Here is a 113,369-nt window from a genome sequence, read left to right as displayed (position 1 = left end):
GGCGCTGCTCACGAAAACGCTTGCGGCATAATGGCCGACTTGCCGTGAACGGGATGTCACGCAACGCCACCTCCGCTTCCACGACGCCCTGGGTCGGGAGCCCGGCGACCCCGGTCGAACCGGGCCGACCCATCGATCATGCCATCGACAGCGACCGTCCGCCGCGCGACAACGACATCCGTCGATGCTGTGAGCGAACTCAAGGCCGAATGGCCCGTCCCAGGTCAGCACCGGGGCGAGACAGTTGACCGGGCGGTCACCCCGGCGAAACGTCAGCCGGTCAGCATCGTCCTCGGGCAGACTCGATGGCGCACCTGCCCGACCGTCGCCAACTTCTCGTGCGGGGTGACCATGAGCATTGTCGAGCCGAACCAGAGCATCGGGCTGACCACCATCTCGCGGACCGTCGCGTCACTCGCCGTGAGCGTCGTGCACACCCTGGAACGAGCCGTCGTCGGCGAGGACCGGATGCGCACCGCCCGCGGCAACGCCTGGGAGGCGGTCTGCGCCGACCGGGCCCGCGCCGACCGACGCGCCGAACTGGAGCGGTTGGTGGCCGAACTGGCCGCCGCCCGCGCCGCCGCGCGCCGCCAGCAGGAGCAGCGGGAGCACCAGCCCGTCGGCTGACACCCGCGCCCGAAGTCGGTGTGCACCTCACCGACCGACGACACCCTCTGCCCGTGACGACGCCGCCTGACCCGCCGGTCGGGCGGCGCGTCAGGTGGCCGTCGGATCCTCGCCCCGGTCCAACGCGTCCCACGCCTCGGTGGTCCGCCGCCCGGCCATCGGGCCGGGCGGCCCAGCCACCTCAGGCTCACTCTCCGTGACGGTTCGCGTCGGTCGTTCGTACCGGGCGCCCATCGCCGGCCAACCCCCGCCCCGCAACGCGGTCCACCCACCGCCCACCGCGGCCAGCAGACCGCCGAGCAGACAGAGCGCCGGCCACTGCCTGTTCACCACACCACCGAGGTCGGCGACCAGCCCGTACCCACCGCCGGCCGCCACCGCCAGGCCGAGCACCCCCAGCAGCACGCCCACCACCCGGCGCAGCCAGCCCCGGGTGGCCAACACCGCGCCGCCACCGGCCAACGCGACCAGAGCCAACGCCGGCAGCCACGGCAGCAGCGCCGCCCCACTACGGACATCACGCACCGGCGGCAACGGGGCCGGGCGCGCCGTCACCTCCACCGACCAACTCCGGGTCGCCGCCCACAGCGCCAGCGCCGCGCCAGCCAGACCGAACAGCACGGCGTACGTCAACTGACGCCGACCCGTCGCCACCCCGCCCTCCGGCCGCTCACCAACACCCACCCCGCTCACCGGGCCGACCTTACGTTCGCGACTGCGGGGCTCCGCTGCGCTGCACTCCTCGCGCTCACCGGAACCAGCCTTACGTTCGCGACTGCGGGGCTCCGCTGCGCTGCACTCCTCGCGCTCACCGGGCCGGCCTGAGAGTTTCGGCCGCGGCGATCGCCGCCAGCACTGCGGCGGCCTTCGCGCGGGTCTCCTGGTCCTCAGCGGCCGGATCCGAGTCGGCAACGACCCCCGCGCCCGCCTGCACGTACGCGCGGCCCTGACGGATCAGCGCGGTGCGGATGGCGATCGCCATGTCCAGGTCGCCGCCGAAGCCGAAGTAGCCGACAGTGCCGCCGTACACGCCACGCCGGACCGGCTCCAACTCCTCGATGATCTCCATGGCCCGCACCTTGGGAGCGCCCGACAGAGTGCCGGCCGGAAAGGTCGCGGCGAGCGCGTCGAACGCCGAACGATCGTCACGCAGCGTGCCGATCACAGTCGAGACGATGTGCATCACGTGGCTGTACCGCTCGATGGTGGCGAACTCGGGCACCTCCACGCTGCCCGGCTCGCAGACCCGACCCAGGTCGTTGCGGCCCAGGTCGACAAGCATCACGTGCTCGGCCCGTTCCTTCGGGTCGGCGAGCAGCTCGGCGGCCAGCGCCGCGTCGGCGGCCGGCGTGCCACCGCGCGGCCGCGTGCCGGCGATCGGGTGCAACAACGCCCGTCGCCGCCCGTCCGAGCCTGCGGTGACCTTCAGGTGCGCCTCCGGCGACGAGCCGACGATGTCGAACCCGTCGAAGCGCAGCAGGTACATGTACGGGCTGGGGTTGCTGGTGCGCAGCACCCGGTACACGTCCAGCGGATCGGCGTGCGTCGCCCGCTCGAAGCGCTGCGACAGCACGATCTGGAAGCACTCACCGGCCCGGATCGCCTCCTTTGCCGCCTCCACCGCCTTCGGATAGCCACCGTCGGGCGTACGGCAGAGGACCTCGCCGGCCGGCGGGCGCTCCACCGTGGAGATCATCGGCGGGATGGGTCGCGACAGCGCGGTGGTCATCGCGTCCAGCCGTCCCACCGCGTGGTGGTACGCGGCGGTGACCTGCTCGTCGCGGCCCGGGGTGTCCAGCGGCGGCAGCACCGCGTTGGCGACGAGGATCGCCGAGCCGTCGTAGTGGTCGAGCACCACCAGGTCGGTGGCGAGCATCATGCCCAGCTCCGGCACACCGAGGTCGTCCTCGGTCAGCTCCGGCAGCCGCTCGAAGCGACGCACCAGGTCGTACCCCAGGTAGCCGACCATGCCCCCGGTCAGCGGCGGCATCCCGCTGGCCTCGTCACCGACCGGACCGGCTAGCGCCGCGACGGTCTCCCGCAGCACCCGCACCGGGTCACCTTCGGTGGGCAGCCCGGCCGGCGGCTGGCCGAGCCAGGTCGCCACGCCGTCCCGCTCGACGAGCGTGGCGCTGCTGCGTACGCCGATGAACGAGTACCGCGACCAGGCCATGCCTGCGGAGCCGACGCCCTGCTCGGCCGATTCGAGCAGGAACGTGCCGGGCCCACCTGCCAGCTTGCGGTAGACGCCGACCGGGGTCTCCGCGTCGGCCAGCAGCCGGCGGATGACCGGCACCACCCGCCAGCGTGCCGCCAGCTCGGTGAAGGTGACCAGATCCGGGCTCACAGCGCCGTCGGTCATGGCTGAGCCTGCCTTTCGGTCGCGACCGCGCAGCCGCGCCGCACGCGCGTGGTCACAGCTCCTCCGGGCTGGTGACGGGCAGCTCGGTGAAGAAGCAGGTCCGCTGCCCGGTGTGGCAGGCGGCGCCCACCTGCTCCACGGTTACCAGCAGCGCGTCGCCGTCGCAGTCCAGGGCGACCGAGCGGACGTACTGGTGGTGCCCTGAGGTGGCGCCCTTGACCCAGTATTCGCGGCGGCTGCGTGACCAGTAGGTGGCCCGGCCGGTGGTGAGGGTGCGGTGCAGCGCCTCGTCGTCCATCCAGGCGACCATCAGCACATCGCCGGAGTCGTGGGCGCGGACCACCGCGGCGACGAGGCCGTCGGCGTTGCGGCGCAGCCGGGCCGCGATGGCCGGGTCGAGCTGGGTGGGCCGGGCCGGCACGGCAGCCGTCGGGCCGCTCGGATCGCTGGGTACGCCGGTCGCCGGCGCGTCAGGTACGGGCACAGTGACCCATTGTCCTGCACGCGGCGCGGACACTGGCGACGGCTCCCGCCCGGGGCCGACCGGCCGGGCGAGCTGGGCGACGTAGCGGTCCAGCCGGCCGTCGACCAGGGCGTCCGCCAGGTCGGTGCCGGTCACTTCGGCAATCTCCTCGGCGTACGGGCGGATCAACGGCAGGGTGCCGGCCACCAGCCGTACGGCGGCGGTCCAGAGTTGCCCGGTGGTGCCCGGGCGCAGCCCGAGGCAGAGCAGCATGTCGTCCCGGTAGCCGGGCGGGGCGACCGGCAGTTCCAGGGCCGCCGCGAACGCCGCGCGGCGGGAGGCCACCCGCACCGAGGGGTTCGCCGGGCGCAGCACCGACGGGCACAGCCGCGCCAGGTCGGCCACGGCGAGCCGGACACCGAGGCGGTCGGCGGCGGCCCGCGCGGCGGCGGCCTTGCCGAGCACGGCGATCAGTTCCTCCAGCCGGGGCGGTTCGGCGGGCTGGCAGAGCACCGGCAGGTCGATCCGGGGCCGCCAGTGCGGGTCGGCCCAGAGCAGCCGGGCCGGTGTGGTGACCGGAAGTCCGAACGCCCAGTCGGCCGGCTCGCCGAGCCGGTGCACCCAGGAGCGGACATCGCGGGCGGCCACCGAGACGTGGGTGACGCGGCCGGCAGTCTCGGCCAGGTACGCGCGGCGCGCCGCGTAGGGGGCGCCGCCGACGAGCACGTCGAGGTCGACGTCGCTGTGGGCGGTGGCGGTCCGGCGGGCGTGACTGCCGCGCAGCAGGATGCCGACGACCGGCCGGTCGGCGGCCTGCCGCAACCGTGCGGCCCAGTCCTCAAGGAACCCGCTGTGCGGTAACGGAGCGTGACCCACCGCGCCATCGTGCCGTACGTCCGTTCGGTGCGCAATGCCCGATGGCGGACCTGCTGTCCGGTCCGGAGCGTACTGCCCGTTCTTCCGTTGGGCGCGGTAGGCCGCATTGCGTGGGCTCGATATCTCATCTAGCGTTGAGTTCATCGGGTGTTGAATTTCATCGGAGGTACGGAATGACCGACGCGATAGCGGTCCGTGACCTGGTGGTCGACCGGGGCGGCCGGCGGGTGCTCGACGGCATCAGCTGCGCCGTTCCGCGCGGCGCCGTCACCGGGCTGCTCGGCCCCAGCGGCAGCGGCAAGACCACGTTCCTGCGCGCGGTGGTCGGCGTGCAGGTGGTCACGTCCGGGACGGTGACCGTGCTGGGCCAGCCGGCTGGCGCTCCCGCGCTGCGGCACCAGGTCGGCTACCTCACCCAGGCGCCGAGCGTCTACGCCGACCTGACCGTGCGCGAGAACGCCCGCTACTTCGCCGCCCTGCACGGACGCGGTCGCGCCGAGGCGGACCAGGCGGTCACCGATGTCGGGCTGGCCGCCGCGGCCACCCAACTCGTCGGCACCCTCTCCGGCGGCCAGCGCAGTCGGGCTTCCCTGGCCTGCGCCCTGGTCGGCGACCCGGAGCTTGTCATCCTCGACGAGCCGACAGTCGGCCAGGACCCGGTGCTGCGCGCCGACCTGTGGGCCCGGTTCCACGCGATGGCCGCCGCCGGCACCACCCTGCTGGTGTCCAGCCACGTGATGGACGAGGCGGCGCGCTGCGACCGGCTGCTGCTGATCCGCGCGGGACGGCTGATCGCCGACGACAGTCCGGCAGCCATCCGCGCGTCCGCCGGGGTGGACGACCTCGACGAGGCGTTCCTGCGGCTGATCCGCGCCGAGGAGGCCCGCTCCGGCCCGGCGGAAACCCTCGGCCGGACCTCGGGCACCGGACGGGAGGCGTCGTGAACCCGCGGATCCTGGCGGCCACCACCGGTCGCATCCTGCGCCAGCTCCGGCACGACCGGCGCACCATCGCGCTGCTCCTTGTGGTTCCGACCGCCCTGCTCACCCTCGTCTACTTCATGTACGTTGACCAGCCGACCCCGCCCGGGCAACCGTCCACGTTCGACCGGGTCGCGCTGGTGATGCTCGGCATCTTCCCCTTTGTGATCATGTTCCTGGTGACAAGCATCGCCATGCTCCGGGAACGTGCCTCCGGCACCCTGGAGCGCCTGCTCACCACCCCGCTGGGCAAGCTCGACCTGCTGTTCGGGTACGGCATCGCGTTCGGGCTGGCAGCTGCCGTGCAGGCCACGATCGCCGCCGCGGTGGCGTACTGGATCTTTGATCTGGAGACGGCCGGCAGCAGCGGTCTGGTGATCGGCATCGCGGTCGTCGACGCCGTGCTCGGTGTCGCCCTCGGCCTGCTCTGCAGCGCCTTCGCCCGCACCGAGTTCCAGGCAGTACAGTTCCTGCCGGTCGTGGTGATCCCCCAACTGCTGCTGTGCGGCCTGTTCGTGGCCCGTGACCAGATGGCCGGCTGGCTCCAGGCGCTCAGTAACGTCTTCCCCCTGTCGTACGCCGTCGAGGCGTTGCAGGAGGTCGGCGCGCACGCCGAACCGACCGGCACGATGTGGCGGGACGTGGCGGTGGTGCTCGGCGCGGTGGTGTTGGCGTTGGTGCTCGCGGCGGCCACCCTGCGCCGACGTACCGGCTGAGACCTGCGCGGCCGTGGTGCGGCTGCGCCTGTGGAAACAAACGAAGGGCGACGATGACGCGGCGAACCGGTCGGCGACCCGGCAACCCGGGCACCCGGGAGGCGATCCTCGACGCGGCGCGCACGGCGTTCGCCGAGCGTGGCTTCGACGTCGCCTCGATCCGTGCCATCGCCAGCGCGGCGGGGGTCGACCCGGCGCTTGTGCATCACTACTTCGGCAGCAAGGATCAGCTGTTCATCGCCGCGATGAACTTCCCGGTCGACCCCGGTCAACTGGTGCCGACGGTGCTCGCCGGCGACGAGGACGGCGTCGGCGAGCGGCTGGTGCGCAACTTCCTCGGCGTGTGGGACTCCCCGGCCGGCAGTGCCGCGCAGGCGCTGCTGCGCTCCGCCGTGAGCAACGAGTGGACCGCCCGCCTGCTGCGCGAATTCGTCACCACCCAGGTGCTGCGGCGGGTGCTGGAGCAGCTTGACGTCGACAGGGACGAGCTGCCGCTGCGCGGTTCCCTGGTGGCCACCCAGATGATCGGCCTGGCCCTGATGCGCCACGTCGTCCGGATGGAGCCGGTCGCCTCGGCGGACCCGGAGACCCTTGTCGCGGCCATCGGCCCGACCATCCAGCGGTACCTGACCGGGCCGCTGCCGACCCCGGCAGGTGGCGGCGGTCATGGGAAGCCCCCGGGCCCGCTGCCGGCGTAGACACCGAGCAGGAGTACGGGTACGGCCGGCCGGTCAGCGGGGCGGACGCGCCTCGGCCCGACGGCGCAACGTCGGAAGCAGCCCGTCCAGCTCGTCCGGGCCGTCCACCGGGCACGGGAAGGCCAACCGGATGCGACGCCGGGCGGCGGGACGGCCGAGGGCGACCACCAGGCCGTACCGGTCGATGCGCACCACGCGCGGCGGCCCGCCCGGTGTCTGCTCGGTCAATCCGAGCTGCTGACGCAGGTAGTCGGTCACCTCGGCGGCGTCACGGTCGGCGAGGTCGGCCAGGAGCAGGGCCTCCACCGGGTGCACCGGGTCCGGTTCCGCCTCGGCGTATTCCCCCGGGTCGATCCGCCGTACGACGCCCGCCTGCTCCCAGCGGACCTCGGCCACCTCGAAGCGGAACAGCCGGAACCGGGTCCCCACGTCGAGCAGGTCACCTGTCGGCTCGACAGCGGCGAAGTCGACAGCCGCGCGGCGCGCCTCGTCGCCGTGCAGTTCACCGGCCCAACCGGACACCCATGCCCGACCCAACCCCGGAGCGCCGGCCGCCGGTGGCAGGTCGAGCACGTCGAGGACCACTGCGACCTCGGCGCTTCCGCCGTCAGGCTGCAACGCGGCGGCGAGGTGGCTGGCAACCGGCACCAGCAGCAGTACCCGCCCGTCCGGGTCGGTCACGTGCCGGGCGTGGTGCGGGCCCGGTCGGTGGGCCAGGTGGATGAGACCGGGCAGCCGACCGGCGACGAGAGTACGCACGGTCTCGGCAGGGCTGGGCCGCATAGGGAGACCCCCTTCGGAGGTTAGGCTTACCTAACCCGGAGCGTAGAGCACCCAGCCCACCACGTCCACCTACGCCTCCGCTACCGGGTCTGCTCCAGCCAGGACGCGTACAGCAGGCCGTAGACCGACTCGGCATCCCGGACCAACTCGTCATGCGCGCCGCGCTGCACGATCCGCCCCCGGTCCACCACGATCACCTCGTCGGCAGCCTGCGCCGTGGAGAGCCGGTGCGCGATCGCGAGCGTCGTACGACCCCGCGTCACGGCGTCCAACGTCCGTTGCAGACGCACCTCCGTCGCCGGGTCCACAGCGCTCGTCGCCTCGTCGAGCACCAGCAGATCCGGATCCGCCACGTACGCCCGCGCCAACGCCACCAACTGCCGCTCCCCCACGCTGAGCGCCTCACCACGCTCACCGACCGGAGTGTCCAGGCCCGCCGGCAGACCGTCCAGCCAGTCCGCCAGGCCCAACTCGGTGAACGCCGCAGCGAGCTGCTCGTCGGTCAACTCCGGCCGAGCGAACCGGACATTTTCCCCCACCGTCGCGTCGAAGAGGAACCCGTCCTGCGGCACCATCACCACCCGGGATCGCAGCGAGTCGAACCGGACCTCCGACAGCGGCACCCCGGACAGCAGCACCGCCCCGGCCGACGGGTCCATCAGACGCGTCAGCAGCTTCGCGAACGTCGTCTTGCCGCTGCCGGTCTCACCCACCACCGCCACGCGACTCTTCGCAGCGATCTCCAGATCGATGTCGTGCAGCACCGGCGGGCCACCCGGATAGGCGAACCGCACCCCGGCGAACCGGATGTCCAACGGGCCGCCCGGCAGATCCCGACCCTGCTCCCCCGGGTCGGCCACGTCCGGAGCGACGTCCAGCACGTCCAACACCCGCCGCCAACCAGCGATCGCGTTCTGCGCCTCGTTCAACACCTCGGTGGCGATCTGCACCGGCTGGATGAACAACGTCACCAGGAACAGGAACGCCGTCAACTGGCCGATCGACAGCGTGCCGTCCACACCCAGCGTCACCCCGAGCACCACAACGCCGGCCAACGCCACACCGGCCGCCAACTCACCCACCGAGCTGCCCACGATGCTGATCCGGATCGCCCGCTGCTGCGCCACACGCTGACTGTCGATCGCGTCGTCCAACCGCCGCGCCGTACGCCCCGCGATGCCGTACGCCCGGATCACCGGCGCGCCCACCACACTCTCGCCGATCGCGCCCAGCAACGTGCCGGTGCGCTGACGCACCATCGCGTACGCCGCACCGAGGCGGCGCTGCAACTGCCGGATGATGAACACCGCAGGCAGGAACGCCACCAACACCACAACCGTCAACTGCCAGGAGTACGCAAGCATGACGGCCGTCGTCACCACCAGCTGACCCAGGTTGACGAGCAGGATCACCCCGCCCCACTGGAGGAACTGGGTGATCTGGTCGACGTCGCTCGTCACCCGGGACACCAGCGAACCGCGCCGCTCCGACTGCTGGTGCAGCATCGACAGGTCGTGCACGTGCCGGAACGCCCGCGTCCGCACGTTCGCCAACGCCGTCTCGCTGACAGTGAACAGCCGCCGCATCATCAGGTAACCGCAGAGCGTGGTGACCGTGAGGATCGCCGCGGTGATCGCCACCACCGACCAGATCACGGTCAGGTTCAAACCACCGACGATGCCCCGGTCGATGCCCTGCTGCACGGCGACCGGCACAGCCACCCGACCCACCATGTAGACCAACGCCAGGGCCAGCGTGCCAGCCAACCCCGTCCGCAGCTCCGGAGACAGCGCCAGGCCACGCCGCAGCGTCTGCCAGGTCGTCTCCGACTTCGCCGCCCGCTCATCCGTCTGCGCAGTCACCGGGCCGACCTTTCGTTCGCGACTGCGGGGCTCCGCTTCGCTGCACTCCTCGCGCTCACCGGGGCCGACCTTTCGTTCGCGACTGCGGGGCTCCGCTTCGCTGCACTCCTCGCACTCACCGGGTCGACCTCTCGTTTTCGATCTCCAAGCCCGACGGCAGCGGCGCCACCTCGTCGTACGTGCGCTCCTGCGCCCGTTCGACCTCCGCCTGCTCGTACGCGGTCACCAGATCCGCGTACCCGGGGACCGTGGCCAGCAACTCGGTGTGCGTGCCCCGGGCCACCACCCGGCCCTGCTCGACGTAGATCACCTCGTCGGCCAGCGCGATGGTCGCCCGGCGGTACGCGACGACAAGGATCGACGCCACCGCCGCTCCCGGCTCACCCGCCGACGAGCGCAGACCCGCCAGGATTGCCGCCTCCACCCGGGGATCCACGGCGCTCGTCGCGTCGTCGAGCACCAGCAGACGCGGGCTCCCCGCCAGCGCGCGGGCAAGCGTGAGCCGCTGTCGCTGCCCGCCGGACAGCGAGGTGCCGCGCTCGCCGACCATTGTGTCGAGGCCTTCGGGCAGCGCCGCGACGAAACCGTCCGCCTCGGCCAGCCGCAGCGCCGCCCAGACCACCTCGTCGTCGATGCCCGGCCGGTCGAGGGCGATGTTGGCCCGTACGGTGTCGTCGAAGACGAACGGCACCTGCGCCACCAGGGCGACAGTGCTCGCCAGCGAGGCGGCGGTCAGGTCCCGCACGTCCACACCGTCCAGCTGCACCGTGCCGGAGTCCGGGTCGACAAGGCGCACCGCAAGCGAGGCGATTGTGGACTTACCGGAGCCGGTGGGCCCCACCAGGGCCACAGTGCGGCCGGCGGGCACTGTGAAGCCGACAGCGCCGAGCACCTTCGCGCCGGTCTGGTGCGCCTCCGCCGGCGGGTACGAGAAGTGCACGTCCGTGAAGGTGAGCGTGGCCGGGCCGGAGGTTGCCGGATCGAGCACGCGGGACCCGTACGGCATCTCGCCGGTGGCGTCGAGCACCCGGCGGACCCGGTCCCAGCCGGCGACGCTGCGCGGCAGTTCGGCAAGCACCCAGCCGATGGCCCGCACCGGGAACGCCAGCACCGTGAAGAGGAAGGCAACGCTCACCAACTCGGTCACACTGATTGCGCCCTGGCGCAGCCGGAACGCCCCGACCACCAGCACCGCCAGGGTGCCGAGGCTGGGCAGTGTCTCCAGCAGCGGGTCGAAGACACCCCGCAGGCGGCCGACCGCGATCAGCGCGTCCCGCAGCTCTCCGGCCCGACCGGCGAACCGGGTGGTCTCCTGCGCCTCGCGGCCCATCGTCTTGACCACAAGCGCGCCGTCGAAGCTCTCGTGGGCGATCTCGCTGACCTCGGCGCGCAGCCGCTGCGCCCGGGCCTGCCGGGGCGCCATCCGGCGTGAATAGACCACGTTGAGCGCGAACAGCGCGGGAAAGACCGCGAGGCCGACCAGGGCGAGCGCCCAGTCGGTGGCGAACAGCGAGACGATCGCGCCGACAAGCATCACCAACGTGCCGACGGCGAACGGCAGTGGCGCGATCGGATACCAGGCCGCCTCCACATCGGAGTTGGCGTTGGACAGCAGGGTGCCTGTGGCGTTGCGGTGGTGCCACGACAGCGGCAGGTCAAGGTACCGGCGGGTGACCCGCCGGCGGTAGGCGGCCTGAAGCCGGTACTGCATGTAACCGGCGCCGAGCCGACGCCCGAAGATCCCCACCACCCGCAGCACGCTGATGCCGAAGAGCGCCACAGCGGCCAGCGCCAGCGTGCCGGCCGCCACCTCGCCGCGGGCGATGGCCGGCACCACCACGTCACCGACAACCGCGCCCACCACGAACGCGCTGGCGATGACCATCCCGCCGAACAGCACGCTGCCGAGCACGGCCACCGCGAAAATGCGTGGCTGTTCCCGGATGGCCTGCCGGAGGACTCCGAGCCCCCGGCCGAGTACGTCCCGACTTGTTCCGCTCGCCACGCTCTCCCCCGCCGTAAGCCACAATTATCTCCCTCATCCTTACCGGTAGCCACCGACACCGACGACCCGGACCGGATATGTCGACAGTCACGCACCGGACGGCGCACCAGGCGCTGAGCTGCTCGACGGGCGGTGCACGGCATCCGGGCCTACGATCGGGCCATGCCGCGATACGCCCGAGCCGAGCGCCAGTCGCTGGCCGATCTCCTACTGGCCCTCGGGCCGGACGCGCCGACGATCAACGAGGGCTGGGCGACCCGTGACCTCGCCGCGCACCTGGTGCTGCGTGAGCGCCGACCGGACGCGGCCGGCGGACTCCTGCTGCCGCCGCTTCGCGCGTACGCCGAGCGGGTCCGCCTCCAGATCGCGGCCCGGCCCTACCCGGAACTGGTGGCGCAGGTGCGCCGACCGCCGGTGTGGAGCCCGGTCAGCAACCCGTTGACAGACGAGCTGGTGAACACGGTGGAGTTCTTCATCCACCACGAGGACGTCCGGCGGGCGGCGCCGGGATGGCAGCCGCGAGAGTTGTCCAACGGCCTGGAGGCAACGCTCTGGAAGCGGGCCGCCCCACTTGCCCGCATGAGGCTGCGCCGTTTCCCCGCCGACCTGTACGTCCAGGCGCCCGGCTACGGCGAGATCTCCACCGGCCGCGGTGGCGAGCCGCTGCGGTTGGTGGGCGCTCCGGGCGAGCTGACGCTGTTCCTCTCCGGCCGGCAGCGGGTGGCCCGGGTTCAGCTGGACGGGCCTGCGGCGTCGGCGCAGCAACTGCGCAACGCCAGCCTGGGCATGTGACCGTCTGTACTGAATCGGTCACGAAACTTCCACGGAATTGCGCACGCGGGAGCGATGCGGAACGATACCTCCTCCCGTACGCTTCAGCGCGCCGTTCCGCGCCGGGGCGGCATGAAGTGGGGGCGGAGCATGCGCAGTTTCGCGATTTCGGCGCTACGGGAACCTTCCTTTGTGGGAGGGCGCCATAAGGCCACAGATCGGGTGGCGGTCGAGAGCGTCAAGTGGGCGCGAACGTTCGGGCTGGTCGATTCCGGACATCGGGTTAACCGATTGCAACAGGCGGATGCCGCCGGCCTAGCCGGCCGGGCCTGCCCAGACGGACCAGTGGAGGGAGTCCGACTACTCACCGACCTGATCTCCTGGCTCTTCGTCATGGATGACGCCTGCGACGAGGACGGTCTCGGGACCGACCCTGGCCGCTTGGCGCCGGCCATCGGGGCACTCCTCGACGTGCTGGACCAGTGCGGCGATCCGGCCGCACGACCGCCGACCGAGGCCGGCGCGCTGGGCGCGGCACTGCACGACCTGTGCCGCCGGACCCGGGCGCAGGGCCGCTCGGCGCTGCTGCTGCGGTTCGTCAGCCAGTTGCGGGAGTATCTGCTGGCGCTGCTCTGGGAGGCGACCAACCGGGAACGCCAACGGGTCCCGGGGGTCACCGAGTACGTCCAGCTGCGGCGTCACATCGGCGGCGTCCACCCCTGCCTCACCCTGACCGACCTGGCGTCGGGTCGACCGCCGGGGCCGACACGACGTGCCGATCCGGCGCTGACCGCCCTGGATCTGCTGGCCGTGGACCTGATCTGCTGGTGCAACGACCTGTTCTCCTACGGCAAGGAGAGCCGGGCAGACCCGGACGCGCACAATCTGGTGACCGTGATCGCCCAGGAGGGCGGCCTGGACGAGGCGGACGCGTTACGGGCCGCCGCGGACCGCTTCAACCGAGGGCTGGCGGCGTACCTGGACGCGGAGGAGGCGCTGCTGGCCAGCGGTGACGACGCACTGCACGAGCCGCTCGCCTCCCGACGCAACTGGGTTCGTGCCACCTACGACTGGTCAGTCATGGCTGCCCGGTACGCCTGATCGTCGGTACCGGTTGGTGGGACGGGGACAGCCGGATGATCTCCAGGGCTAGCCGATGCCTGGTGAGAGGCAATACTCTTCGGTAACCGTTATGACGTGACGCCCGTCACGCCACCACCCCCGAAGGCGGCTACAGCGATGGCTCTCGATGTACCGTACCGCTCCATCCCGGACATGTTCCTCAAGCGCGTGGCAGCGACCCCCGACCGCCACGCCTTCGCGTCCCCACTGCCCGACGACTCGGGCCCGAACTGGCTGACCTGGGAGCAGGTCGGTCAGCGCGCCAAGGCGGTCGCCGCCGGCCTGCACGCGCTCGGCGTCGGCCAGGAGGATCCGGTCGCGATCCTCGCCAACACCCGGCTCGACTGGGTGATCGCCGACCTCGGCATCATGTGTGCCGGCGGGGCGACCACCACCGTCTATCCGACCACCGAGCCGGGAGACGCGACGTTCATCATCGCGGACTCCGGCTCGCGGGTGCTCTTCGCGGAGAACCCCGCCCAGGCGGCCAAGATCGCGGGTGCTGACCTGCCCGCACTGACCCACGTCGTGCTCTTCGACGGTGCCGCCGACCCCGCCGCTGCGGTGCCGCAGCTCACCCTCGCCGAGTTGGAGCAGCGCGGCGAAGCCGCGTTGGCCGCCGAGCCGGATCTGATCGACATGCTGGTGGCCGGCATCGGCCCGGACCACCTGGCCACCCTGATCTACACCTCCGGCACCACAGGTCAACCCAAGGGCGTCGAGCTGCTGCACGGCGGCTGGTGCTGGGAGGCCGTGGCACAGGCCGAGGTCGGGCTGCTGCGCGACGACGACCTCCAGTACCTGTGGCTGCCACTGGCCCACTCGTTCGGCAAGACCCTGCTCTGCGGCGCCATCCACGTCGGGCTGCCCACCTACGTCGACGGGCGGGTGGACAAGCTGGTCGACCTGTTGGCGGTGATCCGCCCGACGCTGATGTGCGGCGCTCCCCGGGTGTTCGAGAAGGTCTACAACAAGGCGGTGACCACCGCGCAGGGCGCCGGCGGCGCGAAGGCGAAGATCTTCGCCTGGGGCGTCCGGGTCGGCAAGGAGAAGGTGGCCCTGGAGCAGGCCGGCAAGCCGGTGCCCGGCGGGCTCAAGCTGCGCTACGGGCTGGCCGAGAAGCTGGTGTTCAGCAAGCTCCAGGCCCGCCTGGGCGGCCGGATGCGTGTGCTCGTCTCCGGTGCCGCTCCGCTCAGCCCGGAGATCGCCACCTTCTTCGCCGCCGCAAACCTGCCGATCTCCGAGGGCTACGGCCTGACCGAGACCAGCGCCGGCAACTTCGTCAACCCGCCGTCGGGGCTGCGGATCGGCACTGTCGGCCGGGCGATGGGCGACCTGGAGTGCCGGATCGACACCGACGGCGAGATCCTGGTGCGCGGTCGGCCGGTGATGCGGGGCTACCACAACCTGCCGGAGGAGACCGCCGCCGCGTTCACCGAGGACGGCTTCTTCCGTACCGGCGACATCGGCACCCTCGACGAGCAGGGCTACCTGCAGATCACCGACCGCAAGAAGGACCTGGTCAAGACCTCGGGCGGCAAGTACATCGCGCCGTCGCACATCGAGGGCATGTTCAAGGCGATCTGCCCGTACACCTCGCAGGCGGTCGTCGTCGGCCAGGCCCGCAACTTCTGCACGATGCTCGTCACGCTGGACCCGGACGCGATCCAGGGCTGGGTCGCCGGCGGCCCGCTGGAGGGCCGCAGCTACACCGAGATCGTGACCTCGCAGGAGGCACAGACGATGGTCGAGGAGTACGTCGCCCAGCTCAACGCGAAGCTCAACCGCTGGGAGACGATCAAGAAGGTGGCGATCCTGCCGCGTGACCTGACAATCGAGGACGGCGAGATCACCCCGTCGTTGAAGATCAAGCGTCGTGGAGTGGAGAGCAACTTCTCCGCCGAGATCGACAAGATGTACGCCGGCACCCTCGCCGAGCTGTGAGTCGACCGTCGGTGGCGCCGTACCCACTCGGGTGCGGCGCCATCGGCGTCTCAGCCGGCACGGCATCACCGGCGTCTCGGCCGGCACGGGCGGTAGGCGGGCTCAGGCGATGACGGCCGGCTCCCGCCAGCGTTGCCGGCCAGCGCGGTCAAGGTCGTAGCGGACCGCGGCGATCCGCCCCACGGCCTCCACGAGGTCGGCGGCGGGCAGTGTGAACGGCAGCCGCAGGAACCGTTCCAACGTGCCGTCGAGACCGAACCGGGGGCCCGGCGCCAACCGGACTCCGACCTCCTCGGCGGCCCGGGCCAGCGCGCTGGAGACCGGGCCGTCCAGCTCGGCCCACAACGTCACGCCGCCGCGCGGAACGTTCACCCGCCAGTCCGGCAGCCGGTGCGCCAGCGCGCCGAGCAACGCGTCGCGCTGGGCGGCGAGCTGGACCCGACGGTCCGCGACGATTGCCGCCGCGTCGGCGAGCAGGTGTACGGCGACCAGTTGGTCGAGCACCGGGCTGGACATGTCCACGCCGACCCGGACGGCGGCCAGTCGCTGCACCTGCGGGGCGGAGGCGCGGACCCAGCCGATCCGTAGACCACCCCAGTACGGCTTGCTCATCCCGCCGATGCTGACCACCCGGGAGTGCCTGTCGAACGCTGCCATCGGCGGGGGCAGCTCGGTGCCGTCCAACGGCAAATCCACGAAGGACTCGTCGACGATCAGGTCGGTGCCGACGGCGTGGGCGGCGGACACCACCTGTTCGCGTAGCGCGGACGGCATCAGATGCCCGGTCGGGTTCTGGAACTCCGGGATCAGGTAGGCCAGCTTGGGCCGGGTCTGCCGCAGGCTGCCCAGCAGCAGGTCGGCCTCCCAACCGCCGGCGTCGAGGGACAGCCCGTGGGTGGTGATCCGGGCTCGCCGGCCGGACAGGGCGGCGAGCGCGTTGGGGTAGGTCGGTGACTCGACGAGCACGCTCCCGCCGGGCGGCAGGGCGAGCCGCAGCACCAGGTCCAGGGCGTGCTGGGTGCCGCTGGTGACCATGATCTGGTCGGCCGAGGTGGGCAGGCCCCGGGCGGTGTAGCCGTCGGCCACCGCCTCGCGCAGCTCGATGATCCCGGTGGGGTGGTAGCCGGCGCCGCCCAGGTAGCGGGGCAGGTCCTCGGTGGCGGCGCGGGCCGCGCCGAGCAGCTGCGGCGGGGCGGCGAGCGCGGCGACACCGAGGTCGATCATCTCCCGGTCGTCCACCGGAGTCCACAGCCCGGTGCTCGCGACGCGGTGGTTGGCGGGCAGCATCGTCCAGCTGCCGGCGCCCCGACGGCTGGCAAGGTGCCCGGTCTCGCGTAACTCCCGGTACGCGGCGGTGACAGTGGTACGGCTGATCCGCAGCGCCTCGGCAAGCTCCCGTTCGGCAGGGAGGCGGACGCCCAGCGGCAGTCGGGCGTCGGCGAGCAGACCACGTACGGCACCGGCCAGAGCGGCGTAGTCGGGGCTGCGGCGGCGGCCCGGCAGGGCGTGCCACTGACCGAGCAGTCGGGCCAATTGGATGCCTCGCACCTGACCTGACATGGCCACTCCTCGAATATTGGCCTCTTTCGCCGGGGGGATTGGCACCTAGGGTGGCATGCATGGCACTGATTGGCAATCTGCGGCATCAGCCGGTGCGGCGGCTCACCCAGCTCTACACAGGGCTCGTCCTGTACGGGGTCAGCATGGCCCTGATGATCCGCTCCGGCCTGGGCCTCAACCCCTGGGACGTGTTCCACCAGGGGCTGTCCGAGCTGACCGGGCTCTCCTTCGGCACTGTCACAATCATCGTCGGTGCCCTGGTGCTGCTGCTCTGGATCCCGCTGCGGCAGCGACCCGGCCTGGGCACGGTCAGCAACGTGGTGGTGATCGGCCTCGTCGTGGATGCCACATTGGCCCTGATGCCGGACGGTGGACCGCTGGCCTTGCGGATCGCGCTGCTGATCACCGGGATCGTCGGCAACGGCGCCGCGACCGCCCTCTACCTCGGTGCCCACCTGGGCCCTGGCCCCCGCGACGGGCTGATGACCGGAATGGTGGCCCGCCGGCCCGGTTGGTCGGTACGGCTGGTGCGCACCGTCATCGAGGTCACGGTGCTCGCGCTGGGGTGGCTGCTCGGCGGCACTGTCGGCGTGGGCACCGTCGCGTACGCGCTGGCCATCGGGCCGCTGGCGCAACTGTTCATCCCGCTGTTCGCGGTCCCCGCGCCGGTTCGGCCAGGTGTCACGCGGACCGCTACCGAAGGTGTCGAACCAGTCGCGCCGGCTGGCTGAGCCTCACCGACGGTCACGGGCCGGCACGCAACGGTGGTGTAATAGCGCACTATCGAGGGTAGGTGTTCCCTTCCGCGACGCTCGCCGTCATCATCTCTGCATGGGGGAGAACGGTTGGCGTTGGTCGGACGCCTGGATCTTCGTGTCGCTGGTGATCGCGAGCGGGGCCGGGCGGCACCGTCGGTCGGCGACCAGCCGCCGGCCCGAGGGCGTCCGGCTGGCCGACGTGCTGTCCACAGCCGATCACCTCAACCGGGCGATCCCCGAGCGGCACGAGGTGGAGGCCGCCGTCCAGCGGCTTGTGGGCTCCGGGCTGGTTACCGTCGCCGACGGCTGGTTCCGGATCACCGCCGAGGGCGAGCAGCTCTGGCGTTCCCGGCCGCGCGCCGGGGTGGCGACAATGGTGGACACCGTGCAGGGTGTGCTGAGCCGCCGGCGCGCGCCCGGTCACGCCGACTGGAGCCTGGACGAGGCCGATCACGCGGCGGCCGTGCAGGAGTACGCCGTCCGCTCGATCCCCACGCCCCGCCGGTCACCGGAGGGACACACCGGCGGCCACTGACCGGGCTCAGCGCACCGGGTGACCGCTGCGGCGCAGCGCGTCCTTGACCTCGCCCACGGTCAGCTCACCGAAGTGGAAGACACTGGCGGCGAGCACCGCGTCCGCACCGGCTCCGATCGCCGGCGCGAAGTGCGCCACCTCACCGGCGCCGCCACTGGCCACCACCGGTACGTCCACAACGGCCCGCACCGCGGCGATCAGTTCCAGGTCGAAGCCCGCCTTGGTGCCGTCGGCGTCCATCGAGTTGAGCAGGATCTCCCCCGCGCCCAGCTCGGCGCCCCGCCGCGCCCAGTCCACAGCGTCGACGCCGGTGCCGCGTCGACCGCCGTGCGTGGTGACCTCGAAGCCGCTGGGCGTGCCGCCGGCCGGAGCGCGGCGCACGTCAAGGGAGAGCACGAGCACCTGCCGGCCGAACCGGTCGGCGATCTCGGCGATCAGCTCCGGTCGGGCGATGGCGGCGGTGTTCACGCCGACCTTGTCGGCGCCCGCGCGCAGCAGCGTGTCGACGTCGGCGACCTGCCGGACCCCGCCACCCACAGTCAGCGGGATGAAGACCGACTCGGCGGTGCGGCGGACCACGTCGAGCATGGTGCCCCGGTCGCTGGAGGACGCCGTGACGTCGAGGAAGGTCAGCTCGTCCGCGCCGGCCCGGTCGTAGGCGGCAGCCAACTCCACAGGGTCACCAGCATCGCGCAGGTCGAGGAAGTTGACCCCCTTGACCACCCGTCCGGCGTCCACGTCCAGACACGGGATCACCCGTACCGCCACCGTCATGTCGCCAGCCTATCCTCCGCCCGCGCGACGGCGGCCGGCCCATTCGGGCCGACCGCCGTGAAGAGGTCCCTGTCACAGACGAACGAGCATCTTGCCGAGGTTCTCCCCCCGCAGCAGGCCGAGGAACGCGGCTGGGGCGTTGTCGATGCCGTCGATGATCGTCTCGTCGTAGGAGAGCTGGCCCTCACGCAGCCAGCCCGCTACGTCGCGGACGAACTCCTCGCGCAGGTGGCCGTGATCGTTCACCAGAAAGCCGCGCAGGGTGAGCCGCTTGCCGATGACCATCGCCAGGTTGCGCGGCGCGGCCGGCGGCTCGGTGTCGTTGTACTGCGCGATCATGCCGCAGATGGCGACCCGACCGTGCAGGTTCATCGCCGAGATCGCCGCCTCCAGGTGGTCGCCACCGACGTTGTCGAAGTAGACGTCGATGCCGTCCGGGGCGGCCTCGCGCAGCGATTCGCGGACCGGCCCGTCGTGGTAGTCGAACGCGGCGTCGAAGCCCAGCGCCTTCAGCCGCTGCACCTTGGCGGCCGTACCGGCACTGCCGACCACCCGGCCGGCGCCCTTGAGCTTGGCGATCTGCCCGACCAGACTGCCCACCGAACCGGCCGCGGCGGAGACGAAGACCGTCTCGCCGGGCTTCATCGCCGCGACCTCCAGCAGACCGGCGTACGCGGTCAGGCCGGTCATGCCCAGCACCCCGAGGTACGCACTGACGGGTGCGAGGCTCGGGTCGACCTTGCGGGCGGATCTGGCGCCGAGCACTGCGTACTCCCGCCAGCCCAGGTTGTGCAGGACGGTGTCGCCGACGGCGACGTCGGGCGTCTCGCTGGCCACCACCTCGCCGATCGCGCCGCCGTCGAGTGGCGCGTCGAGGGCGAACGGCGGCACGTACGACTTGACGTCGTTCATCCGTCCCCGCATGTACGGGTCGACGGACATGTACTGGTTGCGGACCACGATCTGGCCCGGGCCGGGCGTCGGCACGTCGGTCTCGACGAGCCGGAAGGTGTCCTCGGTGGGCCAGCCCGCAGGGCGGCTGGCCAGGTGGACCTCGCGGTTGGTGGTCATCAGGTGGGGGTCCTCTCGTCCGCGATCGGGGCCAGGAGATCTGCGGACGTCACGCGGCCAGGGTCTCGCGGACGGTAAGCGTGACGTCGATGTTGCCGCGGGTGGCGTTGGAGTAGGGGCAGACCTGGTGGGCCTGCTCGACGATCTGCTCGGCGGTCTCGCGGCCGACGGCGGGCAGGTCGACGAGGAGCTGCACGGTGAGCCCGAACCCGCCGCTGCCGTTGGGGCCGATGCCGACCTCGGCGTCGACGACCGAGCCGTTCACGTCGGCCTTGGCCCGGCGGGCCACCACCCGCAGGGCGCTGTGGAAGCAGGCCGCGTAGCCGGCGGCGAAGAGCTGCTCGGGGTTGGCGGCGCCACCGGCGCCACCCATCTCCTTCGGCACGGCCAGGTCGAGCGCCAGCGTGCCGTCGGAGGTCTCGACGTGGCCGTCGCGGCCGTCGCCCTTGGCGGTTGCCGACGCGGTGTAGAGAACCTGCATGAGAGTCACTGCTCCTTCTGTCGGTGGATGGTGTCGGTGACCCGGGTGAGGGTGTCGCGCAACGCCACGAGCTCACCGAGGCTCAGCCCGGTGGCCTGCGCGACCCGCAGCGGTACGTCGCAGAGCTGCTCCCGCAGCGCCCTGCCCTGCTCGGTGAGGCCCACCTCGACCCGTCGCTCGTCGCGCGCCGACCGCCGCCGTGCCACCAGGCCCGCCGTCTCCAACCGCTTGAGCAGCGGGGAGAGCGTGCCGGAGTCGAGCCGCAGCTCGGTGCCGAGCTCGGAGACTGTGGGTGCGTCGTCGGGGCGTTCCCAGAGCACCAGCAGCACCAGGTACTGCGGGTAGGTGAGCCCGAACTCGTCGAGGATCGGCCGGTAGACGTCGGTGAGGGCGCGCGACGCGGCGTAGAGCGCGAAGCACACCTGTCGGCGTAACAGCAGATCATCGGTCACCACCGCACCGTAGCCCACAATTAAGTTGTGCACAACCGATCTGCCTGCGGGCGGGCCACGACAATCACCCCTGGGCTGGCCCCGGCGGTCACCGCCGGGGCCCGACCTCAGCTGTCGCCGAGGTACGCCTCCAGCTCCACCTCGACCAGGTGCTCCGGATCCAGCAGAGCGGCCACCACCACAAGCGTGGCGGCCGGCCGGACCGCTCCGAACACCGCATTGTGCGCCCGGCCCACCTCGTCGGCGTGCAGCCGATCGATCACGTACATCCGGGTACGGACCACGTCACCCGGCTCCGCACCCACCTCGGCGAGCGCCGCCAACCCGATCCGCAACGCCTGCGCGGTCTGCGCGGCGGCGTCACCAACGTGGACCACCCGACCGTCCACCGTCGCCGTGCAGCCCGCCGTCCAGGCGAACTGCCCGGCCCGGACCACCCGCGAGTAGCCGTACCGCTGCTCCCACGGGCCGCCCGAGCCCAGCCTGGTGGTCGTCACGCCTCGGCCAGCGTCCGCAGCGCCTCAGCCACCGTGAACGCGCCCGCGTAGAGCGCCTTACCGGCGATCACACCCTCCACACCGATCGACTCCAGGCCGGCCAGCGCCCGCAGGTCATCCAACGTGGACACCCCACCCGAGGCGATCACCGGCCGGTCGGTACGCGCGCACACCTCGCGCAGCAGATCCAGGTTCGGCCCACGCATCGTGCCGTCCTTGGTGATGTCGGTGACCACGTAGCGGGTCGCGCCCGCCTTGTCCAACCGCTCCAGCACCTCGTACAGGTCACCGCCGTCACGGGTCCAGCCCCGCGCCGACAGGGTGTGACCGCGCACGTCCAACCCGATGGCGACCCGATCGCCGTACTCCGCGACCACCCGGTCACACCACACCGGATCCTCCAGGGCGGCCGTGCCGATGTTCACCCGCGCCGCCCCCGTGCCCAGCGCCGCGCGCAACGACTCGTCGTCACGGATACCACCGGACAACTCCACCTTCACGTCCAACTGACGCACCACCTCGGCCAGCAGGTGGGCGTTCGTACCCCGGCCGAACGCCGCGTCCAGGTCGACGAGGTGGATCCACTCGGCGCCGTCGCGCTGCCACGCCAGGGCCGCGTCCAACGGCTCGCCGTAGATGCTCTCGCTGTCGGCGGCGCCCTGCACGAGCCGGACAGCCCGGCCGTCGGCGACATCCACGGCAGGTAACAGGGTGAGGCTCACGTCTTCTCCTCGATCAGGTACGGCGGTCCAAGGCGATCACCACGATCGCCGGCAGTACGAGCAGCAACAACACGATCAGCGCGATACGCAACGCCAGATCGTCGACGAACGTCCAGATCATGACCACGGCCGCCCCGGTGAGCAGCACGATCGCCGCCCGCTCACCCCGCGAGTGCCGGGCCAGCCGACCCGAGCGACCCCACCGCACCTTCGGCGTCAACCGGCGGACCACCGCGCGGCGACGCTGCCGGCGGGCCACCCGGCGCTGCCGGACCGCCCGCTCCCGGGCCAGCACAGCCTCCCGCTCCGCCCGCCGACGGGCCCGCTCCCGGCTCACCGCGCCACCCCCGCGCCCGTGCCACGGCCGCGCAGGCCCGGCCGCGCCCGGCGGCGCCGACGCTCAGTCACCGCTGGGCAGCGTGGCGAGCCAGTTGCGCAGCAGCGCGGCACCGGTGTCGGCGGACTTCTCCGGATGGAACTGGGCAGCCGCGAGCGGCCCGCGCTCCACGGCGGCCACGAAATCGGTGTCATGGTGAGCCGTGGTCACGGCGGCACCGGCAGCCGCCAGCGCAGCCGGATCACCCATCGCGTACGAGTGGACGAAGTAGAACCGGCTCTCGGCCGGCAGGCCGGCGAACAGCACCGAACCCCGCGCCGCCCGAACCGTGTTCCAGCCCATGTGTGGCAACCGGGCGGCAGCCAGGCGGGTCACCCCACCGGGCAGCAGACCCAGCCCCTTGGTCACCACCCCGTGCTCCTCGCCGTACTCGAAGAGCACCTGCATCCCCACGCAGATGCCGAACACCGGCCGACCCGCCGCGACCCGCTCGGCGATCACCGGACCCGCGCCCAGCGCGTCGATCCCCGCCATGCACGCCGCGAACGCGCCCACGCCCGGCACCACCAGACCATCGGCGGCAGCCGCCGCCGCGAGGTCGTCGGTCACCCGCACGGTCGCGCCGGCCGCGGCCAACGCCCGCTCCGCCGAACGCAGATTGCCCGAGCCGTAGTCGAGCACCACCACGTCGGCGGTCACGTGTCCGACCCCGGGATCAGCCGCAGCACACCGGCGGCCGTGGCGAGCACCGCTAGCGCCCCGGTGATCAGCACGGCGACCTTCGGCGCACCCTGCCGGTACAGCGACCACGTGCCACCCACCAGCACCCCCGCCAGGATCAGCAGCAACGTCGGCAAAGCGCCACCCATCAGAGCCACCCTTCATTCGCGACTGCGGGGCTCCGCTGCGCTGCACTCCTCGCGCTCATCAGAGCGCGCCCTTCGTGCTCGGAATCGCGCCCGCCGCCCGCGGATCGATCGCCGTGGCCTCGCGCAGCGCCCGCGACACCGCCTTGAACTGCGCCTCCACCACGTGGTGCGCATCCGGGTGCCCACCGGGTCGGGCCGCCCGCAACACGTCGACGTGCAGAGTGACCCGGGCCGCCTGGCCGAACGACTCCCAGATGTGCCGGGTCATGCTCGTCGCGTACACGGGCCCGATGTACGGCACGAGCAGCGGCTCGTCGTGCACCACGTACGGTCGGCCGGACAGGTCCACCGCGGCCCGTACCAGCACCTCGTCCATCGGCACCGTGGCCGAACCGTACCGCCGGATGCCCGCCTTGTCGCCGAGCGCCTGGTCGAACGCGGCGCCCAGGGCGAGCGCGGTGTCCTCGATCGTGTGGTGCGCGTCGATCTCCAGGTCACCCACGGTGCGCACGGTCAGGTCGAAGCCGCCGTGCCGGGCGATCTGGTTCAGCATGTGGTCGTAGAAACCCACGCCGGTGCTGATCTCGGCCGCGCCGGTGCCGTCGAGGTCAATCTCGACGAGGACCTTGGTCTCCTTGGTGATCCGCTCCACCCGGGCGGTCCTGCTCATGTCTTGCCTTTCGGTCGCGACTGCGGGGCGCGCAAGCTCACAGTCTCCATCGCGGTAAGGAAAGCGTCGGTCTCGGCGGGGGTGCCCGCTGTCACCCGAAGCCAGCCCGGCAGGCCGACGTCGCGGACCAGCACCCCCTGATCCAGCAGGGCGCGCCAGGCTGTGGCCTGGTCGCCACCGGTCTCGAACAGCACGAAGTTGGCGTCACTGTCGGCCACCCGCAGCCCTCGCCCGCGCAACGTCGCCACGATCCGGTCCCGCTGGCCCATGATCGCGCTCACCGTACCGAGCAGGGCGTCGCGGTGCGCCAGCGCCGCGCGGGCGGCGGCCTGGGTCAACGCGGACAGATGGTATGGCAACCGGACCAACTGCACCGCCTGGACCACCGCCGCGTCGGCCGCCAGGTAACCCAGTCGGCCGCCGGCGAACCCGAACGCCTTGCTCATCGTCCGGGTCACCACGAGCCGCGGGTGCCCCGGCAGCACCGCGAGGGCGCTGACAGTGCCGGGTCTGGCGAACTCGGCGTACGCCTCGTCGACCACCACGATGCCCGGCGCCGCGTCGAGGACCGCGGCGACCACCGCCGGGTCCAGCGCGGTGCCTGTGGGGTTGTTCGGCGAGCAGAGGAACACCACGTCGGGCTGGTGCTCGCGGACCTGGGCGACAGCCTCGTCGGCGGTCAGCCCGAAGTCGACGCCGCGCTGGGCCGGCACCCACCGGGTGCCGGTGCCCATCGCCAGCAGCGGGTGCATCGAGTACGCCGGCACGAAGCCGAGCGCGCTGCGACCCGGGCCACCGAAGGCCTGGAGCAACTGCTGCTGGATCTCGTTGGACCCGTTCGCCGCCCACACCTGCTCGACGGTGAGATCGTGCCCGAGATAGTCGGCCAGGTCGGCGCGCAGCGCCACCGCGTCCCGGTCCGGATAGCGGTTCAACTCGCGCAACTCGGCGGCGAGCGCCTTACCGATGGCGTCGACCACCGGCTCCGGCACCGGGTAGGAGTTCTCGTTGGTGTTGAGCCGCACCGGCACGTCCAGCTGCGGCGCCCCGTACGGCGTCAGCCCGCGCAGGTCGTCGCGGATAGGCAGATCCTCCAGGCTCGTCACGCCGACCCTCCCGGGAAGCGGGCCTGGACGGCCTGGCCGTGCGCGGGCAGGTCCTCCACGTTCGCGAGGGTGACCACGTGCGGGGCCACCTCGCGCAGGGCCGCCTCGGTGTACTCGATCAGGTGCACACCCCGCAGGAACGACTGCACCGACAGACCGGAGGAGTGCCGGGCGCAGCCACCGGTGGGCAGCACGTGGTTGGAGCCGGCGCAGTAGTCGCCGAGCGACACCGGCGACCAGGCGCCCACGAAGATCGCCCCGGCGTTGCGTACCCGCAGCGCCCACTCCCGGGCGTCGGCCGTCTGGATCTCCAGGTGCTCGGCCGCGTACGCGTCGACCACCCGCAGCCCCGCCTCAAGATCGTCGACCAGGACCACGCCACTCTGCTCGCCGGTCAGCGCCGTGGTCACCCGCTCGGTGTGCTTGGTGGCCGGCACCTGCCGGGCCAACTCCCGCTCGACCGCGTCGACAAGCTCCAGCGACGGGGTCACCAGCACGCTGGCGGCCAGCGGATCGTGCTCGGCCTGGCTGATCAGGTCGGCGGCGACGTGCGCCGCGTCGGCGGTGTCGTCGGCCAGGATGGCGATCTCGGTCGGCCCGGCCTCGGCGTCGATGCCGACAACGCCGCGCAGCAACCGCTTGGCGGCGGTCACCCAGATGTTGCCCGGGCCGGTGACCAGGTCGACAGGCTCGCACCGCAGTTCGCCGGCCGGGTCGACAGCCGAACCGTAGGCAAGCATCGCCACCGCCTGGGCGCCGCCGACCGCGTAGACCTCGTCGACGCCGAGCAGCGCGCACGCGGCGAGCACCCGGGGGTCTGGCAGACCGCCGTTGTCCTTCTGCGGCGGGCTGACCACCACGAGCGAGCGCACACCGGCCGCCTGGGCCGGCACCACGTTCATCACGACTGTCGACGGGTACATGGCCAGCCCGCCGGGGACGTAGAGGCCTACCCGGTCGACAGGCAACCATCGCTCGGTAACGGTGCCGCCCGGCACCACCTGCGTGACGTGGTCGGTGCGCCGCTGGTCGTCGTGCACCCGACGGGCCCGGCTGATCGACTCCAGCAGGGCGGCGCGCACGGCCGGGTCGAGCACCCCCTCGGCCTCGGCGATCACCTCGACCGGGACGCGCAGCACCTCCGGCGAGACGCCGTCGAACCGCTCGCTTGCCTCCCGGATCGCCGGGTAACCATGCTCCCGGACCGCCTCCACGAGCGGCTTGATCCGCTCGACGGCCACGGAGACGTCGAGCTGGGCACGGGGCAGCAGGCGGCGCGGGTCACCGAGGCCACCGCGCAGGTCGATCCGATTCAGCACCCTTGCGAGTCTAGGCGGCGGGCTCGCCGCCCACCCGAGCCGTCCGCTCGGCGGGACGGTGAGCCGGGCCACGCCGTCGCCCGCCGGATTGGTTAGGCTCGACCACGTGACCGCACGGCTGCCGGTGTTTCCGCTCGCAACGGTGCTCTTTCCCGGGTTGGTGCTGCCACTGCACATCTTCGAGGAGCGCTACCGCGCCCTGGTTCGGCATCTGGTCGGCCTGCCCGAGGGCGCGCCGCGTGAGTTCGGGGTGGTCGCCATCCAGGCCGGCTGGGAGGTCGCGCCCACCGGGCCGGGCGGCCGTCCGACCCCCGGGGTGGGCGATGTCACCCTGCACGAGGTGGGTTGCACCGCCGAGCTGCGCCAGGTGACCGAGCTTGACGACGGCGGCTTCGACATCGTCACGGTCGGCCGACGCCGGTTCCGGATCGCCGATGTCGACGACGCCGCCGCGCCCTACCTGACCGCCGACGTCGAGTGGCTGCCCGAGCCGGCCGGGCCGGACGAGGTGGCCGACCTGCTGGCGGCACGGGTGATCGCCGTGTTCCGGCAATATCTGGGGCTGATCCGCGCCGACCCGGAGGAGATCTCCGAGCAGCTGCCGGAGGACCCGACAGTGCTGTCCCACCTGGTGGCGGCCACCGCAGCGCTGACAGTGGATGACAGGCAACGGCTGCTGGCGATCGACGACACCGCCGCCCGGCTCCGCGCCGAGCTGCGGCTGCTCAACCGCGAGGCGGCTCTGCTGCGCCAGGTGCGGGCGGTTCCGGTGCCGCTGTCGGAACTGGCGTCCCCGCCGACGCCCAACTGAGCGCCGCCGGGTCGGGCTCGGGCCGCAGCGACGGCCAACGCGACCAGCCGGCCAGCAGCGTGTACGTGATGGCGGCGCCGAACGCCGGCAGCAGCAGGCTGCCGTGCGGCACCGGAAACACGCCGAACAGCCAGTCGACGCCACCGGCACGCAGGTCGGCGGGTTTGGTGAACGCCTGACCGGCGGGGGCGGTGTCCAGCAGCCGGTCGTAGGTGCTCAGGCCGATGCGGCGCCCCACCTGCCAGGCCACCGGCGCGGCGGCCAGCGCGCCGAGCACCGCGGCGAGCAGCCCGACGGGGCCACGCCAGCGTCGCAGCAGAAACCACAGGGCGAGCGCCGCCAGCACCCCGAAGCCGAGCCCGACGAGGCTGAACCAGCCGTCCGCGGCGATCGGCTGCTCCGGCTGCGGCTCGGCGTAGATGGCCCCCTCGGCGGTCTTGAGCACCGGGGTGTCCGGCGCGAGCGCCGCCCAGAGCAGCCCGAGAGGCGCACCCAGCACGGCCAGCGCGAGCGCGGTGCCGAGCACCGTCGCCCAGATCCGGCCCGGTCGGCGAGGCGGCCCCACCGGGAGCGGGCCGACGAGCCAGTCATGGGGCGGCGGCGTACCGCCCGGACTCTGCGCCGGCGCGAACGGATCCGCGGACGCCGGAGGTACGGACGGCTCGCCGCCGGGCGGCGTGGGCCGCTCGGAATCGGGACTGTCGGGGTTCACCCGATGATCCTCTCAGCTCGCCGCCCGGACCGTGCACTGTCGTCGGCGGTCCCGCCCGATGACGTGACCGCGCCGCCGGCGGTCACCTCGCGAACGGCTCCGCCATGACAGCGGCGGCACGCAGCCACGCCTGCCGGGTCTCCGGCTGGAGCTGGTGGTATTCGATCGACGACCCGGTCTCCAGCGCCGGGTCGTACGGCACCACTGCCACCGCCCGGGTACGGGTGGCGAAGTGCCGCTCCAGGTCGTCCTGCAACGGCGACCGGCCCGGCGTCGGGCAGGAGATGAGCGTGACGGCGTTGTCGGCCAGCTCGCCCATGCCGACCTCGTGCAGCAGGTCGAGCATCCAGTCGGCGCTGAACGCCGCGTCCTCGCGGGGCACGGTGGTCACCACCAGTTGGTCGGCGGCCTGCATGACGGTGCGCCAGTTGGGGCTCTCCACGTTGTTGCCGGTGTCGACGCAGACCACGTCGTGGGTACGCCGCAGCAGCTCCAGCACCCGCTTGACGGTGAACTGGTCCAGCCGCTGGGCGAAGCGGGGGCTCTCCTCGCCGGCCAGCACGTCGTACGAGCCGTCGGAGGCGTGCCGCAGGTAGTCGTCGAGCCGCTCCAGCAGGGTGGAGCCCTCCAGGATCTCGATCTGGGCGAGGTCGCTGATCAGGTGCCGGATGGTGCGGGCGTGGCGGGCGCTGCCGGCGCGCAGCCCGAGGGTGCCGCGCAGCTCGTTGTCGTCCCAGGCCAGCACGCCGCGCCCGCGTACGCTGCCGACGGTGGCGGCGGCGAGCACTGTGGCAGTGGTCTTGTGCACGCCGCCCTTGGGATTGGCGAACGCGAACACCCGGGGTGTGCCCAGGTCGCGGCGGAGCACACCGGTGGCGCGTTCGACCTCCTGGTCGACGCCCTGCGGACGCCACTCGATACGGGCCGGGTAGCCGCGCTCCGCGAGCGCCGAGCTGACCGGCGGCGCGGGTGGTGGGGTGATCGGCGGGGCCGGCGGCGGGGTGATCGGCGGCGCGGCGGGGGCCGGCGCGGCCGGCGCTGGCGCGTAGCCGGTCCCCTGCTGGTAGCCGGTCTCCAGCATCGCGTACCGGGACTCGATCGTCGGCCCGCCCTGCCGGTAGCCGTTGTCAAGCAGCGCGTAGCGCGACTCGACAGGCTCGGCTGCCCGGCGCGACTCGGGCTCGGCCCGCCGCGGCTCGACCGGCTCGGTTCGCCGCGGCTCGACCGGCTCGACGCGGCGCTGCTCGACCGGCGCGGCGCGGTAACCGGGCTCGGCACGGTACCCGGGCTCGGCACGGTAGTCCGGCTCGGCCCGATAACCAGGCTCGGCCCGATAACCGGGTTCGGCGCCGTATCCCGGCTCAGCGCGGTACCCCGGCTCGGGGCGGTAGGCGGGCTCCGACCGATAGGCCGGCTCGGACCGGTACGCCGGCTCGGAGCGGTGATCCGGCTCCGGCCGGTATCCCGGCTCGGACCGGTACGCCGGCTCGGCACGGTAGTCCGGCTCAGACCGGTACCCCGGCTCGGAGCGGCGGGCGGGGTCGACCCGGTAGGTCCCCTCGGCCCGGTAGCCCGGGTCCTGGCCGTACGTCAGCTCGGCCGGATGCCCGATGGCGGGCGCTCGCCCGGCGTAGCCGTTGGGGGCCGCACGTCGCGGCAGGGGGTCCGGTGGCTGTTCGTCGGGACGGTCGGGCTCGGGCTGCTCAGCGGCGCGGCCGCCCAGCCGGGCGCGGTCCAGCAATGCCCGCCACCTCGGCGCTGGTTCGGCCGGCCGGCCCCAGCCGGTCTCACTGCCCTCCACGGCCCGCCCTCCCAGCGCCATCGATCTCCGTCTGACAGGCTACGAACGAAACCCTATTCGGACCACACCGGAGCACGCACACCACCCGGCGCGGATCACGACGGGGACGACTCCAGCGGCCCGGCTCCGGTGACGTCCGGGGAGGTGGCGGTGCTCGTGGGGGTCGGTTCGGTGAGCGGGGCCGGCGGCTGCTCGGGTGACGGAATCGTTACGACCGGTGCGGGTTCCGACGATTCGCCCATCGGCACCGGCGTGCTCGATGCCGACTCGCCCTTCCCGGCCGGGGTCTGCTCGGGCTCCGGACCGGTGTCGGCCGGCGGGCGGACCACGTCGCGCTGCTCCGGCAGCGGCGCGGTGAAGACAGTGCGGTCCAGCCGGGACACCTCGGGGGCCGGGTCGACGGCCCGCACGTCCGGCTGGGTCGCCACCCGTCGCAGCGCCTGTGGCGCCGCCCGCACCACCGCCGCGTACACACAGGCGCAGCCGGTGCGGTACGCCGACGCCTCGGCACTGGCCACCTGCGCGCTGGTGGCGTACCACTCGCGCAGTTCGCGCTCGGCGGTGTTTCCACCCAGCGCGGCGGCCTTGGCCCGGTAGTCGGCAGCCTCGGCGTCCTTGCGGGTCGCCACCTCCGCCATCCCGACGACCACGTCGTCGGGCACCCGCAGCGCGGGGATCTTCACGATCTCGGTCTGCCGGCCGGGCAGCGGCACCCGCCCGAAGACCGCCGAGACCCCCACGTCGGCGAGCACCGCCGCCAGTCGCTGCGGCGGCAGGTACTCGTCGAGGGTGACCAGGGCGTACGTCCCGTCGCCGGTGGTCGGTGCGGCCGACGGCAGGGCGGCCAGGTCGGCCGCCGCGGATTTCAGGTAGCCGGGAACGGAGTCGCCCTCGGACACCCCGACCCGGGTCACCTCGCCGACGGTGCGGTCGCCGACCGGCCGGTCGTCGGCTGCCCAGACGGCGGTGCCCAGCACCGCCCCCACGGACAGCAGCGCGACCCAGGTGAGCATGCCGGGCCGCGCCGACCGGTCGGCAAGCCGGGTCGTCGTCCGGGTCAGCAGCGACAGCAGCCGTTGGTCCAACTGCCGCAGCAGGTCGCCGGCGCGCACGGGCGGGATCCCCTCGTCGGGTAGGTGTCGGGCGGTCGCCGCTCAGTCACGCAGGATCTCAAGCGCACGTTCCAGGTCGTCAGGGTAGTCGCTGACGAACCGGACCTCGTCCCCCGTTCGGGGGTGCAGGAAGCTCAATTCGCGGGCGTGCAGCCACTGTCGGGCCAGTCCGAGACGGGCCGAGAGGGTGGGATCCGCGCCGTAGGTGAGATCGCCCACGCAGGGGTGCCGCAGGGTGGAGAAGTGCACCCGGATCTGGTGGGTGCGGCCGGTCTCCAACCGGACGTCGACGAGGCTGGCGGCCGGGAACGCCTCCAACGTGTCGTAGTGGGTGATGCTCGGCTTGCCGCCGGACACCACGGCCCACCGGTAGTCGTGGGTGGGGTGTCTGTCGATCGGGGCGTCGACGGTGCCCCGCAGCGGGTCCAGGTGGCCCTGCACCACAGCGTGGTAGCCCTTGTCCACCTCGCGGTACTTGAACGCCCGCTTCAACGCCGTGTACGCCTGTTCGCTCTTGGCCACCACCATGATGCCCGTGGTGCCCACGTCGAGCCTGTGCACCACACCCTGCCGCTCGGCGGCGCCGCTTGTGGAGATGCGGTGCCCGATCGCCGCGAGAGCGCCGATCACCGTCGGGCCGGTCCAGCCCGGGCTGGGGTGCGCGGCCACTCCGACCGGCTTGTCCACCACGACGATGTCGTCGTCGGCGTACACCACGCGCAGGCCGGGCACCGCCTGCGGCACCACGGTCGGCGGGGCGACCGGCGCGGGCAGCGTGACCTCCAGCCAGGAGCCGGCCTTGACCTTGTGGGAGTTGGGTCGGGTGGCGCCGTCGACCAGGGCGTCGCCCGCGTCGATCAGGGCCGCCGCGGCGGTGCGGGACAGGCCGAACAGCCGGGACACCGCCTGGTCGAGGCGCATCCCGTCGAGGCCGTCGGGCACGGGCAGGGAACGGTGGTCGCCGCCAGCGGCGAACGCGGAGGTCATGCCCGCTCCCTCTGGTCGGCGTTCTCGGTGGCGTCGGCTTCGACGGGAGCACCGTCGCGGCCGAGCCGCCGTCCGTCGCGCTGACGGCCGGTCAACTCCAGCAGCACGGCAAGCACCACGCCGCAGAACAGCGAGCTGTCCGCCACGTTGAACACCGGGAAATACTCGCCGTACGGGCCGAAGACGCTCACCATGTCGACCACGTGCCCGTGGAACGGGGCGGGCGCGCGGAAGATCCGGTCCACGAGGTTGCCCAGCGCGCCGCCGAGCACCAGGCCCAGGGAGATCGCCCACGGCAGGGAACGCAGCCGCAGCGCCATGAAGACGATCCAACCGACCACACCGATGGTGATCAGCGGGAACACCCAGGTGTAGTCCGAGCCGATGCTCCACGCGGCGCCACTGTTGCGGGTCAGGCTCAGGTAGACGAGCCCACCGAGGATGCGCACCGGCTCCCGGTCGGTCAGCGCTGCCAGCGCGAGGTGCTTGGTGACCAGGTCGGTCACCAGGGACACCAGGGCGATCCCGGCCAGGATCGCGACGGCCCGGCGTCGGGCTCTGCCGCCACCCGGGTCGGTGTGGCCGGATTCGGCGGGCGGTGCTGCGGTCATGCGCTCCCCATCGACAGTCTCGGCGGTGATCGCTCACCGTCTCATCGCAGATGGGGAACGAGCGTCAGCGCCGCTCCTCCAACTGCTTGCACGTCACGCAGAGGGTCGCCGACGGGAAGGCGGCGAGGCGCTCGACCGGGATCGGGTTGCCGCACCGCTCGCACCAGCCGTAACCACCTTCGTCGAGGCGCTCCAGAGCGCGCTCGACCTGCGTGATCCGTTCCAGGATGCTGTTGGCGAGAGAGATCTCCTGCTCCCGCTCGAACGTCTTGGTGCCCGTGTCGGCCTGGTCGTCCCCGGCCGAGTCGGTCAGCCGATCGCGCTGCAGCTCGGTGATCTCGCTCAGCGTCTGATCGTACTCGGCGCGAAGCTCGTCCCGCCGGGCCGCCAACGCCGCACGGATCTTCTCGGTCTCCGCCGCGCTGCGGGTGACCTTGGCCACCGGCTTGCGGCCGGCGGTCTTGGTGTCGGCTGGCTTCGCCATGGGTCGCTCCCTCGGCCGCGGCGCCGCGTGGACCGCGGCACCTGGTCAGGGGCACCGACAAAGGCGTCCCCTGGGTACGAAAAGGGGCGCACGGCCACGTCGGCCGCGCACTCCGGAGGTTCGCAAGAATACGGAACGTACAGGCGTCCGACAACGTGCCGCACCGTCGCACCGCTCAAGTGCCCCGAGCCCTACTGAACTGGGGCAAAGGGAACGCTAGCAGATCAACGGGCGGCCTCATCTCCGTACTCGCCAAACCACCGGGCCAACCGCCCCCGCCGACTGACCGCCCGCAACCGCTGTTCGGCGGCGTCACGCACCCCACCGGTGGCGACGATCAGCAGGCTGTCGCCGGTCTTGAGCCGGGTGTCCGGGCCGGGCACGAAACCCGCCCCGTCGCGCAGCACGAGGGTCACCGACGCACCCACCGGCAGCCGCAGCTCGTCGACGTGCACGCCGGCAAGCCGCGAGCCCGGCGGCACCTCGAGTTGCAGCAGATCCGCCCTCATCCGCTCCAGCGGCGCGGTCTCCACGTGGATCTCGGTGGCCTCACCCGGCGCGGTGGTGCCCAATCCGCGGGCCACCGGCCCCAGCGTGCCGGCCTGCACCAGGGTGAAGATCACCACCAGCACGAATACCGCGTCGAAGAGCCGGTCCGCGCCGGGCACCCGCTCGGAGAGCGGGATGGTGGCAAGCACGATCGGCACCGCGCCCCGCAACCCGGCCCAGGACAGGAACACCTGCTCACGCGGGCCGACCCGGAACGGCAGCGCCGACACGGCCACCGACAGCGGCCGGGCCAGCAGCACCAGCGCCAGTCCGGCGACCACCGCCGGCAGCACCGCCGCGTCCAACCGGCCCGGTGAGACCAGCAGCCCGAGCAGCACGAACAGCCCGATCTGGGCCAGCCACGCCAACCCGTCGGCGAACCCGAGGATCGCCTGCCGGTGCGGGAGCCGGGCGTTGCCCAGCAGCACCCCGGCCACGTAGACGGCGAGGAACCCCGAGGCGTGCAGCACCGCCCCGGCGGCGTACGCCAGCACCGTGATGCCCACAGCGGCGATCGGATACAGCCCTGCCGACGGCAGCGCCGCCCGGCGCAGCGCCCAGGTGCCGGCGAGACCCGCACCCACACCCACCGCTGCGCCGACACCCAGCTCGTAGCAGACCAGCCCCACCTCGTACCACCACGGATGTGCCCAGCCCTCGTGCGACAGCAGCACCACGAGCAGCACCACGGGGGCGTCGTTCATGCCGGACTCGGCCTCCAACGTGGCCACCAGCCGGGGCGGCAGCCGCAGCCGACGCAGGGTGGCGAAGACGGCCGCCGCGTCGGTGGAGGAGAGCACCGCGCCGTAGAGCATCGCCAGCCGCCACTCCAACCCCAACATCAGGTGTAGGGCGAGGCCGACCACCACGATGCTGACGACCACGCCGACGGTGGAGAGCGCGGAGGCGAGACCGAGCACCGGACGCAGCGTGCTCCAGCGTGCGGTCAGGCCGCCCTCGGCGATGATGACGATGAGCGCGCAGAAGCCGAGGGCCCGGGTCAGCTCGACGTCGTCGAAGCGGATGCCCAGCCCGCCCTCGCCGATCGCCACGCCCAGCGCCAGGTAGACGAGCAGACTGGGCACCCCGAGACGGCTGGAGAGCCGGACCGCGCCCACCGCCACCAGCAGCACCGCCGACCCGAGCAGCAGCGCGATATCCAACCCGGGCGTCACGTTTGCCTCGCCCGGGTGTCGCTCACCCCGCGGATCCGTCCCGCAGTCGGCGCAGCGCCTCACTCAGCTCCGGTGCGGGCCGGTCGATGAGGAAGAGCTTGTCCCGGCTGGCCGCGCCGGTACGCAGCGACACAGTGGACTGACGGACACCCAGGGCGGCGGCGAGGGCTCGGCGGGCCGCCTCGGTGGCGCGCCCGTCAACGGCCGGCGCGTGTACAGCGATCACCAGGGCGGGCCCGTGCGGGCCGTCGAAGCGGCCACCGACACGGTCCCGGGAAGCACCTGGCTTGACCCGCACCGCGACTGTGAGCGCGTCCTGCGGGGGCACGGGCACCGCTTAGATCGGCCGGACGTCGGCGAGCAGGGCGGTGGCCGGCGCGCAGGTCGCGCACGGCGTGAAGCCGAGCTCGACGGCCTCGGCGACCGGGAGGGTTTCGGGCAACCGACCGGCGAGGTGCGGACAGCTGGCGAGGTGGTAGCAAGGGCGGCCGTCGACCACGTCGACAGGGCTGGGCAGCCGGGCCACCTGGGCCGCTTCGGCGGCGGTGATCGCCTGCTCGGCAGGCTCGTCGGCAAGCGGATCCGCAGCCGGTACGCCGGGCACCTCGTCGGCGCGCGCCGTGAACGGCGAGGCCGGGCTGACCAGCGGGGAAGGCGCCGGGCTGGCCGGCGAGGAGCGGGACGCCGTGCCGGCGGCCGGAGCCGGCTCAGCCACGAACGGCGCGTCGGGGTCGAACGGCGGCTCGGGTGGTTGCCGCCACCCGGTGCCGCCGTTACCGACCGTCGAAGGAACGTGCTGGACCGGAACGTCCTGCCCGGCCAGCGGTGGACCGTACGCGACACCCGGCCCGGACTGGCCGGCCGTGCGAGGTGCCGCAGAGGTCCGTGGGCCGGCACGGCCGAGGTCCGCCGTCGCGCGGTTGGCGGCAGCCTGGCGAGCGCCCACCACCAACGCCACGGCGGCCAGCAGGCTGGCCCCGATGGAGATGGTCAACAGGATGCTGGAGCCGCCGGTCAGACCGACCACCAGCAGCACCACAGCGACGAGGATGAGCAGGAGACTCGCAACTATCACGGCTCACCCCCGCCGCGTCGTACCGTGCAGGCAGGGCCGGCGATCGTGACCATCCGTGGACAGCGATCGCCGGCCGGTGCTCAGCGTCCGGATTCGAGAGCGCCGGAGCGCCCGCCGCCGTACGAACCGGCGAGACCTGCCGCGGCCAGCCCGTTGCCGCCGGTGACCCGGCCAGCTTCGGTGCGGGTCATCTCGGCTTCGAGGCCCTGGCCACGACCGTCGAGGTCCCGCAGCTGGCTCTCCAGGTACGCCTTGAGCCGGGTGCGGTACTCGCGCTCGAACTGCTTGAGCTCCTCGATGTGCTTCTGCAGGGCCGTGCGCTTGGCGTCCAGGCCGCCCATGGCCTCCTGGTGCCGCTGGCGGGCGTCCCGCTCCAGGGCGTCGGCCTTCGCACGAGCCTCGCGGGTCACCTCCTCGGCCTTGCTGCGCGCCTCGGACAGCAGCTGGTCGGCCTCGCGGCGCGCGTCGGACACGTGGTCGTCGGCGGTGCGCTGGGCCATCATCAGCACGCGCAGGGCCTGCTGCTCACCGTCACCGGTGACAGCCGGGCCGCCGGTCGCGCGGACCTGCTCCAGCTCGGCCTGCATGGCGCGGGCGGCCTGCTCGGCAGCGGACTTGTCGCGCTGCACCCGGTCCAGCTGGGCCTTGACGTCGTTGAGCTCCGCCGCCAGTCGGGCGTCGCCGCCGGGGCCGGCGGGGGCACCGCCACGGCCGCCGCGCTCCACCTGGGCGCGCAGCTCGTTGTTCTCCTCGATGAGACGGGCGAGCTCGCGCTCGACCTCGTCCAGGAAGGCGTCGACCTCCTCCTCGTCATACCCCCGCTTGCCGATCGGCGGCTTTTTGAAGGCGACGTTGTGGACGTCGGCCGGGGTCAGCGGCATCGAAACTCCTCGGGTCAGTTGCGGCCGCGAAAGCGCGTCGGTCATCAGGCAGATGCCCTGATCGACGGCCCTAACACGAACTCCATCAGCACGAACAGGATAACCAGGAGCACAAGGGAGGCCAGGTCGATGCTCACGGTACCAATTCGCAGCGGAGGGATCACACGCCTCAACGCGTTGAGAGGGGGATCAGTGACGCTCCACACGGATTCCAGTCCTGCCGATGCGCCCCGGCCCGGCTGCCACCGCCGGCCGTATTGAAGAACAGCGCTCAACACGAACCGGGACAGAAGAACAAGCAGGAAGACATAAAGGACCAGATACAGCACTTGCAGTAAGATCGACAACACGGTCAGCGACGTCCCTCGGGTCGGGCGGGGTCAACTCAGGCTGAAAAAACCGCCCTCAGCGATCTTGGCCTTGTCCTCAGCGGTGACCTGGACATTGGCCGGTGAGAGCAGGAACACCCGATTGGTCACGCGCTCGATCGTACCGCGCAGTCCGAACGCCAGACCGGCGGCGAAGTCAACCAGACGGCGGGCGTCGGCCTCGTCCATTTCGGTGAGGTTGATGATCACCGGCACGCCGTCGCGGAAGTGCTCACCGATGGTGCGCGCCTCCCGGTAGGTGGTGGGGTGCAGCGTGGTGATCTGGTAGCGCTGCTCCTCCTCGGGCGCGGCGACACGCTCACGTGCCGTGGCCTGCGGAGCGAGGGCCAGATTGTCGCGCGTGTGGTAGGTCAGCGCGCCGGACGTCTCACCTGCCGACGACCGGGTGATCGAGCGTACGCTGGACCGCTCGACGCGCTCGGGACGCTCACCGTCGCCACGGTCGGACTCGGTGACCCGCCCGTTGGACCGGTCGGAGAACCGAGCACGCTCGCTGGCCCTCGGCCGGGGAGCCGGCGGCTCCTCGTTGTCGTCGTCGTCCTCGTCGGTGAACTCCTCGGCGTACCGGCTCTGCCGGTAGCGCGACTCACGGTAGCCACCCTTGTCGTAGCCACCGTCGTCGTAGGCCCGCTCGTCGTCTTCCTCGACCAGACCGAGCCAGACCCCCGCCTTGCGCAGTGCACCCATCCCGCGCCCTTCCGTCCGCCGTGCGGCACTCGCCCCCGTGCCATGTCGCCTGTCGCGAGTGGACAACCATGCCCATCGGACCGGCACGGCAATCCCCTGGCACGCGATTCGCGTCGCGCGCCACAACCCCCGACAAGGGGACGCCGTCCCTGAAACAACACTGATGTAATTTGCGTGTCTCGCGTCAGGCTACCGCAGCGTGGGACGCATTCCGAGCAACGCGCTGCCGACGCGGACATGTGTCGCGCCATATCGGATCGCGATTTCCAGGTCGCCGCTCATTCCGGCGGACAACGCCGTCGCTCCCGGATGGAGCGCCCGAAACGCCTCGGCCACCTCGGCGAGCCGGGCAAAGGCCCGCTCCGGCTCCCACCCGAGCGGGGCGACAGCCATCAGGCCGGCCAGCCGCAGCGCCGGCGACCCGGCCACCGCCTCGGCCACCGGCTCCAGCCCGGCGCCTGGATCGACCGACCCGGGCAGCGCGCCACCACGATCCGGGTCGCCGTCGATGCTGACCTGCACCAGGGCGTCCAGCGGCCGTTCCCGGTCCGCCGCCGCGGACGCCAGCGCGCGGGCCAGCCGCACGCTGTCCACCGAGTGCACGACGTCGGCGTACCGGACCACCGAGCGGGCCTTGTTGCGCTGCAACTGGCCGATGAAGTGCCAGCGCGGGTTCACCCCGGCGGCGGCCACCTCGGCAGCCTTGCCGGCCGCCTCCTGGTCGCGGTTCTCCCCCACGTCGGTCACACCGAGCCCGGCCAACACCAGCACGTCGCTGGCCGGGTACGTCTTTGTCACCGCGATCATCGTGACGTCGGCGCGGTCCCGGCCGGCGTCCGCGCAGGCGTCAGCGATCCGGGCCCGCACCTGGGCCAGGCCGGCCGCGAGTTCGGCGCGCCGGTCCGGTCGTGCCGTGGCTGAGCTGTCAGTCATCGCCGGTGTTCAGGACCCGTTCTTGAGAAAGTCGGGCACGTCCACGTCGTCGAACAGCACCCGGCGCGGCGACTGGGCCGGGGCCGGCAGGGTTGCCGGCGCGGGCACCGGGTTGCTCTGCGGCGCCGGCTGGTTGGTGTTGGTCTTGCGGGTCGGCTCGGCCGCCTTGTACGCAGGCGTGCCACCGTCGAAGCCCGCCGCGATGACTGTCACCCGCACCTCGTCGCCGAGCGCGTCGTCGATCACCGCGCCGAAGATGATGTTGGCGTCCGGGTGCGCCGCGTCGGTGACCAGCTGGGCCGCGTCGTTGATCTCGAACAGACCCAGGTCGGAGCCACCGGCGATGGAGAGCAGCACGCCGCGCGCGCCGTCCATGCTCTGCTCCAGCAGCGGGCTGGAGATGGCCGCCTCGGCCGCCTCGACCGCGCGGTTCTCGCCGCGGGCGCTGCCGATGCCCATCAGCGCGCTGCCCGCGCCGCTCATCACGCTCTTCACGTCGGCGAAGTCCAGGTTGATCAGACCCGGGGTGGTGATCAGGTCGGTGATGCCCTGCACGCCGGAGAGCAGCACCTGGTCGGCGGTGCGGAACGCGTCCATCATGCTGATGTTGCGGTCGCCGAGCGCCAGCAGCCTGTCGTTCGGGATGACGATGAGGGTGTCGCACTGGTTGCGCAGTTCGTCTATCCCCGACTCGGCCTGCACCTGGCGGCGCTTGCCCTCGAAGGAGAACGGCCGGGTCACCACGCCGATTGTCAGCGCGCCGAGCTTGCGGGCGATGTTCGCCACCACTGGCGCGCCGCCGGTGCCGGTGCCGCCGCCCTCGCCGCAGGTCACGAAGACCATGTCGGCGCCCTTGAGCACCTCCTCGATCTCGTCGCGGTGGTCCTCGGCGGCATTCTTGCCCACGTCCGGGTTCGCCCCGGCGCCCAGCCCACGGGTCAGCTCCCGGCCGACGTCGAGCTTGACGTCGGCGTCGCTCATCAGCAGCGCCTGGGCGTCGGTGTTGATCGCGATGAACTCGACGCCCTTGAGCCCAACCTCGATCATCCGGTTGACGGCGTTGACGCCGCCACCCCCGATGCCGACGACCTTGATGACCGCCAGGTAGTTGTGCGGAGGTGTCATCTCCGGTCCTTTCCCTTCGAGATTGGCTTCGGCCGACCGGTACGGCGTGGCCAGCCCAGCGGCCGACAACAGCTGTCACCAGCGAGGATCAGAGGTGAACCCTCACCCTCTACTAGAGGCTTACAGTTATGTCAACCACTGATCCTCTTCGGGGCAACGTAAGCGCCGCCGCCCGATGAGCCAAGGACCTGACCGGCGTGTCGCAGCCGGAGCGCGACTCGTCACGTCCCCGTACCCCTGCGTCGGTCAGCGGAAGGTCACCACATCCGGTGAGCTCACGTCGATGCGGTCGGCGTCCTCGTCGAGCAGCGAGGTGGCCACCCGGGCCTTGTCCGCGCCGCGCGTCGCGTCGCCCCAGACGACCGTACGGTCGCCACGCAGCCGCAGGTTGATCCGCGCCAGGCTCTCCACGCTCACGTCCACCAACTCGGCGCGCAACTGCGGAGTCAACGCCGCCAGCACCTCCAGCCCGGCCCGGGTGCCCGGGTCGTCGGCGGCGGGCCGGACCACCCGTACCAGCGGCAGCTCGGCGGGGCGGCGGCCCACCGTCTGGAACGCCACGCCGCTGCCGTCGATCAGGGCGAACACCGCACCCTGCGGCACCGCTGCCACCGGCGTCCGTTCGGTCACCCGGACCACGAGCGCGCCCGGCCAGTCCCGGGACACAGTGGCCCGCTCCACCGGCGCCAACGCACCGACCCGACGCTCGGCCGCGGCCAGGTCCACACGGGCCAGCGGCACCCCGTCGGGCACCCCCACCGCGTCGCGCACCTCCACCGGGGTGACGAGCTGCGCACCCTCCACAGTCACCGCACGGACCCCGAACAGCCCGGTACCCAACACCGTCCAGGCCACAAGCCCGAGCAGCGCCAGTACCCCGGCGGCGGCCGCCCACGGCAGCGCCGCGCGCATCCGACGCTGCCGGGCCCGCGCCATGAACCTGCGGGTCGACGGTGGCACGGCGTCGCTGCTGGCCCGGACCAGCTGCCAACGCCGTACCGGGCCGCGTCGTGGTTTGCCGCCCTCGGCGCCGCTGGTCCGCCCACGGGCGGGGCCGGGGCTCATCCGGCCGGGGGTGCCGCACCGTCCGGTGCGGCGGCGCCGCCGAGGGCCGCACCGTCACCACCGGCGGTGGACCCGCCGGGCACCGGCTGGCCGATCGCCGGGGTGGTCGCCACCGGATCGACTGTCGCTGTCGACACCGAGCCCGGGGTACGCGCGCCGAGGGCGGCCAGCAACTCGTCACCCATCAACGAGATCGGCGGGGCGCCCATTGTCACCACGACGTCCCCGGAGCGGGCCCGACGAGCCACCTCGACAGGCGCCGCCTCCCACGAGTCGACGAAGACCTTCCGCTCGGCCGGCAACGGCACCGCCTCGATAAGCGCCGCCGAGCCCTCGCCGGGCTGGCGCAGCTCCCCCGGCCCGAAGACCTCAAGCAGCACCACCTCGTCGGCGATGGCCAGCGCGTCGGCGATCTCCGCCTGGTTGTCGCGGGTCCGGTACAGCCGGTACGGCTGGAAGACCACTATCAGCCGCCCGTCCCCGGCTACCTCCCGCAGTGTCTGCAACGCCAGCGTCATCGAGGTCGGGTGGTAGGCGTACTCGTCGTAGACGAGCACGCCGTCCGCGACGCCCTTGCGCTCGAAGCGCCGCCGCACGCCGGGAAACACCGCAAGCGCCGCCTCCGCGGCCTCCAGAGGCAGCCTCAGCAGGTACGCCGTCAGCACCGCCGAGGCGCTGTTGAGCCCCATGTGCCGACCCGGCACCGGCAGCCGGAACTCGCCGAGCGACCGCCCGTCGATCGCGGCCAGGTAGCGCACCCCGCGCGCCGACGAGACGATCTCGGTGAGCCGCAGGTCGGCGTCCTCCGCCGCGCCGTACGTGTGGACCCGCCGCCCCTCGGCGCGCAGCGTCGCCGCCAGCCGCCGGCCACCCGGGTCGTCGGCACAGGTGATGATGAACCCGTCCGGGTCGGTGAGCCGGGCGAACTCGACGAACGCCGCCTCGAGCGTCGCGTAGTCGCCGTAGGTGTTGAGGTGGTCCGGCTCGACGTTCGTGATGATCGAGACGTACGGGCGGTAGATGAGGAACGAGCGGTCGCTCTCGTCCGCCTCGACCACGAAGTGTTCACCGGTGCCGTGGTGCGCGCCCGAGCCGACCTCGGAGATCTCCCCGCCGATCACGAACGACGGGTCCACACCGGCCTGCTGGAACACCATCGTCACCATCGACGTGGTGGTGGTTTTGCCATGGGTGCCGGCCACAGCGATCGCACGACGGCCGGTCATCGCCGCGGCGAGGGCCTCCGAGCGGTGCAGCACCCGCAGGCCACGCCGGCGCGCCTCGACGATCTCCAGGTGGTCCTGCGGGATGGCCGAGGAGTAGACAACGGTGTCCACACCGTCGAGGTTCGTCGTCTCGTGGCTGAGGTAGATGGTGCCGCCGAGCGCCCGCAGCCCCGCCAGTGACGGCCACTCCCGCAGGTCGCTGCCGGAGACCCGGATGCCCCGGGTGAGCAGCAGTCGGGCCACGCCCAGCATTCCCACCCCACCGACGCCGATCAGGTGGACGGTGCCCAGGTCCTCGGCGGTGAGCGTGCCGGCCGGGGTGAACTGCGCGGTCATCGGGCCACCGCCTCGAGAACGAAGGAGCGCAGCGCCTCGTCACCGTCGCGCCGCCCGTACGCCGACGCCGCGGCGCCCATCGTGTACAGCCGCTGCGGATCGCGGATCAGCGGGATGACGGCCCGCTCCAGCCAGTCCGGGGTGAGTTCCGCGTCGTCGACGAGCAGTCCGCCACCGGCCTCGACCACGGGCAGGGCGTTGCGCTTCTGCTCCTGGTTGCTGTGCGGGTACGGCACGAAGATCGTCGGCAGGCCGATGGCGGCCACCTCGGCGACGGTCATCGCCCCGCCCCGGGCCAGCATCAGGTCGGCGGCGGCGTAACCCAGCTCCATGTCCGACAGGTACGGCAGCGTCACGTACGGCACCGGGAGGTCCGTGGGGATCGGCACCGGCTCGTTGCGGGCGCCCATCACGTGCAGCACCTGCACACCGTTGCGGGCCAACTCCTTGGCGGCGCCGGAGACGGCCAGGTTTACCGAGCGGGCACCGGACGAGCCACCGGCGACGAACAGCACCGGCAGGTCCGGGCGGAGCCCGAAGTGGGCGCGGGCGGCGTCGCGCAACGCGTGCCGGTCCAACGAGGCGATGGAACGACGCAGCGGCACACCGACCACGGTGGCGTGCCGGAGCGCCTCGGCCTGGCTCGGCTGGTGCGGAAAGCCGACAGCGATGTTCTTTGTGAACTTCATGCCCAGCCGATTGGCAACCCCCGGCGGCACGTTCACCTCGTGGATCACCATGGGCAGCTCACGCCGCCACGCGGCCAGGTAGGCCGGCACCGACACGTACCCGCCGAAGCCGACGACCACGTCGGCCCGCACCTCGTCGATGACCTTGCCCGCCGCGCGCGCCGCGGTCCACATCCGACCCGGGGTACGGACCAGGTTCATGTTCACCGACCGGGGCAGCTGGTACGCCGGGATCTGCCGCAGGTCGTAGCCGTGCGGCGGGATCAGCTCGTTCTCCATGCCCTTCGGTGTGCCGAGGCAGGTGATCCGGACGCCGGGGTCGTGTCGGCGCAGGCAGTCGGCGAAGGCGAGCAGCGGGTAGATGTGCCCCCCGGTGCCACCTCCCGCGAGCACCACCGAACGCAGCGGACCCATCAGCGTCTCCTCTCGCTCGCCGACCCCGTACGGCTCCGGCCCTGCCGGACGCCGCGCGATGCGGCCTTGTCGTCCTGTCGCCGCTCACGGGACCGGGGCACTGACCCTCGGCCAGCCGGCGGCGTCGCCGGTCGGCGACGTCGGCCGGGAAGCGGCGGCAACGGGGCCCAGAGTAGTCGGACCCACCGGGCCGGCGGACGGGCATGCAGTGCTCTGGCCGCATCGGGTTCGGCGCGGGCGAAGGACGCCAGCATGCCGATGCCGGCCAACGTCACGACCAGGGCACTTCCGCCGTCGGAGATGAACGGCAGCGGCAGCCCGGTGATCGGCAGCAGCCCGACCACCCCACCGATATTGATCACCGCCTGGCTCACCAGCCAGGTGGTGACGGCGGCGGCGGCGAGGCGCCGGAACGGGTCGTCGACGCGCCTGGCGATCCGCAGCCCGGTGTACGCGAGCACCGAGAACAGGCTCAGCACCACAGCGCAGCCGATGACGCCCAGCTCTTCGGCGATGATCGCGAAAATGAAGTCGTTGTGCGCCTCGGGCAGCCAGTCCCACTTGAGGCTGCTCTTGCCCAGCCCGACGCCGAACCAGCCGCCGTGCTCGATGGCCAGTCGCCCCTGATAGAACTGGTAGCAGGGGTCGCCGCACTGGTCCGGTGGCGGCGGGTTGAGAAACAGGGTGAGCCGCGCCAGCCGGTAGTTCTCCGCGCCGCGCTCGCCGGACCCGGCGCCCAGCGAGGCCACCGCGACGAGCAGGCCGACGCCGAGCAGGCCGACGACTGTCAGCGCGCCGAAGACCCGCATCCGCACCCCGGCTGCCCAGAGCAGACCGACCACCAGGGCCAGCAGGCAGAGCATGGTGCCCACGTCGTTGTAGCCGACAAGCACGAAGAGCAGGCCCATCACCGGAAACAGCGGGGTGGCCAGCTCGCGCCACCAGCCCAGCGCCGCACCCTTGCGGGCGACCACGTGCGCGCCCCACAACACGAGCGCGAACTTGGCGAACTCGGAGGGCTGCACCTGGATCCCGCCGATGAACAGCCACAGCAGCCGCGCCTCGATCGGGCCGATCAACGCCGAATCCCGATCGGTAAGCCGGGCGTACGCGAGCAGCAGGTTGAGCACCAGCAGCAGCCCGATCGAGACGATCAGCAGTGGCCGGCCCAGCGAACGGTAGGTGCTGGCGGGCAGGCGCTGGCAGACCCAGAACGCGCCGATGCCGATCACCGCGAAGATGGCCTGCTTGGTCACCGACGCCGAGGCGTTGCCGCCCACTGCGTAGTCCTTCACGCTGGTCGCCGAGAAGACCATCGTCAGCCCGATCAGCAGCAGCAGGCCGGCGCTGGACAGCAGCAGGTAGTAGGAGGCCAGCGGCCGGTCCAGCAGCCCCCGCAGCGCGGCAAGCCCGCCGGCGGCGTCCAGCCCGCGCAGCGGCGCCCCGGTCGGCGTGTCCGGCCCGGCTTCGCGCCGCGCGGCCCCCGGTTCCGGGCCACGCGCGTCGTCCGGTGGCGGCGCGCCGGCCTCAGCGGTCCGCGCCCCGCCCGTTGAGCGTCGCGGTCGCCCGCCCGTCCTGTCCTCAGTGCCGAGTTCCTCCCCCACCCCGACATCATCACCGCTGGACGCACCCGACAGGCCCACAACGCCCCACCGGGCGTGTCGGGCCCTCTCCCCCACGCGATCTTGCACTTTCGGCCCGGACAGAAGCCGCAGAACGATACATTCCACGGTCCGAAAGTGCAAGATCGCGGGGAGGGTGGGGTGGGGGTCAGGTCATGTTCGCGAGGAACTCGCTGTAGAACAGGCCCAGGGCTATTGCCACGCCTATGCCGGCGATGATCCAGAACCGGACCACGATGTTGACCTCGCTCCAGCCGGCCAGCTCGAAGTGGTGCTGGAGCGGCGACATCCGGAAGACACGTTTGCCGGTGGTCCGGAACGAGATGATCTGGATCACCACGGACATCGTGATGATCACGAAGAGGCCGCCGATGATCGGCAGCAGCAGGATGGTCCGGGTGGACATCGCCATACCGGCGATCAGGCCGCCCAGGCCCAGCGCCCCGGTGTCACCCATGAAGATCCGTGCCGGGGACGTGTTCCACCAGAGGAAGCCCACACAGGCCCCGGCCGCGGCCCCGGCTATCAGCGCGATCTCCAACGGGTCACGCACGGCATAGCAGTACGACTGGGTGTAGCTCGGGTCGGCGCACCAGTGCCGGTACTGCCAGAACGCGATGAGCGCGTACGCGGCCAGGACCATCACCGAGGCGCCGGTGGCCAGACCGTCAAGGCCGTCGGTGAGGTTCACGCCGTTCGTCGCGCCCATCACCACGAAGATGAAGATGATCACCGCGCCGACCTTGCTGACCTCCAGGGCGTCGATGTCCCGGATGAAGCTCAGCGTGGTGCTGCCGACCGTCTCGGTGTTCGTCACAGCGCCCGACGCGTCGGTCATGGTGCTCGGGAAGTACAGCGCCACCACACCGAAGACCGCGCCGACGAGGATCTGACCGAGCAACTTGCCACGCTTGTTCAGCCCGGCGCTGTTGCGCTTGCGCACCTTGAGGAAGTCGTCGAGGAAACCGACCGCCCCGGAGAACACCATGAGCCCCAGCAGCACCAGCGCGGTGATCGTCGGCTCGACCTGGGCGATCTGCGCGTCGGGAAGCGTGGTCAGAGCCAGGTGCCCGGCCACGTACGCGATGACAGTGGCCAGGATGAAGACCACGCCGCCCATCGTGGGCGTGCCCTTCTTGCCCTGGTGCATGGCCGGGCCGTCGGAGCGGATCGGCTGACCGGCCTTGAGCCGGGTGAACACCTTGATGGCGATCGGGGTGCAGAAGAGAGAGACGAGGAAGGCCACCCCGATGGCGACGATGACCGCCCTCATCGGGTGGATTCCCCGGCGGCGTCGGCGCGCAGCGCGTCGACCACCTCCCAGGTCCGATACCGGGAGCCCTTGACCAGGACGACATCGCCCGGCCGTAACTCGCTCCGCAGCACCTCGACGGCCGCCGCCTGATCGGTGAGCAGCACCGACTCTCCTCCCCAATTCGCTACCGCTGTCGCGCCTTCGTGGATCGGCGCGGCCGGCTCACCCACCACGAGCAGCCGGTCGACGCCCAGCTCGGCCGCGAGTCGGCCGACCTCCAGGTGGCCGTCCCGCTCGAACGGGCCCAGCTCGGCCATGTAACCGAGCACCGCGACGGTACGCCGCCCCTCGCCGAGGCTGGCAAGCGCCCGCAGCGCGACAGCCATCGAGGCCGGGTTGGCGTTGTACGAGTCGTCGACGACAGTGACCCCGTCGGGCCTGTCGAAGACGTCCATCCGCCGGGTCGAGACCAACACCAGCTCACCGAGCGCCGTGGCCAGCTCGGCCAGCGGCATGCCCAACTCCCGGGCGACCGCTGCGGCGGCGAGGGTGTTGCCGACCTGGTGGCGGCCTGTCAGCCCGAGCCGCACCGGCGCGCGCCCCTCCGACGTCACAAGGGTGTACGACGGGTGCCCGCGCTCGTCGAGCGTGACGTCCTCGGCCCGTACGTCGGCGTCCGCCGCCTCGCCGTAACGCACCACCCGCGCCCGGGTACGGCTCGCCATCGCGGACACCCGTGGGTCGTCGGCGTTGAGGACGGCCAGCCCGTCGGGCGGAAGCGCCTCGACCAGTTCGCCCTTGGCCTGCGCGATGGCGTCCTGGGAGCCGAACTCGCCGATGTGCGACGTCCCGACGTTGAGCACCACCGAGATGCGGGGCGGCACCAGCTCGCACAGGTAACGCACGTGCCCGATCCCGCGGGCGCCCTTCTCCATCACCAGGTAGCGGGTGCCCGGGTCGGCCTGCAACGCGGTGTACGGGTGCCCCAGCTCGTTGTTGAACGAGCCGGGCGGCGCCACAGTGGCCCCGAGCCGGGTGGTGAGCTGACCGATCAGGTCCTTCGTGGTGGTCTTGCCCGACGAGCCGGTCACGCCGATCACGGTCAGCTCGGGCAACCGGTCGACGGCGGCGCGGGCCAGCCGGCCCATCGCGGCCAGCGCGTCGTCGACGAGCACCATCGGCACCCCGGGCACCTCGCGGGTGCCGAGGACCGCCACCGCGCCGGCCGCCATCGCCGTCTCCGCGTAGTCGTGCCCGTCGACCTTCTCACCGGGGAAGGCCACGAAGAGCGAGCCGGCCCCCACCTTGCGCGAGTCGAACTCGACAGGGCCGCTGACGGTAGCGTCCGGGTCGGCGGCCACGAGCCGTCCGTGCACCGCCTCGGCCACCTCGGCCAGGCTCAGGGCGATCATCGCTGACCTGCCGTGTCGCCGAACCGTGCCCGCAGCGCGCCGGCCAACTCGACGCTGTCGTCGAACGGGAGCACCTCGCCGGCCACCTCCTGGCCTCGCTCGTGGCCCTTGCCGAGCAGCGCGATGACGTCGCCCGGCTCGGCGAGCCGGACCGCCTCGTCGACAGCGGCGCGGCGACCTGCCACCTCGATGATCCGGGCCGGCGTGCCGGCCGCGTACGCCCCGGCGAGCACCTCGGCGCGGATCTCCGCCGGATCCTCGGTACGCGGATTGTCGTCGGTCACCAGCACCACGTCGGCCCCCTCCGCCGCGGCGGCGCCCATCACCGGCCGCTTGCCCCTGTCCCGGTCCCCGCCGGCACCGATCACACAGATCAACCGGCCGGCACTCAGCTCGCGCAGCGCCGTCAGCGCCGCCACTATCGCGTCGGCCTTGTGCGCGTAGTCGACGACCCCGCGCACCGGCCCGGCGACGTCGACAAGTTGCAGGCGACCGGGTACGCCACCGCAGGCGGCCACGCCGGTCGCCGCGGTCTTCGGGTCCACCCCGGCACCCACGAGCGCGGCGATTGCCAGCAGCGCGTTGGCGATGTTGTGCCGGCCGGGCAGCGCCACTCCGGCGGCAAGCGCCACGCCGTCCGGGCCGTGCGCGGTGAACCGCTGCGCGTACCCCTCGCCGCCCACGCCGTCGGCCCACCAGGTCGCAGCCTGGTCGCCGGCCGCCGAGTAGCTGACCGTCGCCGGCTTGTAGAGCGGCTTGAGCGCCGCGTCGTCGTGGTTGAGCACCTCGACCGCGCACCGGCCGTCGAAGAGCTGCGCCTTTGCCGCGAAGTAGTCGGCCGTGTCGGCGTGGAAGTCCAGGTGGTCGGAGCCGAAGTTGGTGTAGCCGCCGACGGTGAACCGGACCCCGCCCACCCGGCCCATCGCCAGCGCGTGGCTGGAGACCTCCATGACGACGGCTGTCACGCCGCGCTCGCGGGCGGTGGCGAGCATCGCGTGCAGGTCCGTCGCCTCGGGCGTGGTACGCACGCTGTCGATCACCAGGTCGCCGAGCCGGGTCTCCACGGTGCCGATCAGCCCGGTGGTGTGCCCGGCCGCCCGCAACCCCGACTCGATCAGGTACGCCGTGGACGTCTTGCCCGCCGTGCCGGTCACGCCGATGACTGTGAGCGCGGCGGTCGGGTCGCCGTAGACGGCCGACGCCAGCTCGCCGAGCACCGCACGCGGGTCCGCAACCACCAGCGCGGGCAGGCCGGTCCCCGCCGCCAGCTCCGCGCCGGCCGGATCGGTCAGCAGGGCCACGGCACCCGCCTCGGCCGCCCCGGCGGCGAACTCCGCGCCGTGCCGGCGGGCGCCGGGCAGCGCCGCGTACAGGTCGCCGGGGCGGACCTCCTGGCTGGCGTGGGTCGCCCCGGTGACGACCATGTCGGCGGCGTCCGCCGGAAGGTCGACAGCGATCCGGGCGGCGAGATCACCGAGCCGTAGGCCGGTCACGGTACGTGGACGTGGATTGCCGGGCACGGCGTCAGACCCTACCCGGTCGTCCGGTTCCGGCCGCACAGCCGCCCCGGTGGTTCGTCGGCACTCACCGATGATGTCCCGCCATTGCTGCTCAGCGCGGATAGACCACGAACTTGGGTGCCGAACCACTCGCCGAAGGCGGAATCCGGTTGTGACGCAGCGTGAACTGCATCATGTCCCGGAAGGCCGGTCCGGCGATCGCCGCGCCACCGCCGGAGGGCGCGTACACGAAGACGGCGATCACGTACCGGGGCTTCTCGGCGGGGGCCATGCCGATGAAGGAGGACACCTCGCCGGGCTGCTTCTTGCCGTCCACAAGCCGCCAGCCGGTGCCTGTCTTACCGGCGACCCGGTAGCCGGGGACCGCGGCGGTGACACCGGTGGCGCCGTCGACAGTGGTGACCGCCTCCAGCATGGTGCGCAGGGCCGCCGCGTTCTGCGGGCTGAGCACCGAACGGGTCACCGGGGTCGGCCCGGGAGTGCGCTTGCCGTCCGGGTCGATGGTCTCCTTGACCAGGTGCGGCTGCACGTACGTGCCGTCGTTGGCGATGGCGGCGTACGCGGCGGCCATCTGCAGTGGCGTGGCGTCGACGCTGTGCCCGATCGGCACCGACCCGCGCGACGATTCGCTCCACTCGTCGGCGGGCAGGAGCCGCCCGCTGGCCTCGCCGGGAAGACCCTCGCGGGTGGGCTGGCCCAGCCCGAACCGCTTCTGGTAGTCGATCAGCCGGTCCGGCCCGAGCCGGTCGGCGATGGTGATGGTGCCGACGTTCGACGAGTAGGCGAGCATCCCCGGAATGCTCATCTTCCGGCCGTTGGCGCGGTGGGTGTCGGAGAACCAGGTGTCACCCTTCTTGATGCTGTTGGCGATGGGCAGCGTGGTGTCCGGGGTGATCACCCCCTCCTGGAGCGCCGCGCCGAAGGTGATCGCCTTGTGCACCGAGCCGGGGTCCACCACGAAACTCGTCGCGGCGTCCTCCCGGGCGACCGGGTCACTGTCCGCCGGCTTCTTCGCGTCGTACGTGGGGTGGCTCGCCTGGGCCAGCACCTCACCGGTGGGCACGTCGATGATCACCGCAGCGGCGGTGCCGCCGCGCTGCTGCGCCATCCCCGCACTGAGGATCTGTTGCGTCTTGAACTGAAGGTCCCGGTCGATGGTCAGGCACAACGAGCTGCCCGGGTTGGCCGGAGTGGTCTGGCTGTAGCCGCCGGGGATCGGCGCGGCCAGGTCGCTGCGGCCCGCCTCGTACACCCGTTTGCCGTCCTGACCGGCGAGCTGCTCGTCGTAGCGGGCCTCCAGCCCTTCCAACCCGACCATGTCCTGGCTTGTGAAACCGATGAGGTTGGCCGCCAGGTCACCACCGGGGACCTCGCGGCGTTCGTCGCGGTGCACCCCGATGCCGGGCAGTTCCAGCGCCAGCACCTGCTTGGCTGTCGGGATCTCCACACCGCGCGCCAGGTACTCGAACCGGGACGGCTTGCCGTTCTCCAGCTTGCGGGGCTTCATGAGCGTGGTGAGCTTGGAGACCGGGATGCCGAGCAGCGGGGAGAGCGCCTTCGCGGTGGCGGGCACGTCCTCGATCTCGACCGGGTCGGCGAAGACGTACCGCGCCTCGACGCTGTGGGCGAGCGGCTCGCCGGTGCGGTCGTAGATCGCCCCGCGCGGCGCTGGCAGCTCCACGGTGCGGGTCCGGTCGGCGACGCCCGCCCCGGCGTACGCCGGGGCGTCGACCGCCTGTAGGAAGATCAGCCGGATCCCGATGGTGACGAACAGCGCCAGGGTGAGCACTGTGCCAAGCCGCAACCGCAGGCGCGGGTCGGCGAGCTTCGGCGGGCGCGGCGGCTTGCGTGACGGCCGCCGGGCCGCCGGGCGGTCGGTGCGGCCGGGCGTCCTCGGCGTGGTCCGGCGACGCGGCGGCGGCTCGTCGCCGGCCGGGCGTCGCGGGGTACGCGGCGCGACGGTGCGCACCACGCCGCCACGTCCGGCAGCCGGGGCGTCGCGCCGGCCGGACCGGGCGGCGGCGCGACCGCCGTCGAGCACCTGCAACGCGGGGCGGAACGGGTCGCCGGACCGGGTGCTGCGCGGGGTACGTCGCTGCTCGGCGCCCCCGCCGCGCGCCGGCGTGCCGCGCTCCTCGCGGACCGTCCGACCCCTCGGGGTGTACGCCCGCGCGCCGGAGATGCCTCCGATGCCCGGCTCGTCGGCCCGAGGCTCCCCGTCGGCGGGGTTGGCGTCACGCGAAGAGCCGCGCCGGGTTCCCTTGGGATCCCGGCGCGGCTCGTCCGACCTTGGCGGCACCGGTCAGCCTCCCGCACCCTGACTGGTCACCGACGGCTCACCGGTCGCCGGCTTCGGCACGCCGATGGACTTTCCGTCCGGCAACCGGATGTACGCCGGCTCGACGTCCACCAGACCCAGCCGCCGCGCCTCGGCGGTCAGGTTGCCGGGTGCCTTCGCCTCGGCGATCTGCTTGTCCAACTGCTGCTTCTCCAGGTCCAGCCGGGCCTGCTGCTGCTGCAGCTTCTCCAGCCGGAACGCGTTCTCGTTGATCTTGGTGTTGACCGCCAGGATGCCCAGCACCCCGCCGACGACCAGCACCACGATCAGCGCCGCGAACGGCGCACGCGGCACCGACACCGGCGGCGGAGGCGCCACCCGCAGTCGGGGCGGGCGGGCGCTGGGCGCGGCGGTGGCCTTCTCGGCCGGTCGCAGCGCGGCGCTGCCCTGGGTGGGAAACTCGCGCGCCCCCCGGGCGCGAGCCTCCCCCTGCCGGTTGACTCGATCGATGCGTGGCGTACCGTTCTCCACGCGCGTGGCTCGCTCCGCCGCGGTCCGGCCCCCCGACCGCGGTGCGCGCTGCCCGCCACCGGTTACGCCCCGGCGGTCGCGCTTGTCAATGCTCATGTCCCCTCCCCCTCAACGTCCGTCCCTCTGCGGGTCGACGTCTGCGGACCCCCCACGGATCACGCAGACCCCGTCCCCGGTTGGTGCATCCCCTTCACCCTTCGGCGGGACCGTTCGCGGTCGGTCCGCCCCTGCTCTGTCGCGTTCGGATCGAGTCGTTCCGCTGCCCGCAACCGCACCGAGGCGGCACGCGGGTTCGCGGCGACCTCCGCCTCCCCAGGAAGCTCCGCGCCCCGGCTGAGAAGCCGGAACGTCGGACCTGACCCGGGAAGTTCGACCGGGAGGTCGATCGGGCCCTTACTGCGGACCCGATCCGCGAGCGCCGCCTTGGTGAGCCGGTCCTCCAGCGAGTGGTAGGACAGGACCACCATGCGACCGCCCACGGTCAGTGCGTCGAGGGCAGACGGCAGCGCTGTCTCCAGCGCTGCCAGCTCTCTGTTTACCTCGATCCGCAAAGCCTGAAACGTTCTCTTTGCCGGGTGTCCACCCGTTCGTCGCGCTGGTGCCGGAATCGAGTCCCGAACCAGCTCCGCCAGCCGCGCCGACGAGGTGATCCGGGCACGTTCCCGCTCCCGGATGATCGCCGAGGCGATCCGGCCGGCGAACTTCTCTTCGCCGTAGACCCGCAACACACGGGCCAGATCCGGATGGGCGTAGGTGTTGACCACCTCCTCGGCGGTCACCCCCCGCGTCTGGTCCATCCGCATGTCAAGCGGAGCGTCCTGTGCGTAGGCGAACCCGCGGTCGGGCGCGTCCAACTGCAACGACGAGACACCCAGGTCGAACAGGATCCCGTCGATGCCCGGATAGCCAAGCCGGGCCAGCACGTCCGGCAACTCGTCGTAGACGGCGTGCTCCAGGTGCACCCGGTCAGCGAAACGCGCCAGCCGGACCCGCGCATGAGCGAGCGCCTCGGTGTCCCGGTCGAGCCCGATCAGGACCGTCTCCGGGTGCGCCTCCAGCACCGCCTCCGCATGCCCGGCCAGGCCGAGCGTCGCGTCGACGTGGATCGTCCGGCCGCCTCGACCCAGCGCGGGGGCCAGCAGCTCGAGGCACCGCTCGAGCAGCACCGGCACGTGCGTGCCGCGTAGCTCCCCCATGTTGACCCCCACTGGTTGAAACGTCCGTTCTTCTCCTGCGTCTGTCGTGGCGACGGCGCTGCCGTCGTACCGCCAGATCCCCATCCGCTCCCGCCGGCCACCGGACCACCCGATGACTGGATCGTGCGCCTGGCACCGGGGAAGGGATGCCAGGAACTCGAAAGCGGCTGGAGATCTCGCAGTACGTCGGGCGCCGTTCCGCCCTACAGTCCGCCGGGCAGCACCCCCTCCTCGATGTCGGCGAAATCGTCTTCGCTCTCGGCGAGGTAGGTCTCCCAGGCGCCCTTGTCCCAGATCTCCACCCGAGTGCTCGCGCCGATCACCACAAGGTCCCGGTCAAGCGCGGCGTACTCCCGCAGGTGGGCTGGGATTGTCACCCGGCCCTGCTTGTCAGGCACCTCGTCGTGCGCGCTGGCGAAGAAGACCCGGCTGTAGGCCCGGGCCGCCTTGTGTGTCATCGGCTGCGCGCGCAACTGCTCCGCGATGCGCTGGAACTCGGGTGTCGGAAAGACATAGAGACAGCGATCCTGCCCTTTGGTTACCACGACACCCCCCGCCAGCTCATCCCGGAACTTCGCCGGAAGGATCAACCGGCCTTTGTCGTCCAGGCGCGGAGTATGGGTGCCGAGGAACATCGGCCCAACCCCCTCGCCCTGAAGCGGCGTTCGCGGCGCCGCTGACCCCCCGGGCCGGTGAGCCCTCCCGGCCTCACCATTGGGCCCCACTCTACTCCACTTCCCTCCACCTGCAACCAGAATCGCCCGCGTGGCGTGGCCGATCGCCGGGTAAAACAGCACGTCACGCGGGGTGGAGCGGAGTGGAGGGCTGGAGGGCCGACCGGGCGCGGTCCGCTTTCCGACATAGATCGACTCCGTCCGGTGGAGGCCGACCCGGCCGCCCACACACCCACCACGGCCGAACGGTTCGGCGTCGGCGGCGATCTGGTGGGGTCGCCGGTCCGGTAACCTCGCTCGCGTGACGGACGCGAAAATGCCCCTACGGGCGAAGGTGGCCAGCTCCGTGTCACGGACCGCCGCAGCGCTCTCCCGAGCGGCCGGACGTGGCGACGGTTCGGTGATCGGCGGGTGGATCGGGCTGAAGATCGACCCGGATCTGCTGGCGCACCTGTCGGCCGGACGTGCCATCGCGCTCGTCTCCGGCACCAACGGCAAGACCACCACCACCCGGCTGACAGCCGCCGCAGTCGGCGTGCTCGGGCGTGTCGCCACCAACTCCTTCGGCGCGAACATGCCCACCGGGCACACCTCCGCGTTGGCGAAGGCCGGCAGCACCCCGTACGCGGTGCTGGAGGTCGACGAGCACTACCTGGCCCAGGTGCTGGAGTCGACAGAGCCACACGTGGTAGCACTGCTGAACCTCTCCCGCGACCAGCTCGACCGCGCCAAGGAGGTCGCCATGATGGCGCAGCTCTGGCGTGCGGCGCTGGTCCGGCACACGAACGTACGGGTGGTGGCCAACGCCGACGACCCGATGGTGGTGTGGGCAGCCACCCCACCCGCCGACCCGGCCAGCGGCATCAACCCGCCGCACGTGACCTGGTTCAGCGCCGGCCAGCGCTGGCACGACGACTCCTGGGTCTGCCCCGAGTGCGGTTCCACGATCCAGCGCTCCGGTGACCAGTGGTGGTGCACGGGCTGCGCGCTGCGCCGACCGGAGCCGCAGTGGGTAGTCGAGGACGAGGGCGTGCTCGACCCCACCGGCGCCTGGCACAAGGTCTCCCTCCAGCTGCCCGGCAAGGTCAACCTCGGCAACGCGGCGACCGCGCTGGCCGTGGCCGCCGAATTCGGCGTACGCCCCGTCGACGCGGTGTCCCGCCTCGGCATCGTCACGTCGGTGGCCGGCCGTTACGCACAGGTCGAGAAGGACGGGCGCAACATCCGGCTGCTGCTGGCCAAGAACCCGGCCAGTTGGCTGGAGGCGTTCGACATGGCCGACGAGGCGCCGACACTGCTCTCCATCAACGCGCGCGACCCCGACGGTCTGGACACCTCCTGGCTCTTCGACGTCGACTTCGCCCCGCTGCGCGGGCGGCAGGTGCTGATCACCGGCGACCGGGCGTACGACCTGGCGGTCCGCTTGGACGTCAACGACGTGCCGTTCCAGCATGTGCGCACCTTCAGCGACGCGATCCGGTCGGTCCCGCCCGGGCGGCTGGAGGTCATCGCGAACTACACAGCGTTCCAGGACATCCGAGCGGAGTTGGACCGTGTCAACTGAGAGCCTGCGCATCGTCTGGATCTACCCCGACCTGCTCTCCACCTACGGCGATCGGGGCAACGCGCTGATCCTGGCCCGGCGGGCCCGCCAGCGCGGCATGCCGGTCGAGGTGCTGGAAGTCCGCTCCGACCAGCAGCTGCCCGCGACCGCCGACATCTACCTGGTCGGCGGCGGTGAGGACGGCCCGCAGGCGCTGGGCGCGCAGCGGCTGATCGCCGACGGCGGCCTGCACCGGGCGGTCGCCCAGGGTGCCGTGGTGTTCGGCGTCTGCGCCGGCTACCAACTGCTCGGCACGTCGTTCTTCGCCAAGGGCGTGCAGTGCCGTGGCCTGGAGTTGCTGGATCTGCAGTCCGACCGGGGCCCCAGCCGTGCCGTCGGCGAGCTGGCCGGTGAGATCGACCCTCGCCTGGGCCTGCCCGCGTTGACCGGTTTCGAGAACCACGGTGGCCGCACCCACCTCGGCCCGGAGGTTTCCCCACTGGCCCGGGTCAGCGCCGGCGTCGGCAACGACGGCACCACCGAAGGTGCCTGGCGCGGCAAGCTCCTCGGCACGTACTCCCACGGCCCCGCACTGGCCCGCAACCCGGCCCTGGCCGACCTGCTGCTGCGCTGGGCCACCGGGGCGCACCAGCTCCCGCCGCTGGACGACACCTGGTCGGACCGGCTCCGCGCGGAGCGCCGCACCGCAGTGGCCGCCGCCCGGGCATGATCCGCGCCGTCCGGCGGCTGCTCCGGCAGCCGTCGGCCGCCCGGTTCACCCTTCTCGTGCTGCTGATCGGCACCTGCGGTCTGCTGCTGCTCCTGGTGCCCCGACCCGATCTGGCGGAGCTTCCCCGGCTGGCCGACCAGCTCGGTGGCCTCGCCCCCGTGGCGGCGATCGTCGGCGGGGCGCTGCTGCTTGTCGCGCTGGTCCCCCGGACCTTCGTCACGCTCGCCGCGGGCGCGATCTTCGGCCCTCTCGAAGGTGCCGCCTACGCCCTGGGCGCCGCCCTGGTGGCGGCGGCCATCGGGTTCACCGTCGGCCGGCTGCTGGGTCGGGACTTCGTCGCGGAGCGGGTCCGCGGCAGACTGGCCCGCCTCGACAGATGGTTCGCGCGGCAGAGCGTGTTCGGGGTGGTCACCGTCCGGCTGCTGCCGATCGCCGGCTTCGGCCTGGTGAGCTACGGCTACGGCACCACCGCCGCCCGGCTGGCGCCGTTCCTGACCGGCAGCGTGATCGCGTCCGCGCCGACCGCCTTCGGGTACGCAGCGATCGGTGCGGCCGTCAGCACCCCCGGCCAGATCAACTGGTACGCCGCCGCCCCCGCGAGCCTCGGCCTGATCGCCAGCCTGGTGCTGCTCCACCAGTGGTGGCGCGCCGAACGGCAACGGCGGGCGCTGCAGGGCTGACCCCCGGCCCAGGCCGACCCCAGGCGCAAGCCCTCGGCCTCCGGATGTCGGTGTGTCGCGGTCGCCGGCACCCAATACCAATGAGCGTGATGACTCAGAGGCATCAAAATGCCTCTGAGTCATCACGCCCCTGACAGTGTCCGCAGGCGCGGACGTCACGCTCGGTCACACCGGGCTCAGGCGACGACCGACACCATCCGACCCGGGACCACGATGACCTTGCGAGGCTCCTTGCCGGCCAGGGAGGACGCCACCGCGTCCAGGGCTGCCGCGCGTACGGCCTCCTCGGGCGAGTCGGCCGGGACCTCGATGCGGCCCCGGACCTTGCCGTTGACCTGCACCGGATACGTGACGGTGTCGGCCACCAGCAGCGCCGGGTCGGCGGTCGGGAAGTCCGCGTACGTCAGCGAGGTGTCGTGGCCCAGCTTGCGCCACAGTTCCTCGGCCACGTGCGGGGCGAATGGCGCCACCATCAGCACCAGCGGCTCGGCAACCTCACGGGGCGTCGCCGACAGGCCGGTCAGCCCGTTGGTCAGCTGGATCAGCTTCGCGATCGCCGTGTTGAACCGGATGCCGTCCATGTCGCCACGGACCCCGTCGATCACCTTGTGCAGCAGTCGCCGGGTCGCCTCGTCGGCCGGGTCGTCGGTGACCCGCACCGCGCCGGTCTGCTCGTCGACGATCGCCCGCCAGACGCGCTGCAGGAACCGGTACGAGCCGACCACGGCCCGGGTCTCCCAGGGGCGGGACACCTCCAGCGGACCCATCGACATCTCGTACACCCGGAAGGTGTCGGCACCGTACGCGGCGCACATGTCGTCGGGGGTCACCACGTTCTTCAGGGACTTGCCCATCTTGCCGTACTCGCGGTTGACCACCAGGTCGTCCAGGTAGTACGCGCCGTCACGCTCGACGACGTCCTCGGCCTGCACGTAGCTGCCGCGCGAGTCGGTGTACGCGTACGCCTGGATCATGCCCTGGTTGAACAGCTTGCGGAACGGCTCGAACGACGACACGTGCCCCAGGTCGAACAGCACCTTGTGCCAGAACCGCGCGTACAGCAGGTGCAGCACGGCGTGCTCGGCACCGCCGACGTACAGGTCGGTGCCCCCGCAGTCGCCCTCGCCGCGCGGGCCCATCCAGTACCGCTCGTTCTCCTCGTCGACGAAGCGCTCGGAGTTGGTCGGGTCCAGGTAGCGCAGCTCGTACCAGCAGGAGCCGGCCCACTGCGGCATCACGTTGGTCTCGCGGGTGTAACGCTTCGGCCCGTCGCCCAGGTCCAGCTCCACCTCGACCCAGTCGCGGCGACGCGACAGCGGGGTCTCCGGGTTGGAGGCCGCGTCGTCCGGGTCGAACGTCTTCGGGGAGAAGTCCTCCACCTCCGGCAGCTCGACCGGCAGCATCTCCTCCGGCAGGGCGATCGCGGCACCGGTCTCGTCGTAGACGATCGGGAACGGCTCACCCCAGTAGCGCTGCCGGGAGAACAGCCAGTCCCGCAGCCGGTAGGTCACCGCGCCCGTACCGTGGCCGTTGGCCTCCAGCCAGGCGATGGTCGCCGCCTTGGCGTCGGCGACCCCCAAGCCGTTCAGGTCCAGGCCGCGCTCGGGCGCGGCGCTGTTGATGGCCGGGCCGTCACCTGTGTACGCCTTGCCGTCGAAGCCCTCCGACGGCTGCACGGTACGGACGATGGGCAGCTCGAAGACCTCGGCGAACGCCCAGTCCCGCTCGTCCTGCGCGGGCACCGCCATGATCGCGCCGGTGCCGTAGCCGGCCAGCACGTAGTCGGCGATGAAGATCGGGATCTGTCCGCCGGTGACCGGGTTGGTGGCGTATGCGCCGATGAAGACGCCCGTCTTCTCCTTGGTGTCGGACTGCCGCTCGACGTCGGTCTTGGCGGCCGCGTCCTTGCGGTACGCCTCGACGGCGGCCCGGGGGTTGGCGTGCCCGCCGGTCCAGGCGTCCCTGGTGCCCTGCGGCCAGGCGGCCGGCACCAGCGCGTCGACCAGCTCGTGCTCGGGCGCCAGCACCATGTAGGTGGCACCGAAGATGGTGTCCGGTCGGGTGGTGAACACCCGCACCGGTGCCTGCGCGGTCGGGAAGTCGATGTGCGCGCCGGTGGAGCGACCGATCCAGTTGCGCTGCATCAGCTTGATCGGCTCGGGCCAGTCCAGGCTGTCCAGGTCGTCCAGCAGCCGGTCAGCGTACGCGGTGATCCGCATCTTCCACTGCTTCAGGCTGCGCTTGAAGACCGGGAAGTTGCCCCGGTCGGAGCGACCGTCGGCGGTGACCTCCTCGTTGGCCAGCACGGTGCCCAGCCCGGGGCACCAGTTCACCGGCGCCTCCGAGACGTACGCCAGCCGGTGGTCGTCGACGACCTTGCGGCGCTCGGCGACGCTCAGCTCCGCCCAGGGTCGGCCGTCCGGGGTGGGCCGGTTGCCGCCTTCGAACTCGGCGATCAGCTCGGCGATCGGGCGGGCCTTCGCGGCGTCGCGGTCGTACCAGGAGTTGAAGATCTGCAGGAAGATCCACTGCGTCCAGCGGTAGAAGTCGGTGTCGATCGTCGCCACCGAACGCCGCTCGTCGTGCGCCAGCCCCAGCCGGCGCAGCTGCGCCTTGTACCGCTCGATGTTCGCGACAGTGGTGGTCCGGGGGTGGGTGCCGGTCTGCACCGCGTACTGCTCGGCGGGCAGACCGAACGCGTCGAAGCCCATGGCGTGCAGCACGTTGCGCCCGGCCATCCGCTGGTAGCGGGCGTAGCAGTCGGTGCCGATGTAGCCCAGCGGGTGGCCCACGTGCAGGCCGGCGCCCGACGGGTACGGGAACATGTCCAGCACGTACAGCTTCTCCGCGCCGGCTCGCGGGTGATCCGGGTCGGCCAGCGGGCCGCTCGGATTTGGCGCGTGGAAGGTGCCCTCGCGCGCCCAGGTGTCCTGCCAACGGACTTCGATCTCGTCGGCCAGGGTCGCGGTGTACCGGAACGGGGGGATGTCGTCCGCCGGTGCGGCTGCCTCACTCATCGTCTCTCCTCGCTTCACTTCGCTTCGTCTCGGCACCGCCGGGCCGGGCCGGTCCTCTCGGCGCCGTCGGCGGCGAGCCGGCGGCGGGCACGAAAAAGCCCCTCGCGCAGGAGGGGCCGCCGTGCTGTCGCGCGATCAGCGCATCAGCACGGCCCGGTAAGAAGCAGGAAGACTCCGGCCATGTCCGGCAGTGTACCCCTGTCCCGAGGCGGACGGACCGGAGCCCGCACCGGCCGGAGCCGGTCCCCCGACTTGGCGAATATCCGTACGTAACCGACCGACTACCTGCGGGGGTCGGCGTTAGCGACAAACATGGTTAGCCTGAGAGGCCAGTGAGATTCCTGCGGCAAACGAGGCTCGGCGTCGCGAACCCAACGGCGGGTCCAGGTGCTCTCAACAGAGCTGCCGTGACGGCGACGAGGAGGAGGCCCGTGACACAACAGACCTGGGACGAGGTGGGCGGCCTACTGCCGCACGACGAGTTCCGCGCCGCCAGCGAGGCCATTGTGGCCAACATCGAGCAGGTCATCGAGGGCAAGACCGCCACCGTGCGGCTTGCCCTTGCCGTCCTTCTCGCCGAGGGCCATCTCCTCATCGAAGACGTTCCCGGCGTCGGCAAGACCAAGCTGGCCAAGGCCCTCGCTCGGTCCATCGACTGCACGGTGCGGCGCATCCAGTTCACCCCCGACCTTCTGCCCAGCGATGTCACCGGCGTCAGCGTCTACAACCAGGAGACGCACGACTTCGAGTTCCGTCCGGGTGCCGTCTTCGCCAACCTTGTCGTCGGCGACGAGATCAACCGGGCGTCGCCGAAGACCCAGTCGGCGTTGCTCGAGTGCATGGAGGAACGCCAGGTCACCGTCGACGGCGTTACCTACCAGCTGCAGACCCCGTTCATGGTGATCGCCACCCAGAACCCGATCGAGATGGAGGGGACGTACCCGCTGCCCGAGGCGCAGCGCGACCGGTTCACCGCCCGGATCGCGATGGGCTACCCGGACGTCAGCGCCGAACTGGCCATGCTCGACGGGCACGGCGCCACCGACCCGCTGCACGAGCTGCGGCCGGTCTCCGACGCGAACATCGTCCGGCAGCTCATCTCCACCGTCCGGCAGGTGCACGTCGCGGACGCGGTCAAGCAGTACGCGATCGACCTGGTGACCGCCACTCGCGAGGCCCCCGACCTGCGCCTCGGCGCGTCCCCCCGGGCGACCCTGCAGCTACTGCGGACCGCCCGGGCGGTCGCCGCCCTGGAGGGCCGCGACTACGTCCTCCCCGACGACCTGCAGGCCCTGGCGGTGCCGGTGCTGGCCCACCGCATCATCCCGACGGCCGACGCGCAGCTCGCCCGGCGTACCACCGACGCGATCGTCTCGGAGCTGGTGCACCGGCTGCCGCTCCCGCACGACCGGCAGCGCAACCCGTACGACACCCGGCCCGCCACCGGCAACGGTCGCGCCCCCTACGAGCCGCGGAGGCCGTGACGTGCGTGCCGGGCTGCGCGGTCTGACCACCCGCGGGCGCTCGTTCCTGGCCGCCGCCGCTGCGGCGGCCATCTCGGCCTTCATCCTGGGCGAGAAGGACCTGCTCCGGGTGGCAGTGCTGCTGGCCGTCCTTCCGCTGCTGGCCGCCGCCTACGTGGGGCGTAGCCGCTACAAGTTGGCCTGCAACCGGTCGCTGGACCCGCACCGGGTTCCGGTCGGGGCGAACTCGCGGGTGGTGCTGCGTCTGCAGAACCTCTCCCGTCTGCCCACCGGCACGCTGCTGCTGGAGGACCGGCTGCCCTACGCGTTGGGCAGCCGGCCACGGGTCGTGCTGGAGCGGCTCGGCGCCCACCAGGCCAGCTCTGTCGCGTACACGGTGCGCGCCGACGTGCGGGGCCGCTACGACGTGGGCCCGCTTGTGGTCCGGATGACCGACCCGTTCGGTCTCTGCGAGCTGACCCGCGCCTTCCCCAGCACCGACCACCTGACGGTCATCCCGCAGGTCACTCCCCTGCCGTCGGTCCGGCTCCCCGGGGAGTACGCGGGCAGCGGCGACAGCCGGGCCCGGTCGGTGGCGGTGCACGGTGAGGACGACGCGGCGACCCGGGAGTACCGGCGCGGCGACGACCTGCGCCGGGTGCACTGGAAGTCGACGGCGCGCACCGGTGAGCTGATGGTGCGCCGCGAGGAGCAGCCGTGGGAGAGCCGGGCCACTGTCGTCCTGGACACCCGCGCGTACGGCCACCGGGGTGACGGGCCGACGGCGAGTTTCGAGTGGGCGGTCTCCGCTGCCGCGAGCATCGCCGTGCACCTGCGCCAGTCCGGCTACAAGCTGCGCCTGGTCACCGGCTCGGGGGTGGACGTGGACGCCTCGGAGGGCGGCGGCGACGGTGTGCTGCTCGATCATCTCGCGGAGGTCCGGCTGGACCAGCGGGCCGAGCTGGCGGGCCTGGTGCAGCGGGTACGGCAACGCTCCGACGGCGGTCTGATCATCGGGCTGTTCGGCGCGGTGAGCGTGGCGGAGGCCGAGCTGCTGGCCGGGCTGCGCGGCAACGGCGCGACGTGCGTCGGGTTCCTGTTGAACAGCTCCGGGTGGCTCAGCCTGCCGGAGAAGGCCCGCGCCGAGGCGGAGCACGCGCACGGCGCTGCCGTTCTCGCCATGGTGCAGAGCGGTTGGCGGGTGGTCGGCGTCGACCACGGTGGCCGGCTGCCGGCGCTCTGGCCGCAGGCGGGCCGGGGTTCCCAGGGCTTCGCTATGCGCGCCGCGCTGGCCGAGACGGTCGCCGGCGGCGTGCGATGAACGGAAGGTCCCCCTCATGATCGCCAGTCGGAACATCGGTGCGGTGGCGGCAGCTGCCACGTTGCTCGCCGCCGCGCCGCTGTCGGCCATCTTCCAGAGCTGGACGTGGCTGATCCAGTCGGCAATCGCGGTCGCCGTGGTGGCCGGGGTCGCCGCCCTGACCCGGCTGGTCCGGGCACCCCTCTGGGGTCAGGTGCTCGGCATGCTGGCCGCGCTGGCGCTCGCGCTTACCTGGCTGTTCCCCAGCGGTGGCGAACTGTTCGCCGTCCTGCCCACGCCGACCACGTTCGGGCACTTCGCCGACCTGCTCGGCGGCTCCATGCAGGACATGCGCTCGTACGGCGTCGAAGTTCCGGACACGGACCCGCTGCTGTTCATCACAGTGCTCGGTGTCGGCGGGGTGGCCGTGCTGGTGGACGTGCTGGCCGTGGGTATGCGCCGGCCGGCGCTGGCGGGGCTGCCGATGCTCGCCATCTACTCGGTGCCGGTCGCCGTCTACGTGGACAGCGTTCCCGCGCTGCCGTTCGTGATCGGCGCCGCCGGGTACCTGTGGCTGCTGGTCACCGACAACGTCGACCGGGTTCGGCGGTTCGGCCGCCGGTTCACCGGCGACGGCCGCGACGTCGACGTGTGGGAGGCGTCGCCGCTGGCCTCTGCCGGCCGCCGGCTCGCCGTGGTCGGGGTGGTGGTGGCGGTGGCCCTGCCACTGGCGGTGCCCGGCATGACCGGCGGGCTGCTCGACAGCCTCGGTGGCTCGGGCAACGGCTCGGGCAGCGGCCGCGCGGGGTCGGGAGGGTCGACGGGTCGGATCGACCTGTTCGCCTCGCTCGCCGGCCAGCTCAACCAGTCCGAGGTGGCCGACCTGGTAAAGGTGACCACGTCCGAGCCGAACCCGTTCTACCTGCGCTACGCGGTCGCCGACGAGCTGCGCCCCACTGGTTTCCAGGCCCGTAATCCGAGTGGCCGGCCGGCGAACCGGGACCTGCCGGATCCGACCGAGCGGGCCGGTCGAGGGGTGCAGCAGACCAGCTACCGGGCGACCGTCGAGGTCACAAAGAGCCTCAACATGTCGCTCATGCCGGTGTACGCCGAGCCGGTGCGCACCGAGGACCTCAACAGCAACTGGCTCTACGACCCCAACCAGCAGGTCGTCTTCTCCAACCGGGAGAACTCCCGGGGCCGCAAGTACTCCTTCGACTACATCCGGTCGACGTACACGCCGGCCGCTCTGCGGGCCGCCCAGCCGTTGGCGGCCGACCACCCGGTACGCCGCCAGCTCACCGCCACCCCCGGGCCGGTGCCCGAGGTGGAGGAGCTGGTCAAGGGGCTGATCCAGGGCAAGCGCACCGACTACGACCGGGTGCTGTCGATCTACCAGCACTTCTCGTCGGACAACGGGTTCAGCTACCGGCTCAGCACCGAGAGCGGCAGCAGCGGCCAGGACATCGTCGACTTCCTGACCAACAAGGTCGGCTACTGCCAGCAGTACGCGGCGGCCATGGCCTGGCTGGTCCGTTCGGCGGGAATCCCGGCGCGGGTGGCGTTCGGGTTCACCAACGGCAGCAAGCGCGACGGCGACACGTACACGCTGACCAACCTCAACCTTCATGCCTGGACCGAGGTCTACTTCGGCGGGATCGGCTGGGTGCCGTTCGACGCCACTCCGGCGTACGGCGTACCGGGCTCGACCCGTTCGGCCTGGGCTCCGGACACGGACGCGCCTGAGCCGTCCACTCCGCAGAGCGGTGCCACTGACACCCCGTCCGGCGCTGACCCGTCCGCCGGCCCGGCTGGCCCGGACAACGCCGACCGGGACACCGACTCCGGGCTCTCGCTCGCCGGTGAGCAGCCGGCCGAGGAGGCACCGGTGTGGCCGTGGTGGGCGGCCGGTCTGCTGGCCCTGATGGCGCTGCTGGCGGTGCCGGCTCTGCGCCGGCTGGCGTTGCGCCGACGGCGAGGTGCCCGGGCCGGTGCGGTGGTGGCCACCACCACCGGCGAGGTCCAGCCGGCCGACGGGGCACGGGTAGTGGTGGTCGGCCCGGATGCCAACCGTGCCCGCGCGGACGCGCACGCCGCCTGGGCGGAGTTGCTCGACACGATGGTCGACTTCAAGGTCGTTGTCGACCGCACCGAGACACCTCGGGCGACAGCGGACCGGCTGATCCGGGACACCCTCACCGACGACACTGCGGCGGTCGGGGCGGCGCGCCTGCTCGGCCGGGCGGAGGAACGGGCCCGCTACGCGCGGGACCCGCTGACCGGTGAGCCGCTGCTGCCGGCGCTACGCGCGGTCCGTGGCGCGCTCGCCACCCGGGCGGACCGGCGGACCCGACTGCTGGCCGCCGTACTGCCGCCGTCGGTCCTGCTGCGGTGGCGGGTCGGCATGGCGGACACTTCGGGGCGTCTGGTGGCGCTGACCGGGAGGGCCCGCTACCGGCTCCTGCGCTGGAGCCCGCGTCGGCTCCTGGCCGACCGCGCGGCTCGCTGAGCCCGACTGGCCGCGCGGTCTGCTGAAACCAAAGCGACCGCGCGGCCCGCTGAAGCCGGGCAGCTGCGGCCCTTGGTCACCGCCGGAGGAGGCGGCCGAAGGACGGCATCCGGCCAGGAGGCGTGGGCGGGATTCAGCTCTGGCGTCTTGATTCCCGGGCGGGATCGGCGAGGTCCGCGCGGTCGTCGCCGGACAGCCAAGGCCCGCGCTACGAGGACGGCCTGCGCCCGGCGTTGGTGATTGGACGTGCAGGGACGTGCGTCCGCTGATCACATCCGCGCGCCGTCGTCGGCCGCAGCGACGGCCCGGCGGAGGACGCGCCGATGCGACGGCGGTCGCCGGTGCTGTTTCCGGCGACCCGCTCGTCGCGGTGTGCGGCCCGCCTCAGCGGCGAGACGGGTTCAGCGGTGGCCCTCCGGGCGCTGCCGCCACCTGTCTTCCATCCGGTCCAGAAGCGACGACCGGCGACCTGATCGGCCACCGCGGGGACGGCGACGACTCGTCGTGCCACCCACCACGTGCAGGTCAGGTGACTGCGCCTTACGGTGCGACTGCACCGCGAACGCGGCCGACGCCAGCATGACGACAAAGCCCGCCACCGCCAGCGGTGGAGTCTTGATCACCGCGCCATAGACCAGTAGAGCCAAGCCAGCGATGATCACGCCAGCAGCGACGAGCAGGCGACGCCGCGCGTGGAAGCGCGGATCGCTGGCGCGCACGGCCGAGGCGAATTTGGGGTCCTCGGCAAGCGACCGCTCGATCTGCTCGAACAGCCGCTGCTCGTGCTCCGAGAGCGGCACGGCACTCCTCCCCGGTCACGTTGGTCAGGCCCACTCGGGCCGACAGACCGTGGCAGCCGTTCGGCTGCTTACCCGCAAGTCTACGAGGGGGGTCGCGCGTCGGAAAGCGGGACGACCTACGGGTGGGTGGGATTTTCCTTTTGCCGAGCGTCAGGGTCGCCTAACAGACTGGCCGGACCTATGACGGACCGCCCGAAACGGGCAGCGGCGGCGTCGGCGGCAGCTTCCGCCTCCCGCCAACCGCGCTCGGGCGCGCCGAGGGTGAGCTGCCGGGGCGCGCCCTGCGCCGAGGTGAGCCCTTCCACCCGGACACCGACGAGGCGAATCCGCTCGCCAGGGTCCAACGCGGTGTAGAGAGCCCAAACCGTGTCGAACATCTCACGGGCGGTGTCGGTGGCCGTGCCGAGGGTGCGGGATCGGCTGACGGTGCGGAAGTCGGCCAACCGCACTTTGAGCGACACGGTGCGGCCCACCTGACCGGAGCCGCGCAACCGGACGCCGACCTTCGCGCTGAGCGCCAGAAGGGCACGGCGGATCTCCAGCGGGTCGGCCACGTCGACGTCGAAGGTGACCTCGGCACCGATCGACTTGTCGACCTGCTCGGGGCTGACCCGACGCGGGTCACGCCCCCACGCCAGCTCGTGCAGGTGCGCCGCCGAGGCAGCGCCCACCGCCCGGCGGAGCATGCCCGCAGGTGCCTCAGCAAGGTCACCGACGGTGGCCAGGCCGAACCGACGCAGCGCCTCGGTGGCCCGCTCCCCCACCCCCCACAGCGCCTCGACAGGCAGCGGGTGCAGAAAGTCGAGGACCTGCCCGGGCGGCACGACAAGCAGGCCGTCGGGTTTGGCCCGGGTGGAGCCCAGCTTGGCAACGAACTTGGTCGGCGCCACACCCACCGAGCAGGTCAGTGCCTGCTCGTCGGCGACCCGACGACGGATCAGCCGGGCGATCGTCGCCGGTGAGCCGAACAGCCGGCGGGCCCCTGTCACGTCGAGGAATGCCTCGTCGAGGGAGAGCGGCTCGACGAGCGGGGTGACGTCCCGGAAGATCTGCATGACCGCGCGGGAGGCGGCCGTGTAGGCGCTGAAATCCGGGGGCAGGTAGACCGCGTGCGGGCAGCGGGCGCGGGCCTGACCGGTAGGCATCGCGCTGCGCACGCCGTAGCGGCGGGCCTCGTAGCTGGCCGAGCTGACCACGCCGCGCGGCCCGACGCCGCCGACCACCACCGGCCGACCCCGCAGCTCGGGTCGGCGACGCACCTCGACGGCGGCGAAGAAGGCGTCCATGTCGACGTGCAGGATCGGGCTGTCGGAATCGTCGGCGTCCGGCCCGAAGCGCGGATCGCCACCTCGGGGCAACGACTGGCTGCGGCCCATCCCGGCAGGTTAACCCGGAGGTACGACAGCACCAGCCGCCGACCGGCCGGACCGCACGCGGGTCAGCCCCGCACCACAAGCAGCGGGACTGTCAACTCGGCGGCGGTGTCCGACCCGTGGTACGCCACCAGTCGGGACGCCATCGGCGGCTCGGTCCGGGTGGCCATGACCGCGTACGTGTCGTTGCAGATCACCACCACGTCGCCGATGCGGCCCAGATGATCCTCGGGCACCGGCCCGAACCACCCGTCGGCCACCACCTCGTCCCGGGTCCGCACCCGTGCGGCGTCGCCAAGCACCTCGGACCAGGCGGCCACCACGTCGTCGACCGCACCCGGCTCGACGTGCAGGTACCGCACCCGGGCCTCCCCGGCCACCACCCGTACGCCGGCGCGCAGCCGCAGGTCGGTGTCCAGGTCGAAGCGGTGCGCCACGGGTACGTCGAGTTGCCCGTGGTCGGCGGTCACCAGCAGGGCCGCGTCCGGGGGCAGCCCGTCGACCAGCCGGGCGAGCAGCGTGTCCACCTCGGCGGCGGCGATCCGCCAGGGCTCGGAGTCGACCCCGCTGACGTGCCCGTGCCGGTCCAGGTCGGCGTGGTAGCCGGAGACGAGTGTGGGCCCAGGGCCGGCGGCGAGCGCGGCCAGCATGGTGGCGGCCACCGCGTCGGCACCTGCGGCGCCCCGGAAGTCACCGCCCCGGTTGGCGGCGACTGTCAACCCGCTGCCGCCGAACTCCGGCCGGCTCACCACTGTCACCGCCACTCCGGCGGCGCGTGCCCGCTCGAACTGGGTGGGCACCGGCTGCCAGCGCAGCGGCGACGGATCGGCAGCCCAGGCGGTGTGGGTGAGCACTCCGTCGGTGCCGGGCAGCCGCACGGTGAAGCCGAGCACCCCGTGCGCGCCGGGCGCGACGCCGGTGCCGAGCGTCGCCAGGCTGGTCGGGGTGGTGGACGGAAAACCGGCGATGAGCGGGCGGGCCACCGTCGCGGCAAGCCCGGCGAGGGTCGGCGCGTACGGGGCGGCGGTCGGCAGCTGGTACCAGCCGAGCCCGTCGACGAGCAGCACGGCGACCCGGCGTACCCCGGCCAGGTTGGGGACCAACCCGAGCGGGTCGGGTGAGCCGGGCACGCCCAGCACGGCGAGAGCGCTGGGCAGCACGTCGGCCAGACGGCCGCCGCCGTGGTCCGGGCCGAGAACGGCCAGCGGTGCCGGAGGTGCTGTCATGCGGGCCGGCGGGCGAACAGGTGCAGCTGGGCCGCCAGATCCCGGTACGGGGGCTGGGCAGCCAACGCCAGTTCCAACTCGACCAGACCGGCCGGCTGCCCGTCGGCGACTGAGGCCGGCAGCAGGTCGGCGAGCACGCGTACTCCGTGGATCTCCTCGACCGTGAGCCCGGCGGCGGTGAGCAGCGCGGCGGCGCCCGAGGCGTCGTAGCGTCGCCGCAAGGTGTCCCGCGCTCCGGCGGTGCCGGCGGGGTCGGCAGCCAGGGCCGCCGCGACGTCCAGGTGCCCGTTCATCGCGCGGCCCAGCACGGCGGCGGCCCGGCCGGCCACCAGCACACTGGCCGCGCCGCCGGGGCGCAGCGCGGTGGCCAGTGCGGCCACCACAGGCGCCGGGTCGTCGACGACCTCCAGCACGGCGTGGCAGAGCACCAGGTCGACGCCGGCCGGCTCGACCAGCCCCGCGAGGGCGTCGCCGTCGCCCTGCACGGCGGCGATCCGGTCGGCCACGCCGGCCTCGGCGGCCCGGCGGGTGAGCGCCGCCAACGCGTCGGGGCTGGCGTCGACCACTGTGACCCGGTGCCCGGCGCTTGCCAGCGGGACGGCGAAACCGCCGGTGCCGCCGCCCACGTCCAGCACTGTCAGCTCGGCGTCGCCGCGCCGGTCCAGTTCGGCACGGAGCACCGACCAGATCACTGCGGTACGGGGGGTCAGCGGCGGCCCGGCGAACCGGCCTCGGGTCTGCTCCACCCGGTCGAGCCTAGTCACCCGGTCCAGTCGTATCGCAGCCGTATGGCATGTGGAACCAGCCGTCCGGCCGATCGTGACGCGACCGCCCAGCGGGTCAGGACTCGCCCCCCTCGGCCTCGTCCTCCGCGCGGGACCGGCGCTCGTTGGCGACCGGGCCGTTCGTCACCTCGTACTCGCGAGGATCGGCGAGGTGCGACGGCATCCAACCCGCGCCGAGCCGGGTCCGTCGGGAGTTGGCGATTCCACCGGTGTACGCGTGATTCCCCAGCACTGTTCATCTCCTCATGGATCACGGGCCGCTCTGCCCGCTCAGCACGAGTGTCCCGTCCGGCGTCGCCGGAAACCGTAATGTGGATCACTGGATCAGCGAAAGTCACGGGACGCGGGGCTGACCGGCGGCTCAATGGGGTCCAGCCGGTCGGCCACCAGGTTGGTCACACCCTCGTGCCGTTGCAGCCGCCCCCGGACCACAAGCGCGGCGCTGGTGCGGGCCACCCGCCGGTAGCGCTGCCACAGCCCCGGCGAACAGGTGACATTGAGCATCCCGGTCTCGTCCTCCAGGTTGAGGAACGTGACACCGCCCGCGGTGGCCGGACGCTGCCGGTGGGTGACGATGCCGCCGACCCGGATCCGCTGGCCCGGCTCCACCCGGCCGAGCCGGGCGATCGGCACCGCGCCGAGCACATCGAGCTGCCCCCTGATGAACCGGGCCGGATGGCTCTCCGGCGACAACCCGGTCGCCCACACGTCGGCGACCAGCCGGTCCACCGCCTCCATCCCGGGCAGCGTGGGCGCCGCCGCGCCGGTCACCGTGCCGGGCAGCCGGCCCGGCCGGTCCTGGGCCGCCGCGCCGGCGGCCCAGAGCGCCTCCCGCCGGGTCAGCCCGAAACAGGCGAAGGCGTCCGCGGTGGCCAGGGCCTCCAGCTGCGGTGCGGTGAGACCGACCCGCCGGGCCAGATCAGGCATGTCCCGGTACGGCCCGTGCGCCGCCCGCTCGGCCTCGATCCGCTCGGCCACGTCAGCCCCGAGGGTACGCACGCTGGACAGCCCGAGCCGGACCGCCGGACCGCCCAACCCCCAGGCGTGCGGCGGCTCCCCCGGCCCGCTGCCCCACCGGGTGTCCGGGGTGGACTCCAGCACCGCCAACGCCCCGCTGGCGTTGATGTCGGGGCGGCGGACCTCCACCCCGTGCCGGCGGGCGTCGTCGACAAGCGTCTGCGGGGAGTAGAAGCCCATCGGCTGGGCGTTGAGCAGCGCGGCCAGAAACGGCGCCGGGTGGTAGCGCTTGAGCCAGGAACTCGCGTACACCAGGTAGGCGAAGCTCATCGCGTGGCTCTCCGGGAAGCCGTAGCTGGCGAACGCGGTGAGCTTGCGGTAGACGTCGTCGGCCAACTCGCCGGTGATGCCCCGCTCGGCCATCCCCGCGTACAGCCGGTCGGCGATGCGGTTCATCCGCTCGACGGACCGCTTCGCGCCCATCGCCCGGCGCAGCTGGTCGGCCTCGGCCGCGTCGAAGCCCGCCAGGTCGATGGCGAGCTGCATCAACTGCTCCTGGAACAGCGGCACACCAAGGGTCTTCTCCAGGGCGTTGCGCATCAACGGGTGCGCGAACGTCACCGGTTCCTGGCCGTTCTTGCGCCTGATGAACGGGTGCACCGAACCGCCCTGGATCGGGCCGGGCCGGATCAGCGCCACCTCCACCACCAGGTCGTAGAACTCGCGGGGTTTGAGCCGGGGCAGGGTGGCCATCTGGGCGCGGCTCTCCACCTGGAACACCCCGACCGAGTCGGCCCGGCAGAGCATGTCGTAGACCTCGGGGTCGTCAAGCGTCATGTCACCGAGATCCAGCCTGGACCCGATCATGTCGTAGCCGTAGTGCAGCGCGGAGAGCATGCCGAGGCCCAGCAGGTCGAATTTGACCAGGCCGACCGCCGCGCAGTCGTCCTTGTCCCACTGCAACACGCTGCGTCCGGGCATCCGCCCCCACTCCACAGGGCAGACCTCGATCACCGGCCGGTCGCAGATCACCATGCCGCCGGAGTGGATGCCCAGGTGCCGGGGGAACGTCTGCAACTCGTTGGCGTACTCCACCACCTGCTCCGGGATGCCCTCGACGTCGACAGTGGCCACCGAGCCCCACCTGTCGATCTGCTTGCTCCAGGCGTCCTGCTGCCCCGGCGAGAACCCGAACGCCTTCGCCACGTCCCGCACCGCCGACCGGGGCCGGTAGGAGATGACGTTGGCGACCTGGGCGGCGTGCTCCCGGCCGTACCGGGTGTAGACGTGCTGGATCACCTCCTCCCGGCGATCGGACTCGATGTCCACGTCGATGTCCGGCGGGCCGTCCCGCTCCGGGGCGAGGAACCGCTCGAACAGCAGCCGGTGCCGGACCGCGTCCACGTTGGTGATCCGCAGCGCGTAGCAGACCGCCGAGTTGGCCGCCGACCCCCGGCCCTGGCAGTAGATGTCCTGCTCACGGCAGAACGCGACGATGTCGTAGACCACAAGGAAGTAGCCGGGGAAGCCCAGCTCCTCGATCATGTTCAGCTCGTGGTCGAGCTGCGCGTACGCCGCCGGGTGCGCCTGCGGCGGGCCGTAACGCTCCCGCGCGCCGTCGGCGGTCAACTTGCGCAACCAGCTCATCTCGGTGTGCCCCGGCGGCACCGGGTACGCCGGCAGCCGTGGCGCGACCAGTTGGAGGTCGAAGGCCAGCTCCGCGCCGAACTCCGCGGCCCGCGCCACCGCACCCGGGTACGCGGCGAACCGGACCGCCATCTCCGCACCGCTGCGCAGGTGGGCGGTGGCCGCAGCGGGCAGCCACCCGTCGATCTCGTCCAGGCTGCGCCGGGCCCGTACGGCGGCGACGGTGGTGGCCAGCCGCCGCCGGCCCGGCGTGGCGTAGTGCACGTTGTTGCTGGCCACCGTCGGCAGCCCTGCCGCGGCGGCCAACTCGGCGAGCGCGTCGTTGCGATCGGCGTCGACCGGGTGACCGTGGTCGGTCAGCTCCACCGCCACCGTCTCCGCGCCGAACAGCTCGGTCAGCCGGTCCAACTCGCGGGCCGCCGCGTCCACGCCCTCGCTGAGCAGCGCCGCCGGCACGTGTCCCTTGCGGCATCCGGTCAACACCAGCACGTGGTCGCGCAGCTCGTCGGCGACCTCCTCCAGCTCCCCGTAGACCGGGCGACCCTTCTCCCCGCCGCGCAGATGCGCGCGGGCGATGGTGGTGGCCAGCCGGGCGTACCCCTCGTGGCCGTGCGCCAGCACCAGCAGGTGCGTGCCGTGCGGGTCCGGCTCGCCGTTCTGCGGGCCGGGCAACCCCAGCGAGAGCTCCGCGCCGAAGATCGTCGGCAGGCCCAGCGTACGGGCCGCCTCGGCGAACCGGACCACGCCGTAGAAGCCGTCGTGGTCGGTGACGGCGAGCGCGGTGAGCCCCAACCGGGCCGCCTCCTCGGCCAGTTCCTCGGGGTGGCTGGCGCCGTCCAGGAAGCTGAAGTTGGTGTGCGCGTGCAACTCCGCGTAGGGCACCACATCGTCGGGGCGGGCCAACTCCGGCGGCTGGTACTGCTCGCGGCGACGACTCCAGGCCGGGGAGTCCCCGCCGTCGGCGTCCACGGCGAGCGGGTCCACCACGTGCAGGTGCCGCTCACCTCGGCTCGCCCGGCCGTCCCCCGAACGGCCGTCGCCAGACCGGCCGTCGCCAGACCGGCCGTCGCCAGACCGGCCGTCGCCAGACCGGCCGGAGAGCACCTGCTCCAGCTCCGACCAGGGCATCTTCGGGTTGTGGAAGCTCACCAGCACGCCCCCGGGCCGCCCACCGGCTTGATCCACTCGACATCATGGAAATCGGGGTGTCCGAAGAGGCGGGATACCCCGATTTCCGTGATGCCGAGTCGATCACGGCTAGGTGGGCGCCCATCTGAACGCTCAGTCATAAATCGCCTCCACCAGCCACTGCCCGGCCTCGACAGCGAGCAGCAGAGCGGTGCCGTCGGCCAGGCAGACCTGGAACCGGGCCCGCCGCCGCGCCTCGGCCGGAGCCCACCATCGCTCGTCCACCGGCCACGGGCCGGCCCAACCGACGATCTCCGCTGGCCGACCGGTGCCGACCGTCAGCCGGGCGGGCGGGGCGCTGACCGCCAGCCGCGCGCTGATCACCACCGCCTCGCCAGCGGCGTCATGCACTGTCGCGGCGAGTGGGCTCGGCAGCACCACCGCCGGTGAGGGCCGCGGCAGCCGACCGGGCCACGGCGGAACGCCGCCCCCACCGCGGCCAGCAGCCCGACCGACTCCAGCAGCCCGACCAACGCCAGCAGCCCGACCGGCTCCAGCAACCCGACCAACGCCCGCGACCCGGCCACCAGTAGCGATCGGCTCGTCGGGCAGCGGTGGTGGGCCGGGACGGTCGGGGAGCCGTTCGTCGCCCCAGGGCACCAGTCGTACCTGGTCGGTCGGGGAGCGCCCGCCGCCGAGCACCGCGGTGACCACTGCTTCCGGACCGAGGATGCCCTGCACCCGGCTCAACGCCCGGTGCGCCCGTTCCCGCTCTTCGCCGGTCTCCCCCCAGAGACCGACCTGAAGGCCAGCCTGGGCGATCACCCCGTCGGGGACAAGCCGCAGCCGGATGATGCCAGCCGTCGGTCGGGCCGGTCGGGCGCCGGCACGGCCGTTGCTGCCGGAAAGCCAGCCGTCCAACTGCCAGCGCACCCGGTCGGCGATGGCCGCTGCGGTGAGCAGACCGTCGTGCCGCCACACCCGGTGCAGTTCCTGCCCGTGCGCGGTGACCGCCTCGATGCCGAGCCGGGTGCAGGCCAGCCCGTGCCCGGCGAGCCGGTCGTGCAACCGCTCCGCCAGCGCGCGGGCGGCGAACGCCGCCGCGTCGACCCGGTCGATCGGCTCGTCGTGCTCGGCGGTCACCGTCAGATCGGTCGGCGGCTGCCGGACGGCGAGCGGGCGATGATCCCGCCCGGCGGCGAGCCGGTGGGCCAGCGCGCCGTCGAACCCGAACCGGGCCAGCACGTCGCCGGCCGGCAGCGCGGCGAAGTCACCGAGGGTCCGCACTCCCAGCCGGCGCAGCAGGTCGGCGAGCGCTGACCGGCCCAGCGCCTCGACCGGCAACCCGGCCAGGAACGCTGGCGTTCCTCCCGGTGGCACCACCCGGCCGGCGCGGGCGGCCAACCCGGCGGCGAACACCCCGTCGGCGATGCCCACCTGGCTCTCCACCAGGCACGACTGGGCGACGTGCTCGATGAGCCGTTCGGCGGCCGCCTCCTCGCCGCCGAGGTAACGGCTCGGCCCTCGCGCGGCCACCGCGCAGGCGCCGGGGCGAACCACCTCGACACCCGCGACCATCTCCTCGACGGCGGCGACCACCGGCTCGAACGCCCGGGCGTCCCGGCCCGGGTCGTACTCCACGACGGTGAGCTGTGGGCAACGGCCCTGCGCCTCCCGCTTGCGCAGACCTCGGCGTACCCCCTCGGCGCGGGCCCGCTCGGAGCAGGCGACCACCCGGTTGTCGTGCAGGACGGCGACCGGACTCGTGGCCGGCACCCCGTCGACGATCTCGGCGGCGAGCACCGGCCAGTCCGGACACCACAGCAGCAAGGTCCGGATCGGCGAGCCGGTCACGCTGGGCCTCCCGGACCGGACCCGGCCCGCACGACCCCGGTCAACCGCGCCGCCGCCGACGCTCCGGACCGGGGCTCGACACGACCGACCACGCAGCCCGCACCTCCGGCCGGGTCGACCAAGGTGAGAGCACATCTGGTCGACCTGACCACCGCCGTCACGCCGGGCCGACCAGGGTGAGAGAGCCCGGTCGACCGGCGTCGGCACGGGAGCGGTCACCTGCCGGCGACGCCGGACGAGGCCGATCACCGGACGACGGCACCGGGTGGGGCCGTCCGTCGAAGGGCACCGTCGATCGTCTGTCCACGGTGGAGGGCACCGCCCGGGGAATCACCCGGGTGAGCTCGTCACCGGGGAGCCAAACCTTGATCTCCTTGGGTCGTGCAGCCGCTCCGCGCCCGCGCGCCGAGACGGTGACCTCCCGGCGACGCAACCGCCCCCGCCCCTGGCCGAGCCCTTCCCAGAGCCCACGGACCACCTGCAACGTCACGTCCGCGCCGTCCCACCGGCCGTACGGGACGAGCACACTGCCGCGCTGCCGGGCCCGGGCAGCCAGCCGGGTGGCGACCGAGGCGGAAACAGCGGCCGGTACGGCGGTGACCACGACGTCCACCCCGTCGATCAGCGCGGCGACCACTGTGGCCCATTCGGGGCCCGGGTTCGGCACCAGGGCCAGCCGGTCCAGTGCGATACCGAGCTCGGCTGCCGCACCAGCGCCGAGCGTCGGCACTCCGACCACGGCGCACCACGAGCCGGCGCGGGATGCCTCGGCGAGGAGGGCCAGCACCAGCGAGGTGCCGCCGCTGCGCCGGGGTTGACCGGCGGTGACAGCGATGGTGCTGCCCCGGCGCAGACCCCGGTTGGGCAGGAGGCCGGTCAGCTCGGGTGCCACCGGTAGCACCTGCTGGCCGGCGACCGGATCGGGTGCGCTCGCCGGGCGTACCAGATCGGCCAGAGCAGCGGAACCGACCACCATGCGGCCCGCCATCGGACCAACCCCCCCGTCGTTGCTGTGGAACAGATCAGAACCGGCCAGCCGTGACGTCGACCGCCCGGCGGCCGGACGGCCGGCGTCGTGGCGGGATCAGGCGGCGAAGCCGTCCAGGGCCGGCTGGTGGGCCACGCCGAGCGCGGTCTCCACCACCGTGACGAACTGCTCGGCGGCGCGGAGCAGGTCGTCGGCCTCCCGGGCGGTGACAACCCGTGGGATGCCGGCCTCGGCAGCGGCCCGTTTGCTGGCCCCGGCGGCGAAGAAGCGGGCCCACTCGTCGAGCTCGGGGGCGACGGCGCAGAGCAGGACCCAGACGCTGGTGATCCGGTTACGCCGGCTCGGCGCGGGACGAGCCCTGGCGGCGAGCATGGCGGCCGCCGCGCGCAGCGCGGCCAGATGGGCGGCCGCGTAGCGCAGGCCGTCAGGCCCGGTCTGGTTGGCCTCGACAAGCCCGCGCCGGGCCAACGTGAGCAGCTGGGCGGGGGTGCGGTGCGGCAGCACGTGCGCCGGCACCGTCGGTGCCTGAGCTGAGTTGGTCGGCATGGGCTGTCTCCTCCACGTGGCCGGGCGTCGACCGGCGCAGTGGTGCCGCCGGCAAAAGACGCCGAGGTCGGTGGTGCGGAGGAAGACGCACCGTGGGTGGCCGGCCGGGTGTGGATGCTTCCCCACACCACACCCGGCCGGCGTACCGGCGGGTTCGTCGCCCGCCGCCCGGGGGTCGTGGGCGGCGGGCGACGCTCCTGCCTGTCGGGACCGGGCTCGCGACTGCCCGGAAACCCAGGTGCGGCCCGCGGAGCCGCACCGCCCGGAGCTGGCGCCGCGAAACACCGCGCTCCGGCTGGTTGGAACGAGCGTACGAGGCAATCGAACACTCGTTCTAACTGCTGTTGACAGTACACCTCCCCTCCGACGAAAACGCAACGTGTGACGCGCCGACTGAACCCATCGGGCGTGGTGAGCCGCACCGACACCGCCGGCAGGGCGACACGACGCATGGCGACGCAGGGGTTCGGCGTGGCCGGCTGAGCCGTTCTCAGGCGGACCATGAAGAATGGCGACATGCAGCCACACCCGAACGTACGGGCGGTGCAGGACGCGCTCGACGGCACCGGTGCGCTCGACGGCGCCGGCCGACCCAGCACAGTCCGCCTGCTGCCCGACGCGGTGCACACCGCCGCCGCGGCCGCCGAGGCGCTCAGCGTCGAGGTCGGCCAGATCGCCAACTCGCTGATCTTCGACGCGGACGGCGCGCCACTGCTCGTCCTCACCTCCGGCGCGCACCGGGTGGACACCAACGGCCTGGCCACGTCGATCGGAGTCACCCGGTTGCGCCGGGCCACCCCGGAGTTCGTCCGGCAGCACACCGGGCAGCCGATCGGCGGGGTCGCCCCGCTCGGGCACCCGCAGGCACTGCGCACGCTCGTGGACACGGCGCTGGCGGCGTACCCGGAGATCTGGGCCGCGGGCGGCGTGCCGCAGGCGGTCTTCCCGACCACCTACGCCGAGCTGCTGCGGGTCACCGCCGGTACGCCGGCCGAGGTGGCGTGAGCGAACGAACCAGCGGGCACGCGAACGTCGTACCGGAGCTGGTCACCCTGCATGTGTGGCGGATCTCCCGCGGCGCGTTGCCCCGGGCGCTGACCAGGATGGCCGTGGATCCGCGCCGGCTGCGGGCACTGCCTGGCGTCCGGTTCGGCAAGCTGCTGGGCACCGGGACCGGCACCAGCTTCGGGCCGGGTGACGCCGACCTGACCCGGTGGGCGGCGTTGACAGTGTGGGACTCCCCCGCCGAGGCGGCCGGCTTCGACGGCTCGCCGGTGGGGCGTGCCTGGGCGCGGATCGCCCTCGCCCAGGTCCGGGTCGACCTGCGCCCGGTGAGCAGTCGGGGCGAGTGGTCCGGCCAGCAGCCGTTCGGCGATCCGCCGGGCGGCCGGGTCACCGGGCCGGTGCTGGCGCTGACCCGCGCCCGGTTGCGCGCCCGCCGGGCGGCCACCTTCTGGCGGGCCGTCCCGCCGGTGGCCGCCGCCCTGCGCGACGCACCAGGGCTGCTGGCCCGCTTCGGTGTCGGTGAGGCGCCGCTGGGGTGGCAGGGCACTGTCAGTGTGTGGCGCGACCCGACGGACCTGGTGGCGTTCGCGTACCGTCACCCGGAGCATCGGGCGGCGATCATGCGAACCCCCACCGCGGGCTGGTACGCCGAGGAGCTCTTCGCCCGATTCGAGGTACGCGACGTGGTCGGCGACCGGACGGTGCTCGGGTGGGTCGCCGACGACGACCCTGCAACGGTGAAGGGTGGACGGGCATGAGGTTGGTGCGCTGGACGCCGGACGATCTCGTCCGGCGGCTGGACGACGTGGTCGCCGTCTACGGCGAGGCGATGGGATACCGCACCGACCTGCTGGAGGCCCGGCGCGGCTACATGGCCACCCACGTCCGCCGGCCCGGCTTCCGGGCGGTGGCCAGCCTGACCAGCGAGGGGCACCTCGCAGGCTTCGGCTACGGCTATCTGGGCGGCCCCGGCCAGTGGTGGCACGACCAGGTGCACCGGGCGTTGGACATTTCGGCTCGCAAGCGCTGGCTCACCCACTGCTTCGAGGTGGTCGAGTTGCACGTCCGGCCACCGGCGCAGGGCCACGGGCTGGGTGCCGGCCAACTGCGGGCGCTGCTCACGATGGCCGAGGGCGACACCACGCTGCTGTCCACCCCGGAGGCCGAGGAGCAGACCTCGCGGGCCTGGCGGCTGTACCGGCGGTTCGGCTTCGTCGACGTGCTGCGTGACTTCCACTTTCCCGGTGACGAGCGGCCGTTCGGCGTCCTCGGTCGGGACCTGCCGCTCGAGCCCCCGACGTCATGACCAGGCGGATCTCCTGGACGCTGCTCGGCGTCCTGGTGCTCGCCCAGATCTGCTATCCGCTCACCGCCGGCGACACCCGGGCCGGGCTGACAGTGGCCACCGTCGTGCTCGGCTGGCTGCTCTCGGTCGGCCACGCGCTGCTCAGTCGCGGGCCCCGAGTCGCGGCGGCGCTGGTCGCGGTGGCCGCCGGCGGCGGGTTCGCGATCGAGGCGATCGGGGTGGCCACCGGTGTGCCGTTCGGCAGCTACGACTACTCCGGCGAGCTCGGCCCCAAGCTGGCCGGGGTGCCGCTGATCATCCCCCTGGCCTGGACCTGGATGGCCTGGCCGGCCTGGCTGGCCGCGGTCCGCCTGACCGGCGGCAACACCCCGACGGCCACCGCCCCGACGACCGGTGGCAACACCCCGACGGCCAGCGTCTCGACTGCCACCGGCAGCGCCCCGGCGACCGGTGGCGCGACGGTCGGTCGGTGGGTGGGGCGGATCGCGCTGGCCACTGTGGGGCTGGCCGCCTGGGATCTCTTCCTCGACCCGCAGATGGTCGCCGAGGGCTACTGGGTGTGGCGCAACGCCACCCCGGCGCTGCCCGGCCTGGCCGGTATCCCGGTCAGCAACTACCTGGGCTGGCTGCTCTTCGCGGTGCTGATGATGAGCGCGTTGCGCCCGCTGGCCGGGCCGGCCGCCGAGCGCACCGACAAGCGGGACCACCCGATGTTCGCGCTCTACCTGTGGACGTACTTCTCCAGCATCCTGGCCCACGCGGTCTTCCTCGACCTGCCCGCCTCGGCGCTCTGGGGCGCGGCCGGCATGGCGGTGACCGCCGTACCGCTGGCGGTGACCCTGCTGCGCGCCCGCCGGGCTGGCGACGCGTACGGCGACGACCACCAGCCGGCCCGCCCCGGCGTCGACGCGACCCGATGACCGTCCTGCTCGCCCTGCTGCTCGTGGTCGCCGTACTGACCGGGCATACCTGGCTCAACGCCGCCCGCTGGCTGCGCCGGCCCACCGACCGGCCGGACGAGGTCGGTGAGCCGGTGGCGGTGCTGCTGCCGCTGCGCGACGAGGCCACCCGGGTCACTCCGTGCCTGCGCGCCCTGCTCGCCCAGCGTGGCGTGCCCGGGCTGCGCATCGTGGTCCTCGACGACGGGTCCACCGACGGCACCGCCGACGTGGTCCGGGCGGTGGCCGGCGACGACCCGAGGGTCACACTGCTCAGCGGCGTCGCCCCGCCGCCGGGCTGGCTGGGTAAACCGCACGCCTGTTGGCAGTTGGCCACCCGGGCCGACCCGGAGGCCACAGTGCTGGTCTTCGTCGACGCCGACGTGGTGCTCGCCCCGCACGCCGTGGCCGCCGCCGTCACCGAACTGCGCGCCGCCCGCGCGACGCTGCTGTCGCCGTACCCCCGGATCGTTGTGGCGACGGCGGCCGACCGGCTGGTGCAGCCCCTGCTCCAGTGGCTCTGGCTGACGTTCCTGCCGCTGCGCGCGATGGAACGCTCGCGGCGGCCCTCGCTGGCCGCCGCTGGCGGGCAGTTCCTGGTGCTGGACCGGGCCGGCTACACCACCGCCGGCGGACACGCGGCGGTCGCCGACAAGATCCTGGAGGACGTCGAGCTGGCCCGGGCGGTCAAGCGGTCCGGTGGACGGATCGCCCTGGCCGACGGCTCCCGGCTGGCCACCTGCCGGATGTACGACGACTGGCCGCAACTGCGCGACGGGTACTCGAAGTCGCTGTGGGCGTCGTTCGGGCATCCAGGCGCGGCGGCCGCCGTCGTGGCGATGCTGCTGCTGCTCTACACCGCTCCGCCGCTCGTCGCGGTGGCCGGCGTGGTGGCCGGCGCGCCGACGGTCGCCGCCGTGGGCCTGGCCGGCTATCTGCTCGGGGTGGCCGGGCGGGTGCTCACCGCCCGGTCGACGGGTGGCCGGTGGTGGCCCGACGCGCTCGCACACCCCGTGTCGGTCGTGGTCCTCGGTTGGCTGACCCTGCGGTCGTACCATCTGCGAAAGCGACACCGCCTGACCTGGCGGGGCCGCCCGGTCAGCTAGGAGGACGCGGCATGGCGCGGATCGTGGTCGTCGGCGCCGGGGTGGGTGGCCTGGCCACCGCCGCCCGGCTGGCCGCAACCGGGCACCAGGTGACCGTCTTCGAGGCCGCCGACACCGTCGGCGGCAAGCTCGGCAGGTACGTGCACGACACCCCGGCCGGGTCGTTCCACTTCGACACCGGGCCGAGCCTGCTCACACTGCCCGAGGTCTTCGAGGACCTGTTCGAGGCCACCGGGGCGAAGCTCGACGAGTACCTGGACCTGACGCCGCTGGACCCGATCGTCCGGCACGTCTTCGAAGGCGGCGGTCCGACGTTGGACTCCTGCGCCGACCCTGTGGAGTTCGCCGGCCGGATCGGGGCCGCCTTCGGTGACCGGGCGGCGGCCGACTGGCAACGGCTGTGGCGGCGGGCCGCCCGGGTGTGGAACGCCTCCTCGCGGGACATCCTGCGCCGCGCCGTCGACTCCCCCCGCGACCTGGCGTCGCTGGCCTGGCGCGTCGGCGACCTGGCCGCCATCGCCCCGGGCCGCACGCTGCGTGGGCTGGGCCGCCGGCACCTGTCCGACCCGCGGCTGCGGATGCTGCTGGACCGGTACGCCACGTACACCGGCGCCGACCCACGCCGGGCGCCAGCAGCGCTCGTCGCGGTCCCCTACGCCGAGCTGGCGTTCGGCGGCTGGTACCTGCGCGGAGGGCTGGGAACCCTCGCCGACGCGCTGCTGACCCGCTGCCTGGACCTCGGCGTGGTCGTGCAGACCGGCGCCACCGTGACGCGGATCGACGCGGCTGGCGGCCGGGTGCACGGGGTACGCCTCGCCGGCGTCGCCGCGCCGGTGCCCGCCGACGTGGTGGTGGCGAATGTGGACGCGCTCACCGTCTACCGCGACCTGCTGCCGCACGCGCGCCGGCTGGCCGGGCTGAGCGACCGCAGCCTGGCCGGTTTCGTGCTGCTGCTCGGCGTCTCCGGCAGCACCGGGCTGGCCCACCACAACGTCTTCTTCCCGCGCGACTACGACGCCGAGTTCGACGCGGTGTTCGGCAACCCGGGGCGGGGCGTACGGGCCCGGCCGGCGGCCGACCCGACGGTGTTCGTCACCGTCGCCGACGACCCGACGGTCCGCCCGGCCGGGCACGAGGCATGGTTCGTGCTGGTCAACTCCGCGCGGCAGGGCACCGCCGCTGGCGCTGTCGACTGGCGGCGCCCGGGGCTTGCCGACGCGTACGCCGACCGGATCCTGGACGTGCTGGCGCAGCGCGGCGTGGACGTGCGCGACCGGTTGCTGTTCCGCGAGGTGCGCACCCCGGCCGACCTGGACGCGGCAACCGGAGCGCCGGGCGGCGTGATCTACGGCACCGCCGGTGGGCTGCTCCGCCCGGCCAACAGGGGCCCGGCGCACGGCCTGTGGCTGGTGGGCGGCTCCAGCCACCCGGGCGGTGGCCTGCCGATGGTGACCCTCTCGGCGCAGATCGTCGCCGACGAGATCGGCCCCGCCTGGTAGCCCTCTCGGCGCTGGCCGGTGCGGCGGTCAGCCGGCGTCGAGCAGCGCGCGGCGGACCGTGGAGAGCAACTGCCCCAGCCCGAAGGCGGCCAGCAGCACCCACACGGCGGTCGCCATGGTGATGGTGCCGGCTGCCAGATCCGGCTCGATCAGCCCGGACAACCCGGCGACAACCAACCCTGCCAGCGCTACCGAGACGCGGGTGGGTCGCTCGCCGACCGTCACGGCGCCGATCTCGCGCATGCCGGCGGAGACCGCGCGGGCACGGACGTACTCGTGCAGCCACGACAACGCGCCGCCCGCGACGACGAGCGCGCCCGGCGCGCCCACCAGCCAGAACGCCAGCAGCCAGGCCACCTCACCGAGCCGGTCAGCGAGCGAGTCGTAGACGTAGCCGAGCCGGGTGGTGCGGCCGGTGGCGACCGCCACCGCCCCGTCGACGCTGTCGGCCACCGCGGCGAACAGCACGAACAGCGCGGCGAGGAACGGCCCGTCCCCCGGCCGGGTCGCCAGCAACGGTACGCAGAAGCAGAGCAGCACCCCGGCCACTGTGACCGCCGTGGGGCCGACCCGCAGCCGGCCCAGCACATATCCGACGTGGTAGGAGAACCGCAGCCAGGCGCGCACCACCGGCGCGGCTGCCCGGGGGTCGAACCCGCCGTGCAGCCGCGCCCACGCCGTGGCGTAGTCGTCCCAGTTCAGCTGTGTGCCCACCACTGATCAACCGTCGTGTCGGGCATCAGGTGTCGCACGCGCCGTGTTCACACCCGCGCGCCGACCTTGAGGTTCTGCCACACCTCGCGGGTCGCTGTGGACCTGTTGAGGGTGATGAAGTGGATTCCCGGCACACCCTCGTCAAGCAGCCGGCGGCACATCTCACTGGCCTGCTCGATGCCGAGCCGGCGGACCGCCTCCGGGTCGTCGGCGACCCGCTCGAAGCGCGCCGCCAGCGCCGGCGGGAACGGCGCACCGGACAGTTGCACGGACCGTTCGATGGTGCCGATCTGGGTCACCGGCATCACACCGGCCAGGATCGGGGTGTCGCAGCCGGCCGCGGCCACCCGGTCGCGCAGCCGCAGGTATTCGTCGGCGTCGAAGAACATCTGCGTGATCGCGAACTCGGCGCCGGCCCGGCACTTGCGGACGAAGTGCGCGGTGTCGCTTGCCACGTCGACCGAACGGGGATGCTTGTACGGGAAAGCCGCCACGCCGACGCTGAAGTCACCGGCGTCGCGGACCAGACGCACCAGGTCCTCGGCGTAGTCGACGCCCTCGGGGTGCCGGACCCACTCGCCGCCCGGGTTACCCGGCGGGTCACCGCGTACCGCCAGCACGTTGCGCACCCCCACCCCGGCGAGCCGGCCGATCACGTGCCGCAGCTCGGCGACGGAGTGGTTGACGGCGGTCAGGTGGGCCATCGGCAGCAGGGTGGTCTCGGTGGCGATCCGCTCGGTCACCGCGACTGTGGTGTCCCGGGTCGACCCGCCCGCGCCGTAGGTGATCGACACGAACGACGGGCGCAGCGACTCCAACTCGCGGATCGCCTGCCAGAGCAGCCGCTCACCCGCCTCGGTCTTGGGCGGGAAGAACTCGAACGAGAAGGTCGGCTGACGCTCACGGATGAGCTCCCCGATCGCCGGCTGCGGATTGGGGAGTACCGAGGGAAGACCGAGCGCCACGACCCCGACTCTAGCGGGCGACGCCATCGGCACCCAGGTCCTTCCCACCGCCTCCCACAGTTCGGCGGGCGCGTGCCGGCCCGGTGGAGGGAAGCCGTCGTACCCCCGGGGTAGGAAGAGGGGGCGCGGGAGGGGCGGCGGGGGCGGCCCGGCATCCGGCGCGGGGGTCGCACAGCCGAGAGGTGGCACCGGTCCCGCCCGTGGGCGGGCGGGGTGCCGCCGCCGCACCGACGCCCCGCCGGGAGGCCCCATGACCTCGCTCACATCACCGCGCCCCACACAGCTCGGACCGCTGCTGGCCCGGTGCCGGCGGGCCCGGGGTTGGAGCCAGCAGCGCACCGCCGCCGAGTTGTGTGCCGCCGCCGGCGTGCCGACCTTGAGCAGACACGAGGTGTCCCGGTGGGAGCGGCAACGACGCGTACCGGGAGGGTTCTGGCTCGGTTGGCTCGCCGTCGTGCTGGACGTGCCGCTCGTGGTGCTCGCCGAGGCCGCCGCGAGCACCCGACGCGTTGGTCCGCACCGCGCCGTCGGGCCAGGCCGGGCGGGTGCGGCGGGTACGCGGCCGACCGGCCGGGCCGTCCCCGCCCGCGCGCCGGCGGGAGCACGTGTGGCGGTACAACGTCGGCCGCGGTGACCCGCTAGCGTCGTGGCGTGACCCACGCTGCTCCCGTGTCCCCCGTCGACCGTGCCGGCCTGCGGCAGCGGGTCGACAAGGCCCTCACCGACTTCCTGGCCGACCAGCGGGCCCGGCTGGCCCGGGTGGACGACGCCCTCGTCCCGGTGGCGGAGGCCATCGAGGCGTTCGTGCTCGGCGGCGGCAAGCGCCTGCGGCCGGCCTTCGCGTACTGGGGGTTCCGAGGTGCCGGCGGCGTGGACGCCGAGCCGGTCGTCACCGCCCTGGCCGCGCTGGAGTTCGTGCAGGCCAGCGCGCTGATCCACGACGACCTGATGGACCGCTCCGACACCCGGCGCGGTGAGCCCGCTGTGCACCGGCGGTTCGCCACCCGGCACCGGGCCGCCGGCTGGGGCGGCGACCCGGACGGCTTCGGTGACTCCGCCGCGATCCTGCTCGGTGACCTCTGCCTCGTGTGGTCCGACGAGTTGCTGCACTCCGCCGGCCTGGACCTGCGGGCGGCGGCACGGGCCCGGCCGGTCTTCGACGAGATGCGCACGGAGGTCACCGTCGGGCAGTACCTCGACGTGCTGACCCAGGTCACCGGCGACACGTCGGTGGAACGGGCCAGCAAGGTGGCCCGGTACAAGTCGGCGAAGTACACGGTCGAACGGCCGTTGCTGCTCGGCGCCGCGCTCGCCGACGCGCCGGAGGACGTACGGGCCACCTACTCGGCGTACGGGCTGCCGTTGGGTGAGGCGTTCCAGTTGCGCGACGATGTACTGGGGGTCTTCGGCGACCCGGCGCACACCGGCAAGCCGGCCGGCGACGACCTGCGTGAGGGCAAGCGCACGTACTTGGTGGCGGCGGCAGTGGAGGCCACCGACGACGCGGGCCGGGAGCTGCTGCTGAGCCGGCTCGGCGACCCGAACCTCGACGAGCAGGGCGTGACCCGGCTCCGCGAGCTGATCACCGCGAGCGGTGCGCTGGCCCGCACCGAGCAGCGGATCACCACGCTCACCGACACGGCGCTGGCGGCTCTCGCCGCCGTGGACCTGGACACCGAGGCCCGCCAGACCCTGGTGGACCTGGCAATAGCAGCAACCCGCCGAACCGACTAACCCGCCCCGCCCGCTCCCCGCTCCCCTCCCCTTCACCCCCCCTGGTTGATCATGAGGTTAGCGGCGGCTACACGCCGGCACGGGCACGCCAACCTCATGATCAACTCCGGAGGGCGGGGGCGAGGGCGGCGGGCGGGGCGGGGGCAGCGGGCGGGGTTAGAAGGCTTGGGCTTGGGCTCGGCGCTTTACCTCGCGGGCGTGGTCGCCGGAGAGGGCTGCGGCCGGGGTGCCGCCGCGCAGGGTGTCGTCGGGCTCGTAGAGCCAGCGCAGCGCCGCCTCGTCGTCGTAGCCGTTGTCGGAGAGCAGGTTGAGCACACCGGGCAGGTGTTTGAGCACGATCTCGTTTGCCACCAGGTCCGCCGGCACCCGGCGGACGCCGTCGCGGCGGACCGCCAGCAACTCGCGGTCGCGGATCATCTGGTGCACCTTGCTTATCGAAACGTCGAGGCGCTCGGCGACGTCGGGCAGGGTGAGCCAGCCGGCCGGGTCGGTGGGGCCGGCAAGCTCGGGGCCGGGCACGGCCTCAGCGGGTACGGGTTCGGTCACCCGATCACCCTGCCACGCCGCCGACCCGGGCAGCCAGCGGCACCCCGTACGGCCCGCTCCGACCAGCCCGGGAAGCATGGATGAGCAGCGGATCAGTGGCTGAGACGAGGTGCCCGACCTCGGCGGGACGGGCCGGCGGTACCCCCAGGCTGTAGCATCCTGTTCTACCTTCGCCCTCTGGACACATAGACTCCCTGCCGATGGACACACAGGTCGCCGACACGTTGCTGGGCTCGCTGATCGACGGGCGCTACCGCATTCGCGGTCGCGTGGCCCGTGGCGGCATGGCGACCGTGTACACCGCAACCGACGAGCGTCTCGAGCGCACCGTCGCTGTCAAGATCATTCATCCGACGCAGGCGCCCGAGGCCCGTACCCGGATCGCCAACTTCGTGGCCCGGTTCACCGACGAGGCCAAGACGATCGCCCGGTTGACCCACCCCAACGTGGTGGCGGTCTACGACCAGGGCACCCACGCCGGCCTGCCGTACCTGGTCATGGAGTACGTCCGCGGTCGCACGCTGCGCGACGTGCTGGCCGAGCGGCGCCGGCTCAACCCCGACGAGGCGCTGGCCATCGCCGAGCAGATGCTCGCCGCGATCGGCGCCGCACACCGGGCCGGTCTGGTCCACCGCGACGTCAAGCCGGAGAACGTGCTGGTCGCCGAGGCGCCCACCGGCGGCGTCGCCAACCTGGTGGACAGCGTCGTCAAGGTGGCCGACTTCGGGTTGGCCCGCGCCGTCGAGGCGAGCGCCGACGACGAGCAGGGCACCCAGTTGATGGCAACCGTTGCCTACGTCGCCCCGGAGTTGGTCACCGAGGGTCGGGCCGACCCGCGTACCGATGTCTACTCCGCCGGGATCGTGCTGTTCGAGATGCTGACCGGTCGGGTGCCCTACGACGGGGACCGCCCGGTGGAGGTCGCCTGGCAGCACGTCGACCGGGACGTGCCGGCGCCCTCGACGCTGGTGCCCGGCCTGCCGACGGTCCTCGACGGCCTGGTCCAGCGGGCCACCCGACGCGATCCCGCCGCCCGGCCCGCCGATGCCGGCGCGCTGCTGGCCGAGGTGCAGGTCGCGCGGGACCAGTTGGGCGACATCAACAGCAGCACCGCTGTGCTGCACCGGGTGGCCGACGACACGTCGGTCTCCCAGCCGACGATGATGGTCGCCACTGTCCGCCCGGCCGAGCGTCCGACGTGGGCGCGGCTGCCGGAGGGCAGCGGCCAGGGGCCGGGCCGACGGCGGGCCGCCCCGGAGCCGTCGGAGGGTCTGGGGGCCCGGCTCGCCGCGCTGCGCAGCACGGTGATGGGCCACCCGCAGGGCCGGCTGGCCGTCGCGGCCGTCGTGGTGACGCTGGGCCTGGTGGCCGCGCTCGGCGGCTGGTGGTTCGGTGTCGGCCGGTACACGTCCGCCCCGCAACTGGTGAGCCTGAGCAGTGCGGACGCGCAGGCGCAGGCCGACCGCGCCGGCCTCAAGCTGGCGTACGGGGAGCCGCGCTATGACGAGCAGGCCCCCAAGGACAGCGTGCTGGAGCAGAACCCCGCGTCGTCCGCCAAGATCGTCAAGGGTGGCACGATCACGCTGACCCTCTCCCTCGGCCCGGAACGCTTCCCGGTGCCGGACGTGATCGGCAAGGAGTACGAGCTGGCCGAGGCGGACCTGCTCAACGCGAAGCTGGTGGTGGCCAAGGGCGCTTCCCGCTATGACGACACCCTGCCCGCCGGCGTCGTCCTGGACAGCAACCCGAAGGTCGGCGCCGAGGTCAAGCCGGGCACGAAGATCACCCTCGTTCTGAGCCGCGGCCGGGCGCCGATATCGGTGCCGAACCTGGTGGGCAAGAGCCTCACCGAGGCCCGGGCCACCCTGTCCCGGCTCGGCCTGGTGGCGGTGGAGACACCAAAGGACTCCGACAAGCCGAAGGACGAGATCCTCGGCCAGAGCCCGGCCGACGGCACCGGCGTGGAGAAGGGCACCCAGGTCAAGCTGGAGGTCAGCAAGGGCCCACCGCTTGTCGTCGTGCCCCGCGTGGTCGACCTGCCCTGCCAGCAGGCCAAGCAGGTGCTGGAGGGCCAGGGCTTCCCGGTGGCGATCCAGTTCAACCCGAACGCCACCGTGCGCTTCCAGACTCCGGGTGAGAATTCGCAGGTGCCGCCGGGCACCCAGGTCACGATCGGATGCCTCTGAGATGCCGGTGACCCCGGTCGGCGCACACACCCCCACCTCCGGCGGGTTGGCGAAGGCCGCCCTGCCGTACGTCGACGCGACAGGCGCCGAGGTGGTGCAGGTCTACGTCTCCAACTCGCGGGGCTGGGCGTTGCCCCCGGGCGACCCGGCGCAGGACGCGCGGTTCCGCGACGGTTGCGCCGAGCGGGGCATCCCGGCGTTCATCCACGCCTCGCTGCTTGTGAACCTGGGTTCCCCCACGCCGGGCACCGTCGAGAAGTCGGCGCAGACGTTGGCGCACGCGCTGCGCCGGGGCGTGGCGATCGGCGCTCGGGCTGTGGTGTTCCACGCCGGCAGTTCGGTCGACGAGGGGTACGCCGAGACGGCGATGCGGCAGGTCCGTGCGGAGCTGCTGCCCCTGCTCGACTGGGCCGCCGAGGCTGGCGGACCGATGCTGCTCGTGGAGCCGAGCGCGGGCGGCGGCCGGTCGCTCGCCTCGCGCGTGGAACAGCTCGGCCCCTACCTCGACGCGGTGGACCGGCACCCCATGCTCGGGGTCTGCTTCGACACCTGCCATGCCTGGGCGGCCGGGCACGACCTGGCTGCCGAAGGCGGCATGACGGCGACACTCGACACGCTTGTGGCCACTGTGGGTGCGGATCGGCTGCGGCTCGTGCACGCCAACGACTCGAAGGATCTGTGCGGCTCCACACGTGACCGGCACGAGAACATCGGCAAGGGCACCATCGGTGAGCCGGCCTTCGCGGAGCTGATGACCCACCCGGCCGTCGTCGGCGTCCCGATCGTCGTGGAGACCCCCAGCGAGCAGCAACTGGGCCACACCGCCGACATCACAACGCTGACCCGCCTGCGCCCCTGAAACTCCCATGCGGTTGGCAACGCGACGCCGCCAACCTCATGATCAACAGGTAGGGCCGGCAGGTGAGGTCAGGCGGACAGGACGCGGGTCAGCGCCGTGCTGGCCTGGGTCACCGCGTCGTCGTCGATGCCCAGGTAGGTGACCAGGCGAGCGGTGCGCGGGCCGAGCACCGAGATGAGTACGCCCTGCTCCCGGGCCGCGGCGGCCAGAGCGCGGGCGTCCAACGCGTGCTTGGTGAGATCCAGGAGGACGAGGTTGGTGCGGACCGCGGTGGCGAGCACACCAAAAGGCGCGACCGCCTCGGCGAGCCGGGCCGCTCGGGCGTGGTCCTCCGACAGCCGGTCGACGTGGTGCGCGAGCGCGTACCGGCCGGCGGCCGCGAGGATGCCAGCCTGACGCATGCCGCCGCCCATCCGCTTGCGGATCATCCGGGCGCGTTCGATCTTCTCGGCGCTGCCCACCACGAGCGAACCGACAGGCGCGCCGAGGCCCTTCGACAGGCAGACCGACATCGTGTCGAAGAGCCGGCCGTACTCGATCAGGGGCACCCCGTCGGCGACGTGCGCGTGCCAGATCCGGGCGCCGTCGCAGTGCAACGCCACCCCTGCCGCGTCGGCGACACCGCGCAGTTCACGCAGCGTCGCCAACGGGATCACACCGCCGCCGCCCCGGTTGTGGGTCTGCTCCACGGCGATCGCACGGGTGGGGACCGCGAAGTAGCCGTCCGCGCGGACCATCCCGGCGACCGTCTCCGGGTCGATGTCCGCGCCGACCGCCGGCCAGGTCCGCGAGGAGATGCCACCGTACGCGGCAGCGGCCCCGATCTCGTACGTGACGACGTGCGCGTCGGCGTCGCAGAGCAGCTCTTCACCGGGTGGCACCAGCAGTTGCAGGGCGATCTGGTTGGCCATCGACCCGCTCGGGGCGAACAGCGCCGCCTCGTGCCCGAACAGCGCGGCGACCTCGGCCTCCAGCGCGTTGAGTGTCGGGTCCTCGCCGTAGACGTCGTCACCGACCTCGGCGGTGGCCATCGCCTCCCGCATGCCGGCGGTCGGCCGGGTCAACGTGTCGGAGCGCAGGTCGACAAGGTCAGCCACGGTCATTCCCCTCGGCCGCCGACTGCGGGGCTCGCAAACCCGGCTCACTCCTCGCGTCAGCCACGGTCATTCCCCTCGGCCGCCGACTGCGGGGCTCGCAAACCCGGCTCACTCCTCGCGTCAGCCACGGAGCATCTCCGCCACGAGGAACGCCAGCTCCAGCGACTGCTGGGTGTTGAGTCGCGGGTCGCACGCGGTCTCGTACCGGTCGGGGAGGTCGAGGTCCTCGATGCCCTGGGCGCCGCCCAGGCACTCGGTGACGTCCTCGCCGGTCAGCTCGACGTGCAGGCCACCGGGGTGGGTGTCAAGCCCTCGGTGCACCTCGAAGTAGCCGAGCACCTCGTCGACGATGCGGTCGAAGTGCCGGGTCTTGTAGCCGTTCGACGACTCGTGGGTGTTGCCGTGCATCGGGTCGCACTGCCAGACCACCTTGGCGCCGGAGGCGGTGACCTTGGAGACGATCGGCGGCAGGGCGTCGCGTACCCGGTGGTTGCCCATCCGGCTGATCAGGGTGAGCCGGCCGGGGATGTTGTCCGGGTTGAGCTTCTCGCACAGCTCGATGGCCTCGTCCGGGGTGGTGGTCGGGCCGAGCTTGACGCCGATCGGGTTCGCGATCCGGGAGATGAAGTCGATGTGCGCGCCGGTGATCTGCCGGGTGCGCTCGCCGATCCACAGGAAGTGCCCGGAGAGCCCGTACGCCCGCTTGTCGGAGACCCGGGTGAGCGCCCGGTCGTACTCCAGGGCGAGGGCCTCGTGGGAGCAGTAGAGGGTGACGGTCCGCAGCGCCTCGTCGTCGGTCATCCCGCAGGCCCGGATGAAGGCAAGCGCGCGGTCGATCTCCCGGGCGATCGCCTCGTAGCGCTCCCCCGCCGGGGAGTTCTTCACGAAGCCCTTGTTCCAGTCGTGCACGGCGTGCAGGTCGGCGAGCCCACCGGCGAGGTACGCCCGGAGCATGTTCATTGCCGCCGCCGAGTTGGCGTACGCCCGGATCATGCGCTGCGGGTCGGCGACGCGGGCGGCCGGGTCTGCCTCCAGCGAGTTGATCATGTCGCCGCGGTAGGCGGGCAGGCCACGGGCGTCGGTCGGCAGCGAGCGAGGCTTTGTGTACTGGCCGGCGACCCGGGCGACCTTGACCACCGGAAGCGACGCGCCGTAGGTGAGCACGATCGCCATCTGGAGCAGGGTGCGGGCGTTGGCAAGCAGGTGGCTCTCGGTGTTGTCGACGAACGTCTCGGCGCAGTCGCCACCCTGGAGCAGGAACGCCTTGCCCTCGCAGACGAGGGCGAGCTTCTGCCGGAGCTGGTCGACCTCGTAGGGCGCGACGACCGACGGCACGGTGTCGAGGACCTTGCAGACCTCGGCGACGGCCGCGGGGTCGGACCACGGCGGAACCTGCTCGCGGGGCAGCTCCCGCCAACGGTCCAGGCCGAGCGCGGCGTCCTCGGCGGAGTCGGCGGTCGGGCGACTGGTCTGCAGACCCGGGCTACCGAACCCGGGATGGCTCAACTGATGCCACTCATGGCGCATGACAGAAAGCCTACGGCGGCCGTCGGCGCACCCGGGCGGCGAGGGGGACGGTTCCGCACGTTGGGAGATCGATCCCGCCGGAAAAGGGCGCGACTCAGGACACCGGAGACGGCACGGCGGTCGGCGACGCGCTTCCGGCCGGCACGCCACCGGGAGCCTCTGCGGCGATGCACCAGTCGCCACCGTCACGGGTGACGGTGAACACCAACGGACGGGTGATCTTCTTCTTGCCCGCGGTGACGGAGACCGAGACGCTCACCTCCTGCCCACGCGGCGAGGACCGGACGTCGGCGATGGACGCCTCGGGCACCGTGAAGTGGTCGGCGAAGTCACCGTTGGGGCCGGTCGCGGCAAGGTCGAAGCTCTCGTGCAGCAGCGCGCAGAGCTGGCTCCGGCCGGCGGCGACGTCCTTGGCGATCATCGCGTCGAGGTACGCCTGCACGCGCTCGCGGGACCGGGTGGCGGCTTCCTCGGCCGGCGCCCGCTCGGGCTTGGCTGCCGACTCGTCCTTGTCGCCGCCGCCGATCCCGCAGCCGACCAGCGCGGCCGGGAGCAGCACGAGCCCGGCGGCGGTCGCCGCCATCCTGCGGTGGGTCGGGCGCATGCCACCTCCGTCGACGGGATCGAGATGTGCCGAGCCGCGAGTCTGCCATATCGCAGCGGAACCGCCCAAGGCCGGCGGCCCGGCCGACGCTTGGCGTCGACCGGGCCGCTTCGTCACGGGCGGGAAGGGACGGTGCGGGTCCCTCCCCGCCGTGTGGGTGTTGCGTCGGCGCTCGGCTCAGCCGAGACCGCCCTTGATGGCGCCGATGAGCTCGCCGTTGCTCGTGTCACCGGAGAGTTCCCAGAAGAACGCGCCACCGAGGCCCTGGTTCTTCGCGTACGTCATCTTGCCGTTGATTGTCGACGGGGTGTCGTAGCTCCACCAGTTGCTGCCGCACTTGGCGTAGGCGGTGCCGGCGATCGTGCCGGTGGCCGGGCAGGTGTTCTTGAGGACCTTGTAGTCCTCGATGCCGGCCTCGTAGGTGCCCGGCGCCGCGCCCGTGGCGCTGCCGCCCGGAGCAGCCTGCGTGACGCCCGTCCAGCCCCGGCCGTAGAAGCCGACGCCGAGCAGCAGCTTGTTGGCCGGGATCCCCTTGCTCTTGAGCTTCTGGATCGCCGCGTCGGAGTTGAAGCCCTGCTGCGGGATGCCGGTGTACGAGGTCAGCGGCGAGTGCGGGGCGGTCGGGCCCTGGGCGTTGAACGCGCCGAAGTAGTCGTACGTCATCGGCATCAGCCAGTTGAGGTTGCCGATGGCCCCGGCGTAGTCGGTGGCGTCGATCTTGCCGCCGTTGCTGCCGTCCGCGGTGATGGCGGCGGTGACCAGGGCGTTGGAGCCGAACTTCGACCGTAGCGCGCTGATCACGTTCTTGAAGGCGTTCGGGCCGCTGCTGTCACAGGTCAGGCCGCAGGCGTTCGGGTACTCCCAGTCGACGTCGATGCCGTCGAAGACGTCCGCCCAGCGCGGGTCCTCGACCAGGTTGTAGCAGCTCTCGGCGAACGCTGCCGGGTTCTGCGCGGCCTGGGTGAAGCCGCCGGACCAGGTCCAGCCGCCGAACGACCAGATCACCTTGAGGTGCGGGTTCAGCTGCTTGAGCTTGCGCAACTGGTTGAAGCTGCCGCGCAGCGGCTGGTCCCAGGTGTCGGCGACACCGTCGACACTGTCCGCCGCCGTGTACGCCTTCTCGTAGTCGGCGTAGCTGTCACCGATCGAGCAGCGGCCGCCGGTGGTGTTGCCGAAGGCGTACAGGATGTGGGTCAGCTTGGCGGCCGAGCCGCTGGTCTGGATGTTCTTGACGTGGTAGTTGCGGGCGTAGACGCCCCACTCGGCGAAGTAGCCGACGACCTTCTTGCCACCCGTGTTCGGCGGTGGCGTGGTGGGCGGGGCCGTAGTGGGCGGGGCCGTGGTCGGCGGGGCCGTGGTGGGCGCTGCCGTGGTCGGCGGGGTGGTCGGGGTGCCGCCACCGCACGGTGCGCCGTTGATTGTGCAGTTCAGCGGCGCCTTGTACGCGCCGGTGCCGTTGTAGCCCCAACTGAAGGAGGCGCCCGGGGCGAGGCCGCCGGCCCAGCTCTTCTTGACCGCCACGTAGTGGTTGCCGCTGCTTGTCACGTCGGCGTCCCAGGCGCTGCTGATGGTGGTGCCCGACGGCAGGTCGAACTCGATGCGCCAGGTGCTGACGGTGGCGCTGGAGCCGTTGGTGACGGTCACCTTCGTCTCGTGACCGGTCCCCCAGTCCTGCGCCTTGGCGAACGTGGCGGTGACAGTGCCGGCGCCGAACGCGGTGGTCATCGGCACCGCTGCGACGGTCACGGCGACCACGGCACCGGCCCAGAGGGCTCGGCGGAGCGATCTTTTCATGAGGCGTCTCCCGAACTGTTAGGAAACTTTCCAAAATAGATTGGTGAGACGGTACTCACACCGTCATCACTTCGTCAAGATGCGCATGCGTCGATTTCCCGTGGTGCGTGACTGCCCCGCCGGCCACTCCGACCCGAACGCCTACCGGCGCGTAACCTCTGGCCATGACCGTGTTCGACATCCCCATCGAAGCCCTCAACGGCGGCCCCGCCGACCTCGCCCAGTACCGGGGCAAGGCGCTGCTGGTCGTCAACGTCGCCTCCCGCTGCGGCCTCACACCGCAGTACGCCGGACTCCAGGCCCTCGCCGACTCCTACGCCGAGCGTGGCCTCGTGGTGCTCGGCGTGCCGTGCAACCAGTTCGCCGGCCAGGAGCCGGGCACCGCCGCCGAGATCAGCGACTTCTGCCAGGTCAACTACGGGGTCACCTTCCCGCTGACCGAGAAGATTGACGTCAATGGCCCGAACCGGCACCCGCTCTACGCCGCGCTTGTCGACACCCCCGACGCCGACGGCCACACCGGGGACGTCCGCTGGAACTTCGAGAAGTTCCTGGTAGCACCCGACGGCACGGTCGCGGCCCGCTTCGCCCCCACAGTCGCCCCCGACGCCGAAGAGCTGACAAACGCCCTCGAAAAGACCCTCCCCACCGCAGCCTGACCGACCGCCCCAACCCGCGTCGATCATGGACTTGTGGTGCCTGGTACGGGGTGCCTTGCCGGACTTATCCCCCACCACAACTCCATGATCGACGGGGTGGAGGGCGCGACCGCTCGTCACCGACGGGTGGCACGTTTCCGGAGAGCCGGTCTCCAGCCGAGGCGAGCAGTACTTTGTGGTGGACCGGGTCGCTGCGTCGCCATGCGTCAGTGCTGGCGCGAGGGTCGGTGAGGCAGCGCATTGCCGAGAGCCGGTGGGGCCGGTCGTCGCTCCGGCAGCCGAACGGCCCGCCGCGCCGGTGGCGGAATGTGTCGCGGGTGGACGGAGTTGGAAACCGACATGACAACTGTGGGACTGATCGGCAGTGGCAACATCGGCGGCACCGTGGCGCGGCTGGCGGTGGCCGCCGGCTACGACGTGGTGGTCAGCAACTCGCGGGGGCCCGAGACGCTCACCGAGTTGGTCGAGGAACTGGGCGAGCACGCCAGTGCCGGCACGGCACACGACGCCGCACAGGTCGGTGACCTGGTGGTGGTAAGCGTGCCGCTGAAGGCGTACCGGGCGGTGCCCGTGGAGCCACTGGCCGGCAAGGTCGTCATCGACACCAACAACTACTACCCGCAGCGCGACGGGACCATCCCGGAGCTGGACTCCGGCGAGACCACAAGCAGCGAGTTGCTCCAGCGGCACCTGCCGGACTCCCGGGTGGTCAAGGTCTTCAACAACATCTACTTCAAGGCCCTGGCCGACCTGCCCCGGCCCTCCGGTGCTCCGGACCGCAGCGCCCTCGCGATCGCCGGTGACGACGACGCCGCGAAGGCCGAGGTCACCGCATTCCTGGACCGGATCGGGTACGACGCCGTCGACGTCGGCCCGCTCGCCGAGGGCTGGCGCTATCAGCCGGACACCCCGGCGTACGGCACGCTATACGCCAACACGCCAACGGACTGGGAGAACCCGGCGCCGGGCGACGCCGAGAAGCTTCGCGCCGCCCTGGCCGCCGCCACCCGCTGAGCACCGCCGCCGTCCTCCCCGCGACCGCCTACCGGGAGGTCGTACGGAGGGCGGCGGCGAGTTCGTCGTCGTAGCTGGCGATCGGCCGACCGTCCGAGGCGTACGCGACGAGCCGCCCCTGGGCCATGTTCGCGGAACGGAACGAGAACGTGCGGGTTCCCGGGTACGCGTCGAGCAGCGGGATGGTCCGGGGCGTCCCGCCCGGGGCGGAGTAGTACTCCAGGCGGGTCACCTGCGGGGACACCACACCGTTGACGCGTACCTTTGTCTTCTCGGCGCGGGTGTCGAAGGTGACCGGCGCGTCGGTGCCGTAGGCGGCGCACTCAGCCGGGCCCCGGCAGACGAAGAAGTAGCGCGGATTGGCCACGTCGTCGAGGGCGTACGCCTTGAAGGTCGGATCCGCTCCGGCGGGCAGCGGTTGCACGGCGAAGAACGCGAGCGCCACAATGGCCGTGACACCCACCCGTAGCCAGCCCCGCCCGGCGGCCCGCCGGTTGGCTCGTGTGGCGGCGACCGCGACGCCACCGAAGCCGACAAGGCACAGCAGGCACACCCCGACAGCACGGGCGTTCTCGAAGAGGAACTGAAGGCCCGGCCGCATCGACACGGGACTGAGGACCGCGCCCAACGACACGACCATCGTGCCGAGCAGCGCAGCGCCGGCGACCCGTCGGGTGACGCCGGAGGCGCCGATCAGCAGCATCGCGGCGAGCACCGGCCAGACCTGGTGGTGCGTCCAGGACACCGGGGACGCGGCCACTGTGGCGCAGCCGACCAGCACCGCCGCGTGCCCGGGTCGGTCCTCCCGCGTCAGCTGGCGGGCCCGCAGCAGGGCCGCCGCGCAGATCACCGCCACCAGGCCGGCCCAGAGCAGGGGCAACGTCGCCTCGTCCACGCCGACGCGCAGCAGCATCCCGTGCAGGGACTGGTTGCCAAGCGAGGCCAGGTTGCCGATCCGCGAGGTCTGCCGCACCGCCTCGGTCCAGTACGTCCAGCTCTCGCCCGGCAGCACTATCGCGGCGATCCCGGCGCAGGCCACGAAGGTGGCCACCGCGCGGCCGGCGTCACGGTAGCGGCCCGTGGCGAGGAAGTAGACGACGAACAGCAGCGGGGTCAGTTTGATCGCGGCGGCGACCCCGACCAGCATCCCGCGCAGCCGGGGCGGCACGACGCCCATCCCGTCGAGCAACGCCATGAGCACTATGAAGATGCTGACCTGGCCGAAGCGCAGATTGCTCTGCACAGGCGCGGAGAGCATCAGCACCGTGGCCGCCACCGCCACGACGAGCGGTCGCCGGGCCTGTCGGGTGCTCAGCGCGACGCCGACCGCCCCGGCGATGGCGACGACAGCCGCGCAGGTCGCCACCAGCCAGAGCCCCTGCACCACGCCCTCGTCGACGGCGGTGATCGGCCCCAGCACCAGGGCGGCGAACGGCGGGTAGGTGAACGGTCCGCCGTTGGCCGCCACGAACCCGTACAGCGGTCGGCCGGCGTGCAGATCGGACAGCGCGCCGTAGTAGATGTGCAGGTCGGAGAGGCGATCCTCGCGCCGCAGCACGAGCACACAGGACACCAGCGCGACGACGACGAACGCCGCCCACGCCAGCGCGATCCGACGATCTCGCATCGATCGAGAATAGGCGATGGCGACGACAAATTTCGGCGACATCTCCGCCACAACTTGCGGCAGAGTCCCGTACACGGGACTCTGTCTCTGCGCCACCGCCCGCTTACCGAACGCCCACCGGAGGGTGACATGCAGAGGCTCCGTACCGTGCCCCGCCGGCTGTTTGCCGGCGCCGGCGCGCTCCTGCTCGGCACCGGCCTCGCCGCCGGCACGCCGATGCTGGCCAGCGCCGCGACCGGCGCGGACACCGTCGGGTACGTCCGGCTCGCCCACCTCTCCCCCGACACCCCGGCCGTCGACGTCTACCTGGCCACCCCCGACGCCGCGAAGCCAAAGGTCTTCCCCGGCGTCGGCTACGGCGTGGTCTCCGACTACCTGGGGCTTCCTCCCGGCCGGTACGCGGTGGCGATGCGCGAGGCCGGCAGCCCCGCCGACGAACCCCCGGTGCTTACCACCGAGGTGGCCGTGACCAGCGGCAGCGCGTACACGGTGGCCGGCGTCGGTCGACACGCCGACCTGGGCCTGCGGGTGCTCCACGACGATCTCAGCGCGCCCGACCAGGGTCACGCCAAGGTCCGTGTCGTGCAGGCGTCGGTGCGGACCCCGGTCCTCGACGTGGCCGCCGCCGACGGCCCGATGATCGCCAACGGCGTGCAGTTCGCCACCACCACCGCATACCAGCAGGTCCAGCCGGGCACCTGGCGGCTGCGACTGACCGGAGCCGGCGGGCCGAGCACCGACGCCGAGGTCCGGCTCACCGGCGGCGCCGTCTACTCGCTGCTGGTGCTCGACGACAAGCAGGGCGGGCTCACCGCCGAGCTGCGCCGCGACGCCGAGGGCGGCACCGTCGTACCCGCCGGTGGCGTGGACACCGGCGCGGGCGGCGCCGCCGGGGCAGGCTTCGGCGCGTACCTCCTGGTGGCCGGCGGATTGGCCGCGGCGGCCGTCGCGGCGAGCCTGCTGCTGTGGCGCCGGCGGCGAACGACCTGGTGAGCGCCGGGCCCGGTCTCGCGATCCGACGGCACCGCGACCGGCGGGCGCCGGTGGCCGCGCTTGTCGCGGCCGGCGCGGCGGTCTGCCTGGCCATCGGCGCCGGAGTCGGGCTCGTCACCGGCGCCGGGCGGGCCGACGCCGGCCAGCCGCCGGCCGCACGTTGGCACCCCGGCTGCGCCGACGGGTGCCCGTCGATGGCCGCCGCGCCCGCGACCCAGGGTCCACCCACGCGGGTACGCGTGCCACGCATCGACCTCGACTCGCCGCTCACGGTGCTCGGCCTGGACAGCGCGGGCGCGCTGGTTCCGCCGACCGAGTTCGACACGGCTGGCTGGTACGGCGGCGGTCCCGCGCCCGGCGACACCGGTCCGGCGGTGCTCGCCGGGCATCTGGACTCGCGGCGAGGCCCGGCGGTCTTCGCCCGGCTCGACGAGCTGCGACCCGGCGACCTGGTGCACGTGTGGCGTGGCGGGCAGCAGCTGTCGTTCCGGGTGACCGGGTCGCTGCGCGCCCGCAAGGACGAGTTTCCCACCACCGTGGTCTACGGCCCGACGCCCGGTGCGGAGCTACGCCTGGTCACCTGCGGCGGCGACTTCGACCGGCGGCGCGGGCACTACCGGGACAATGTCGTCGTGTTCGCGATCAGCGTGGCCGCCGATCCGGCTCTGCCGAACTCCAGCGCCGCCCGCCGGCCCTGATCGACTCGGGTTCCTGGAAATCGGGGCATCGCAGTGGCGTGGACACCCCGATTTCCTAGAAACCGAGTCGATCACTGCCAGCGCACCCAGCGGCGGGCGGCGGGCGGCGCAGCGTCAGACCGGGCGGCGACCGGCGAAGCCGCACTCGGCCCGGTGGTACCAGCGCACGTCGGAGTCGCCCTCCAGCCAGCACCAGAGCACGGCACGGCCGGCCCGTTCGCCGGGGAAGTCGAGAAGCACAGGGGCGATGCCCTTGACCTGGATGTCGTGCTGGTGCAGCTCTTCGACGACGCCGTGCAGCCGCGCCTCAAGCCCCTTCACCTCGGCAAGCCCGCCGAGCGCGCTGACGCCGTGGTCGGCCAGGTCGACGCGCAGCTCGGCCAGGTCGGCGCGGAGCCGGATCAACTCGTCGACACGCGGCCGGAGGGTGGCCACCAGGTGCCGGGCCTGGGCGAGTGTGAACACCGGGCCAGTATGCGCCACCCACAGGCTCGGCAGGGTCCCGCGCGGAGCAGGCCTGCCCACTCGCGCGGGCGAGGCCGTCAGTCGGCTTGGGCGGCCAGTTCGCGGGCGCGGTCCCGGGCGGCTTCCAGCGCGGCGAGCAACGCGGCCCGTACGCCGTGCTTCTCCAGCTCGCGGATCGCCGAGATGGTGGTGCCGGCCGGTGAGGTGACGGCTTCGCGCAGCTTGACCGGGTGTTCGCCGGAGTCGCGCAGCATCACGGCCGCGCCGACGGCGCTCTGCACGATCAGCTCGTGCGCTACCTGGCGGGGCAGGCCGAGCAGGATTCCCGCGTCGATCATGGCCTCGACCAGCAGGTAGAAGTAGGCGGGGCCGGAGCCGGAGAGCGCGGTGACCGCGTCCTGCTGTGATTCGGGCACCCGGATCGTCTTGCCGAGGGGCTTGAACATCTCCTCGGCGAGCGCCAGGTGCTCCCCGGTGGCGTGCACGCCTGCCGAGATGGCAGTCATCGCCTCGTCGACGAGCGCCGGCGTGTTGGTCATGACCCGGATGACCGGGGTGCCCTCGGGCAGCCGGCGGCTGAAGAAGGCGCTGGGCAGCCCGGCACAGAGCGAGATGACAAGCTTGTCGGCGGGCACCTTGGGGCCGATCTCGTCCAGCAGGGCGCCGGCGTCCTGCGGTTTGACCGAGATCGCGAGCACGGCGGCCTCGTCCACGGCGGTCAGGTTGTCGACCACACGTACGCCGTAGCGGGCGGTCAGCTCCTCGGCGCGGGCCGGCCGTCGGGCGGTGGCGAGCAGGCGGTCCACAGGCCATCCGGAGCGCAGCAGGCCGGAGAGCATCAGCTCGCCGATCTTGCCCGCGCCGATCACCGCGACCGTGTGCACTCCGGCTGACATGGTGGCCGTACCCCCTCGCGTCGGGTCGCGGCGCGGCGGACCGATGGCCCGCCGCGCCGCCGTAGGTGTTGATCAGCTACCGAAGAAGACCTCGGCCTCGGCGTACCGCTCCAGCGGCACGGTCTTCAGCTCGCGGGTGGCGTCGGCGAGCGGCACCCGGACGATGTCGGTGCTCTGCATCGCGACCATCTTGCCCCAGTCGCCCTCGTGGACCGCGTCGATGGCCTGGAGGCCCAGGCGGGTGGCGAGGACCCGGTCGAAGGCGGTCGGGGTGCCACCGCGCTGGATGTGCCCCAGCACCACGGTGCGAGCTTCCTTGCCGGTCTTGGCCTCCAGCTGCTCGGCCAGCCACTGACCGATGCCGCCGAGGCGGACGTGGCCGAAGGAGTCCAGCTCCTGGTTGGCGAGCACCATCTGGCCGTCCAGCGGCTGGGCGCCCTCGGCGACCACCACGATGGGGGCGTACTGGTGCTGGAAGCGCTTCTCGACGTAGCCGGCAACCTGGTCGACGTCGAACTGCCGCTCGGGCAGCAGGATCACGTTGGCGCCGCCGGCCAGGCCGGCGTGCAGGGCGATCCAGCCGGCGTGCCGGCCCATCACCTCGACGACGAGGGTGCGGTGGTGGCTCTCCGCCGTGGTGTGCAGCCGGTCGATGGCCTCCATCGCGATGTTGACAGCGGTGTCGAAGCCGAAGGTGTAGTCGGTGGCGCCGAGGTCGTTGTCGATGGTCTTCGGCACGCCGATCACGTGCACGCCCAGCTCGTAGAGCTTGGTGGCCACGCCCAGGGTGTCCTCGCCGCCGATCGCGATGAGCGCGTCGACGCCCTGGCTGGCCAGGTTGTCCTTGATCCGCTCGACGCCGTTCTCGATCTTGAACGGGTTGGTCCGGGACGAGCCGAGGATGGTGCCGCCGCGGGGCAGGATGCCGCGGACGTCCGCGATGGTCAGGGGACGGGACAGACCCTCCAGCGGGCCCTTCCAGCCGTCCCGGAAGCCCACGAACTCGTGACCGTAAGTGGCGACGCCCTTGCGGACCACCGCCCGGATGACCGCGTTGAGACCTGGGCAGTCGCCGCCGCCGGTGAGCACGCCGATACGCATGATCCGCTCATCCTCCTGAAGCATCAGGTAAAGCCCGATTTGCCCCAGGATATGTGTCAGATCAGACCATCGGCGCCGTTGCCGGCCCGGGGCGGGCCGTCACTGCGCACTGTAGTCGGCCTGCCTGTGCAATGACAGCGCGCCCCGGGCGTCCCGGCGCGGGTCAGTACGTCACCTCATGGTTCTCGCCCGGTGCCGGCGGCCGGCCGGTGACGACGGCCTTGGCGAACCCGAACAGGTTGACCACGGTGCTGCTCGGCGAGTCCCAGTACTCGGCCGAGCTGGCGTGCACCTTGATCAACGTCAGGCCCGGGGTGTCCGGCCCCTGTGGGAACCACACAGTGAGCACCGGGTTCCACAGCTGCTCGGCGCGGTCCCTGTCGAACGCCTCGGTGGCGGTGCCCGAAACCGACACCCAGGCGCTGCGCTTCTGGTCGGAGAACGCGACGTTGACCTCCGGGTTGACCCGGATCTGGCGGACCTTGGCGGAGTCGGCGGAGGCGAAGAACCACAGGTCCCCGTCGAACTCAACCTCCTGGAGCCCCATCGGTCGGCTCACCAACCGCCCGTCCAGGCCGATCGTGGTGAACATGCAGATCCGTGCCTCGCGGACCAGCTCGGTGACCCGGGCGCGGGCCTCGACGACGCTGGTCGGCTCGTTGCTCATGGCACTCTCCCTCGGCTCGGCTCGCCGAACCGATGCCCGGGACAGAACCGGTCAAACCTGCAAAGGTACTACCACTCTCAGCGGGCCGTCATCGCCCGCCAGCGGGCCAGGTTGTGCCGGGCGTCGACAAGCGCGTCGTGCCGGGCCGCGTCCGCGTCGGGAAGGGCCGGCCGACCCTTGTCGTCCCAGAGTTGGCGCAGGTCCTTGGTGAACCGGGGGATCTCCCGGGGAAGCGCCGGCATCGCACCCCAGAGCTGGGCGAGGACCACATGGTCGTACGCGGCGTACCAGGCCCACAGTTCCATCTGCTCCCCCGGCCGGTCCCGGACCGGCTCGACGAGGAACTCGTACAGGTCGTCCCGGATGCGCTCGCGGGAGCGCCAGGCCCGGTCGGCGGGCGAGGGCAGCTTGTCCAGCACGTTGCGCCGGACCCAGGGCACGGCGCGTGAGTCGTCGAACTCGGTGGAGACCGCGTAGAACTCGCGGCCGTACTCGTCGACGACACCGATCGAGACGAGATCGACGATCCGACCGTCCTCGATGAATTCGCAGTCGTAGAAGTAGCGGTAAACCATTCCGGCCATCCTCGCCCACCGGCGCCGGGCGCGTCCCGGCAGGGCCCCGAAAACAGGTCACCGCAGGTCAGCGCCGGTCCGAACAGCCGATGACGACAAGCACACCTCTGCCGGTACGCCACAACTCGCCACGGTCACGGAAGTGCTTCGAGGGGTGTACAGCAAGCGACCGGACCGTCATGATCTGATGTGTATCGCTAGCCGGACGCCGAATCGGTGTCAGTTCACCTTGTCGGGGCACATCAGTTCGCCCGGTGAGCGAGTTGTGGTCCTTGACCGGGGAGGGGTTGGGCCGTGGAGGTTCGCCTGCCGGAGCCGGGTGATGCGCTCACGGGTGTCGAAATGTTCGCCGGACTGGAGCCTGAGGTGCGGCAGCGCGTGATCGCCGCCGCTGTCCCGCGTACCTACCGCAAGGGCCAGTTGCTCTTCGTGGAGAACGACCCCGGTGAGTCGCTAATCGTCCTGCGTCGGGGTGCCGTCGCCGTGTTCCGCACCGCGCCCACGGGTGAGCGGGCGGTGCTGTCGGTGATCCGTCCGCCGGATGTGCTCGGCGAGGTCTCCCTGCTCGACGCCTCCACCCGGTCCGCCTCGGCCGAGGCCATCGAGGACTGCGCGGCCCTCGCGCTGTCCCGGGGGGCGTTCATGGAGCTTGTGCATTCCAACCCGCGCATCCTGGACGCGGTGATGCGCTCGCTGGGCGGGCTGATCCGCCGACTCACCGAGCAGAACGCCGACCACGTCTTCCTGGACCTGCCCGGCCGGGTGGCCAAGACGCTGGTCCGGTTGGCCGGCGAGAGCCAGGCCCCGATGATCACGATCGAGCTCAACCAGAGCCAGTTGGCCGAGATGGCCGGCGGCTCCCGGCAGAGCGTCAACCAGGCGATCGGCTCGTTCGCCAGCCGCGGCTGGCTGCGTACCGAGGGTCGCCGGATCGTGGTCACCGATGTGGCCGCGCTGCGCCGACGCGCCGGTATGAACGACCGCTGACCCGCCTGAGGGCTGTCAGCGCACCGAGACGGACGCGACGGTGCCGGGTCACCAGTTGGTGACCCGGCACCGTCGTCGTTTCGGCGGCTCGAGGTCAGACCCCGGAGCTGCCCGGCCCGGCCCACTTGTCCGGGCCCTTGCCGTCGCCACCCGGGCCGTGGGTCTGCTCGCTGACGATGCCCTCGGCCTGGAGCGTGGCGAGCGTGGCGGCGTCGACGTCCACCGACTCACCCGCGGAGTGGCTCACTCCGTTGCCGTCGGTCCAGTCGCTTTCCAACTTGACGTACACCATTGACCTGTCCCCCTCTGGTCCCTGATCGACATTGCCGACTGAATGTAGTCCGCAAACCCGCCGGTGGACTGTCCGCTAGCCAACAGGCCGGTACCCGACAGCGGCCCCGGCGGTGATACTCCGTCTGACGGGACGCCGTGGGCGTCGACCGGTCCGCCAGTGGAGGGTGTCATCGCCGCGCAGTGTGAGCGCTGTGGACGCACGGCCGCCGACGGCGATCGCTTCTGCGGTGGCTGTGGCGCCGAGCTGGGTGCCGTCTGTCCACACTGTTTGCGTCCACTCGCATCGGACGTCACGTTCTGCACCTCCTGCGGGTCGCCCCGACCGGGAACCGACCGGCCGGCCGCCATCACACCCCAGGAGGACCGCCGCCGGGTAAGCGTCCTCTTCGTCGACCTGATCGACTTCACCCCGTACGTGGAGCGGGCAGACCCGGAGCAGGTCCGGGGCATGCAGACGGGTTTCTTCTCAGCCGCCCGCCGGGTCGTCGGCCAGTACGGCGGTGTGGTCGAGAAGTACATCGGGGACGCGGTGATGGCGCTCTTCGGTGCGCCGATCGCCACCGAGACCGACGCGCTGCGTTGTGTACGGGCCGGGCTGGAGTTGCAACGGGTGCTCACCCGGTTCGCGCCGACGGGCAGCACCGAGATGCGGTTCCGGGTGGGCGTGTCCACAGGTGAGGCCCTTGTCGACGTGGCCGCCGCCCGCGACGGCGGGCAGGCGATCGTGGCCGGGGACGTGGTGAACACCGCCTCACGGATGCAGTCCGTCGCGCCGCCGGGCGGGGTGCTGGTCTGCGGTGCCACGCATGCGCTGACGAAGGATGCCATCCGCTACGAGGAGCAGCCCCCGGTCACGCTGCGCGGCCGGTCGTCGCCGACCGAGGTGTGGCTCGCCCTGTCCCCGCTGCGCCGCCAGCCCACCGACCGGGAGCCGGACACGACGCCGCTCGTCGATCGGGAGCACGAGCTGGGCATGCTGGTCAACGCCCTGCACCGGTCGCTGCGTGACCGGCTGCCGCAGGTGGTGACGATCTTCGGTAGGGCCGGCATCGGCAAGAGCCGGCTGCTGCGGGAGCTCTACCGGCACGCCGGCCGGCTGGTCGACGAGCCGCTGACCTGGCGGACCGGGCGTTGCCCCCCGTTCGGGGAGAACGTCACGTTCGCGGCGCTCGCCGACATCGTCAAGACCGAGGCCGGCATCCTGGACACCGATCCGGCGAGCAGCGCGGCTGCGCGGTTGGCCGCCGCCGTCGGTGAGCTGATCGGGCCGGGTGAACGGGACCGGGTGGTGGACGCCCTGCGCCCTCTTGTCGGGTTGCCCGGCACGCCGCTGCCGGCCGAGGAGGCCGAGTCCGCGTGGCGGCGCTTCCTGCTGGCGTTGGCCGCCCGGCGCCCCACAGTGCTCGTCTTCGAGGACCTGCACTGGGCCGACGACGCGATGCTGCGCTTCGTGGAGCTGCTCGGAGCCGCCGCCCGGGAGGCGCCGCTGCTGCTGCTCTGCACCGCCCGTCCGGAGCTCGTCGACAGGGATCCGAGCTGGGCCGGCACCATCACCGGTTCGGTGACCATCACCCTGCCGCCGCTGCGCGACACCGGCATCGCCGCCCTGTACGCGCATCTCTTCGGGCAGGCGGCGTTCTCCGCCGACACGCTCACCCCGCTCATCGAGGTGGCCGGCGGCAACCCCCTCTACGCCCACGAGTACGTCCGGATGCTGATCGAGCAGGGCGCGTTGCGGCAGTCCGGGCGGGGCTGGTCGCTCGACAAGCAGCTCGAACTGACGATGCCGGAGAGCGTGCACGCGGTGATCGCCAACCGGGTGGACCTGCTGGACGCGAAGGACCGCGCGGTGCTGCTGGCCGCCTCGGTGGTCGGGGTGCAGTTCTGGCCGGGCGCTGTGGCCGCCGCGCTGGGCCAGCAGGTCGAGTCTGTCGAGCGTGCGCTGCGCCGGCTGGAGCAGCGCGACTTCGTACACGAGCAGTCCGCGTCGACGATGGCCGGGCAGGCGGAGTTCCGGTTCCGGCACGTGCTGGTGCGCGACGTCTGCTACCAGCGGCTGCCGCGTACCGAGCGGGTGGCGCGGCACGAGCGGGCCGCCGACTGGCTCGACGCGCTGTCGCAGAGCCGCGACACCGACCTGGCGGAGGTCCTCGCCCACCACCGCTGGGCGGCCCACGAGATCGCCCGCTCGCTCGGCATGCAGGTCCTGAGGTACGCGGCCCCGGCGCGGCAGGCGCTGCACCGGGCGGCCCGCCGGGCGTACGCGCTGCACGGGCTGGACGCGGCGGCGAGCCACGCGGGCCGGGCGCTCGGTCTGGCCGACGACAGCGACCCGGTGGGGCGGCTCCAGTTGGAACTGCTCAGCACGGAGATCTCGTTCTATCGCGACGGCAACGCGTTCCTGTCCGGTGGCGGGCCGGAGCAGGTGCACGCGCTCGCCGACCGGCTGCTGGCGCACGGCGACGACGCCTGCGCCGCCCGGGCGTGGACGCTGCTCGGGCAGGCCGCCTGGCTGCGTGCCGACCGCAGCGAGGCGTTGGCCTGCCTGGGCCGCGCGGTGCAGTTGTTCGAGCCGCTGCCGGACAGCCCACAGAAGGCCGACGCGTACGCGGAGCTGGGCCGGTTGCACATGCTCAACTACGAGCGGGACCTGGCGGTGGCGGCGGCGGACAGCGCGGCGGAGATCGCGGAGCGGCTGGGTCTCACCGAGACCCGCACCAACGCCCGGATCACCGCAGCCACCGCCCGCTACCAGGCCGGTGACCGGATCGGCCTGGACGAGCTGCACGCTGTCGTCGAGTTCGCCCGTGCGGGTCAGTTGCTCGCGCTGCCCCGGGCCACCCAGAACCTCGCCTGGGCGATCCGCGAGGAGGGTGACTGGCTGCGGTCGGACGCCCTGCTCTCGGCGGCGCCGGCCCGGACGGCAAGCGGCCAGACGCTGACCACAAGCTATTCGGCGGAGGCGATGCGGGCCTGGTTCGAGGGTGACTTCGGCCGGTTGCTCACGGCGGCGGAGGCGTTCGTGGACACTCCGACCGGCAGTTGGGACATGCAGGTGCGGGGGTTGCGCTGCTGCCTGCTGGTGCTGCGCGACGACGATGATCCCAGCGACCTGGCTGACGCGCTGGACACCGCGCGGCGCAGCGGGTTCCACCGCCTGCGGTGGACGATGCTGGGCATGGCGGCGCTGTGCCGGGCGTTGCAGGGCCGTGCCGCCGAGGCGTCGGAGTTGATCGACGAGCTGGACCTGTCGTGGTCGGCCGTGCCGGCTCTGGCCAGCGGGGAGTGGATCGCCGCAGCCGCGTACGCCGCCGCGCTTGCCGGACGGGACGCCTCGGTGCGGGTCCGGGCGATGCTGGACCGGGTGGGTCATCGGACGCCCTGGTCGGAAGCGGCGTTGCGGACGGTGACGGCGGCCGTGGCCGCGGCGGACGGCGACCACCGGCGCGCGGCCGAGCTGCACCTGGCCGCCGCCGAGACGTACGGCCGGATCCCGGACGCCAGCGACCGGGTGCTGGCGCTGGCGCTCGCGGCGGCCGAGCTGACCCGTGCCGGCGATCCGGCGGCGGCGCGGGTGCCGCGTGCCGAGGTGGGCACCTTCGCGTTGCGCAACAACGCCCCGGGCCTGCTCGCGCTGGCTGGCCGGCCGATCAGCCCGACCGGGCCGGCGGTGGCCTGCTGAGCGTGGTCAGGCGGCCGCCGGCGCGGGGGCCAGCTGCTTGAGCTTCTGTGCGTAGATGTCGACGTACTCGCGGCCGGAGAGTTCCATCAGCTCGTACATGATCTCGTCGGTGACCGCGCGTTCGACGAACCGGTCGCCGGCCATCCCCTGGTAGCGGGAGAAGTCGAGCGGGGCGCCGAAGCGGATCCGCACCCGAGCGATCTTGGGGATGAGCTTGCCGGGTGGCTGGATCTGGTCGGCGTTGAGCATCGCCACCGGCACCACCACCGCACCGCTCTCCAGGGCGAGCCGTGCCACGCCGGTCTTGCCCCGGTAGAGCCGCCCGTCCGGGGATCGGGTGCCCTCGGGGTAGATGCCTGCCACTCCCCCGGCGCGCAGCACCTGCAACTGGGTGTCCAGGGCAGCGCGAGCGGCCCGACCGCCGGAGCGGTCCACCGGGATGGTGCCGGTGCCGACGAAGAACATCCTGGTCAGCCAGCCCTTGATCCCCTTGCCGGTGAAGTACTCGGCCTTGGCCACGAAGGTGACCTTCCGACGGGTGATCAACGGGGTGAAGATCGAGTCGGAGAAGGAGAGGTGGTTGCTGGCCAGGATCACCGGGCCGGTCGCCGGCACGTTGTCCAGACCCTCCACCTGCGGACGGAAGATCAGCTTGAGCAGCGGACCGAGGAGAACGTACTTCAGCAGCCAGTAGAGCACCGGCGTCCTTTCCGTGGTGTGCCCGCGACGGGGCGCCCGTGCGGGGCAACGCCGCCGTCGCCGACGAGCCTACGAAGCGCCGGCTCTTCCCACAACGGACGAGGCGGCATCGACGTCCCTCGGCAGGTCCGGCGGTCCTCGATCACCCCGCTCGGCGTGTCGGGCCGCTCCGGCTCCGACGGTCACCGAGATAGCACGTGTCGCGCAAGAACGGACAAAGGAACCCTGCCGCGACCTGCGGCGGCGGTCGGGAGTTTGGAAGACGCGACGCAACGCACTCCCGGAACCGACCCCGGACGTGTCACGATTCAGAGCACGGCGTGCGGGCGGGCGTCGAGGGGGCGGGACGGCCGCGCCGAAGGGCGCGTTGAGGAGGATGTCCGGGTGTCAGCGGGTGGTGCCCGCCGGGGACGGCGGGACAACGGGCTCGACGCGAGCGAGTACGCCGTCGTCGGCGACGTCGATCCGCGCGTCGGTGAGCACCTGCTCGACGTGCTGGCCGCTGGCGGGATAGCCGCCTACCTGCAACCGTCCGCCGACCTCAACCCGGTCACCCGCACCACCACAGTGCCGGCCCGACCGGTCGACAGGCTCTACGTCGACCGGTCGCACCTGACCACCGCACGTGACTACCTCACCCAGCTCGCCGACGAGACCGCCCCGGAGCAGCCCCCGGCCCGCGACGAGCCGGACATCGACGCCGAGTGGGCTCGGATCGTGGCCGGTTTCCACACCACAGCGACCACTGACGAGCGCCCGTGGCCTGCCGCGGAGAACGTCGACGAGCGCGACGACCGGGACGAGCCGGCCACCGGTCCGCTCGCCCGCTCCGGCACCGACGAGGCCGGTCCGACCGCCACCGACGTCCGCCGGTTGCCGTCGGCGACCGACATCTCCGGGATCTCGGTCGGGCGGGGCGCCCGGCCGGACGAGCCGTCGCTGCTGGACGGGCTGGACACCTTCGGTGCGGATCTGCCCGACGACGACGAGGACGAGGGTTACCACCCGCCGCCTCCGCCGCCGTTGCCTCGGTTCTCCAAGTACGCGGTGATCGGCACGCTTGCGGTGGTCGTCGGGTTCGTGCTCTTCCTCTTTCCGTGGCTGCTCCCGATCGACCGATCGGCGGTCACCCTGTTCGGCTTCACCGGCATCCTCGCCGGTTTCGTCACGCTGATCTGGCGGCTGCGGCCCGGCGACGAGGAAGACGACGACCCGGACAACGGCGCCGTCGTCTGACGCCCTGCGGCCCGTCGACCGCATCCCGGGACAACGCCGACCCGCCCGGCGCGTAACAATGGTGTAACTTACGGTCAGTAGGAATACCGTTGTACGTCACTTCCCTCGCTGACTGGCCGGTTTTTCCTTGCTCGTGGCGGTCAGTCCTCTGCTGATCGGAATGCCCGAGATGCGACAGAGTTCCCTCGTGGTGGTGGCCAACCGCCTCCCCATCGACGACAACCAGGCACCCGACGGGGCCTGCGAGTGGCGCCGAAGCCCCGGCGGGCTGGTGAGCGCACTGCACCCGCTGCTCCGGCACACCCCTGCCACCTGGGTGGGGTGGGCCGGCGGCACCGGTCCGGCCCCCAAGCTTCCCGACGTCGACGGCGTCCGGATGCACACCGTCCCCCTCAGCCACGAGGACCTCCGCGACCACTACGAGGGGTTCTCCAACGCCACTCTCTGGCCGCTCTACCACGACGCCGTCGAGCAGCCCGAGCACCACCGCCGATGGTGGGAGGCGTACCAGCGGGTCAACCAGCGCTTCGCCGAGGCCACCGCCGAGGTCGCCGAGCCCGGCGCGGTGGTCTGGGTGCAGGACTACCACCTGCAACTGGTCCCCGGGCAGTTGCGCGCCCTGCGACCCGACCTGCGCATCGGGTTCTTCCTGCACGTGCCGTTCCCGCCACCGGAGCTGTTCATGCAGCTGCCCCGCCGGGCCGAGCTGCTGCGGGGCATGCTCGGCGCCGACTTGGTCGGCTTCCAGCGCGCCCAGGCCGCGCACAACTTCGCCCAGCTCGTCACCAGGGTGCTGGAGCTACCCGCCACCGACCGCCGGATCGGGATCGACGACCGGGTGGTCCGCATCGGCGCGTTCCCCGTCTCCATCGACACCACCGAGATGGCCGCCCTCGCCGCCCGCCCCGACGTGGCCGCCCGCGCCCGCCGACTCCGCCAGGACCTCGGCGACCCCCGACAGGTAATCCTCAGCGTGGACCGGATGGACTATACAAAGGGCATCGAGCAGCGCCTCAAGGCGTACAGCGAACTGCTTGCCAGCGGCGACGTCAAGGTCCGCGACACGGTGCTCGTCCAGGTCGCCATGCCGAGCCGGGAACGGGTCGGCCAGTACCAGATCCTGCGCGAGCGGATCGAACGCGAGGTGGGCCGGATCAACGGCGAATACGGCCGCGTGGGCGAGCCAGCCATCCACTACCTCACCCAGCCGTTCGACAGGGCCGAGCTGGCGGCGCTCTACCGGGTCGCCGACGTGATGGCGGTGACCCCGCTGCGCGACGGGATGAACCTGGTCGCCAAGGAGTACGTGGCCGCCCGGGTGGACGACACGGGCGCGCTGCTGCTCAGCGAGTTCGCCGGCACCGCCGCCGAGCTGGCCCAGGCGTACCAGGTCAACCCGCACGACCTCGAAGGGCTCAAGCAGGCGATCTGCACGGCACTGCGGGCCAGCCCGGCCGACACCACCGAACGGATGCGGGCCATGCGCGCCCACCTGCACGAGCACGACATCCGGGCCTGGGCACGCTCCTACCTCAGCGCCCTCGACGAGGGCGGCGCCCTGGTCAGCCGCCTGACCAGGACCGACGACACCTCCGACGACAGCGCCCGGGTGCCCCGACCCGCCGACCGCACCACCGAGCACGCAGCCGGCTGACAAGCGGCCGCCCGTCGATCAGCGCGCCACCGGCTCCTTCTCCAGCCAGTCCAGGATCGCGTCGATCGGTTCGGCCCACCGCACGTCGAGCATCATGTCGTGCCCCATCCCGGGGAACAGCAGCGGCGCCGAGCCGTACCGGCGGGCCACCCGCGTCAACGTCGACGCCGGCACCACCCGGTCGTCCGGGCTGCCCAGCACCAGCACCGGCGGCGAGCCCACAGCGGGCTCTGCCGCCGGCTCACCAAGCAGCGCCCACTGCGCCCGCCGGCCCGCCCGACCGAGCCGGCCGACGTAGCGCCGGGCCTCTTCGTCCGGCAACTCGCGGCTGAACAACTGCCCACGGCTGAGCCGCAGCGGCCCGCCGAACACCGCCGGCAACGTGCCGGCCGGGTTGCGGCGCAACGCCGTCCCGAACACCTTCCAACCGCCGAAGACCGGCGCCACCAGCACCGCGCCGCGCGCCGGGTAGCGGGCCAGCGCGTGCGCCACCACGAGCGCCCCAGCGCCGTGCCCCACAAGCACCGCCTGGCGCGGCAGGCCCGCCGCCACCTGGGCCACATCATGGGTGTACGCGCGCAGCGTCGCCTCCGGCGCCGGCTCACTGCCGCCGTGCCCCCGCATGCTCATCGCGTACGCCGGAAAGCCCCGCGACGCGGCGTGACCCAGCCAGTGCTCGGCGAACGCCCACGCACCGTGACCGAACCCCGGAACGAACAGCAGCGGAGGCCGCCCCTGCTCCACCTCGGGAACGGCGCTGACCACCTCACGCCGCGCCGGCCGGACCGGACGGGACCACTCCCGACCCCGCATGATCCGCAGCTCACTCACCGGATCGCCCTTTCGTTCGCGACTGCGGGGCTCGCAAGCTCACTCCTCGCGCTCACTTGCCCTCCAGGTCGTGCAGTGCGCGCTGGACGGCGCGCAGGTAGTCGGCGTGGCCGACCTCGAACCAGTGCCGGCTGCTGTCCTTCACCTGCCCGGAGTAGCGCTCCCCGGCCCGGTCCCGCACCCGCTGCGCGAACGCCGCTGCCCGCTCCGGCCGGTCCCTGCGGGCCTGCAACAGCCGGGCGAAGAGCACCGTCTGCCAGTGCGACAGGGCGAACAACCCGGAATCCGGCTGCACCAGGCCGGCCACCGCGAGCGTCGGGTGCCCCGGGGTGAACGCGTTGAGCCACAGCGTGGGCCGACCCGTACCGGCGCTGTCACCGAACACCGACGCGTCGAGGAACTCGAAACGCGGCAGGTAACCGGTGGCGAAGATGACGAGCTCGGGGTCGATCTCGCGGCCGTCGGCCAGCTCCACCGCATACGGGTGGAACCGGGCCACGTCGGGCACCGGGCCGATCCCGCCGTGGCCCACGTAGTAGACGAGCTGGCTGTTGGCGATCGGGTGCGTCTCGTACACCCGGTGGTCGGGTTTGGGCAGGCCGAAGCGGGTCAGGTCGCCAACGGTCAGCCGCATCGTCCAGTGGTAGAGCCACTGGCGCACCCGCAGCGGCACCCGCAGTGCCAGCAGCGAGTCGTTCACCTGGTCGGCGGGGCGACCGAGAACGTACTTCGGGGCGTACCAGTAGCCGCGCCGGGTGGAGTGCCAGCAGCGCGACGCCTGCTGGGCGGCCTCGACGGCGATGTCGCAGCCGGTGTTGCCGGCACCCACCACGAGGACCCGCTTACCGCGCAACTGCGCCGGGTCCTTGTATGACGACGCGTGCATGATCTCGCCACGGAACTGCTCAAGGCCCTCGTAGCGGGGCAGCTTCGGCGACCAGTTGTGCCCGTTGGC

Annotated in this window: 104 protein-coding genes and 3 pseudogenes (1 of these 107 cut by a window edge); 34 read left to right on the top strand and 73 right to left on the bottom strand. The window is 72.4% G+C overall.

The window, feature by feature from the left end:
* The first annotated feature begins 351 nt into the window (after positions 1-351).
* A complete protein-coding gene (locus tag ACPXB1_RS17305; RefSeq protein ID WP_355593201.1) occupies positions 352-627 on the top strand; it encodes a hypothetical protein in 276 nt (91 codons plus the stop codon).
* Between the two features lie 90 nt (positions 628-717).
* Here ACPXB1_RS17305 and ACPXB1_RS17300 read toward each other — a convergent pair whose 3' ends face one another.
* The 4 genes and pseudogenes from ACPXB1_RS17300 to ACPXB1_RS17285 all read right to left on the bottom strand — a co-directional run.
* Positions 718-1,320, bottom strand: coding sequence for a Trp biosynthesis-associated membrane protein (locus ACPXB1_RS17300; protein WP_425735518.1), 603 nt, complete (start codon positions 1,318-1,320; stop codon positions 718-720).
* 115 nt (positions 1,321-1,435) lie between these two features.
* Positions 1,436-2,989: an anthranilate synthase component I gene (locus ACPXB1_RS17295; RefSeq protein WP_425735517.1), complete on the bottom strand. Its 1,554-nt coding sequence runs from the start codon at positions 2,987-2,989 to the stop codon at positions 1,436-1,438.
* 52 nt (positions 2,990-3,041) lie between these two features.
* A complete protein-coding gene (gene hisI / locus ACPXB1_RS17290; RefSeq protein ID WP_355593205.1) occupies positions 3,042-3,473 on the bottom strand; it encodes a phosphoribosyl-AMP cyclohydrolase in 432 nt (143 codons plus the stop codon).
* 168 nt (positions 3,474-3,641) lie between these two features.
* A pseudogene (locus ACPXB1_RS17285) lies at positions 3,642-4,472 on the bottom strand (hypothetical protein); the annotation flags it as partial.
* 29 nt (positions 4,473-4,501) lie between these two features.
* Between ACPXB1_RS17285 and ACPXB1_RS17280 the strand changes: the two are divergent.
* Genes ACPXB1_RS17280 through ACPXB1_RS17270 form a run of 3 tightly spaced genes read left to right on the top strand, consistent with a single transcriptional unit; the run spans position 4,502 to position 6,722 of the window.
* The gene (locus ACPXB1_RS17280) at positions 4,502-5,272 is read left to right on the top strand and encodes an ABC transporter ATP-binding protein (RefSeq protein ID WP_355630471.1); all 771 of its coding nucleotides are present in this window, start codon (positions 4,502-4,504) and stop codon (positions 5,270-5,272) included.
* Positions 5,269-6,024, top strand: coding sequence for an ABC transporter permease (locus tag ACPXB1_RS17275; RefSeq protein WP_355592951.1), 756 nt, complete (start codon positions 5,269-5,271; stop codon positions 6,022-6,024). The genes ACPXB1_RS17280 and ACPXB1_RS17275 overlap by 4 nt, the downstream gene beginning before the upstream one ends.
* 53 nt (positions 6,025-6,077) lie before the next feature.
* Complete coding sequence (locus tag ACPXB1_RS17270) at positions 6,078-6,722, top strand: TetR family transcriptional regulator (protein ID WP_425735516.1); 645 nt, start codon at positions 6,078-6,080, stop codon at positions 6,720-6,722.
* Positions 6,723-6,755: 33 nt separating this feature from the next.
* On the opposite strand, the gene ACPXB1_RS17265 is transcribed toward ACPXB1_RS17270, so the two are convergent.
* The 3 genes from ACPXB1_RS17265 to ACPXB1_RS17255 form a co-directional block, all read right to left on the bottom strand.
* Positions 6,756-7,505 carry a DUF2470 domain-containing protein gene (locus ACPXB1_RS17265; protein WP_355592955.1) on the bottom strand — a complete coding sequence of 250 codons (750 nt, stop codon included), beginning with the start codon at positions 7,503-7,505 and terminating at the stop codon, positions 6,756-6,758.
* 80 nt (positions 7,506-7,585) lie between these two features.
* Positions 7,586-9,367: an ABC transporter ATP-binding protein gene (locus ACPXB1_RS17260; RefSeq protein ID WP_425735515.1), complete on the bottom strand. Its 1,782-nt coding sequence runs from the start codon at positions 9,365-9,367 to the stop codon at positions 7,586-7,588.
* Positions 9,368-9,482: 115 nt separating this feature from the next.
* Positions 9,483-11,372 carry an ABC transporter ATP-binding protein gene (locus tag ACPXB1_RS17255; protein ID WP_355592959.1) on the bottom strand — a complete coding sequence of 630 codons (1,890 nt, stop codon included), beginning with the start codon at positions 11,370-11,372 and terminating at the stop codon, positions 9,483-9,485.
* Positions 11,373-11,534: 162 nt separating this feature from the next.
* On the opposite strand from ACPXB1_RS17255, the gene ACPXB1_RS17250 reads away from it, so the two are divergent.
* The 3 genes from ACPXB1_RS17250 to ACPXB1_RS17240 all read left to right on the top strand — a co-directional run bounded on the left by ACPXB1_RS17250 (position 11,535) and on the right by ACPXB1_RS17240 (position 15,209).
* Complete coding sequence (locus tag ACPXB1_RS17250) at positions 11,535-12,164, top strand: TIGR03085 family metal-binding protein (RefSeq protein WP_355592961.1); 630 nt, start codon at positions 11,535-11,537, stop codon at positions 12,162-12,164.
* Positions 12,165-12,488: 324 nt separating this feature from the next.
* Positions 12,489-13,244, top strand: coding sequence for a terpene synthase family protein (locus ACPXB1_RS17245; RefSeq protein ID WP_355592963.1), 756 nt, complete (start codon positions 12,489-12,491; stop codon positions 13,242-13,244).
* Between the two features lie 138 nt (positions 13,245-13,382).
* Positions 13,383-15,209 (top strand): AMP-dependent synthetase/ligase, encoded by a 1,827-nt coding sequence (locus ACPXB1_RS17240; RefSeq protein WP_425735514.1) that lies wholly within the window; start codon positions 13,383-13,385, stop codon positions 15,207-15,209.
* A gap of 102 nt (positions 15,210-15,311) precedes the next feature.
* Here the strand turns inward: ACPXB1_RS17240 and ACPXB1_RS17235 are convergent, their stop codons facing one another.
* A complete protein-coding gene (locus ACPXB1_RS17235) occupies positions 15,312-16,769 on the bottom strand; it encodes a PLP-dependent aminotransferase family protein (RefSeq protein ID WP_355592967.1) in 1,458 nt (485 codons plus the stop codon).
* Positions 16,770-16,828: 59 nt separating this feature from the next.
* Between ACPXB1_RS17235 and ACPXB1_RS17230 the strand changes: the two genes are divergently transcribed.
* Positions 16,829-17,500 (top strand): YczE/YyaS/YitT family protein, encoded by a 672-nt coding sequence (locus ACPXB1_RS17230; protein ID WP_355630467.1) that lies wholly within the window; start codon positions 16,829-16,831, stop codon positions 17,498-17,500.
* 100 nt (positions 17,501-17,600) lie between these two features.
* Positions 17,601-18,062, top strand: a complete 462-nt coding sequence (locus ACPXB1_RS17225) for a hypothetical protein (protein WP_355592970.1) — start codon at positions 17,601-17,603, stop codon at positions 18,060-18,062.
* Between the two features lie 6 nt (positions 18,063-18,068).
* Here ACPXB1_RS17225 and hisF read toward each other — a convergent pair whose 3' ends face one another.
* The 12 genes from hisF to hisD all read right to left on the bottom strand — a co-directional run bounded on the left by hisF (position 18,069) and on the right by hisD (position 26,360).
* Positions 18,069-18,836, bottom strand: coding sequence for an imidazole glycerol phosphate synthase subunit HisF (hisF, locus tag ACPXB1_RS17220; protein WP_355592972.1), 768 nt, complete (start codon positions 18,834-18,836; stop codon positions 18,069-18,071).
* A gap of 72 nt (positions 18,837-18,908) precedes the next feature.
* Entirely contained in the window at positions 18,909-19,907 is a 999-nt protein-coding gene (locus ACPXB1_RS17215; RefSeq protein ID WP_425735513.1) for an NADP-dependent oxidoreductase, read from the bottom strand.
* Positions 19,908-19,956: 49 nt separating this feature from the next.
* The gene (locus ACPXB1_RS17210; RefSeq protein ID WP_355592976.1) at positions 19,957-20,388 is read right to left on the bottom strand and encodes an organic hydroperoxide resistance protein; all 432 of its coding nucleotides are present in this window, start codon (positions 20,386-20,388) and stop codon (positions 19,957-19,959) included.
* Between the two features lie 5 nt (positions 20,389-20,393).
* The gene (locus ACPXB1_RS17205) at positions 20,394-20,840 is read right to left on the bottom strand and encodes a MarR family winged helix-turn-helix transcriptional regulator (protein ID WP_355630461.1); all 447 of its coding nucleotides are present in this window, start codon (positions 20,838-20,840) and stop codon (positions 20,394-20,396) included.
* 107 nt (positions 20,841-20,947) lie between these two features.
* Positions 20,948-21,337, bottom strand: a complete 390-nt coding sequence (locus ACPXB1_RS17200) for a RidA family protein (protein WP_355630458.1) — start codon at positions 21,335-21,337, stop codon at positions 20,948-20,950.
* On the bottom strand, positions 21,334-22,059 hold the full coding sequence (gene priA / locus ACPXB1_RS17195; protein ID WP_053658130.1) for a bifunctional 1-(5-phosphoribosyl)-5-((5-phosphoribosylamino)methylideneamino)imidazole-4-carboxamide isomerase/phosphoribosylanthranilate isomerase PriA: 726 nt from the start codon (positions 22,057-22,059) through the stop codon (positions 21,334-21,336). The genes ACPXB1_RS17200 and priA overlap by 4 nt, the downstream gene beginning before the upstream one ends.
* A gap of 13 nt (positions 22,060-22,072) precedes the next feature.
* Positions 22,073-22,396 carry a hypothetical protein gene (locus ACPXB1_RS17190; RefSeq protein ID WP_355592982.1) on the bottom strand — a complete coding sequence of 108 codons (324 nt, stop codon included), beginning with the start codon at positions 22,394-22,396 and terminating at the stop codon, positions 22,073-22,075.
* A 63-nt stretch (positions 22,397-22,459) separates the two neighbouring features.
* Positions 22,460-23,095, bottom strand: a complete 636-nt coding sequence (gene hisH, locus ACPXB1_RS17185) for an imidazole glycerol phosphate synthase subunit HisH (RefSeq protein ID WP_425735512.1) — start codon at positions 23,093-23,095, stop codon at positions 22,460-22,462.
* The gene (locus ACPXB1_RS17180) at positions 23,092-23,265 is read right to left on the bottom strand and encodes a hypothetical protein (RefSeq protein ID WP_167943297.1); all 174 of its coding nucleotides are present in this window, start codon (positions 23,263-23,265) and stop codon (positions 23,092-23,094) included. Before ACPXB1_RS17180 ends, hisH begins: the two co-directional genes overlap by 4 nt.
* 58 nt (positions 23,266-23,323) lie before the next feature.
* Positions 23,324-23,935 (bottom strand): imidazoleglycerol-phosphate dehydratase HisB, encoded by a 612-nt coding sequence (hisB, locus tag ACPXB1_RS17175; RefSeq protein WP_167943296.1) that lies wholly within the window; start codon positions 23,933-23,935, stop codon positions 23,324-23,326.
* Positions 23,932-25,041 (bottom strand): histidinol-phosphate transaminase, encoded by a 1,110-nt coding sequence (locus ACPXB1_RS17170; protein ID WP_355592987.1) that lies wholly within the window; start codon positions 25,039-25,041, stop codon positions 23,932-23,934. Before ACPXB1_RS17170 ends, hisB begins: the two co-directional genes overlap by 4 nt.
* On the bottom strand, positions 25,038-26,360 hold the full coding sequence (gene hisD, locus ACPXB1_RS17165; protein ID WP_355630452.1) for a histidinol dehydrogenase: 1,323 nt from the start codon (positions 26,358-26,360) through the stop codon (positions 25,038-25,040). Before hisD ends, ACPXB1_RS17170 begins: the two co-directional genes overlap by 4 nt.
* 106 nt (positions 26,361-26,466) lie before the next feature.
* On the opposite strand from hisD, the gene ACPXB1_RS17160 reads away from it, so the two are divergent.
* The gene (locus ACPXB1_RS17160; RefSeq protein WP_355592991.1) at positions 26,467-27,171 is read left to right on the top strand and encodes an LON peptidase substrate-binding domain-containing protein; all 705 of its coding nucleotides are present in this window, start codon (positions 26,467-26,469) and stop codon (positions 27,169-27,171) included.
* Here the strand turns inward: ACPXB1_RS17160 and ACPXB1_RS17155 are convergent.
* From ACPXB1_RS17155 to mraZ, 25 genes are all read right to left on the bottom strand, one after another.
* Positions 27,086-27,883, bottom strand: coding sequence for a DUF2567 domain-containing protein (locus ACPXB1_RS17155; protein ID WP_355592992.1), 798 nt, complete (start codon positions 27,881-27,883; stop codon positions 27,086-27,088). The two genes, ACPXB1_RS17160 and ACPXB1_RS17155, sit on opposite strands and share 86 nt — an antisense overlap.
* An 82-nt stretch (positions 27,884-27,965) precedes the next feature.
* Positions 27,966-29,705 carry an AAA family ATPase gene (locus ACPXB1_RS17150; RefSeq protein ID WP_425735511.1) on the bottom strand — a complete coding sequence of 580 codons (1,740 nt, stop codon included), beginning with the start codon at positions 29,703-29,705 and terminating at the stop codon, positions 27,966-27,968.
* A 74-nt stretch (positions 29,706-29,779) separates the two neighbouring features.
* Positions 29,780-30,796: a hypothetical protein gene (locus tag ACPXB1_RS17145; protein WP_355592996.1), complete on the bottom strand. Its 1,017-nt coding sequence runs from the start codon at positions 30,794-30,796 to the stop codon at positions 29,780-29,782.
* Positions 30,797-30,838: 42 nt separating this feature from the next.
* Positions 30,839-31,783, bottom strand: a complete 945-nt coding sequence (locus ACPXB1_RS17140; protein ID WP_053658115.1) for an RluA family pseudouridine synthase — start codon at positions 31,781-31,783, stop codon at positions 30,839-30,841.
* Positions 31,780-32,394 carry a signal peptidase II gene (gene lspA, locus ACPXB1_RS17135; RefSeq protein ID WP_355592998.1) on the bottom strand — a complete coding sequence of 205 codons (615 nt, stop codon included), beginning with the start codon at positions 32,392-32,394 and terminating at the stop codon, positions 31,780-31,782. Before lspA ends, ACPXB1_RS17140 begins: the two co-directional genes overlap by 4 nt.
* A 64-nt stretch (positions 32,395-32,458) precedes the next feature.
* Positions 32,459-32,878 carry a TraR/DksA family transcriptional regulator gene (locus ACPXB1_RS17130; protein WP_053658111.1) on the bottom strand — a complete coding sequence of 140 codons (420 nt, stop codon included), beginning with the start codon at positions 32,876-32,878 and terminating at the stop codon, positions 32,459-32,461.
* 224 nt (positions 32,879-33,102) lie between these two features.
* Positions 33,103-34,602: a potassium/proton antiporter gene (locus ACPXB1_RS17125; RefSeq protein WP_355593000.1), complete on the bottom strand. Its 1,500-nt coding sequence runs from the start codon at positions 34,600-34,602 to the stop codon at positions 33,103-33,105.
* A gap of 22 nt (positions 34,603-34,624) precedes the next feature.
* Positions 34,625-34,936 carry a DUF167 domain-containing protein gene (locus tag ACPXB1_RS17120; RefSeq protein ID WP_355593002.1) on the bottom strand — a complete coding sequence of 104 codons (312 nt, stop codon included), beginning with the start codon at positions 34,934-34,936 and terminating at the stop codon, positions 34,625-34,627.
* A gap of 3 nt (positions 34,937-34,939) precedes the next feature.
* Positions 34,940-35,677 carry a hypothetical protein gene (locus ACPXB1_RS17115; RefSeq protein WP_425735510.1) on the bottom strand — a complete coding sequence of 246 codons (738 nt, stop codon included), beginning with the start codon at positions 35,675-35,677 and terminating at the stop codon, positions 34,940-34,942.
* Positions 35,678-35,757: 80 nt separating this feature from the next.
* Positions 35,758-36,558, bottom strand: a complete 801-nt coding sequence (locus ACPXB1_RS17110; protein WP_355593006.1) for a DivIVA domain-containing protein — start codon at positions 36,556-36,558, stop codon at positions 35,758-35,760.
* 44 nt (positions 36,559-36,602) lie between these two features.
* Entirely contained in the window at positions 36,603-36,908 is a 306-nt protein-coding gene (locus ACPXB1_RS17105) for a YggT family protein (protein WP_355593008.1), read from the bottom strand.
* Positions 36,909-36,938: 30 nt separating this feature from the next.
* Positions 36,939-37,634 (bottom strand): cell division protein SepF, encoded by a 696-nt coding sequence (locus tag ACPXB1_RS17100; RefSeq protein WP_355593010.1) that lies wholly within the window; start codon positions 37,632-37,634, stop codon positions 36,939-36,941.
* 189 nt (positions 37,635-37,823) lie between these two features.
* Positions 37,824-38,567, bottom strand: a complete 744-nt coding sequence (locus ACPXB1_RS17095) for a YggS family pyridoxal phosphate-dependent enzyme (RefSeq protein WP_355593012.1) — start codon at positions 38,565-38,567, stop codon at positions 37,824-37,826.
* A gap of 9 nt (positions 38,568-38,576) precedes the next feature.
* Positions 38,577-39,692, bottom strand: a complete 1,116-nt coding sequence (ftsZ, locus tag ACPXB1_RS17090; protein ID WP_355593014.1) for a cell division protein FtsZ — start codon at positions 39,690-39,692, stop codon at positions 38,577-38,579.
* Between the two features lie 246 nt (positions 39,693-39,938).
* A complete protein-coding gene (locus ACPXB1_RS17085) occupies positions 39,939-40,757 on the bottom strand; it encodes a cell division protein FtsQ/DivIB (RefSeq protein ID WP_355593016.1) in 819 nt (272 codons plus the stop codon).
* The gene (gene murC, locus ACPXB1_RS17080; protein ID WP_355630449.1) at positions 40,754-42,319 is read right to left on the bottom strand and encodes a UDP-N-acetylmuramate--L-alanine ligase; all 1,566 of its coding nucleotides are present in this window, start codon (positions 42,317-42,319) and stop codon (positions 40,754-40,756) included. The genes ACPXB1_RS17085 and murC overlap by 4 nt, the downstream gene beginning before the upstream one ends.
* A complete protein-coding gene (murG, locus tag ACPXB1_RS17075; protein ID WP_053658093.1) occupies positions 42,316-43,422 on the bottom strand; it encodes an undecaprenyldiphospho-muramoylpentapeptide beta-N-acetylglucosaminyltransferase in 1,107 nt (368 codons plus the stop codon). The genes murC and murG overlap by 4 nt, the downstream gene beginning before the upstream one ends.
* Positions 43,422-44,849, bottom strand: coding sequence for an FtsW/RodA/SpoVE family cell cycle protein (locus ACPXB1_RS17070; RefSeq protein WP_425735538.1), 1,428 nt, complete (start codon positions 44,847-44,849; stop codon positions 43,422-43,424). Before ACPXB1_RS17070 ends, murG begins: the two co-directional genes overlap by 1 nt.
* A gap of 343 nt (positions 44,850-45,192) precedes the next feature.
* Positions 45,193-46,317, bottom strand: a complete 1,125-nt coding sequence (gene mraY / locus ACPXB1_RS17065; RefSeq protein WP_053658091.1) for a phospho-N-acetylmuramoyl-pentapeptide-transferase — start codon at positions 46,315-46,317, stop codon at positions 45,193-45,195.
* The gene (locus ACPXB1_RS17060) at positions 46,314-47,711 is read right to left on the bottom strand and encodes a UDP-N-acetylmuramoyl-tripeptide--D-alanyl-D-alanine ligase (protein ID WP_355630446.1); all 1,398 of its coding nucleotides are present in this window, start codon (positions 47,709-47,711) and stop codon (positions 46,314-46,316) included. Before ACPXB1_RS17060 ends, mraY begins: the two co-directional genes overlap by 4 nt.
* Positions 47,708-49,270 (bottom strand): UDP-N-acetylmuramoyl-L-alanyl-D-glutamate--2,6-diaminopimelate ligase, encoded by a 1,563-nt coding sequence (locus ACPXB1_RS17055; RefSeq protein WP_425735509.1) that lies wholly within the window; start codon positions 49,268-49,270, stop codon positions 47,708-47,710. Before ACPXB1_RS17055 ends, ACPXB1_RS17060 begins: the two co-directional genes overlap by 4 nt.
* Positions 49,271-49,322: 52 nt before the next feature.
* Entirely contained in the window at positions 49,323-51,530 is a 2,208-nt protein-coding gene (locus ACPXB1_RS17050) for a peptidoglycan D,D-transpeptidase FtsI family protein (RefSeq protein WP_425735508.1), read from the bottom strand.
* A 3-nt stretch (positions 51,531-51,533) separates the two neighbouring features.
* Positions 51,534-52,136 (bottom strand): hypothetical protein, encoded by a 603-nt coding sequence (locus tag ACPXB1_RS17045; protein ID WP_355593027.1) that lies wholly within the window; start codon positions 52,134-52,136, stop codon positions 51,534-51,536.
* Between the two features lie 59 nt (positions 52,137-52,195).
* Positions 52,196-53,236, bottom strand: coding sequence for a 16S rRNA (cytosine(1402)-N(4))-methyltransferase RsmH (gene rsmH, locus ACPXB1_RS17040; RefSeq protein ID WP_355593029.1), 1,041 nt, complete (start codon positions 53,234-53,236; stop codon positions 52,196-52,198).
* 203 nt (positions 53,237-53,439) lie between these two features.
* Entirely contained in the window at positions 53,440-53,871 is a 432-nt protein-coding gene (gene mraZ, locus ACPXB1_RS17035) for a division/cell wall cluster transcriptional repressor MraZ (protein ID WP_053658083.1), read from the bottom strand.
* A 355-nt stretch (positions 53,872-54,226) separates the two neighbouring features.
* Here mraZ and ACPXB1_RS17030 point away from each other — a divergent pair, with 355 nt between their 5' ends.
* Genes ACPXB1_RS17030 through ACPXB1_RS17020 form a run of 3 tightly spaced genes read left to right on the top strand, consistent with a single transcriptional unit; the run spans position 54,227 to position 56,863 of the window.
* Positions 54,227-55,474, top strand: coding sequence for a MurT ligase domain-containing protein (locus ACPXB1_RS17030; protein ID WP_053658081.1), 1,248 nt, complete (start codon positions 54,227-54,229; stop codon positions 55,472-55,474).
* A complete protein-coding gene (locus ACPXB1_RS17025; protein ID WP_053658079.1) occupies positions 55,464-56,183 on the top strand; it encodes a type 1 glutamine amidotransferase in 720 nt (239 codons plus the stop codon). Before ACPXB1_RS17030 ends, ACPXB1_RS17025 begins: the two co-directional genes overlap by 11 nt.
* A complete protein-coding gene (locus tag ACPXB1_RS17020; RefSeq protein ID WP_425735537.1) occupies positions 56,084-56,863 on the top strand; it encodes a TVP38/TMEM64 family protein in 780 nt (259 codons plus the stop codon). The genes ACPXB1_RS17025 and ACPXB1_RS17020 overlap by 100 nt, the downstream gene beginning before the upstream one ends.
* Before the next feature lie 176 nt (positions 56,864-57,039).
* Here the strand turns inward: ACPXB1_RS17020 and leuS are convergent, their stop codons facing one another.
* Positions 57,040-59,880, bottom strand: coding sequence for a leucine--tRNA ligase (leuS, locus tag ACPXB1_RS17015; RefSeq protein WP_355630829.1), 2,841 nt, complete (start codon positions 59,878-59,880; stop codon positions 57,040-57,042).
* 431 nt (positions 59,881-60,311) lie between these two features.
* On the opposite strand from leuS, the gene ACPXB1_RS17010 reads away from it, so the two are divergent.
* Genes ACPXB1_RS17010 through ACPXB1_RS17000 form a run of 3 tightly spaced genes read left to right on the top strand, consistent with a single transcriptional unit; the run spans position 60,312 to position 65,152 of the window.
* Complete coding sequence (locus ACPXB1_RS17010) at positions 60,312-61,364, top strand: AAA family ATPase (RefSeq protein ID WP_053658073.1); 1,053 nt, start codon at positions 60,312-60,314, stop codon at positions 61,362-61,364.
* Between the two features lies 1 nt (position 61,365).
* Positions 61,366-62,664, top strand: a complete 1,299-nt coding sequence (locus ACPXB1_RS17005) for a DUF58 domain-containing protein (RefSeq protein ID WP_355593035.1) — start codon at positions 61,366-61,368, stop codon at positions 62,662-62,664.
* 16 nt (positions 62,665-62,680) lie between these two features.
* Entirely contained in the window at positions 62,681-65,152 is a 2,472-nt protein-coding gene (locus ACPXB1_RS17000) for a transglutaminaseTgpA domain-containing protein (protein WP_425735507.1), read from the top strand.
* Positions 65,153-65,553: 401 nt separating this feature from the next.
* On the opposite strand, the gene ACPXB1_RS16995 is transcribed toward ACPXB1_RS17000, so the two are convergent.
* From ACPXB1_RS16995 to ACPXB1_RS16950, 10 genes and pseudogenes are all read right to left on the bottom strand, one after another.
* Positions 65,554-65,952, bottom strand: coding sequence for a DUF3040 domain-containing protein (locus tag ACPXB1_RS16995; protein WP_355593039.1), 399 nt, complete (start codon positions 65,950-65,952; stop codon positions 65,554-65,556).
* Between the two features lie 116 nt (positions 65,953-66,068).
* On the bottom strand, positions 66,069-67,328 hold the full coding sequence (locus ACPXB1_RS16990; RefSeq protein ID WP_425735506.1) for a DNA polymerase IV: 1,260 nt from the start codon (positions 67,326-67,328) through the stop codon (positions 66,069-66,071).
* A gap of 62 nt (positions 67,329-67,390) precedes the next feature.
* Positions 67,391-68,551 (bottom strand): alkaline phosphatase family protein, encoded by a 1,161-nt coding sequence (locus tag ACPXB1_RS16985; RefSeq protein ID WP_355593043.1) that lies wholly within the window; start codon positions 68,549-68,551, stop codon positions 67,391-67,393.
* Positions 68,548-69,315: a methyltransferase domain-containing protein gene (locus ACPXB1_RS16980; protein ID WP_355593045.1), complete on the bottom strand. Its 768-nt coding sequence runs from the start codon at positions 69,313-69,315 to the stop codon at positions 68,548-68,550. The genes ACPXB1_RS16985 and ACPXB1_RS16980 overlap by 4 nt, the downstream gene beginning before the upstream one ends.
* A gap of 76 nt (positions 69,316-69,391) precedes the next feature.
* Positions 69,392-69,568: a hypothetical protein gene (locus tag ACPXB1_RS16975; RefSeq protein WP_167943283.1), complete on the bottom strand. Its 177-nt coding sequence runs from the start codon at positions 69,566-69,568 to the stop codon at positions 69,392-69,394.
* Between the two features lie 92 nt (positions 69,569-69,660).
* Positions 69,661-73,089, bottom strand: coding sequence for an error-prone DNA polymerase (locus tag ACPXB1_RS16970; protein WP_355593211.1), 3,429 nt, complete (start codon positions 73,087-73,089; stop codon positions 69,661-69,663).
* Between the two features lie 132 nt (positions 73,090-73,221).
* A pseudogene (locus ACPXB1_RS16965) lies at positions 73,222-73,554 on the bottom strand (DNA polymerase Y family protein); the annotation flags it as partial.
* Between the two features lie 126 nt (positions 73,555-73,680).
* A pseudogene (locus tag ACPXB1_RS16960) lies at positions 73,681-74,907 on the bottom strand (DNA polymerase Y family protein); the annotation flags it as partial.
* Between the two features lie 172 nt (positions 74,908-75,079).
* On the bottom strand, positions 75,080-75,910 hold the full coding sequence (locus tag ACPXB1_RS16955; RefSeq protein ID WP_355593049.1) for a hypothetical protein: 831 nt from the start codon (positions 75,908-75,910) through the stop codon (positions 75,080-75,082).
* Between the two features lie 96 nt (positions 75,911-76,006).
* Positions 76,007-76,456 (bottom strand): SAV_6107 family HEPN domain-containing protein, encoded by a 450-nt coding sequence (locus tag ACPXB1_RS16950; RefSeq protein ID WP_355593051.1) that lies wholly within the window; start codon positions 76,454-76,456, stop codon positions 76,007-76,009.
* Between the two features lie 516 nt (positions 76,457-76,972).
* Between ACPXB1_RS16950 and ACPXB1_RS16945 the strand changes: the two genes are divergently transcribed.
* From ACPXB1_RS16945 to ACPXB1_RS16920, 6 genes are read left to right on the top strand one after another with little or no spacing between them, the layout of a single operon-like run.
* Positions 76,973-77,461, top strand: a complete 489-nt coding sequence (locus ACPXB1_RS16945; protein ID WP_425735505.1) for a YbaK/EbsC family protein — start codon at positions 76,973-76,975, stop codon at positions 77,459-77,461.
* Positions 77,458-78,219 carry a monooxygenase gene (locus ACPXB1_RS16940; protein ID WP_425735504.1) on the top strand — a complete coding sequence of 254 codons (762 nt, stop codon included), beginning with the start codon at positions 77,458-77,460 and terminating at the stop codon, positions 78,217-78,219. The genes ACPXB1_RS16945 and ACPXB1_RS16940 overlap by 4 nt, the downstream gene beginning before the upstream one ends.
* Positions 78,216-78,767: a GNAT family N-acetyltransferase gene (locus ACPXB1_RS16935; protein WP_425735503.1), complete on the top strand. Its 552-nt coding sequence runs from the start codon at positions 78,216-78,218 to the stop codon at positions 78,765-78,767. Before ACPXB1_RS16940 ends, ACPXB1_RS16935 begins: the two co-directional genes overlap by 4 nt.
* Positions 78,764-79,687: a carotenoid biosynthesis protein gene (locus ACPXB1_RS16930; RefSeq protein WP_355593059.1), complete on the top strand. Its 924-nt coding sequence runs from the start codon at positions 78,764-78,766 to the stop codon at positions 79,685-79,687. The genes ACPXB1_RS16935 and ACPXB1_RS16930 overlap by 4 nt, the downstream gene beginning before the upstream one ends.
* Positions 79,684-80,811, top strand: coding sequence for a glycosyltransferase (locus ACPXB1_RS16925; RefSeq protein WP_425735502.1), 1,128 nt, complete (start codon positions 79,684-79,686; stop codon positions 80,809-80,811). Before ACPXB1_RS16930 ends, ACPXB1_RS16925 begins: the two co-directional genes overlap by 4 nt.
* Positions 80,812-80,822: 11 nt before the next feature.
* Positions 80,823-82,310, top strand: coding sequence for a phytoene desaturase family protein (locus ACPXB1_RS16920; protein WP_425735501.1), 1,488 nt, complete (start codon positions 80,823-80,825; stop codon positions 82,308-82,310).
* A 27-nt stretch (positions 82,311-82,337) separates the two neighbouring features.
* Here ACPXB1_RS16920 and ACPXB1_RS16915 read toward each other — a convergent pair whose 3' ends face one another.
* Positions 82,338-83,027 (bottom strand): CDP-alcohol phosphatidyltransferase family protein, encoded by a 690-nt coding sequence (locus ACPXB1_RS16915; RefSeq protein ID WP_425735500.1) that lies wholly within the window; start codon positions 83,025-83,027, stop codon positions 82,338-82,340.
* Between the two features lie 44 nt (positions 83,028-83,071).
* Entirely contained in the window at positions 83,072-83,989 is a 918-nt protein-coding gene (gene metF / locus ACPXB1_RS16910) for a methylenetetrahydrofolate reductase [NAD(P)H] (RefSeq protein WP_355593067.1), read from the bottom strand.
* 250 nt (positions 83,990-84,239) lie between these two features.
* Here metF and ACPXB1_RS16905 point away from each other — a divergent pair, with 250 nt between their 5' ends.
* Positions 84,240-84,623 (top strand): helix-turn-helix domain-containing protein, encoded by a 384-nt coding sequence (locus tag ACPXB1_RS16905; RefSeq protein ID WP_355593069.1) that lies wholly within the window; start codon positions 84,240-84,242, stop codon positions 84,621-84,623.
* Between the two features lie 17 nt (positions 84,624-84,640).
* Positions 84,641-85,723, top strand: coding sequence for a polyprenyl synthetase family protein (locus ACPXB1_RS16900; protein ID WP_355593071.1), 1,083 nt, complete (start codon positions 84,641-84,643; stop codon positions 85,721-85,723).
* Between the two features lie 156 nt (positions 85,724-85,879).
* Here the strand turns inward: ACPXB1_RS16900 and ACPXB1_RS16895 are convergent, their stop codons facing one another.
* The gene (locus tag ACPXB1_RS16895) at positions 85,880-86,269 is read right to left on the bottom strand and encodes an Rv2175c family DNA-binding protein (protein ID WP_355593073.1); all 390 of its coding nucleotides are present in this window, start codon (positions 86,267-86,269) and stop codon (positions 85,880-85,882) included.
* A gap of 200 nt (positions 86,270-86,469) precedes the next feature.
* Between ACPXB1_RS16895 and pknB the strand changes: the two genes are divergently transcribed.
* Both pknB and ACPXB1_RS16885 read left to right on the top strand, forming a co-directional pair.
* Entirely contained in the window at positions 86,470-88,455 is a 1,986-nt protein-coding gene (pknB, locus tag ACPXB1_RS16890) for a Stk1 family PASTA domain-containing Ser/Thr kinase (protein ID WP_355593075.1), read from the top strand.
* Position 88,456: 1 nt separating this feature from the next.
* Positions 88,457-89,314 carry a deoxyribonuclease IV gene (locus ACPXB1_RS16885; RefSeq protein WP_355593077.1) on the top strand — a complete coding sequence of 286 codons (858 nt, stop codon included), beginning with the start codon at positions 88,457-88,459 and terminating at the stop codon, positions 89,312-89,314.
* Positions 89,315-89,382: 68 nt separating this feature from the next.
* Here ACPXB1_RS16885 and ACPXB1_RS16880 read toward each other — a convergent pair whose 3' ends face one another.
* From ACPXB1_RS16880 to ACPXB1_RS16865, 4 genes are all read right to left on the bottom strand, one after another.
* Positions 89,383-90,411 carry a threonine aldolase family protein gene (locus ACPXB1_RS16880; protein WP_355593079.1) on the bottom strand — a complete coding sequence of 343 codons (1,029 nt, stop codon included), beginning with the start codon at positions 90,409-90,411 and terminating at the stop codon, positions 89,383-89,385.
* A gap of 120 nt (positions 90,412-90,531) precedes the next feature.
* Entirely contained in the window at positions 90,532-91,938 is a 1,407-nt protein-coding gene (locus ACPXB1_RS16875) for a class II 3-deoxy-7-phosphoheptulonate synthase (protein WP_355593081.1), read from the bottom strand.
* Between the two features lie 94 nt (positions 91,939-92,032).
* Positions 92,033-92,542, bottom strand: coding sequence for a nuclear transport factor 2 family protein (locus ACPXB1_RS16870; protein WP_355630820.1), 510 nt, complete (start codon positions 92,540-92,542; stop codon positions 92,033-92,035).
* Positions 92,543-92,719: 177 nt separating this feature from the next.
* On the bottom strand, positions 92,720-94,336 hold the full coding sequence (locus tag ACPXB1_RS16865) for a glycosyl hydrolase family 18 protein (protein ID WP_355630818.1): 1,617 nt from the start codon (positions 94,334-94,336) through the stop codon (positions 92,720-92,722).
* A 164-nt stretch (positions 94,337-94,500) separates the two neighbouring features.
* Here ACPXB1_RS16865 and ACPXB1_RS16860 point away from each other — a divergent pair, with 164 nt between their 5' ends.
* Both ACPXB1_RS16860 and ACPXB1_RS16855 read left to right on the top strand, forming a co-directional pair.
* A complete protein-coding gene (locus tag ACPXB1_RS16860; RefSeq protein WP_355630815.1) occupies positions 94,501-94,995 on the top strand; it encodes a glutathione peroxidase in 495 nt (164 codons plus the stop codon).
* Positions 94,996-95,334: 339 nt separating this feature from the next.
* On the top strand, positions 95,335-96,009 hold the full coding sequence (locus ACPXB1_RS16855) for an NADPH-dependent F420 reductase (protein WP_355593089.1): 675 nt from the start codon (positions 95,335-95,337) through the stop codon (positions 96,007-96,009).
* 28 nt (positions 96,010-96,037) lie between these two features.
* On the opposite strand, the gene ACPXB1_RS16850 is transcribed toward ACPXB1_RS16855, so the two are convergent.
* Positions 96,038-97,636 carry a glycosyltransferase 87 family protein gene (locus ACPXB1_RS16850; protein ID WP_355593091.1) on the bottom strand — a complete coding sequence of 533 codons (1,599 nt, stop codon included), beginning with the start codon at positions 97,634-97,636 and terminating at the stop codon, positions 96,038-96,040.
* A 129-nt stretch (positions 97,637-97,765) separates the two neighbouring features.
* Here ACPXB1_RS16850 and ACPXB1_RS16845 point away from each other — a divergent pair, with 129 nt between their 5' ends.
* Both ACPXB1_RS16845 and ACPXB1_RS16840 read left to right on the top strand, forming a co-directional pair.
* The gene (locus ACPXB1_RS16845) at positions 97,766-98,629 is read left to right on the top strand and encodes a DUF4397 domain-containing protein (RefSeq protein ID WP_355593093.1); all 864 of its coding nucleotides are present in this window, start codon (positions 97,766-97,768) and stop codon (positions 98,627-98,629) included.
* Positions 98,602-99,327: a class F sortase gene (locus ACPXB1_RS16840; protein WP_425735499.1), complete on the top strand. Its 726-nt coding sequence runs from the start codon at positions 98,602-98,604 to the stop codon at positions 99,325-99,327. The genes ACPXB1_RS16845 and ACPXB1_RS16840 overlap by 28 nt, the downstream gene beginning before the upstream one ends.
* A 114-nt stretch (positions 99,328-99,441) precedes the next feature.
* On the opposite strand, the gene ACPXB1_RS16835 is transcribed toward ACPXB1_RS16840, so the two are convergent.
* The 5 genes from ACPXB1_RS16835 to ACPXB1_RS16815 all read right to left on the bottom strand — a co-directional run bounded on the left by ACPXB1_RS16835 (position 99,442) and on the right by ACPXB1_RS16815 (position 103,031).
* Positions 99,442-99,792, bottom strand: coding sequence for a DUF2203 domain-containing protein (locus ACPXB1_RS16835; protein WP_053658024.1), 351 nt, complete (start codon positions 99,790-99,792; stop codon positions 99,442-99,444).
* A 77-nt stretch (positions 99,793-99,869) separates the two neighbouring features.
* Positions 99,870-100,688 (bottom strand): pyrroline-5-carboxylate reductase, encoded by an 819-nt coding sequence (gene proC, locus ACPXB1_RS16830; RefSeq protein ID WP_355593097.1) that lies wholly within the window; start codon positions 100,686-100,688, stop codon positions 99,870-99,872.
* A gap of 72 nt (positions 100,689-100,760) precedes the next feature.
* Complete coding sequence (locus tag ACPXB1_RS16825) at positions 100,761-101,789, bottom strand: 6-phosphofructokinase (protein WP_355628086.1); 1,029 nt, start codon at positions 101,787-101,789, stop codon at positions 100,761-100,763.
* A 163-nt stretch (positions 101,790-101,952) separates the two neighbouring features.
* A complete protein-coding gene (locus ACPXB1_RS16820) occupies positions 101,953-102,456 on the bottom strand; it encodes a pyridoxamine 5'-phosphate oxidase family protein (protein WP_355593099.1) in 504 nt (167 codons plus the stop codon).
* Between the two features lie 77 nt (positions 102,457-102,533).
* A complete protein-coding gene (locus tag ACPXB1_RS16815; protein WP_355593215.1) occupies positions 102,534-103,031 on the bottom strand; it encodes a polyadenylate-specific 3'-exoribonuclease AS in 498 nt (165 codons plus the stop codon).
* 294 nt (positions 103,032-103,325) lie between these two features.
* Here ACPXB1_RS16815 and ACPXB1_RS16810 point away from each other — a divergent pair, with 294 nt between their 5' ends.
* Positions 103,326-104,018 (top strand): Crp/Fnr family transcriptional regulator, encoded by a 693-nt coding sequence (locus ACPXB1_RS16810; RefSeq protein ID WP_030337710.1) that lies wholly within the window; start codon positions 103,326-103,328, stop codon positions 104,016-104,018.
* 94 nt (positions 104,019-104,112) lie between these two features.
* Here ACPXB1_RS16810 and ACPXB1_RS16805 read toward each other — a convergent pair whose 3' ends face one another.
* Positions 104,113-104,310, bottom strand: a complete 198-nt coding sequence (locus ACPXB1_RS16805) for a hypothetical protein (protein WP_355593101.1) — start codon at positions 104,308-104,310, stop codon at positions 104,113-104,115.
* A 63-nt stretch (positions 104,311-104,373) separates the two neighbouring features.
* On the opposite strand from ACPXB1_RS16805, the gene ACPXB1_RS16800 reads away from it, so the two are divergent.
* Positions 104,374-107,994: an adenylate/guanylate cyclase domain-containing protein gene (locus ACPXB1_RS16800; RefSeq protein WP_425735498.1), complete on the top strand. Its 3,621-nt coding sequence runs from the start codon at positions 104,374-104,376 to the stop codon at positions 107,992-107,994.
* Between the two features lie 6 nt (positions 107,995-108,000).
* Here the strand turns inward: ACPXB1_RS16800 and ACPXB1_RS16795 are convergent, their stop codons facing one another.
* Positions 108,001-108,693: a lysophospholipid acyltransferase family protein gene (locus ACPXB1_RS16795; RefSeq protein ID WP_355593105.1), complete on the bottom strand. Its 693-nt coding sequence runs from the start codon at positions 108,691-108,693 to the stop codon at positions 108,001-108,003.
* A gap of 384 nt (positions 108,694-109,077) precedes the next feature.
* Between ACPXB1_RS16795 and ACPXB1_RS16790 the strand changes: the two genes are divergently transcribed.
* Together ACPXB1_RS16790 and ACPXB1_RS16785 are read left to right on the top strand one after the other, a co-directional pair.
* Positions 109,078-109,929, top strand: a complete 852-nt coding sequence (locus tag ACPXB1_RS16790) for a DUF308 domain-containing protein (protein ID WP_355593107.1) — start codon at positions 109,078-109,080, stop codon at positions 109,927-109,929.
* Positions 109,930-110,098: 169 nt separating this feature from the next.
* Complete coding sequence (locus tag ACPXB1_RS16785; RefSeq protein WP_355593109.1) at positions 110,099-111,583, top strand: alpha,alpha-trehalose-phosphate synthase (UDP-forming); 1,485 nt, start codon at positions 110,099-110,101, stop codon at positions 111,581-111,583.
* A gap of 18 nt (positions 111,584-111,601) precedes the next feature.
* Here ACPXB1_RS16785 and ACPXB1_RS16780 read toward each other — a convergent pair whose 3' ends face one another.
* Complete coding sequence (locus ACPXB1_RS16780; RefSeq protein WP_355593217.1) at positions 111,602-112,396, bottom strand: alpha/beta hydrolase; 795 nt, start codon at positions 112,394-112,396, stop codon at positions 111,602-111,604.
* A 70-nt stretch (positions 112,397-112,466) separates the two neighbouring features.
* Positions 112,467-113,369, bottom strand: the 3' portion of a protein-coding gene (locus tag ACPXB1_RS16775) for a flavin-containing monooxygenase (protein ID WP_355593111.1). Its footprint extends 504 nt past the window's final position; the window shows 903 of its 1,407 coding nt (coding positions 505-1,407); its start codon lies off the right edge, out of view; its stop codon occupies positions 112,467-112,469.

Origin of the sequence: Micromonospora sp. DT68 (genome assembly GCF_049847245.1) — a bacterium.
Classification (GTDB): domain Bacteria; phylum Actinomycetota; class Actinomycetes; order Mycobacteriales; family Micromonosporaceae; genus Micromonospora; species Micromonospora profundi.
The sequence above is the reverse complement of the archived record's forward strand: the minus strand, read 5'-3'. Positions and strand labels throughout refer to the sequence as shown.

What these genes read in the sequence shown, in the direction of transcription:
- ACPXB1_RS17305 (WP_355593201.1), top strand. Translation starts at nt 352, where the DNA reads ATGAGCATTGTCGAGCCGAACCAGAGCATCGGGCTGACCACCATCTCG.
- ACPXB1_RS17295 (WP_425735517.1), bottom strand. Translation starts at nt 2,989, where the DNA reads ATGACCGACGGCGCTGTGAGCCCGGATCTGGTCACCTTCACCGAGCTG.
- ACPXB1_RS17280 (WP_355630471.1), top strand. Translation starts at nt 4,502, where the DNA reads ATGACCGACGCGATAGCGGTCCGTGACCTGGTGGTCGACCGGGGCGGC.
- ACPXB1_RS17270 (WP_425735516.1), top strand. Translation starts at nt 6,078, where the DNA reads ATGACGCGGCGAACCGGTCGGCGACCCGGCAACCCGGGCACCCGGGAG.
- ACPXB1_RS17265 (WP_355592955.1), bottom strand. Translation starts at nt 7,505, where the DNA reads ATGCGGCCCAGCCCTGCCGAGACCGTGCGTACTCTCGTCGCCGGTCGG.
- ACPXB1_RS17250 (WP_355592961.1), top strand. Translation starts at nt 11,535, where the DNA reads ATGCCGCGATACGCCCGAGCCGAGCGCCAGTCGCTGGCCGATCTCCTA.
- ACPXB1_RS17240 (WP_425735514.1), top strand. Translation starts at nt 13,383, where the DNA reads ATGGCTCTCGATGTACCGTACCGCTCCATCCCGGACATGTTCCTCAAG.
- ACPXB1_RS17235 (WP_355592967.1), bottom strand. Translation starts at nt 16,769, where the DNA reads ATGTCAGGTCAGGTGCGAGGCATCCAATTGGCCCGACTGCTCGGTCAG.
- ACPXB1_RS17230 (WP_355630467.1), top strand. Translation starts at nt 16,829, where the DNA reads ATGGCACTGATTGGCAATCTGCGGCATCAGCCGGTGCGGCGGCTCACC.
- ACPXB1_RS17225 (WP_355592970.1), top strand. Translation starts at nt 17,601, where the DNA reads ATGGGGGAGAACGGTTGGCGTTGGTCGGACGCCTGGATCTTCGTGTCG.
- hisF (WP_355592972.1), bottom strand. Translation starts at nt 18,836, where the DNA reads ATGACGGTGGCGGTACGGGTGATCCCGTGTCTGGACGTGGACGCCGGA.
- ACPXB1_RS17215 (WP_425735513.1), bottom strand. Translation starts at nt 19,907, where the DNA reads ATGACCACCAACCGCGAGGTCCACCTGGCCAGCCGCCCTGCGGGCTGG.
- ACPXB1_RS17210 (WP_355592976.1), bottom strand. Translation starts at nt 20,388, where the DNA reads ATGCAGGTTCTCTACACCGCGTCGGCAACCGCCAAGGGCGACGGCCGC.
- ACPXB1_RS17180 (WP_167943297.1), bottom strand. Translation starts at nt 23,265, where the DNA reads ATGGGTGGCGCTTTGCCGACGTTGCTGCTGATCCTGGCGGGGGTGCTG.
- hisB (WP_167943296.1), bottom strand. Translation starts at nt 23,935, where the DNA reads ATGAGCAGGACCGCCCGGGTGGAGCGGATCACCAAGGAGACCAAGGTC.
- ACPXB1_RS17150 (WP_425735511.1), bottom strand. Translation starts at nt 29,705, where the DNA reads ATGGCGCTGGGAGGGCGGGCCGTGGAGGGCAGTGAGACCGGCTGGGGC.
- ACPXB1_RS17140 (WP_053658115.1), bottom strand. Translation starts at nt 31,783, where the DNA reads ATGACCTCCGCGTTCGCCGCTGGCGGCGACCACCGTTCCCTGCCCGTG.
- lspA (WP_355592998.1), bottom strand. Translation starts at nt 32,394, where the DNA reads ATGACCGCAGCACCGCCCGCCGAATCCGGCCACACCGACCCGGGTGGC.
- ACPXB1_RS17130 (WP_053658111.1), bottom strand. Translation starts at nt 32,878, where the DNA reads ATGGCGAAGCCAGCCGACACCAAGACCGCCGGCCGCAAGCCGGTGGCC.
- ACPXB1_RS17110 (WP_355593006.1), bottom strand. Translation starts at nt 36,558, where the DNA reads ATGCCGCTGACCCCGGCCGACGTCCACAACGTCGCCTTCAAAAAGCCG.
- ACPXB1_RS17100 (WP_355593010.1), bottom strand. Translation starts at nt 37,634, where the DNA reads ATGGGTGCACTGCGCAAGGCGGGGGTCTGGCTCGGTCTGGTCGAGGAA.
- ACPXB1_RS17095 (WP_355593012.1), bottom strand. Translation starts at nt 38,567, where the DNA reads ATGACTGACAGCTCAGCCACGGCACGACCGGACCGGCGCGCCGAACTC.
- ftsZ (WP_355593014.1), bottom strand. Translation starts at nt 39,692, where the DNA reads ATGACACCTCCGCACAACTACCTGGCGGTCATCAAGGTCGTCGGCATC.
- ACPXB1_RS17085 (WP_355593016.1), bottom strand. Translation starts at nt 40,757, where the DNA reads ATGAGCCCCGGCCCCGCCCGTGGGCGGACCAGCGGCGCCGAGGGCGGC.
- murC (WP_355630449.1), bottom strand. Translation starts at nt 42,319, where the DNA reads ATGACCGCGCAGTTCACCCCGGCCGGCACGCTCACCGCCGAGGACCTG.
- murG (WP_053658093.1), bottom strand. Translation starts at nt 43,422, where the DNA reads ATGGGTCCGCTGCGTTCGGTGGTGCTCGCGGGAGGTGGCACCGGGGGG.
- mraY (WP_053658091.1), bottom strand. Translation starts at nt 46,317, where the DNA reads ATGAGGGCGGTCATCGTCGCCATCGGGGTGGCCTTCCTCGTCTCTCTC.
- ACPXB1_RS17060 (WP_355630446.1), bottom strand. Translation starts at nt 47,711, where the DNA reads ATGATCGCCCTGAGCCTGGCCGAGGTGGCCGAGGCGGTGCACGGACGG.
- ACPXB1_RS17045 (WP_355593027.1), bottom strand. Translation starts at nt 52,136, where the DNA reads ATGAGCATTGACAAGCGCGACCGCCGGGGCGTAACCGGTGGCGGGCAG.
- rsmH (WP_355593029.1), bottom strand. Translation starts at nt 53,236, where the DNA reads ATGGGGGAGCTACGCGGCACGCACGTGCCGGTGCTGCTCGAGCGGTGC.
- mraZ (WP_053658083.1), bottom strand. Translation starts at nt 53,871, where the DNA reads ATGTTCCTCGGCACCCATACTCCGCGCCTGGACGACAAAGGCCGGTTG.
- ACPXB1_RS17030 (WP_053658081.1), top strand. Translation starts at nt 54,227, where the DNA reads ATGCCCCTACGGGCGAAGGTGGCCAGCTCCGTGTCACGGACCGCCGCA.
- leuS (WP_355630829.1), bottom strand. Translation starts at nt 59,880, where the DNA reads ATGAGTGAGGCAGCCGCACCGGCGGACGACATCCCCCCGTTCCGGTAC.
- ACPXB1_RS17000 (WP_425735507.1), top strand. Translation starts at nt 62,681, where the DNA reads ATGATCGCCAGTCGGAACATCGGTGCGGTGGCGGCAGCTGCCACGTTG.
- ACPXB1_RS16990 (WP_425735506.1), bottom strand. Translation starts at nt 67,328, where the DNA reads ATGGGCCGCAGCCAGTCGTTGCCCCGAGGTGGCGATCCGCGCTTCGGG.
- ACPXB1_RS16985 (WP_355593043.1), bottom strand. Translation starts at nt 68,551, where the DNA reads ATGACAGCACCTCCGGCACCGCTGGCCGTTCTCGGCCCGGACCACGGC.
- ACPXB1_RS16955 (WP_355593049.1), bottom strand. Translation starts at nt 75,910, where the DNA reads ATGGCGGGCCGCATGGTGGTCGGTTCCGCTGCTCTGGCCGATCTGGTA.
- ACPXB1_RS16950 (WP_355593051.1), bottom strand. Translation starts at nt 76,456, where the DNA reads ATGCCGACCAACTCAGCTCAGGCACCGACGGTGCCGGCGCACGTGCTG.
- ACPXB1_RS16945 (WP_425735505.1), top strand. Translation starts at nt 76,973, where the DNA reads ATGCAGCCACACCCGAACGTACGGGCGGTGCAGGACGCGCTCGACGGC.
- ACPXB1_RS16935 (WP_425735503.1), top strand. Translation starts at nt 78,216, where the DNA reads ATGAGGTTGGTGCGCTGGACGCCGGACGATCTCGTCCGGCGGCTGGAC.
- ACPXB1_RS16930 (WP_355593059.1), top strand. Translation starts at nt 78,764, where the DNA reads ATGACCAGGCGGATCTCCTGGACGCTGCTCGGCGTCCTGGTGCTCGCC.
- ACPXB1_RS16925 (WP_425735502.1), top strand. Translation starts at nt 79,684, where the DNA reads ATGACCGTCCTGCTCGCCCTGCTGCTCGTGGTCGCCGTACTGACCGGG.
- ACPXB1_RS16920 (WP_425735501.1), top strand. Translation starts at nt 80,823, where the DNA reads ATGGCGCGGATCGTGGTCGTCGGCGCCGGGGTGGGTGGCCTGGCCACC.
- ACPXB1_RS16905 (WP_355593069.1), top strand. Translation starts at nt 84,240, where the DNA reads ATGACCTCGCTCACATCACCGCGCCCCACACAGCTCGGACCGCTGCTG.
- pknB (WP_355593075.1), top strand. Translation starts at nt 86,470, where the DNA reads ATGGACACACAGGTCGCCGACACGTTGCTGGGCTCGCTGATCGACGGG.
- ACPXB1_RS16885 (WP_355593077.1), top strand. Translation starts at nt 88,457, where the DNA reads ATGCCGGTGACCCCGGTCGGCGCACACACCCCCACCTCCGGCGGGTTG.
- ACPXB1_RS16875 (WP_355593081.1), bottom strand. Translation starts at nt 91,938, where the DNA reads ATGCGCCATGAGTGGCATCAGTTGAGCCATCCCGGGTTCGGTAGCCCG.
- ACPXB1_RS16870 (WP_355630820.1), bottom strand. Translation starts at nt 92,542, where the DNA reads ATGCGCCCGACCCACCGCAGGATGGCGGCGACCGCCGCCGGGCTCGTG.
- ACPXB1_RS16865 (WP_355630818.1), bottom strand. Translation starts at nt 94,336, where the DNA reads ATGAAAAGATCGCTCCGCCGAGCCCTCTGGGCCGGTGCCGTGGTCGCC.
- ACPXB1_RS16860 (WP_355630815.1), top strand. Translation starts at nt 94,501, where the DNA reads ATGACCGTGTTCGACATCCCCATCGAAGCCCTCAACGGCGGCCCCGCC.
- ACPXB1_RS16855 (WP_355593089.1), top strand. Translation starts at nt 95,335, where the DNA reads ATGACAACTGTGGGACTGATCGGCAGTGGCAACATCGGCGGCACCGTG.
- ACPXB1_RS16850 (WP_355593091.1), bottom strand. Translation starts at nt 97,636, where the DNA reads ATGCGAGATCGTCGGATCGCGCTGGCGTGGGCGGCGTTCGTCGTCGTC.
- ACPXB1_RS16845 (WP_355593093.1), top strand. Translation starts at nt 97,766, where the DNA reads ATGCAGAGGCTCCGTACCGTGCCCCGCCGGCTGTTTGCCGGCGCCGGC.
- proC (WP_355593097.1), bottom strand. Translation starts at nt 100,688, where the DNA reads ATGTCAGCCGGAGTGCACACGGTCGCGGTGATCGGCGCGGGCAAGATC.
- ACPXB1_RS16825 (WP_355628086.1), bottom strand. Translation starts at nt 101,789, where the DNA reads ATGCGTATCGGCGTGCTCACCGGCGGCGGCGACTGCCCAGGTCTCAAC.
- ACPXB1_RS16820 (WP_355593099.1), bottom strand. Translation starts at nt 102,456, where the DNA reads ATGAGCAACGAGCCGACCAGCGTCGTCGAGGCCCGCGCCCGGGTCACC.
- ACPXB1_RS16815 (WP_355593215.1), bottom strand. Translation starts at nt 103,031, where the DNA reads ATGGTTTACCGCTACTTCTACGACTGCGAATTCATCGAGGACGGTCGG.
- ACPXB1_RS16805 (WP_355593101.1), bottom strand. Translation starts at nt 104,310, where the DNA reads ATGGTGTACGTCAAGTTGGAAAGCGACTGGACCGACGGCAACGGAGTG.
- ACPXB1_RS16785 (WP_355593109.1), top strand. Translation starts at nt 110,099, where the DNA reads ATGCGACAGAGTTCCCTCGTGGTGGTGGCCAACCGCCTCCCCATCGAC.
- ACPXB1_RS16780 (WP_355593217.1), bottom strand. Translation starts at nt 112,396, where the DNA reads ATGCGGGGTCGGGAGTGGTCCCGTCCGGTCCGGCCGGCGCGGCGTGAG.